Consider the following 108,179-nt stretch of genomic DNA (forward strand, 5'->3'; position numbering starts at 1 on the left):
CGGCGACAGAAACCTCATCTGCACATGCCCTCCAATGTCAGAATACGAAGAAGCCGCTGAGTGAAAGATAATACCCCGCCAGCAAAATGGCGGGGTTTTTCGCCAATCGGAAACCTGCGTTCCAATTTGTGCCATTTTCAGATGTCGTTTTCACCCAGCGAAGCGTCTTTTCTGCTTGCTGCGGGTGCAAACTGACCATACCTCTGTCCGTGGGACACCCCTCCCCAACGAGGGGCGTGTATCTGGAAGGGTAATACAGATGACTATCGAACAACCGGCGTCGCTCGACGCCGTGCGCAAACCCGAACTACGGCCGGCGAACCCGCGTTTTTCTTCGGGCCCCTGCGCCAAACCCCCTACATTCGAACTGAACAAGCTGGCCGACGCCGCACTCGGTCGGTCGCACCGGGCCGCTGTCGGCAAGGACAAGCTCAAGGCGGCCATTGAGGGCACGCGCGAAATTCTGGGTATTCCGGCCGACTACAAGATCGGCATTGTTCCCGCTTCGGACACCGGCGCGGTTGAGATGGCGCTCTGGTCGCTGCTGGGCGAACGCAAGGTCGAGATGCTGGCATGGGAGAGCTTTGGCGCGGGTTGGGTGACCGATGTGGTCAAGCAGCTGAAGATCGACGCCGAGGTCAAGACTGCGGATTACGGTCAGATTGTTGATCTGGCGACGGTCGATTTTGCCAATGATGTGGTGTTCACTTGGAACGGCACGACTTCGGGTGTGCGGGTTCCGAATGGCGACTGGATCGCGGATGACCGTCAGGGCCTGACGATCTGCGACGCGACCTCGGCAGCTTTCGCGATGGACCTGCCGTGGGGCAAGCTGGATGTGACCACCTTCAGCTGGCAGAAAGTGCTGGGCGGTGAGGCGGCGCACGGCATGCTTATCCTGAGCCCCCGTGCGGTGGAGCGGCTGGAAAACTACACACCGGCTTGGCCTCTGCCCAAGATTTTCCGCCTGACCAAGGGTGGCAAGCTGATCGAGGGCATCTTTACCGGTGCCACGATCAACACGCCGTCGATGCTGGCGGTCGAGGATTACCTGTTCGCGCTGGACTGGGCGCGCTCGGTCGGCGGGTTGCAGGGGCTGATGGCCCGTGCGGATGCCAATGCCGGTGCGGTGCACGCGTTCTGCAAACAGAATGACTGGATTGCCAATCTGGCCGAGGACGCGGCGACGCAGTCGAATACTTCGGTCTGTCTGAAGTTCACCGACGCGCGCATTCAGGACGGAGCGGGTTTCGCCAAGGCTGTGGCCAAGCGGCTCGAGGCCGAGAATATCGCGCTGGACATCGGGGCCTATCGCGACGCGCCTGCGGGCCTGCGCATTTGGTGCGGCGGCACGGTTGAAACCTCGGATATCGAGGCGATGCTGCCTTGGCTGGCATGGGCCTTCGAGGCTGAAATCGCGGCGCAATCTGAGGCCGCCTGATCTTATTCACCGGGCCACATCCGGCCCGGACATCCCATACAATTCAAGGACCAAAGAATATGGCTCCCAAAGTACTCGTCTCTGACAAACTCAGCGAAACAGCCGTGCAGATCTTCCGTGATCGCGGCATCGACGTGGATTTCATGCCTGACCTGGGCAAGGACAAAGACAAACTGGCCGAGGTGATTGGCCAATATGACGGTCTTGCCATCCGGTCGGCCACCAAGGTCACACCGACAATTCTGGAGAAGGCGGACAAGCTGAAAGTCATCGGCCGAGCCGGGATTGGCACCGACAATATCGACAAGGAAGCGGCCTCGAAAAAGGGCGTGATCGTGATGAACACGCCTTTCGGCAACATGATCACCACCGCAGAACACGCGATTGCAATGATGTTCGCCGTGGCGCGCCAAATTCCCGAGGCCAGCACCTCGACCCATGCGGGCAAGTGGGAAAAGTCCAAGTTCATGGGGATCGAGCTGACCAACAAGACCCTGGGCGTAATCGGTGCGGGCAATATCGGCGGCATCGTCTGCGAGCGCGCGCATGGGTTGAAAATGAAGGTCATTGCTTATGACCCCTATCTGAGCGAGGAAAAAGCCGACGCGATAGGAGTCGAAAAGGTCGACCTGGATCAACTGCTGGCCCGCGCGGATTTCATCACTCTGCACGTTCCGCTGACCGACCAGACGCGCAACATCCTGAGCCGCGAGAATCTGGCCAAGACCAAGAAGGGAGTACGCATCATCAACTGTGCCCGAGGCGGTCTGGTCGACGAAGAGGCGCTGGCCGAAATGCTGCAATCGGGTCACGTCGCTGGTGCCGCGTTCGATGTGTTCAGTGCCGAGCCTGCGAAAGACAACCCTTTGTTCAACCTGCCCAACGTGGTCTGCACACCGCACCTTGGGGCGGCGACGACAGAGGCTCAGGAAAACGTCGCGCTTCAGGTGGCCGAGCAGATCTCGAACTACTTGCTGACAGGTGCGGTCGAGAACGCGCTGAACATGCCCAGCGTTACCGCCGAAGAGGCCAAGATCATGGGGCCGTGGATTAAACTGGCGGGTCATTTGGGCAGCTTCATTGGCCAGATGACGGATGAACCGATCAAGGCGATCAACATCCTTTACGATGGTGTCGCGGCGGAAATGAACCTGGCGGCGCTGAATTGTTCGGTGATCGCTGGGATCATGAAGAAGTTCAACCCCGAGGTGAACATGGTGTCGGCACCAGTGGTTGCCAAAGAGCGTGGTATCAAGATCTCGACCACCAATCAGGACAAATCGGGTGCTTTTGACGGGTATATCAAGGTGACTGTCGTCACGGAAAAGCGCGAACGCTCGATAGGCGGAACCGTGTTCAGCGACGGCAAGCCGCGATTCATCCAGATCAAGGGCATCAATATCGATGCCGAGATCGGGTCGCACATGCTCTATACCACCAACGAGGACGTTCCGGGCATCATCGGTACGCTGGGACAGACCATGGGAGAGCATGGTGTGAACATCGCGAACTTTACGCTCGGCCGGTCCGAAGCTGGCGGCGAGGCGATCGCCTTGCTTTATGTTGATGAACCCGTCCCGGCCGAGGCACGGGCCAAACTGGCGGAGACCGGATTGTTCACGCAGATCAAGCCGCTGGAATTTGATGTGGCCTGAAGCCTGTTGAGAATCTGAGACGCACGGATACCCGCAGGTGCATTCCCGCGGGTATCGGCTTTATGAAAGTCGTCAATTGCGCCAGAACGTTCCCTGTGGTCGTCACCGGAGGATACCAATGACAATGCCAGTTTACGCAGTCGGCGATCTGCATGGGCAAGTGGCCGAGTTTGAACGGGCGATGCAACTGGTCGAGCGCGATGGCGGGCCGGATGCGCGCATCGTGTTTCTGGGGGACTATGTCGATCGCGGCCCGGACAGCCGGGGTGTGATCAAAAGGCTCATTGCGGGCCGCGGTGAAGGCCGGGACTGGATCACGTTGCTGGGCAATCACGATCGCATGTTCGCCTGGTTCATGGAGGATGTTCCCCGCCACGACCCCCATCTGCTGGTCGGGTACCACTGGCTGCACGAGCGCCTTGGCGGCATCGAGACCTTGCGCAGCTACGGGGTGGAGTTCGAGGATCGCATCCGACTTGAAGATCTGCACGCAATGGCCCGTGCGTCGGTTCCGAAGTCGCATGTAAATTTCCTGCGTGATCTTCTTGCCATGTACCAGACCCAACAGGTTGCTTTCGTGCATGCCGGCGTCCGCCCCGACGCGTCGCTGAGCGATCAGAACGAAAACGATCTGGTTTGGATCAGGCAGGCCTTTCATGCGCACAAGAAGCCGTATTCAAAGCTGATTGTGCATGGCCACACACCGGTAGACAGGGCGACCCATTACGGAAACCGGGTCAATCTGGACAGCGGCGCGGGCTATGGAAAAAGCGTGAGTGTCGCGGTGTTCGAAGGTCGAAGATGCTGGTTGCTGACGGATCAGGGACGCGTGGAACTTCAGGCACCTGTCGGGTGACGGGCGGGCACGACCTGACCCAGCGGGGCGTGTTTTCGCAACGGCCTCTGGCCAAAATACTGTACCCGCGATTCTTCGCAGGTGAGCTTGCAGGAGATCGAATATGTACATTGCCACTCTGCTGACCAGCCCCGAGACACGGACGCTGGACCTGGCTTTGGTCGAGTCGTTGCGAAATGCCTGGGGCGGTGGCGATATTCTGTGGCTCAGCCCGGATGAGGCGGCGGAATTCCCGCTGTCAGAGATGCCCGGAAATCGCTGGGACGTCTGGGCGGATTTGCAGCAGATGGGGGTTGATCTGATCGTGCAGCCGGCGGAAGGACGGCGCAAAAGGATGCTGCTGGCGGACATGGACAGCACCATGATCCAGCAGGAGTGCATTGACGAACTGGCCGATGAGGCGGGTGTCGGTGAACGGGTCAAGGATATCACGGCTCGGGCTATGAACGGCGAACTGGATTTCGAAGGCGCGCTGACGGAGCGGGTCGGCCTGCTGAAAGGTCTTGATGTCGGCGTCATAGAGAAAGTTCTGGATGAACGTATTACACTGATGCCCGGTGGTAAGACCTTGTTGAGCACGATGCGGACAAATGGCGGTTATGCAGCGCTGGTCTCTGGCGGGTTCACCGCCTTCACCGCACGGGTCTCTGAGCTGTTGGGCTTTGACGAAAACCGGGCCAATACGCTGCTGTTCGAAAACGGCAAGCTGACCGGAAAAGTCCAGCACCCCATCCTGGGGCGTCAGGCCAAGATTGAAGCCCTGGAGCAGGTCACCAGCCGCCTGGGCCTGGCCGAGGCCGATGTTATTGCGGTGGGCGACGGGGCCAACGATCTGGGCATGCTGAGCCGCGCCGGAACCGGCGTCGCGCTGCACGCCAAACCCTCGGTCGCTGAGCAGTGCGAGGTTCGCGTCAACCATGGTGATCTGACGGCGCTGCTTTACCTGCAGGGTTACACTCGCGCGGAATTCGTCACGATCTGATCGAGGCTTCCCTTTATTTAACACATGTGTTAATTATTGGTCATGAACACGCTTCTGACCGCTTTTTCTGCCCTGTCCGACGCCACCCGCTTTTCGATCGTTGAACAACTGATGGAGAAAGGTGAGCTGCCCGCCGGTGATCTGATTGAAGGCCGGGGCATGTCCGGTGCCGCGATCTCTCGTCATCTCAAGGTTCTGCGGGAAGCCGGACTGGTGCGGCAACGGGTGAACGGCACTCAACGGATTTACTCAATCCAGCCCGATGGCCTGCGCGCGATTGCGGAATGGACCATTTCCAAGCGGCAGTTCTGGGAGGCCAGCCTCGACCGTTTGGGCGACATTCTTGAACAGGAGAATTCATGGCCGACTTGAAACTCGAACGGGAATTTCCCGTCAGCCCCGAAACCCTGTTTGCCTGGATCAGCGACGGCGCAAAGCTGTTGCGATGGTGGGGGCCGGAAGGCGTACACGTGCCCGAGCATGATCTGGACTTTTCACGAACCGGACCATGGTTCTCGGTCATGCAGAACGATGAGGGCAAACAGTTCAAGGTGTCCGGTCACGTGACCCATGTTGATCCGCCGAAGTCGGTTGGCTTCACTTGGGCCTGGCATGACGATCAGGACAAGCGCGGAGCGGAAAGCCACGTGACCTTTTCCGTTGCAGCGACGCAAACCGGGGCGCGACTGACCGTGGATCATCGCGAGCTCGCGGATGCCGAGGCTGCGGCCAATCACGAGATGGGCTGGACTTCGTCCCTGCGCAAATTGCAGGCCCAGTGCACGTAGGTTTTCAAAAAGGGAGGAGCGATATGCCCCAATATTTGTTTGTCTATCACGGGGGAACAACCCCAACCGACCCCGCCGAGATCGAGGCGACCATGGCCGCATGGGGAGCTTGGTTTCAGGGCATGGGCGATTCGCTGGATATCCCCGGCAACCCGGTGGGTCAGTCCTATACGGTCAGCAACAATGGCGTTGCTGATAATGGCGGCGCCAACCCCGCCTCGGGGTTCACTGTGGTTCGGGCCGACAGCATTGATGCCGCGACCGAAATGGCCAAAGGCTGTCCAATGGTCGTCAATGGCTCGGGCTCGGTCGAAGTGGCCGAGGTGCATGAGATCGAGATGTAGCGGGCTTAGCCGGGAAACCCCGGTGCTTGTCTGATCACGCCGCATTCCAGCCCACGGCGGCTGTATTGAATGGCGTTCATGAACTTGCGGGTGGCCGGGTGATCGGCCTCCAGAACACCGAGGCTGACCAGAATCGCGGCGATGGCGCACTCGCTGGCGCGGGTTGTTCCATCGGTGACTTTCAGCGCAACGCCCATTCGTTTCTCGGGGATGATGGCGACAAAAACCGCCTCGGCCCCGGTTTTGATTGCAGCGCGACCATTCATGGCGCGCATCAGTTCGGTACAGGCCCGGGTTTCGCCGGCAACCAGTTCAGGGTGCGCGAGCATGGCTTCGGTCAGTTGGCGCGCGGCATCGCTGGCCCGGTCAGATCTGTCCGCCGCCGAAGCGAACCAGGCCATCGACCGCGCCAGACCCGAAAGTGTTGTTGCGAAATTCGGGGCGGAACACCCGTCAATTCCAAAGGTCGGGCTGGATTCACCCGTGGTTTCTTCAAAGGCCGCCAGGCAGGCCTGCTGAACCGGGTGATCGATTTCAAGATATTCCGGCCCGGCGCCCATATGCTGCGCCACCGAAAGGAACCCGCAATGTTTGCCCGAGCAGTTGTTGTGGATCTGGCAGGGCGTATCATCTGCCAGGATCAACCCATCCCGCGCGGCCATGTCCTGCGGCTCTTGCGGGCCGCAGCGCAGGTCAGGCTCGGCCAGGCCCAGATGATCCAGCCACGCCGACACACGATCAGTGTGAATCGCGGCACCGCTATGTGACGCGCAGGCCAACGCCAGATGTTCGCTGTTCAACCCGTATCTGGCTGAAGCACCTGAGGTGAGCAGCGGCAGAGCCTGGATCATCTTGGCCGACGACCGCGGATAGATAACCGCCTGCGGATCGCCCCAGCTTTTTACGATCTGGCCACTGTCGTCACAGATCACTGCATGGCCCAGATGCAGGCTTTCCAGCAGCGAGCCGCGCCACAGTTCTGTCATTGCCAAGGGCTGCGTCATGTTATCCTCCGAAATTATGCGCAAATTTCTGCCAATCGCCCTTTCGCCTGTGGCGAAACCTGCGTTAGTGTGTGTATGTCGGCAATTATCGGAATGCGCAACATACGAGAGACGGACCATAAGGGTTCGCGGGCGCGTCCGATCGGTTTGGGGTATGGGTCGGGCTAGGAGGCTGGACAAATGGGATCAAGACTAGTCCGCGCAGTTGCGGGCTTGTGCATGGCCGGGATGGCAACAACCGCAACGGCCCAACAGGCAAGCAGCACCAACAGGGTTGCGGCAAAAACCGACTGGAGCGTTTTTGTCGAAAGCGATCCGACGGAATGCTGGAGCGTTTCTGCGCCAAGGGAAACGGTCAACACACGCGGTGGCCGAGTGGTTTCGGTGCGCCGCAGCGATATTCTGCTGTTTGTGTTCTTCCGCCCCAATGCCGAGGTTAAAGGGCAGGTCACGTTTACCGGCGGCTATCCCTTTGCGCCTGGATCGACGGTCAATCTGAATGTCGACGGGACCGAGTTTGAACTGATCACCGAGGGCGAATGGGCCTGGCCAGCAACTGAAGGCGAAGACCTTAAGGTGGTTGCAGCAATGAAGCGCGGCACCGAAGCAGTTCTGACGGCGCGCTCAGAACGCGGAACTCAGACCAAAGACACGTTCTCGCTGCTGGGGTTCACCGCAGCGATCGAAGACGCCGAGAAGCGCTGCACCAACTAAGCGCTCATTTCAAGTTCATGCGGCCCCGTCATCCGGCGGGGCTTTTTCGTGAAAAGGCGCAATGCAGTCTTTTCCTTGACGCAACGTTCGATCCTGAACTTGATCCGCATCAAGGCAGGCTACCCGCTTTTTCTGAACTAATCGGTTCAGGAATTCAGAAGGAACCTGCCAATGCTGAACAAATCACTTGCCGCGCTGATGATGGCCGCGATGTTGCTGAGCGCGTGTGAAAAGACCGCCGAAACATACCCTGTGACCGGTGAACAATGTGGCCCGGAAGATCCCGTACAAACCCTGGACGCTGCGGATTGCGATATCCTTCCCCCGGGCGTTTGACGTATTCGCCTGATCTGAAACCCTGAAAGCGAAATGTACTTGTTTCGGTCGCATCGACTTGGTCTTTGCGACCGAACTGCGATTGGGACGCCGGAAAACACGTGCTACTGTGACCTGATGTAAGGGTTCACATGTGGAAACGATGATGCGTTACGTCTTGATCGCACTGCTATTCTCATCCGCAGCGTTGGCCGACCCCAGCCTGGAATGCTCTGACGCGGGTTCGCAGGTTGAGATCGGGTCTTGCGTCGGGAAAATGGAAGAACGCGTAAACATGGCAGTGAAGGCCAGTTACGATTTTGCCATGCAGACAGCAGCAGAGTTGGATGAGGTTACAGGCCGCATGGCCACGCAACCCGCACTTGAGGCCGCACAAAAAGCTTGGACCACGTATCGCGATACGCAGTGTGACGCCGTAGGTGCGTCGTATGGCGGCGGGTCTGGAACCGGGATTGCCATCACGTCCTGCCGCATTGATCTGGGTCGGGCGCGCGTGGACGAATTGCTGCGCATGGCAAATTAAGTCGCACGATTCCTTTTGATCTTTGCGCGCAATCCTATATAGAGGCGCATCCCAAGCCAGAATTCTTCGAGATAACCACATGTCGCCCAAAGCGCCGATCACTCAGGATGTCATGACCATCCCCCGCAAATTGCCCGAGGGGAAGGTGAACCTTGTCGGTCTGACCCGTGACCGCTTGCGCGAGGTTCTGATCGAACACGGGACGCCGGAAAAGCAGGCCAAGATGCGCACCGGCCAGATCTGGCAGTGGATCTATCAGTGGGGCGTGCGCGACTTTGCCGAGATGACAAATCTGGCCAAAGCCTATCGCGCGCAACTGGCCGAGCATTTCGTCATCGAGGTTCCCGAGGTTGTGACCCGTCAGGTGTCCGAAGACGGCACCCGCAAGTACCTGTGTCGCATCGCCGGCGGGCATGAGGTCGAAGTGGTCTATATCCCCGAAGAAGACCGGGGGACACTGTGCATCTCGTCTCAGGTCGGCTGCACGCTGACCTGTTCGTTCTGTCATACGGGCACTCAGAAACTTGTGCGAAACCTGACGGCGGCCGAGATTGTAGGTCAGATTATGATGGCCCGCGACGACCTTGAGGAATGGCCCGTCCCCGGCGCGCCCAAGGACGAAACCCGTCTGCTGTCGAATATCGTTCTGATGGGCATGGGTGAGCCGCTGTATAACTTCGAAAACGTCCGCGATGCGATGAAGATCGCCATGGATCCCGAAGGGATTTCCCTGTCGCGCCGTCGCATCACGTTGTCCACATCGGGCGTGGTGCCGGAAATTGCACGGACTGCCGAGGAAATCGGATGCCTGCTTGCGATCTCGTTCCACGCGACCACGGATGAAACGCGCGATGTGCTGGTGCCGATCAACAAGCGCTGGAACATCGAAGAGTTGCTGCAGGCGCTGGCCAGCTATCCAAACGCGTCGAATTCCGAGCGGATCACGTTCGAATACGTCATGCTGGATGGTGTGAATGATAGTGACGAAGACGCGCACCGCCTGATCGACCACATCAAGCGCCATAACATTCCGGCAAAGATCAACCTGATCCCGTTCAACGAATGGCCCGGCGCGCCGTACAAGCGCAGCTCGAACAACCGTATCCGGGCGTTTGCGAATATCATCTATCAGGCGGGCTATGCCTCACCCATCCGCAAGACGCGGGGTGAGGACATCATGGCGGCCTGCGGGCAGCTGAAATCGGCGACCGAACGCGCACGGAAGTCCCGCAAGCAGATCGAGGCCGAGGCCGGTCTGGGAACCTGACCCTGACCCTTGCAACCCTGCCGGTCGCGAGAATTAATGTTCCCGCGCCTGTTCTTTATATGCGCGATTTGTTATGTTTCATCTTGTCAGCGCCCTGGGGGTTCACGCGTGTGCACAAGGCGGTGAAAGCCATGGACCGGTTGTGGCAGGTTTATTTGCGCCTGTTATGATCGAATCTGATGCAGGTGCGCTGAAACAAGGCAAGCCTTTTTCAACTCAGGTGGGTCATCCAGTATGATTGCACGTTACCAGATTCAGTTTTTGAAACCCCTCGTTTTCCTGATCATGGCAACGGCCCTGCCATCTTTCTCGGCGGCTCAGTCCAGTGATGAAGACGCGCATCTGGCCATCGAGAACCCGGCGGATTTGTCGAAAAAGGATGCGCGCAAGTTCTATAAGTCCCTGCAAAAGCGTCTGGCGCGCGGGTACGCGGCTGCGCAGATGGATTTGATCCGGAACTATCAAAGCTGGCCGCTGTTCAACGATGCGCCTTATATCTCGGCCACACACGGTCAGCGCTACGTGAACAGCTACGCCAATCGCATGGCGCATAATTACGGAACCCTGCAAGAGGGCGAAGAGTTGCCGATGGGGTCGGTTCTGGCCAAAGACAGCATGACGGTCACTGATACCGGCAATCTGCACCCGGGTGCCATGTTCGTAATGGAAAAGCTGGCCAAAGGCGCCAGCCCTGAAACCGGCGACTGGCGCTATATCATGGTTATGCCGGACGGATCGCTTTTTGGTGACACGATGGGCGCTCGGTCAGAAGCTGTTTCCTATTGCCACGACTGCCACGAGGCCGTGGCGGATCGGGATTACACGTTTTTCGTGCCGGAAGACTACCTTGTGAACAACTGATCGCCGATCACCTGCGACCAAACCGGGCCGACCCGATGACCTCGATCAGGGTTTGACGCACTGGTTCGGGCTGGGTGTCAACGGCATTCAGAACCTCGCGCAGTTCGGCGCGCAGACAATGCATCTGGTCGATCAGGGAAATCATCATCGACAGCGCGTCGGGCTCCATCTCGTATTGATCATGCAGTTCGCAGGCCAGTTCCAGACGGGCGACGTCGATGCTCTGGTAGACAAGCCCTTGCTCGGTTTGCTCGGGGATCACAATTTCGGCGGCCAGATAGACGGACAGCCGGTCCGGGGTCAGGCGGGCGATAGTTGCGAGCACCTCGTCTTCTGTCAGGTGTCGGGTCATGACGGCATCCCCTCGCGTGGATCGTATCGATGCGATTCCCGCCAGGTTTCCATGAAGGCCCTGAGGTCATCATCGACCTTGTCCGGCAGGGTCACGATCAGTTCGATCAGCTGATCCCCGCGCTCGGACGCACCCCGCTTTTTGACACCCTTGCCGCGCAGACGCAGGGTCTTGCCGCTGCTGGTCCCCGCCGGGACGCTGACGTTCACGCCACCGTCTATGGTGGGGGCGGGAACCTTGCCGCCCAGAATCGCCTCGTCGATCGAGATCGGCAGAGTGATGTGGATGTCGTCGCCCTGCCGGTCAAAGACCGGATGCTTGGCGACCGAGATGGTGACAAGCGCATCGCCCGCAGGCCCCTGTCCATATCCGGGCGCACCCTTGCCGCGCAGCCGGATGGTCTGACCATCGGTGATGCCAGCGGGGATTTTGACCTCGATTCGATCACCATCGGGCAGGGTCAACTTCTGACTGGCCCCGAACACCGCGTCCAGAAAGCTGACCTGAAGCGAATAGTTCAGGTTGTGACCGGGCGCGTGAAATTCATGGCTGCGGTGCTGGCCGCGCCCGCCGCGCCCACGCATGAACTCGGCAAAGATGTCGGACATATCCTCGGGGTCGCCATAAGACGCACCCGAACGATAGGGATTTCCTGCCGCCTCGGCATAGTCGCGGTAATATTGCTGCTGCGGTCTCTCCTGACCCGATGCATCAATTTCGCCATTGTCATAGCGCGCCCGCGTTTCGGGGTCTTTCAGCAGATCATAGGCTGCTGCGGCAGCTTTGAACTTTGCCTCGGCTCTGGCGTCACCCGGTTTCAGGTCCGGGTGGCAATCCTTGGCAATGCGCCGGTAGGCTTTCTTGATATCAGCGGCGCTGGCGTCTTTCTGGACGCCAAGGACCGAATATGGCTCGTCGCTCATCTCACTCTCGCGGGTCACGTCTGATCGTTGGGCTTGTTTTTTATCATGCGATTTCAATGCCCCGATTGGAAGAGGCTTTTGAAACCGCTCGCAAATTCCCGCAGGTCTGATAACATATGCATATTTCAGCTTGTTTTCTGACGGAGCCCCCATGACACGCAGAATAAAATCCGCACTGGCCCTTCTGGCGGGGAATGCCATCGGGTTGTTGATCGCCTCACTTCTGTTGTCCGGTTTCGCGATCCGGCCAATCTCGTTCATTGTCGTGGTGATCGTATTCACCCTTGTTCAGGTCGTGGCCGAACCGCTGATCCTGAAGCTGGGAGAGAAGAAAGCGCCCGCGCTGAAAGGCGGGATTGCGCTGATCGTGACATTTGTAGGCCTTTTGGTAACTGATCTGGTGACGACGGGCCTTACCGTCGGCGGCATCTCCAATCTGCTGGCTGCAACTTTGCTGGTCTGGTTGGGGGCTTTGATCGCCAGCGTGGTGCTGCCGATCTACGTGTTCACAGAACTGCGTGAGCCCAAGAAGTAATCACAGCGCGTTCAGGCTGGCCTCGATGGCCTGCCACAGTTCCTCCACCGGCTCGCATCCGACCGACAGGCGGATGAAGGCAGGATCGACGGCGTCGCCCCACCGAGCGCGACGCTCGGCCGAACTGTGGATGCCTCCGAACGAGGTGGCCGGGCGCAGCAATGGGCAGGCATTGATGAAGGATTCGGCGTTGGCCTCGCTGTCCAGTGTCAGAGACAGCAGAAAGCCGAACCGCGCTGTTTGGGCCTGTGCCAGTGCATGGGACGGATCATCGGGCAGACCGGGGTAACGGACCTTTTTCACGGCCGGGTGCGCCGCCAGCCGTTCCGCCAGAACCTGTGCCGACGCGCACATGCGGTCGAACCGGACGTCCAGCGTTTCCAGCCCGCGGTGCAACAGCCATGCCTCATGAGGTCCGGCGATCGAGCCGGAGATCTTCCGCCATTCCTCGACCCGCTCCATGATCTTGGCGTCGCGGCTGGCCACATGGCCCATCAGCATGTCGGAATGCCCACCCATCGCCTTGGTGTCCGAAGACACGACGACGTCGATGCCCAGATCCAGCGGGCGCTGGCCCAATGGTGTTAGGGTCGTATTGTCGGCAATGGTCAGCCCCCCGGCGGCGCGCACCTGTCCGGCTACGGCTGCCAGATCGATCATGTCCAGTCCGGGGTTCGAAGGGCTTTCGACGAAGACCACGTCGAACCCGCCAAAGCCGCCCTCGGCAAAGGCGGTGGTGGGACGTTCCTCGATCTTCACGCCAAGGCGTGAGAGAAACCTGTCCGCCAGCAGGCGCGTGACGTAATATCCGTCCGAAGGGATCAGCAGGCGCGATCCGGCTTGCACGGTCGCAAACAACGCCGCCGATATCGCCGCCATGCCCGACGGGAAGCTGAGGCAGGGCGCGTCTTCAAGATGTGCTAGCACGTGCTCAAGATGTACCCATGTTGGATTGTCGACGCGTCCGTAGGTCGCGTGACCATCTGGCGGGCCCGGCAAGTGGAACATGCTGCTTTGCGTCAGCGGCAGCGCCACCGGCTCGCCCATTTTCAGGGCATTCCCGCGCAGGTGAAGCATTTCTCCGGTCTTTGGCGCCGTCATCCGTCAGCGCCCCGGGATTTCGTCGCGGGGCGGGGCGGGTTCCCAGTTTTCGATGATCCCGACCGCCTCTTGTGCCGTGTCGACGAAACGGAAAAGGTCCAGGTCTTCGTCCGAAATGGTGCCAGCGTCCGCCAAAGCTTCCCAGTTGATGACCTTTTCCCAGAATGCGCGGCCAAACAGCAAGAAGGGGACGCGTTCCATACGACCGGTCTGGATCAGGGTCAGCGACTCGAACAGTTCATCCATCGTGCCGAAGCCGCCGGGGAAGATGGTGATGGCGCGGGCGCGCATCAGGAAATGCATCTTGCGGATCGCGAAATAGTGGAAATTGAAGCTCAGGTCCGGTGTCACGTAAAGGTTTGGTGCCTGTTCGTGCGGCAGCACGATGTTCAGACCGATCGAGTAACCTTCGGCATCCTGTGCACCGCGGTTTCCGGCCTCCATCACGCCGGGACCGCCGCCGGTGACGATCACGTTTTCACGGCAGCCGGTTTCCTTCGACTTCAGGGTCATCAGCCGGGCAAATTCCCGCGCTTCGTCGTAATACTGCGACAGACCGGCCAGCGTTTCGGTCCGGGCGGTGTGCTTTTGTGACGGTTCGGGAATGCGGGCCCCTCCGAACATCACGATGGTCGAGGTGATCTCGCGCTCGGTCATGATCATCTCGGGTTTCAGCAATTCCAGTTGCAGGCGCACCGGTCGCAGTTCTTCCCGGCACATGAAGTCCTCGTCGGCAAAGGCCAGACGATAGGCGGGCGACCGTGTCTGTGGCGTGTCCGGCACCTCGCTTGCGGTCGACCGGTCGGTCTGCGCGTCGCGGAAGGGGCTGAGTCGGTCTTCTCTCATGGGTGAACGATCCCTGCTTGCGTGTTTTTCAAACAGCTATAGGGTTCGCGGACAGAGTGCCAGCCACGGAAAGACAAGAATGAACTGGAAGAGTGAAATATCGGCGGCGCGGGATCGCATTGCCGGCTATGCACAGGTCACGCCGGTGATGGAAAGCCGCATTCCGGGGTTTCCGGTTGAAATGAAGCTGGAGCATTTGCAGCACACCGGCAGTTTCAAGGCACGCGGGGCCTTCAACACGCTGCTCAGCCTGGATGTGCCCGAGGCGGGCGTTGTTGCGGCATCAGGCGGCAACCACGGTGCGGCGGCGGCCTATGCGGCGCAGTCGCTGGGCCACCCGGCCAAGATTTTTGTGCCGGAACTGGCGGGGCCGTCCAAAATTGCGCTGATCGAGCAGACCGGCGCCGACCTGAGCGTTGTTCCCGGCGAATACGCCAATGCGCTGACCCAGGCCCGTTCTCATGAAGAAGAAACCGGGGCAATGCAGATCCATGCTTACGACGCACCGGCGACGGTGGCCGGGCAGGGCACCTGTTTCGCCGAGTGGGAGGCGCAGGGCTTGCAGGCGGATACCGTTCTTGTCGCGGTCGGTGGCGGCGGTCTGATTGCCGGGGCTTTGGCCTGGTTTCAGGGTGCGCGCAAAGTTGTGGCGGTCGAACCGGAAACTTCCTGCGCGCTGCACGCCGCGTTGCAGGCCGGGGAACCGGTGGATGTGTCCGTATCAGGGGTTGCGGCAAACGCATTGGGCGCGAGGCGGATCGGATCGATCTGTTTCGATCTGGCACGCGGCATATCATCGGTTCTGGTCCCGGATGCGGCCATCACCAAGGCGCAGCGCGCATTGTGGCAGGCCCATAGGCTTCTGGTGGAACCGGCAGGGGCAACGGCTTTGGCGGCCTTGATGTCGGGTGCCTATCGGCCGGAACCGGGCGAGAATGTGGCCGTTCTGATTTGCGGCGGCAATATTGCCCCGGACCCGTTCGCGGGCTGAATTATCTGCTTGTGGAAGGCGGGCTTCATTTTTATCTACAATCTATGACCGCGACCATTGCCGATACGATCTATCAGAAACTCAGCCAGCAAATCGTCACCGGCGACCTGATCGCCGGTGAAAAACTGCGTCAGGACCATATCGCCCGCGCATTCGAGACCAGCCATGTTCCGGTGCGCGAAGCTCTGCTGAGGCTGGAGGCGCATGGGCTGGCCAAAAGCGAGCCGCGGCGCGGGATGCGGGTCACCGCGCTGGACCCATCCGAAGTGCGCGAAGTCATCGAAATGCGCGTGGCGCTGGAATCGCTGGCGATGCAGCACGCGGTTCAGAACCTGACGCCAGCCGCCTTGCGTAAGATTGACGAAGCACGGCTGGCCTGCGACGCCGCCCGGACCATGCCGGAGTGGGAAGCGGGAAACCGTGCTTTTCACCGGGCCATCCTGACGCCCTGCGGATTGCCGCGCCTGCTTCACACGATTGACGATCTGCATATCGCCAGCGCGCGCCATCTGTTTGCCTATTGGCGTCCCCGGTGGAAGCAACGCGCAGACACTGATCACGCCGCCATCGTGCGCGCGATGAAAGGCAGGGACGCAGCCGCCGCTGTCTCGATACTGGTTCGGCACATACGCCGGGCTAGCTGACAAAAGCCGCGAAAGGCTACGGATAACCACCCGGGCGATGGTCTTTGTCCCACCAGTGACGCAAAACCGCCCGCCTACGCCGCATTGCGCCCTGTGTGTGGCTTGCTTATAGGCAAAAACAACGTGAACAGATTCAGCAGGGAGTGATCTCATGTCCAATGCGCAACTGGAAGCCGCAATCGAAGCCGCCTGGGAGGTTCGCGACACGATCTCGCCCGCCAGCACCGGCGAGCAGAGAGAGGCGATTGAGGAAACACTGAACGCGCTGGACAGCGGATCGCTGCGCGTTGCCGAGAAGCTGGAAAATGGCGATTGGCACGTGAACCAGTGGGCCAAAAAGGCAGTGCTGCTGGGCTTTCGCATCAAAGATATGGAAATCCACGTTGGCGGACCACAAGCCGGTGGCTGGTGGGACAAGGTCGACAGCAAGTTTGCCGGTTGGGGTGAGAGCCAGTGGCGCGCCGCCGGGTTCCGCGCCGTGCCCAACTGTGTTGTCCGCAAGTCAGCCTATATCGCACCGGGTGCGGTTCTGATGCCGTCCTTTGTGAACCTTGGCGCCTATGTTGACGAAGGTACCATGGTCGACACCTGGGCCACCGTCGGATCCTGCGCGCAGATCGGCAAGAATGTGCACCTGTCAGGTGGCGTCGGAATCGGCGGCGTGCTTGAACCCATGCAGGCCGGTCCGACCATCATCGAAGACAACTGCTTTATTGGTGCCCGCTCGGAAGTGGTCGAAGGCTGCATCGTCCGCGAAGGTTCGGTTCTGGGGATGGGGGTATTCATCGGTAAATCCACAAAGATCGTGGATCGCGAAACCGGTGAGGTCATGTATGGCGAGGTTCCGCCCTATTCGGTGGTCGTTGCGGGTTCGATGCCGTCGAAGAACAATATCAGCCTCTATTGCGCCGTAATCGTGAAGCGTGTGGACGAAAGAACCCGTTCGAAAACCAGCATCAACGAGCTGCTGCGCGACTGAAGATATCGTACAGAGTTGAAAGGCCGGTGCGGGACAGCACCGGCCTTTTTTATTGAACTTTCCCGAAGGATTTTGATCCTGAGCTTTCAAAGCTCTGATCAATCGGCTTTTCGGGTAATACCAACCGTGTTTGGTTAGCGATCTTCGCCCGGCCGTTCTACGTCATTCTCGGTGGACCCTTCGTCATCTCCCGAATTGCCTTCGGTGTCTCCATCGTCTTCGGTCTCGCTGCCGCCTTCATCACCGCCCGAGTTGCCATCGGTTTCACCACCGCCTTCGGTCTCGCCACCGCCTTCGGTTTCACCACCGCCTTCGGTTTCACCACCGCCTTCGGTTTCACCACCGCCTTCGGTCTCGCCACCGCCTTCGGTCTCGCCACCGCCCTCGGTCTCGCCACCGCCCTCGGTCTCGCCACCGCCCTCGGTTTCACCACCACCCTCAGTCTCGCCTTCGCCTTCCTGGGCATAAGCGGAGGTTGCGACAAAGCCGGTCAAAACAGCCGCCGCTGGGGTCATTGACAATACGAGAACACTTGCAGTGGTAGTCAGCAGTTTGGACAAAATGCTCATTTGATTCCCCTTTTGATGAAATTACGGATGCAGTGCCGTCATTCTAGGGACGGGGGTGCTGGCTTCGTAACGGCTTGACCTTGTCTCATTCTGATAGGCCATTACCCGTGTGACTCAGCGCGGGAGGTTGGCAGTTTGATGCTCAATACAACCAAGTAGAGACTCACCGCTGAGCGCGACACTTTTCAGGTGTGGATTCGATTCGCCCTGCCGGTGAACTGCCCCAGAGTACCAAGGACGGTTTCAAGCTTTCTGACTGGCCGGACAATGTCGCACAGACAGAACTAGTGACGCTCGATGAGGTGTAGCGCTGTGGCTCGTTGGCCTGCGATGGTCCAGTCGAACAGGCCTCCGGTCGTGCGGCTTTTGCGCGATCTGAACTTTTGCTGGCAAGGCCGCCGCAGGTTGCGACAGGTGGAAATACACGCGCAAAAAACCCGCCCTAGTTCAAGGGCGGGCCGGGTCCGCTATGAAATCCTGTGTCTTTGGGGTCAGCCCATCATCTGATAACTGACGGGGACAAACCGGAACCCTTCACCACGGGTTTCGACATATCCCGCTGCGGGAAATGGCATGTGATATCCGATCATCGGCACCTTGTCGGCGGCCAGAAGCCCAAGCACGTTGCGTCGTGCTGCGGTGGCTGCAGCCTTGTCCATGTCAAACCGGACTTCCCATTCCGGATGGGCGAATGACCAGACATAATGGTTCGCCAGATCTGCCGTCAGGATCAGACGCCGGCCGTTGCTTTCCAGGTGATAGACCGTATGGCCGGGCGTGTGGCCAAAGGCAGACATGGCCGTGATGCCGGACGCAACATCGCCGCCGTCTTCGATAAAGGTCATCTTGTCCGCCAGTGGCGTCACCTTGGCCGCAACCAGATCGCCGACCCGGTTTCCTGCCTCCTGCCCGGCCCAGAAATCGTATTCGTTCGAAGCAGTCACATAGCGTGCATTCGGAAAGGTCGGTGCGTCATTGGTTGTCATGCCGCCGATGTGATCAGGGTGCATGTGGGTGATGACCACCACGTCGATCTGATCAGGTGTCACACCGGCATCGGCCAGTGCCGCCTGAATACCGCCTTTTCCGAGGCCTGTGTCGAACAGCACCATTTCGGACCCGGTATTGACCAGCGTTGGCGTGAAGAAGAACTGGGCCATGTCGTCTGGAATAAAGTTCTCGGCGGAAACCCTCGCGAATTCCTCGTCCGATGCACCGCCGCCGAATATTTCCTTGGCGCCGTCGCGCGGCAGACTGCCATCCAGCAATGTTGTAACAGTGAAATCACCAAGCGCGAACGATCTGGCGGTCGTCGGGTTTGCGCCGGTTTCAGCATCATTGGCCAGAACCGGCGCTGCAGCCGATGCAAATGGCAATGCTGCGGCAGCGCCGAGCGCTGCTCTTCTTGTCAAATTGATGGTCATTATGTTTCTCCCTGTCAGGACACCAGCCCGGGAACTAGCCCGCTGTGGATCGTTTGCCATATTTTACCCGCCTGACATGGGCTGCATGGATAAACATTACGTGTTAATTTTTGCTCATGTCCCGATCCGAAAACAAAACGCAGCCGACAGGGCAGGCCGTCGACGGGTTTTTGTCATCCGTCCTGCCAACGCGAAAGGCAGACGAGGCGCGTGTGCTGGATGCGTTGTTTCGCGAAGCAACCGGATTTGAACCGGTGATGTGGGGACCGTCGATCATCGGGTATGGCCGCTATCATTATCGCTACAAATCCGGGCGCGAAGGAGACTTTCTGGCAACCGGGTTTTCCCCGCGCAAGGCGGCGCATTCCATCTACATCATGCCCGGCTATGCGGATTTTGATGACATCCTGTCCCGGCTGGGAAAACACAAACTTGGGAAATCCTGTCTTTACGTGAACAAGCTGGCGGATATCGATCCTTCGGTTCTGTCCGAGCTGATCGTCGCGGGGCTTGAAGATCTGGGCCGGCATTGGCAAGTCGAGCCGACCTGAGCCTTTCCTGGCGCGCGCAATCCTGCCCGGGGCCTCATTCGCTTGCTGGACAAAACGCCCCTCATGTGACAAGAGCCGCGCCAACAGGAGATATCCATGACCACCACCCGCTTCGCCCCGTCGCCCACCGGTTACATACACGTGGGCAACCTGCGCACTGCCCTGATGAACTATCTGATTGCCCGCAAAAACGGGGGTACGTTCATCCTGCGCATCGACGACACCGATCCTGAGCGGTCGAAGGAAGAATATGTCGATGCCATCAAGCAGGACCTTGAATGGCTGGGCCTGCACTGGGATCGGGTCGAACGTCAGTCCGAGCGTCTGGACCGTTATGCCGAGGCCGCCGACAAGCTGCGCGAGATGGGGCGGTTCTACGAGGCTTTCGAGACGCCGACCGAACTGGACCTGAAGCGTAAGAAGCAACTGAACATGGGCAAACCGCCGGTCTATGACCGCGCCGCGCTGAACCTCAGCGAGGCCGAGAAAGACGCGCTGCGCGCCGAACGTGGCAACGGGGTCTGGCGCTTCAAGCTGGATCACGAGCGGATCGAGTGGACCGACGGTATTCTGGGCGACATCTCGATCGATGCAGCCTCGGTTTCCGATCCGGTGCTGATCCGTGGTGACGGTCAGGTTCTTTATACGATCGCTTCCGTTGTGGATGACACTGAGATGGGCGTGACCGACGTGGTCCGCGGCTCGGACCATGTAACCAACACGGCGACCCAGATTCAGATCATCAGGGCACTGGGCGGCACCTGCCCGCGCTTTGCCCACCATTCTTTGCTGACCGGTCCGCAGGGCGAGGCGCTGTCAAAACGTCTGGGCACGTTGGCGCTGCGGGATCTGCGTGAACAGGGCGTGCAGCCGATGGCCTTGCTGAGCCTGATGGCACGTCTGGGATCGTCCGACCCGGTCGAACTGCGCGCGGATATGGCCGAATTGATTGACGGGTTCGACGTAAGCCGCTTTGGTGCCGCGCCCACCAAGTTTGACGTGCAGGACCTGTTCCCGCTGACCGCGAAGTATTTGCAATCACTGCCGCTTGCCGATGTGGCTGATGCTGTTGCCGATGCCGGTGTTCCGGCAGATCTGGCCGAGCCGTTCTGGGCCATGGCGCGCGAGAACATCACCACGCTGGGCGATTTGAAAGCCTGGTGGGAGCTGTGCCGCGTAGGCGCGGAACCACTGATCGCCGATGAGGATCGCGCGTTCATCGTTGAGGCGATGGCGCTGCTGCCGGAGGGCCCGTTTGACGGCGAAACCTGGGGTAAATGGACCAGCGCCGTGAAAGAAGCGACCGGCCGCAAGGGCAAAGGTCTGTTCATGCCGTTGCGCAAGGCGCTGACGGGGATGGAACGCGGGCCCGAGATGGCGGCCCTGTTGCCCCTGTTGCAGGTGATCCGCGCGCGGGGGTGATGAAACGCGCCTTGCGGCGCGTGCCTTCGGCGAGAGTATTTTGAAAAAGATGAAGAGGGCTGGTTGAATCCGGCCCCTTTTTTATGCGTTTTGAACGATGTTTGCCGAGATACTGCGCAGGCGGTCGTCGACGAAGTCTGTTTCGTCGGGGCGGAGCTGTTGATGGCGCGGATAGCGGGGTTCGGAGCGGTCATTCAGGATCGGGGCGTCCCACCCGTCCGTGGTGGCGAAGAAACGATCTGCTCCGTCCAGACCGAAAGCGCGCAGATAACCCTGCACCACCACGTCGATATAGCTGAGCAGCAGCGGATGTTTGTTGCTTGGCGCATTGTGCCGATCCTGCGGAACGGCATAGACGGCGATTTCAACTTCATGCGCCAGGGGGTGGGTCACTGATTGCGTCGCAGTCACGCGATCGTAGGCCCATTCGCGCTGATCCAGCGCTGCCCAGTCGTTCTTTGGAACATGCGCGATCATGCCTTCGATTTCGGCATCGGGGTCAGGTACGGCTGTCAGAAACGCCACTTCGCGCAGGTCGGTATGTCGCCATGCGCGCCGCCAGCCCTTCAGCCGGGCCGGATGCGGATCGGGAAAGTCATGGGTGGCCAGATTGACCAGGCTGCCATAACCGAAGAAATACGGGTCTTTCATGCGCTGTGCCGTCCTGGATCTCGATTGATGTATGTCAAACCGCTTTTTTGCGGAACATGCAATAAGACTGCATCTTGATATTTGGGAGGCCTGTGATGCGGATTACCAAACGGACGAATATTGCAGTGCGCCTGCTGATGTATTGCGCGGCGCATCAGGATCGGCTGGTGACAAAGGCCGAGATTGCCGAAGTGTGCAACATCTCGGAAAACCATCTGGCGCAGGTGATCAACCAGCTCAGCCAGCTGAACTATCTGAACACGCAACGCGGGCGCAACGGCGGCATGATGCTGGCCCGTCCGGCGGAACAGATCCGGATCGGATCGGTGTTTCGCCATGTGGAAGGCAATCTGCCGATTACGGAGTGCTTTGCCGATGCGGACAACACGTGCCCGCTGACCGATGCCTGTCGATTGCGGTTGGCCCTGCGCGATGCAGCCGAAGTGTTTTATGCGTCGCTGGATGAAATCACACTGGACGCGCTGGTCTGTGATAATGATCGCTTGTTGCAGATTTTGCAGCCGGTGGCCTGTGTTCGCTGAGACCTAACCGGCGGCGCGCAGGATGCGCGCCGGTCTGACAGCCAGAGGGCGCAGGGCAAAGACCAGGCCGGCTCCTGTGGTCACGGCGATTCCGGCCAGAACGATGGCAAGCGCGGATGGCCAGATGATCGTGAAGCCGGTGTCAAAAATGAACGTTGCCACGGCCCAACCGCCGGTGATGCCGGCCAGCAGGGCCACGCCTCCGGCTGCCGTGCCAAGAAGTACGGCGCGCAATGCAAAGCTGAGAAGAATGCGGCGGCGGCCAGCCCCGAGCGTTTTCAGGATCGCGGCCTCGTAGCGGCGCGCGGGCTCTCCGGCGGCGGCCGCGCCGATCAGCACGAGAAACCCGGTCAGCAAAGATACCCCGGCCCCGTAAGACGTGGCGGATGCCAACCCGGCTAGCAGGCCGGAAACCCGGTCGATCGCGTCCCTCACACGGATTGCGGTGATGTTGGGAAATTGCCCTGCGAGATCGCGTAGTATGGCGGCCTCGGCCTGTTCTTCGGCATAGACCGTTGCGATGAAACTGTGCGGTGCCCCGGCCAGCGCGCCGGGGTTCATGGACATGACAAACCCCATTCCGGCGGTTGAGAAGTCAACCTCACGCAGAGAGGTCAGCCGGGCCGTGATGTCCCGGCCGAGAATGTTAACCGTCAACTCATCGCCCAGCTTGAGACCCATCTCAGCAGCTTCTTCCGCGGCAAAACTGACCTGCGGCGCGCCGGAATAGTCATCTGACCACCATTCCCCTTTGGTGATGCGCGCGTTCTTGGGGGGACGTTCGGAATAGGTGATCCCCCGGTCTCCGTCCAGCACCCAGTGATCGCCAGCCACCTCGCGTGCAGGCTGTCCGTTGATCCCGGTTATGATTCCGCGCAGCATTGGCGCACTTTCGATGCGGCTGACCGCCGGGTCGGTTTCCAGCCGTTCCATGAACCCGGGCATCTGGTCTTTCTGGATGTCGACAAAGAAGTATGACGGCGCCACGTCCGGCAAATTGCCCGAGATTGCGTTGCGCAATGTTCCGTCAATCTGCCCGACGGCCGCCAGCACCGACAGCCCCAACCCAAGCGACAGCACGACGGGACCAGCACCTTCGCGCGGGTCAGAGATGGCCGACAGGGCCCAGCGCAAGGCGGGCCGCCCGCGTGTTGCCGAAGCCCCTGCACGCGCAACTCGGCGAATGATCCACGCGGTTGCGGCCAGCAAAGCCATCGCTCCGGCCAAACCGCCGCTGGTCCACAAGGTCAGGCGGGCGGAGCCGCTGAACCATGCGGCAAAAGAGATCAGGAGGGCAAGGCCCACTGCGGTGGCGATCACGTAAGCGGGACGGGGAAAAAACCGCGCCGATGTCAGGGCATCGCGAAACAGGGTTGCGGCGCGGACCTCTTCGGTTCTGGCCAGCGGCCAGAGAGTGAACAGGAACGCCGTCAGAACGCCGTAGAGGGCTGCCTCGGCCAATGGCTGGGGATAGATCGAAAATACAGCTGGAACCGGCAACCGGCTTTCGATCAGCGGTGAAAGCATCAGGGGGGCCGCGCCGCCCAGGGCTAGGCCCAGCGCGATGCCGATGACAGACAAAATGCCGATCTGGATCATGTATGTCTGAAAAATCGTGGCACGGTCGGCACCAAGGGTGCGCAATGTGGCAACCGTTTCCGTCTTTTGTGACAGGTACGCCCGCACCGCTGCCGAGATGCCGATGCCGCCTACGGCCAGACCCGACAGACCTACAAGCACCAGAAAGGCGCTGAGCCTTGCGACGAACTCAGCGATGCCAGGGGCACCGTTGCGAGCATCTGTCCAGCGCATGCCGGTGCCGTCAAAGGCTTCTTTTGCTTCGGTCGACAGGGTGGCAAGATCTGCGGCGGGCGGCAGGTCCAGCCGGTATTTCGTGGAGAACAGCGTGCCGGGTTCCAGCAAACCCGATTTGCTCAGGTCTTGAGTGCGCACCAAGGTACGCGGCCCCAATCCGAATCCGTCAGCGGCCCCGTCCGGCTCGAACATCAGCGCGGCCATTACGACAAACTCCTGCGTCCCGAGCGTGACGGTGTCCCCTGCCTCTAGGTTCAGCCGATCCATCAGGGCGGGGTCCATCACCGCTCCGGGCAGATCGTCCTGACCGTTCAACGCAACTGGCAGGGGCATCGCGGGCTCCAGCGTGACAGAGCCAAGCAATGGGTAGGCGTCATCGACCGCCTTCACCTGTGTCAATGCGCGATCCGGACCGTCATCGTGTTGCGTGACAGCCATGGACCGGAAGTCGACGATTTCGGATACCTGCCGGGCTGACGCGTTCATCCAGCTGCGTTCTTCGTCGCTGGCATAGCGGTAGGTGAATTCCAGCTGCGCGTCCCCACCCAAAAGGGCGGCGCCCTCTTGGGCCAAGCCAGCCTGAATCGCATGCCGGACTGAACCCACTGCGGCGATCGCGGCGACACCCAGCGCAAGGCAGGCCAGAAACACGCGAAATCCCTGCAATCCGCCGCGCAGTTCACGGCGCGCCAACCGTCCGGCCAGCCGCAGGCTCATTCAGCGGCCTCCTGTTGGGCATCCCCGGCAATGCGGCCATCCCGCAAGCGCACGACTCGGTCGCATTTCCGGGCCAGTGCGTGGCTGTGCGTTACCAGAACAAGGGTGGCACCGTGTTTGTCCCGCAACCCAAACAACAGCTCGACAATGGCGGCGCCATTGCTTTCGTCCAGATTGCCGGTCGGTTCATCCGCCAGCAGGATCTGCGGCCGGGGGGCCGATGCGCGGGCAAGGGCAACGCGCTGCTGTTCCCCGCCCGACAACTGCGCCGGGTAGTGATTGCGCCGGTGCGACAGTCCAACGGCTTCAAGCTCGGCCTCGGCGCGGGTGAACGCATCCTTGTGACCAGCCAGTTCCAGTGGCGTGGCGACGTTTTCAAGCGCGGTCATTGTCGGGATCAGGTGAAAGTTCTGAAACACAACACCCATGTAGTCGCGCCTGAAACGCGCCAAAGTGTCTTCGTCCAGCCCTGTCAGATCGCGCCCAAGCGCCGAGACGGTCCCACAGGTCGCCTGTTCAAGCCCACCCATCAGCATCAGAAGTGAGGATTTGCCTGACCCGGACGGTCCGACCAGGCCTATCGTTTCACCCTGCCGCACAGTCAGGTTGATACCATGCAGGATATTCACCCGACCGGCATTGCCATCCAGCGACAATGAGGCATCTTGGAGCGTAAGAACTGGTGACGTCATCAGTCTTTCCGAAAAGGAGCGGTCATTTGGGATATGGAGCGGTTGGGACCTTGCGCAAGACCTTGATGTCGGGCCTGTTTGTCTTTTGCGGCTTTGCGGCCACAGCCGAACCGGTGGTCATCGCGGCGGTAGGGGATTCTCTGACGCATGGCTATGGCTTGCCCGAGCAGGAGGGATTTGTCCCTCAGCTCGGCCGCTGGCTTGAAGATCGCGGCGCCGAGGTGACGCTGATCAACGCAGGTGTGTCGGGGGACACAACAGCCGGTGGCGCGGCGCGTATCGAATGGACGCTGACACCGGAAGTCGATGGCGTAATCGTTGCCCTCGGGGCCAATGATCTGTTGCGCGGTGTTGATCCTGCGGTGTCGCGTGAGAACCTCGATACCATCCTGCAGACAGCCAAAGCGGCCAATGTCGAGGTCTTGCTGATCGGGATGGAAGCGCCGGGAAACTTTGGCCCTGACTACAAACAGGCCTTTGACGCCATCTATCCTGAATTGGCGCAGAAACACGGAGCGCTTTATGCAGAAAGCTTTTTCGCCGGCCTTGATGCCGGTGGCGATCCGACTGCCGCGCTTGGGTTCATGCAGGCTGACGGCATTCATCCCAATGCACAGGGCGTGGCCCTGATTATCGAGGCGCTTGGGCCAGATGTTCTTAAGCTGGTCGGGAACGCAAACCGATAGGAGCGCATCATGCCGGGGCGGTTTTTTCTGACGCGGCCCATTTCCGAGATTGCCCGGTTTCTGGGTGTGCCCGCTGAGGTGGCCGCTCAGCCGCCGCGTCATAACATTCAGCCGGGGCAGGAGGTGATGACCCTGACAAGCGCGGGGCTGGCGCCGATGCGCTGGGGCATGATCCCGGTGGGGCGGGTCAACGCGCGGGGCCGCCCGGTGATGGAGACGATCATCAACGCAAGATCCGAAACGGTGTTTGACAAGACGGCGTTTCAGGGTGTGGGCAGGGCGGTGATTCCTGTCGACGGCTGGTACGAATGGACCGGAGAGAAACGGCGCAAGACAGCGTGGCGCATTTCGTCGGTTGACGGTGCGCCGCTGATATTTGCGGCGATTACGGACACCTGGCAGGCCCCCGGCGGACTATGTGTCAATCAGGTTGCCGCAGTGACCTGCGAACCGAACGCGGATGTCCGGCCGATTCATCATCGCATGGGGGTTTTGCTGAATCCGTCCGATGTGCCGGGATGGCTGACCGGAACCGAGGCTGAAGCGCAAAGCCTTGCTCGCCCGTGGCCAGAAGGGCGGTTAAGGATCGAGCAGGCTGATAATGTGGATTGGTCAGCGCCGTGATCGGATTAAACCACACTGACCACCGTGCCCAATGGTACGCGCTGGTAAAGGTCGATCACATGCTCGTTCAGCATTCGGATGCAGCCGTTTGACACCGCCCGTCCAATGGTCTGCGGCTGTGTTGTACCGTGAATGCGGAAATAGGTGTCGACGCCGTTTTGGAACAGATAGAGCGCCCGGGCCCCCAGTGGATTGTCTCCTCCGCCGGGCTGGACATAATCGTTGTCCTTGAACTTGGCGTAAGTCACCGGTTCCCGCTCGATCATTTCGTCCGTTGGCCGCCACGTCGGCCATTCCTTCTTCACGTCGATTGTCGCGGTGCCGGTGAATTCCAATCCGGCTTTGCCGACCCCGCAGCCATAGCGGATCGCCTTGCGCGGCTCGGTCACGAAATACAGATAGAACGAGCGTGGCACGACCAGCAACTGACCAGGCTGAAACTGTTTCTTGATCCGGACCACCTGCGGCGTGGGGTCGTATTCGACGGCTTTCTTCTTGGCCAGGCTCATTCCCGGTGTGAGGCTGGCTGCTGCTGTCGATGCAAGAAATACACGGCGCGTGAACATGGTGGGCTCACCTATCCTTCATGAAAAACATGAATTCAGTCTCGGAAGGATACACGATCCGGTCAATCGCTGCGCACTGATAAAGGGATTGTGATGTATTTTGCGCGCCACAGTTCAAGGGCGCGGCAAGAAAAAGGGCGGAGAGATTCTCCGCCCTTTTTAACTGGTCAGGCCAGTTCGATATTGTCCGCGCTTTCGCGGCCGTCACGACCCGAGCGCAGCTCGTACGTGACTTTCTGGTTGTCGGCCAGACCGGTCAGGCCGGAACGTTCCACGGCCGAGATGTGTACGAAGATGTCTTTGCCGCCATCTTCGGGTGCGATAAAGCCGTAGCCTTTGGTGGTGTTGAACCATTTTACGGTGCCTGCTGGCATGCCCGTTGTCTCCTGTTTTGATGCTGCCCACGGGGTTGCGGCAGCCTGGCGTCGTCGGTCTGGATCGATAGACTGAGCGCCGGAAACGGAGACAGTAGGTCGAAATAGAAAAACGTAAGCAACCGGGATATGGCACCGCGCAGGGCGTGTGACAAGGGAGTTTGTGTGCTTTGTACAACGGTTTAAGGGCCTGCAGCGCGTTTTGAACGGTTTCCCGCCGAAGGGTTCGGCCCGAATCCCGCGCATGTCGAACCTGATACGGGGACCGCGATTTCAACAACCTGAGCAGAATTGACAGAAGCGCCTACCACCATGGGCCCTGCCCGAGCAATCGTCAGTTGAGTCCCGAGTCGCAGAGCACCCGAAAAACTATAGGGTAGAGAAGTGGGGTTGCCCACAACCCTCGGATTTTATTCAGATATTACGATGTTTTGAAAAGCAGGCTTTTGGTGCTATAGTAACGCACATAACCGTGGGGGCGGATATGAGACTTGTTTGTACATTTGCGGTCCTTTGCTGGGCTGGTTCTACCGATGCATTGACTGTTACAGTTGATTGGGAAAGCCCGTTGCCTGATGGTATCGAACGGGAAACCAACCGGTTGTCCACGTATTCGAGCGAAAAATCCCGTGAGGATATGGAATGGGACATGTTCCGAATCATCCAGTCGGCAGCAACCTCTGATCGCCACCTCGAAGAAATTCGGCATCTTGAAGAGCTGGAGTTGGAGCAGGAGCAGAACCCAATCGAACAGGATCCCATCGAACAGGATGAGGAATTGACGGAAGTTACAGAGCCCGATTTCTGTGAATTGTGGTGCGAAGAGCCCGGGTCGGAAGGTACCGTGACAGAAGTGAATGTCTCTGCCGTCCCAATTCCGGCCACTGGGTTGTTGCTGATCGGTGCTTTGGCGGGATTGTTCGGATTCAGACGGATTGGTGGCAGCCGGTCCGGGTAGGCGCGGCAACGAACGACCCCTTGGTATTTCGAAAGTGAATTATGTAATCCGATGGCGCGGTGCTTTGGCGTCTCGCCATCGCGTATGCAACCAGTCGCTGGATGGGTGGAACCGCCCGTCCTTCCGGTCCCTTACCGTTTCAGTCCACCCCTTTACGAGTTGGTAGTCATAGCTGCCGTAAACCGGATGCATGTCCAACTATCGGCGTGTCCGCATTCCCGGCGCCAGTTATTTCTTCACCGTTTCTTTGGCCGATCGATCGTCGGACCTTTTGACGCGCGAAGTGGCGCATCTGCGGGCGGCCTTTGCGATGACGCAGAGGGAGCGGCCATTCTGGTGCGATGCGTTTGTTGTGTTGCCGGATCATTTGCATGCAGTATGGACCCTGCCACCTGGGGATGCGGATTATTCGACGCGGTGGGGCGCGATCAAGGCACGGTTTACCATGCGTGTGAATAAGGCAAGTTGTAGGCCGGGCTTCAGCCCGGCACTCGTGCCCAGGGAATTGCCTGTAGTGACATCCGGCAGGTATGCCGGGCTGAAGCCCGGCCTACGGGCCGATAAACGCGAAGCGCCTGTATGGCAACGCCGGTTTTGGGAACATTGCATCCGGGACGAACGGGATTACCGCAATCATATGGCGTATTGTTGGGGCAATCCGGTCAAACATGGGTTGGTGGAGCAGCCGGCCGATTGGCCGTATTCGTCGATACACCGCGATATTCGCGCAGGTCGGGTCGATCCGGAATGGAGTGGTGTGGTCACCGATGGCACGTTCGGTGAGCCGTAGGATGGGGTTTCACCCCATCATTTGAGAGGTTGGAGTTTAGAAGAAGTTTGGTGCGCGGGAACAGATCGTGTGGGTGTTCGGGTAGGGTCGTTGAGTGGGTGATGGGGTGAAACCCCATCCTACGCTTGCTTGCTGCTTTTAGTGATTAATGGGGTCATTTCCTATCCTGAGTTTGCTTAAGCGATTCTGCACTGATTGAAGCGAGCGATACGAATTCGTCATCCCCGAAAATATATCTTTCGCCAGAATAAGGGTACATTGTTGACTTAATCGTAGCTTTGTCTTTTTCACTAAGATCATCATACCATGACGGTCGAAAGAAAATATTCTCGACATGTGACAGTGACATGGCGAACGAGAATTTAGCTAAGCTTTTCGCTTCGATATCGTACAGATCACGGATAAATTTTCGAACGTCTTGCTGTTTGTTTCCCTGAAACCCACCAACTACTAAATAGCTGCTTCCATCTATGATGCCCACAAACAGACCTACGTGACTCCACTGAAAAGACAGTTTTTCGCCAGTCATTACATTTTCACCTGTTACACTCTTCATGGGTGCAAATGCACCCGTGGCAGCGAACGGCAAAGTCGAGTCAAACTTTGCAGCAAAAAAGTAAAATTCTTTAGATTTCCAGTATGAACTGCTCTTTGTAGTTGGAAATGGGTCCACTTAAATTCTTTGTAGCCAGCCGCTATACCTTCTAGGTTAGCCGCAAATATCTCTTTGTTTTCCTTTGAGGAAACCAAGTCCGAGTTCAGAACTTGTTGATTGAAGGCCAATGATCTCCTTTTCTTAAAACATTCAAGTGATATTGCCCGATAGCAGAGCAGCAGTGCCGCCCGCTCTGTCATATACTGGAACCCATCCTCGATCTCATAAAAGACGTCGTTATCATGTCTTTTGCAAAATCCATCAAAAACAGATGCCTGTCGTGTACCTAGTTTTTTGAATAACTCCTTCTTCATTGTAGGCAATGCAAGAGGGTCAAATCCGAGAACGTGCCCGTTCTCGGAAATCCCCTTCAAGGCACCTCTATTGTGCAGAGAGTGACTCCCAATGGTTCTGTTTTTGCACCTAATGTCTTGTTCATCATGGTAAAGACAGCGCTCAGGTCTTCTCTAGACCAATTTTTTAAGTTTAGTTAAGCCTTGAGATAAGTTTTTGGTCACCGCGCAAACTTCTTATGCTTCAATCGCTTGGGCTCCAGCGCGTCCGGTCCCAGACGGCGCTTTTTGTCCTCTTCGTAATCCTCGAAGTTGCCCTCGAACCACTCCACGTGGGCATCGCCTTCGAACGCTAGGATATGCGTGCAAATCCGGTCGAGGAAGAAGCGGTCGTGTGAGATGACAACGGCGCAGCCGGCGAAATCGACCAGCGCGTCTTCGAGTGCGCGCAGGGTTTCGACGTCCAGATCGTTGGTCGGTTCATCCAGCAACAGGACGTTGCCGCCCTCTTTCAGCAGGCGGGCCATGTGGACGCGGTTGCGCTCACCACCAGACAGCAGCGAGACTTTCTTCTGCTGGTCGCCGCCCTTGAAGTTGAAGGACGAGCAATAGGCGCGGGAGTTGACCTGTGCGTCGCCCAGCTGGATGATCTCGGCACCGCCGGTGATCGCCTCCCACACGGTATCGTTGTCTTTCAGGTCATCGCGGGACTGGTCAACGTATGACAGCTCGACCGTGTCGCCCAGCGTGATGGTGCCGCTGTCGGGCTGTTCCTGACCGGTGAGCATCTTGAACAGGGTCGATTTACCGGCGCCGTTGGGGCCGATGACGCCGACGATGCCGCCGGGGGGCAGGGCAAAGTTCAGCCCTTCGATCAGTTGCTTGTCGCCCATGTGTTTCGACAGGCCCTCAACTTCGATCACCTTGCCGCCAAGGCGCTGGCCGTTGGGGATGACAATCTGGGCGCGGGTCAGCTTTTCCCGCTCGGACTGTTCGGCCAGTTCGTTATAGGCGTTGATCCGGGCCTTGGATTTGGCCTGACGGGCCTTCTGGCCCTGACGCATCCATTCCAGTTCGCGCTGCAGGGTCTTTTGCTTGGACTTGTCCTCGCGCGCTTCCTGCTCAAGCCGTTTGGCCTTTTGTTCCAGCCATGCAGAGTAGTTGCCCTCGTACGGAATGCCGCGGCCGCGGTCGAGCTCCAGAATCCAGCCAGTAATGTCATCCAGGAAATACCGGTCGTGGGTGACGATCAGGATGGTGCCTTTGTAGTCGATCAGGTGCTGTTGCAGCCAGGCGATCGTCTCGGCGTCCAGGTGGTTGGTCGGTTCGTCCAAGAGCAGCATGTCGGGCGCTTCCAGCAGCAGCTTGCACAGCGCCACACGGCGTTTCTCACCACCCGAGAGGTTGGCGATGTTGGCATCGTCCGGCGGGCAGCGCAGCGCCTCCATCGAGACGTCGATCTGGCTGTCGAGGTCCCACAGGTTTTCCGCGTCGATGGCGTCCTGCAGGGTGGTCATTTCCTCCATCAGCTCGTCCGAATAGTTCTCGGCGATCTCCATGGCGATCTCGTTGAAGCGGTCGACCTTGGCCTTTTTCGCGGCCACGCCCAGCATGACGTTTTCGCGGACAGTCAGGGATTCGTCCAGCTGCGGTTCCTGCGGCAGATAGCCGACCTTGGCACCTTCGGCGGCCCAGGCCTCACCGGTGAAGTCGGTGTCGAGACCGGCCATGATCTTCATCAGCGTCGATTTACCTGCGCCGTTGACGCCGACGACACCGATTTTCACGCCGGGCAGAAAACTCAGGTGGATGTTTTCAAAGCACTTCTTGCCACCGGGATAGGTCTTGGAGACACCCTGCATGTGGTAGACATATTGATAGGCGGCCATGTCGCGTCCTCTGGGTCGGGAAATTGGGTTGGAACGCTAGATATCCAAGCGGGACGGGCGGGGCAAGCTGGTGGTTTCGTGAATTTCGTTCACGGATCGCGACGGGTATTGTGGCCATGGTCGAAGGGGAGAGTGTTTTGTCGGAACTGGCAAGTTTGATAGCTGGATGGGCGCAGCCGGGGCACGTTGAATGGATCGGGTTACGTCCTGACCGGCGGGCCGCGATGATCCCTGTGAAACAGGTTCTGGTATCCGAGGCCGGACCCGAGGGCGATCGGGGCCGTGCGGGTAAACGCGCGGTGACGCTGATCCAGCAGGAGCATCTGGCGGCGATTGGTGCGTATCTGAGACAGGGGCCTGTTTCGCCGGACATTCTGCGGCGCAATCTGGTGGTGTCGGGGATCAATTTGGCCGCGCTCAAGGGGCGCGAGGTGCAGGTGGGTGAGGCCATTTTGCGGTTCACCGTGATTTGTGCGCCCTGCAGCCGAATGGAGGAGGCGCTGGGCAAAGGTGGCTACTCAGCCGTGCGCGGTCATGGCGGCTGGTGTGCCGAAGTGGTGCGATCCGGGCAGGTCCGCCTGGGCGACGCGGTGCAACCAGTTGATTGACAAGCCCGACCGAATTTGAACATCAGCAAAGAATGAAGCGGTATTCGATCCCTTTTGCGCGGCCCGGGCAGGTCGTGGGGCTGTTCGGTGGATCCTTTGATCCGCCGCATCGCGGTCATGTGCATGTGACGCTTGAGGCGATGAAGGCGTTCGGGCTGGACCGGGTGTGGTGGCTGGTTTCGCCGGGCAATCCGCTGAAAGAGCGCGGCCCCGCGCCGCTGAAACAGCGGGTTCGGGCGGCAAGGGCGGTCATGCGGCACCCAAGGATTAAGGTCACGGATATCGAGGCGCAGACGGGAACGCGGGCGACGGCGGATACTCTGGCGGCGTTGCAGAGGCTCTATCCGCAGGTCAGGTTTGTCTGGCTGATGGGTGCGGATAATCTGGCGCAGTTTCACCGCTGGAAAGACTGGCGGAAGATCATGGACAGTGTACCTGTGGGTGTGGTCGCGCGGCCCGGTGACCGGATTTCGGCGCGGATGTCTCCGGCAGCGCGGGCTTACGCAAGATATAGGATTGACGGGCAGGCGCGGCATTTGCTGGGGCGGGCCAGCGCCCCCGCTTGGTGTTTCGTGAATGTGCCGATGGTCGATGTCAGCTCGACCGAAATACGCGGGCGCGGTGAATGGGCAAATCAGGTGTTGCCGGAATAGCCCCCATGGCCACATAATCCTGTGCAGGCGGTTGTTTGGGCGAAAACTCTGGGATTTTAATTGACCTATGGTTGATCGTTATTCGCGTCGATTCATTCTTGGCGGGCTTGGGGCCGCGCTGATCCCTGCTACCGGACTGGCTGGGGCGCCGCTGGTGTCACTGCGGCCGCAGATGCGCGGGCCGGAGTTGAACGGTGTCGAGCGGATTGTCCGCGCAGCCGGACTGCAGGGTGAGGTCGTCTTTGCCGTCGCCGATGCGGAAACCGGGGCGCAGCTGGAAGGATATGGCGCGCAGGACGGATTGCCGCCAGCCAGCGTGGCCAAGGCGCTGACGGCATTGTATGCGCTGGATGTGCTGGGGCCAGAGCATCGGTTTGAAACCAGATTGATGGCGGACGGACCGGTCGAGAACGGTATTCTGAAGGGCGACCTGATCCTTGTGGGTGGCGGCGATCCGCTGCTGGATACGGATGCACTTGCCAGCATGGCGGCCAATCTGCGCGAGGCCGGGATCACCGAGGTGCGCGGCGCGTTCAAAGTGTATGATGGCGCGCTGCCCTACGTGAACAGCATTGACCCGGGTCAGCCGGATCATCTGGGCTACAGCCCGGCGATCAGTGGCATATCGCTGAATTTCAACCGGGTTCATTTCGAATGGAAGCGCGACGGCAAGGGCTATGATGTGGCCATGGATGCGCGCAGTGCACGGTATAACCCGGCCGTCGACATGGCGACGATGCAGGTCGAAACCCGCAGTTTGCCGATTTACACCTATCAGCCCAGTGCGCGGCAGGACCGGTGGACTGTTGCCAAGGAGGCGTTGGGCAATGGTGGCGCGCGGTGGCTGCCCGTTCGAAAGCCGGCGCTATATGCGGGCGATGTGTTCCGCACGCTGGCGCGGGTCAACGGCATCGTTCTGGGCCGGGTTCAGGTCACACGGCAGGCGCCTGAGGGCACGATTCTGGTGGTGCACCAGAGTGACCCGCTGGAGAGCATCCTGCGGGGAATGCTGAAATACTCGACCAACCTGACGGCCGAGATGGTCGGGTTAGCGGCCTCACGGGCGCGGGGCGCGCGGCCGCAGACTCTGGCCGAATCCGCGTCCGAGATGAACCGATGGGCGGCTGAAACCTATGGTGTCGAGCGGATCGCCATGGTGGATCATTCGGGTCTGGGCGATGCCTCGCGCATGGCACCCGGCGATCTGGTCAAGGCGCTGGTTGCGGCGCGCAAGACAAATGTGCTGCGCCCGTTGTTGAAGCCCTTCACCCTGACCGACAGCAAAGGACGCGCCGTGCGGGATCACCCCGTCAAGGTAGCCGCCAAAACCGGAACGCTGAATTTCGTTTCCGGCCTGGGCGGGTTTTTGACAACGGTTGACGGAACCGATCTGGCCTTTGCCATCTTTACCGCCGACGTGGACCGGCGCGCCACAATTCCACGTGCGCTGCGCGAACGCCCCGAGGGTGCGCGCAACTGGAACAGGCGCTCGCGCAAGCTGCAGCGCACGCTGATCGAGCGCTGGGGGTCACTTTACGGCAGTTGAACTCAGACGGTGTGGCGGGCGCGGGCCCCCCGCTCGATTGCGGCGGCGTGCAGACGGTCAACGTCCAGTTCGTACCGGATTTCCTCGAGCAGGCGCAGTTCGGTTTCCGCAAGGGTGCCATCGGCGGCTGCAACGTCGCAGGCCAGCGCGTAGGCGGTTTCGTTCAGCCGCTCGGGCAGGTTTTCCCGGATCAGGCCAAACAGGGCGTCCAGGCCGTCTTCCTGTTCGAACAGGTCAAACACGATCTGTGACACCCGGCGGGTACGGTCGATGTCGTAATCGGCAAAGACCGGCAGCATGTTGACGGCGGTTTCTATCTTGACCAATTCGGCAGTGCGAATGTTTTCGTCCGAGGCCGAGACCGCAACCATGATCGCCACGAGGCAATCCTGCGGGGACATGGGATGTGCAATTTGGTCGGTCATGGCCTGTTCCTGACTGGTTTTTCTGAGTGGGCACGATAGGAGGGCGCGCAGGCAGGTTCAACACCTTGTTTTCTGTGACTTGGTCGGGGAATGCCCGCAGTTCGTATCCGGAATGCCGCTCCGGACGGTCAGCTTGTGTTCACCCGGCCGCCGACATCCTGAGGTGCCAGAGCCACGGTTTTGATTACGGCGTAACAGGTGCGTCCCGGGGCCAGGCCCAGGGCCGACACCGACCGGCGAGTGACGCGGGCCAGAACCGGGCCCGCGGGGGTTTGCACCGATACGATGGCCCCCGGACCGTCACCGGCGCGGATCGTATCGACCGTGCCTTCCAAGACGTTCAGGGCCGACAGACCTTCGGGTTTTCGGTCTGACAGGATGACTTCCTGCGCCGGGATGCGAATGCGCAGGTTTTCTCCGACCCGGTGCGGGATGCGCGGCAGGAACAGGCGTGCACCGCCCGCGTCCAGTTCGCTCAGCCCGTCGGCGTGGTGATCGTGTACACGAACCCGCAGCACCGCGCCGACCGCGCGCACACCGGCAGGTGCAACAGAAGGGTCTGCCAGCACGTCCGATGCGGGACCGTGCCGCACGACCTTGCCGTCCTGCAAGGCCACAACCGAGGTCGCAAGCCGGGCCACCTCGGCGGCGGAGTGTGTGACATAGAGGATAGGCACCGATACCTCGTCCCGCAGCCGCTCGAAGTAGGGCAGGATTTCCGCTTTACGGGCGTCATCCAGCGCGGCGAGCGGTTCGTCGGCCAGTATCAGGCGGGGGCTGGCCAACAGGGCTCTGCCGATGGCAACACGCTGCTTTTCGCCACCCGACAGGCCCGAGGGGCGGCGATCCAGCAGATGACCGACGCCCAGCATTTCGATTACTTTGCCGGGATCTTCACGGTGCGCCCTGCGGGGCGCAAACCAGCGGCCGTAAGCCAAATTCTGGCGGACGGTCAGATGCGGAAACAGTCGGCCTTCCTGAAAGATATAGCCAAGACGTCGCCGGTGAGGTGGCAGCCACAGGCCCTGATCCGTGTCGAACAGAACCCAGTCATCCACGGCCACCCGCCCCGCCCGGGGACGCAGCAGACCGGCCACCGCATTCACAACGGTGGTCTTGCCGGAACCCGATCGCCCGAACAGGACGGTCACACCGGGCGGTGCGTCAAAGCTGAGGTCCAGATCGATCCCCGGCAGTTCCTGTTGCAAGCGGACAGAAAGGCTCATGACCCGGCCACCCGTTCCGCCGCGCGGCGGCCGACATATTCGGACAGGAGCAGCGCGCCCATGGCAATGATGATGGACACGATGACCAGCCGGGTTGCGGCGGCCTCACCGCCGGGAACCTGCAGAAACGCATAGACTGCCGACGGCAGCGTCTGTGTCTGACCGGGAATGTTGGACACGAATGTTATGGTGGCCCCAAACTCGCCCATTGCCTTGGCAAAGGCCAGAATGGCACCGGCGATGACGCCCGGAAGGATCATCGGCAAGGTCACGGTGGCAAACACCATAGGCCGTGAGGCCCCCAAGGTCGCACCTGCCTGTTCCAGTTTGGGGTCCACCGCCTCAATCGACAATCGGATGGCGCGAACCATCAGGGGAAAGGCCATGATGCCGGCGGCCAGCGCCGCGCCGGTCCAGCGAAAGGCAAACACGATGCCGAACTCGGCCAGGAAGCTGCCTAGTGGCCCCTGAATGCCGAAGGTCAGCAACAACAGATATCCGGTCACGACAGGTGGCAGGATCAGGGGCAGATGCACCAGCCCGTTCAGCACTTGCCGCCCCGGAAACCGCCAGCGTGCCAAGGCGTAGGCCACAAAAATGCCAAACGGCAGCGTGGCCAGTGTGGCCCAGAACGACACCCGCAGGGACAGTTTCAGCGCCTCAAGCTCTTCTGGTCCCAACCAGCCCATCGGCTTTACCCGTTCGGCAGGGAAAAACCCTGCGCGGCAAAAACGCCCTGAGATGGGGTAGATTGCAAGTGTTCGAGAAAGGCCCGACCTGCCGGATTGGCGGTTGCGGTCAGGGCGGCGGGATAAACGATTGGGGGGTGCAGGTCACCCGGTATCGCGGCGACGACGCTGACCCGGGTTTCGGCCTGCGCATCGGATCGATAGACGATCCCCAGCGGGGCTGCGCCGCTTGCGACCAGCGCAAGTGCGGCGCGCACGTTGTCGGTCTGTGCAACCTGTTCCTGCACATCGTCCCACAGGCCGAGGCTTTGCAACGCGGCCTTGGCATAGACACCCGCAGGGACGGCATCGACCAGCGCCGTGGCCAGATACCCGCCGTCCAGCGCGGTCATTAGATCGAAATCAGCGGACAGGTCTTGCGCGGGTGCCTTACGGGAAGGGCCTATCAGCACAAGACCGTTGCCCAGAAGATCGATACGGGAATCGGGCGCAATCAGCCCCATGTCCTGCAACTGATCCATCCAGTCCTGATTGGCCGAGATGAAAAGATCCGCCGGTGCGCCCTGCTGAATTTGCCGCGCCAGAACTGAGGATGCGGCATAAGACACCGTCACCTGATGCCCGGTCCGGTCTTCGAAAGCAGGGACGATTTCATCCAGCGCCGTCTTGAGGCTGGCCGCCGCAAAGACGAGAACACCCTCGGCCGTGGCCCGCACCGGAGCCAGCGTCAGGGTGCCAAGGACCAGGGCCGCAATGAGAAAACGGCAGGCGCGGGTCAGGATCATGCGCATTCCTGTGGTTTCAGTCCTTTCGGGAATATCGGAGGCAGCAGGGAACACGCAAGCGCCTTTCCCTGCGGCGAAGGAATTTGTGGGCCAGTGGTCTGACGAAATCGCTGATCTGATCCGGTCCGTTCCTGTCCTTTGGCGCAAGAATTTGTTCCGGACCCTCTTGCGCCCGCGCGCAGGCTTGGCTACATGCACCGTCACGGGTGATTAGCTCAGTTGGTAGAGCGCTTCGTTTACACCGAAGATGTCGGGAGTTCGAGTCTCTCATCACCCACCATCCTTCAGCCCTGATGTTCTGGCGTCTTTTCAAATAAAGACGCGACAACGCCACTTTGCGTTCATCGCGGGTGTTTGTTGTTGGTCTAACGTGAATAGAACCCGTCACGAAGCTCTTGTCGCAAGCGCAGACGCTCGGGGTATTCTTTCAGAAACTGTTCGGGTGGCTTGCCCTCCCAGACCTGCGCGTAGACCCGCATCTTGTTGCCGCCATAGATCTTTTCGAGATCCTCGTTGGAATAGCCGCGCGCCCAAAGATCATCTGTGATGGCCGCCAGGATCTTGGCGAGTTCACCGTTGCCGGTGGCTCCTTTGTTGAAGGCGTCGATCATGTATCCGCCATCATCGTACATGCTTGCGTTTGCAGTTGCGAACTGCACGACAAGTTCGGTCGAGAACATGTCATCCGTTGCGACCCCGACATGGTCGACACCCACAAGCTGGACGTAATAATCGATCATATCTGCGGCCTGTTTGGGCGAGATATCCTCGGGCCAGATGCCGTCCATCATCCATTCGGTGAACGTCGGCGATACATATCCGCCCGACTTGGCCGCGCGCAGCGCCTCGTCGTCGGGAATGGCGCGATAACATCCGCGCGCGGTTGCGTTGGGTTCGTTCTTGTAAAGCCCCGCAGGCACAGAATGTGTGTAGACATAAGGCACGCCGGGGTAATTCTCGTCCATATAGTTTATGGCGTCGTTGGCGGTCTTGGAACCAGTATGGCTGAGGTCCAGCAGGATGCCGAACCGCACCATTTCATCGATGACAGATTTGCCCCAGGGCGTAAGGCCGATGTCACGTCCGTTGTAGGCTGCTAATTGTCCCGAACCCGTTCGGAAAATATCGTTGTAGGCCAGGATCATGCTCTTGACCCCCATATCCTTCAGCAACGCCATCTTCCTGAGATCGCCATCCAGGATCGTTGCCGTTTGGCTATTCCAGATGACCGCCGTCTTGCCTTGGATATGGGCGGCCTCGATGTCGCGTGTCTCGTTCACGATCAGGTAGTTTTCAGGCTGTTGCGCCATGGCTGCGCGGAAATGGTAGTGCTGCTCAAGCAGGGATTCAAAGGACATGCCAGCGGCTGCCAGCGTCATCTCATGCCCCGTGATGCCATTGTCCCGAGCACGTTCAAAGTAGGTGTGCAACTGTTCGTACTCGGTCCAGCCGGTGCCGTAGGGGCTGGCCAGCATACCCAGAACGATTGTGTCCTTCACGAACTGCCTGGCTTCATCTGACGCGTCCCATGTCTTGCTTTCTTCACTGGCAAGCAACGCGCCACCAAAGATTATTGCCAGGGCGCTTGCGGCCAACAGGGTCTTCATTACGGAATCTCCCTTGTTATTTGTTGTTCAGGACGTCGGGCGAACCTCAGAAAACGATCCGGGTTCGCAGACTGAACAGCGTGATATTATCCTGATTTGGGTTCAGCAGCGGATTGGAAATGAACTGCACCGATGGCGTGATCTGCAGGCCGGGCGAAATCGAAAAGCGATAAAACGCCTCGACTGTGAACTGGTCTCCGTCGATGCCGCGGGCTTCGGCCCAATTGAGGCCCAACCCGGCCAGATCGGTGTTTCGGCCGTAATATCCCATGCCAGCCGAGACCGACCGCTTGTACAGCGCGGCCGTCCCTTTCGCGGCCCCGGCACGCAGGAACGGCATCCATTTGTTGTCCACAAACCAAGCAGCAGAGAACACACCGCCATAGTCTTCGGGGCGGCTGCCGTCGTCGGCGGCATCCGCGTGCCAGAGGGTAAGATGGACATTGTCAAAATAGATGCGGTCGAAGCCGGATGTGTAACCAAGTTCGAGCGATTTGAAGAGATTGCCATCGCTGAAAACATCAAAATCCGGGTCGGACGGGTCGGCATTGGCATCGGCGACACTGGCGACCAAATAAAGGTTGCTGTTGAGCTTGAGGCCCCCGGCAATACCAAGCCCAGGATTGGGGGCATTGATGGTTGGATTGGTGTTGAATGCCAGGTTCTGAAACCCGCTATAGGGGCTGACCAGACCGTAGATATCAACAAAGTCGGTCACATCTATCTGACCAAACTGTAATGTCCACGCCCCGTCGTCGGCCCTTTGCGTCCAGAACAGATTGGTCAACAGCAGCCCGGTGTCGTTGAAAGCCGTCCCGGTGATCGACAGGGCGCCGCCGTCCAGTCCAAGAAACTGCGGCGCAACATCCGTATAGCTGTGCCGGTGCTCGATCTTGAATGTCAGAGAGCCACGCTCGGTCGCTTGCCAGTTTCCGTAAAAGCGCGCGATACCGCTGGCTGCTTCTCCGGTTCCCAAGTCTGCGTTCGTGGTTTGGCCCAACGCCAGATAATCCAGGTTGAACCGAACCCCGTTTTCGGCCAGCCGATCTTTCCAATTGAACCAACCCGGCGCGATGTTGCGCGGAAAATCCGAACGGTATTGCGGGTCGGTCAACCCGTCCCCGGGTTCAAGATCGGCCTCAACGGATGAAGGTCCTGACAGCCCCTGCGCATTGGCTGCAGCAGCGGTCGCGATGACAAAAACGGCGGCAATCAGGTGCCTTATCATTCGGAAATCCTTGCCCCTCCGGTCTTGCGGTCGCCCGCCGCGCGGAGACGATCTGCTGCCTGCTTTTTCCACTCCAGCCTGTCTGCCTCTGTTTCCAAAGTTTCGACGCTGTCCGTCTCCAATTGGAAAGTTGCGCGCATGGGCACAAGTCCATCGACAACCATCAGTTCCTGATCCGAAGGATCAATTGTCAGCTTTCCAGTCAGTCGCACAGGTTCATGAACATAGCTGGGCGTCCAATCGCCGTTCAGCCGCACCCGGATCATCTGGTTGGGCACAGGAGGGGGCATGTGGCTGCACATTCCGCGTTCCGGCACCAAATAGGCCACGGGCTGGCCGTCCGGGTCGCTGGGTGCGGGAATAGCAAAACCCGCCAGCGTAATTGTCTGACCGTCGAATTGCGGGTTACCGGCAGTCCCCGCCTTTCTTCGGCGTTCAGTCACGACTTCCCGCTGATCCAGCAGCCAGTCGACATCCACACCACCGGCCAGCAAGGCATCCTCGGTCTCGGTCAGAAGCTCTTGCCAGTTCTGCCGTTCTTCGGCGCTGCCTTTGTCCTGCTGCAGCCTGCCGCGCAACCGCACAACAAACAGAACGTCGTCGAATTGTTCGGGGCTGAGGTCCCGGTACGGGTCCTCGAATTCCTGCACGGACGGGTCGGGCAAATCAGCCCAGTCCAGCGCTGTGCCTGACATCGCCACCGCAGATTGAGCGCACCAGGACATGGCTGCGACGACAGCGAGGAAAAACCAGTGACGCATTAAGAACCTCCGGGTGATTTCTGCGGTCAATCCAGCGTGTTTTTGTAAATTACACCGTCTTTCATGATCACGCGAATGGTTTCCGGGCTGTCGGGCCTGGGATCAGCACCGAACCACTGATCCCCGGTACCAACCACCGAGAATTCCTCGAGCGGGTTGCCATCGATCAGCAGAATGTCGGCATAGGCGCCTTCTTCGATCACGCCCAGCTTGCCGGCGGTATACGGGTTCATGAAATCGCCCGACAGCGCCACAACCTCGCCACCGGTCGAGGTCAGCGTCACCAATGACGTGTAGGGACCGAAGAATTCGTTATTGAGGTGCTTCTCGTAGGCGATCTGGATGTTGCACGCTTCGACCGAGCCGACACAATCTGTCTGGAACCCGCGCTTGACCGGGCATTTTTTCATGTTGTCGATGTAGCCGGCGAAAGTGGCCGAGGCCGATTTCGCCTTGGCAAGGCTGGAGGGCACATTGGCAACCGCCGGAATATCCAGCAGGCCGGGATCGAAGGCTGTCAGGTTCGTGGTGATGTAGGCCCCTTTCTCGTTCATGACCTGGGCAATTTCGCAGTCAAACGAGAAGCCATGTTCTATCGACATCACACCTGCGTCGAGCGCACCCAGGATCGCTTCCTTACGATAGGAATGCGCCATGACGTAGCTGCCGTACTCATTTGCCACCTGCACTGCGGCTTTGATCTCTTCAGGGGATCCCGCCAGCAATTGCCAGGGGTCGAATGCCGAAACCACACCGCCGGACTGCATGAATTTCAGTTGCGTCGCACCCATGCGAAAATTGTTGCGCGCGAATTTGTAGACATCGTCAACGCCGCTGACCTCCTGCGCCAGGTTCAGGCGGCTCATGTTGGTTTCCGAACCCGGCGGCGCGGTGAAATTGGCAAAGTCGGCGTGGCCACCCCGGGTTCCGATGAACGCACCGGACGGATAGTAACGGGGGCCCTCGATTTGACCCGAGTCGATTGCCCTGCGAAGTCCCCCATTGGCCCCGCCCGCATCCCTCACAGTGGTGAAGCCCTGCATCAGGTACATCTCGGCCATCCGGGCGCCGTGAATGGCGAAGTCTTCCCACGTCGTGTTGGCCTCCATCGCCGGAAGCGTTGGGCCCATCAGCATGAGATGCGCATGCAGCTCGATAAAGCCGGGGGTTAGAGTTCGTCCTCCGCCATCGATCACGGTGGCATCCGGTGCCTCGATCGCACCGGTCGAAACGGATTTAATGAGGTTTCCCTCGACCAGAACGCTGGCATTCTCGATGCGCTGCTCATTCACACCGTCGAAGACATGGACATTGGTAAACAGCGTCTGGGGCGCTTTTTCGTCTTGCGCCTGTGCGGCCAGAGAAGAGGAAAACGTTACCGTGACAACGGCCGCTGAAAGAAGGAAGTTTTGTAAGCCGGACATGAGAAACCTCGTCATATTCAGATCCTTTTAGACTAGCCCGAAAGGGCTTGGACCGGTTGCCACTTTTTCAGTAGGATGTTCGAATGTGGCAGGAAAAGTGGCTACTCGCCCAAACTTGCTGCTTGAGCCGAAGGGGACGATCGTGCCAGTCAATTCTACCGCAGGGGACCATAGCGAGGGCTTTATTCGGCTGGCATTGGCCGCGCCGTTTCTACGGCACCTCACCGACCGCAGGATCGACCCGCGGCCGGCCCTGGATCAGGTGGGCCTCAAGGCCGAATTGTTGTCCGATCCATCCGTCTATGTGCATTCCGAGCTGGTTTTCGGACTTCTGAATGCGTTTTCGGAATTGGCGGGCGATCGGTATCTCGGGCTTCATGTCGGCGAAACCTTCGATCTGCAGGGCTGGCCGCCTTTTGCGCAGGCGCAGCAATCCTCAAAGACGCTTTTCGAGTTTTTCGCCCATTTCGTGCGGCTCGTGCCGCAGGAATCCAGCTCGGTTCGGCACAGGCTGATCGTGGATGCGGACAAAGCGACCTATCGGGTCGAGCGGCAACAAGAGCCCGCGGTTCCACCGATCCAAGTCACCGGTTTCGGCGCCGCAATCTATGTGAGGCTTCTGCAAACCGTTGTTGGCAACTCGTGGGATCCAACTGTCGTGCGATGGGAAAGCCGATACATCAATGGCTTGCCGATCGCCTACAAAGGGATCGAGGTTGGTCTTGGGGCCGACCCCGGAATGCAGCTAAGTTTCCCTGTTGAATGGTTGTTTTTGCACCATGTTTCAGTGGGTTATGTCGCCCCCAAAGTCTCGGCACCACAAGAGGAAGAAGTGACCGTGGTGGCCGCATTGCGATCCGTCTTGCGCGACAAACTGGATGAAACGGATTTGGGACCAGAGGTGGTGGCCGGGTTGCTTGGCATACAGCCGGATCGGTTTCTGAAGGCACTTCAGCAACAAAGCACAACGCTGCCGCGCGAAATCAAACGGCTGCGCATCAATGTAGCAAAGGAACACCTGAAGGACGACAAAAAGACAATCGCAGAGATTGGTCTGATGCTGGGTTACTCGGACAAGTCCCATTTCACGCGGTTTTTTCGAAGCCAGACTGGAGTGACACCAACCAAATTCCGGCTTGGATCTGGCTGAAGCGCAAAAGTCCGGACTGGCGGTTCGCGGCCTTTCATAGGCATGTCCGTCAAAAGCCGACAAGAATTCGTAACACATTCTCTCAGAAGGCATCTTAGGGTTGTGAGGTCTCGAGTTCTGCTCGCTATCCCGTCAGAAACCGCCCCCCAACAGGACCAAAGCTGTTTGCGCCGGAGAAATTGAACTTTGTATTTGTGCGATTTGACTGCGGGCCAGATACCTGTCGGTCAAAAGGCCAACGGCATCCGGATCTGAGAATTGAGACAGATCGTCGGAACCGGTCAGGCGGGACAACTTGTCTTTGAAAACCTGAAGCTGTTTGTCGATATCAAGCTGTGCGAAACTTGCTGGCAGGCCCAGCGCCGTTTCCATCATCTTGCGCAGGGGCGGCAGGCTCATCAGATCAAACCACTTGGTGTCCGCGCTCCCGCCGCTTGCCGCCAGATCGGCCAGCGCGTGCTGCGCATAAAGCGAGATTCGCAACGTTTCGTCGCTTTCGCCCACCGCAATCTCGAACCGGGAAACCACGTTGTTGCGTGCTATTTCTTCCATCTTCGCGATTAGGCCGGTTTTTCTGATTTCTCCTGGCCCCAGGCCAAAGGCTTCGGAGAACGCGCGATACCTTTTGTCGGACAAGCGATTGGACAGCGCATCATCGGCCTGGGTGCCGTCTGACAGGATCTTCTGAATGAAAAACCGATTGTTCAGGTCGTTCTCCAGCCCAAACGCCCCCAGCGCAACCTGTAACAGGCGGCGGTCAGACACCAAATCTTCTGCCGCTTTCACTTTGCCGATGTTGTCCAGAAAATACCGGGCCTCGCGGTCATTGACGTTGGACGTGCCGAAGCTTTGCATCTGCGCGTCATAGGTACGCTGCAGGAAGCGCCAACCGACCAGTCCGCCCGATGGTATGACCGGCTGAAAGCTCATCACTGATACGCCATCAGCCGCGCTTCCCGCGGCAGCAGGGATCTGAGCGCTTTCAGGCATTTATAGTGCTGTCCGGCGACAAGGGCCTGCGTTGCCTCGGCCAGAACCCGTCGGCTGTCGGCGTCGGTGAACACCTGGCTCAACTCCTCGACCCGGCGCAGCAATTGTTGGCGGGCCTGATCCGGATCCATATCTCCGGACAAAACAAGCTGAGCCGCGTAGCATACCCGTCGGACAGGTGTATTGACCTCGTCCGGATGAATGGCGTCCCGCAACCGCAATACATTTGCCTCCGGCGTCATGATCGAGAACCGGCTGCGCCGGTCTCCGTTTTCGATCACCACCCCGTTGATCAGCACCCGTTCCTTTGGGGCAAGCTTCAGAACCAGCCCGCTCATCTTGGGTCTCCGTTTTGGCGAAGACCGCGCAGGACGGCCATGTTGATCTCAAGCAAAGGGTCCACCATTGCGTCGTTGCTTAGCACTTTGCTGCTGTGCTGTTCCGTGAACTCGGCCAGATAGAATATCCGGGCACGCAGTTCGGCGGGCAACGCGTTTTCTGAATCTGAAACACCGCTGGCAAGCACCGACCACAACCGCCGGTTTTCGTGCAGCGCATGAACAAACCCGCCATAATCCGCATTACGGCGCGCGGATGCGGCCTTCAGCCTGTGAGTGATCTTGGAAATCGCCTCGTATTCCGTGTCGCGCGGCGTTCGTGTCGGTGCAGCGGTTTGAGCATAAGCGCGTTGGGCTAGAGTGAGAGGGGTCACATGAAATCCTTCCAGCAGGTCGTCTTCAGGCTGTCTTTGCCGGGGCGGATCGCGCCCGCCCCGACAAGGTTTGGATATTACCGGAACAGCGACAGGATCGACTGCGGTGCCTGGTTGGCGATCGAAAGCGACTGGGTGGCCAACTGCTGCTGTACCTGCAGCGCCTGCAGGCGCGCCGAGGTCTCTTCCATGTCGGCGTCGACCAGCGAGCCGATCCCAGATTTGAACGAGTCCGCAAGGTTCGAAATGAACGCTTTTTGGGTTTCGATTCGACCCTGCGATGAGCCAAATGCCGCAGATGCGTCAATCGAAGTGTCGACCAGCGATTCGACTGCTGCCAGGGCGGCGGTCGCTCCTGCTCCGGTGGAGACATCGATCCCCGCCAGCGCGCCCAGGCCGCCGGATCCGGCGTTCACGTACTGGGCCGAGAACGAGATATCCTCGCCGGTGCCATTGGTCACGGACAGTGTCCCCGCAGTGCCTGAATCGTAATCGACGGTCAGGCCGGTAATGCCCAATTCCTCAATCTTTGCTTTCAGGCCTACGGCGACCAGATCGCCGGTGGTGGTCGCAGCGGCATCCGCTGCCGACACCGTGTAGGATACAATCTGATCGTCAATCGCGACGACAACCTTGTCACCGGCGGCGAAGGCGCCGCTGGATTCATCCGTCACCAGGGCGGTGGCGGACGTGGCGCCATTGTCAATTGTGGCCCCCACGCGGTCGTTGCCGGTCGACGCGCCGGTCGAGCCATCGAACACCTGCGCCGCCACATAGCCGCCCGTTGAAAGGTTCTGGCCTGCAACCGTGATGGACGACGCCGTTACCGCACCGGTATTGTCGCGATCCAGAGAGGCCAGGATTGACGCCGACCCGGCTGATCCGTTCACCAGATTCAGGCCGTTGAACTGGGCCGCGCTGACCACAGACGCGATCTGGTCCTTCAATGCGGTCACGTCGTCATTGATCTTGCTGCGATCAACGTTGTCTTCCTGCGCGGCAACGATCTTGGCCTTCATTTGGGTCAGCAGATCCGTCACCGTCTCGGACGCATTGCGCGCCACGGCGACCGTCGATTCACCCAGTGCGAGGCTGTCCTTGATGGCGTTGAACCCCTTGACGTCCGACTCCATCACCTTGGAAATTGCCCAGACGGCAGAGTTGTCCTTGGCAGTCGCAACGTCTTTGCCTGTCGAGATCGCGTTCTGGGTCTGTGCTAGGTTCTTGTTGACCGACTTCAAGGTTTGCAGCGCCACCATTGCGCCGTTGTTTGTCAGAATACTGGACATGTCATTCATCCTTCTCCGTTCGGGCATTTCGGGCCCATGCTGTCCCGCCAAATTGGGCGGGCTTTGATGTCTTTCTGACGGATGCGATGCGCCGTTCGGTCGTTCGCGCCACCTGCTGTTTCCAGATGCAGGCTCACTATTGGTGCCGATCCCCTAACGGAGTGCTAAAGCGAAATGCCGCTAAAATTCCGATTTGAATCAAACCTGCGGCTATGCCCGTTTTTCCAGCTTTGCACTGCGCCGAACGGAAAAGCCGCTGCGTTGCCCGTCTGCCCCATAGGTGCTGAACTCCTGCTGAACACGGCGCAGCTCGGCGATGCGGTCAGCCACCGACCGGATACCTTCGGCCGCGCTTTTCAGCAGATCCTGATTCCGCGAAACCTTGCCTTGAACCCGCATCAGTTCATCCCGGCGAAATACCTGCAGGTCATTGATCGCGTTAATCAGTTTCTCTTTCTCGGGCTCCAGATGCGCCACGCGATTCAGATCACCTTCGGTAAGCGCGTTGCGCTCAAGCTCCAGGACGTTTTCCAGTGATTTCAGCAGGTCAACGTTTCGTTCAGTCGGCATCGGTGTTCTCCATCATGGCTTTCAACAGGATCTCGGACAGGCCCACACCGCCCGACAGGGCCAGTTGCTTTGCCTGATGTTGGACCAGAAAGGTCGAAAACTGATCTTCCCCTGCTCCGCCACCAAAGGTCTTTCGTGTTTCGCCCAACCCGGCGGATTTCAACATCTCGGCCAGAAACGTGGCCTCGAGCTCGACCGCGGCGGCCTGCAAACTGGTCAGAGGCGAAGACGGCTGAGGTGAGGCGGAAGGGGCGGCGATCTTCATGGCTTTCTCCGAAAATTCGATCAAACTTTCCTGATCAAAGGGGAAAGCGGTTAAAATAAACCTAACTTCCGCAAGGCAGGTTTCCGGATACGCAAACGGAGCCCGGAGCAAAATGCCCAACCCGATTCTGATGTCCACCCCGTCAAAACCTGTGCCCGCCAAAGCGAACGCGAACCCGCACCCGCGTGGTGACGTCAAAAAGGAGGCGACCTTCCAGGACATTCTGGAAGGGGAGATCGACACGACCGAGACCGGGGTTGATCCCGAAGCCCCTGAGGTGACTGACGCGGTGCCAGAGCTCGAAAATCAATTGCCGAGGGAACAGGCCGAACCGCAAGCGACGCCGGAACAGCCCGCTCGCCCGGCACCTTCGGATGTGCTGGCGGCCGACGCTCCAGAAGTTGGTGGGGGACCGGATGACTGGACGGGGATTTCCGTGCCGCCGGACGGGGGGACAGACTTCAACGCATCAGTAGAACCTCGGGCGGAAACCGCTCAGGCTTTGAGTCACCCCGTGCAGAGGGTGGAAATGGCTGATCAGGTCGGGCGCAAACCGTCATACTCTCCCATGCCCGCAAACCCTGAAGCTGCGCCGATCCAAGCGGCTATGTCTTCCCTGATAGACAAGCACGTGGTGGTGACTACCACTACCGGGTCTGAACCGAAACAGCAGGGGGTCAGTGCCAACCTTGCGGAGATACCTCAGGGGGATAGTTCGGTCGCTTCAGAATTCAGGCCCGCACCCGCCCGTACCAACGGCGCGGCAGCTGCACCGGGCTTTGCTCAGATGCAATTGCTCGCGTCAGCCAAATCGGATTCCAAGACCGAGCAGTCAGCGGTTCAGGAACTCGACATTTCACAATCGCCGGGTGACACCCGTTCACCTGTCGCGACGCGCGAAGCATCACTTATGAGCAGTCCACCGCCCACGCCCCGCGCAGATATCGCGCGAGCCATCGCAGGACAGATGGCCGCCGTCCTCTCGTCAAGGCCCGGCACCGGAGCCGTTGAGGTCGCCCTGAACCCAGAAGAATTGGGACGGGTCTCGATTGTGTTGAACGGACGCGAGGACGGGTTGCACATGAGCATTACCGCTGAGCGTCCGGAAACGCTGGACCTGATGCGCCGGCATATCTCGATTCTGGAAAGCGAGTTTCAGAAACTCGGTTTTGGGGGGCTGTCCTTCGAGTTCGGCACATCCCCCGATACCGGACATGGCGGGTCGGACGCCCATCGCCCTGCAAGCGCGGACACCGGTTTGGCCGAGGCCGACCAGATCCTTGACCCGTCCGTTCCAAAAACAGGCCCTTCAAGGGGCATCGACATAAGGCTTTGACGCATGATCACACCGGCCCAATCCGTCACGCAGTCTACGACTCAGCCGCCTACCGCGGTAAAATCCCAGGCATCTGCCCTGACATCGGATTTTGAAACCTTCCTTTTGATGTTGACAGCACAGGCCCGCAATCAGGATCCTTTGGAACCCCTGGATTCGTCCGAATACGCATCCCAGCTGGCGCAGTTTTCAATGGTTGAGCAACAGGTCCAGACCAATGATTTGCTGACCAGCCTTGCCATGGCGATGACGGGAGCCAATCCCGAGCAACTTGCCAACTGGATCGGAATGGACGTCCGGTCTGCTTCGGCGTTTCAGTTTGATGGCCAGCCTGTCACCCTGTTTGTCGAACCGGAGCCGGCTGCAGACCAAACCGTGCTGGTCATCCAGAATGCCGAAGGCGCTGTTCTGCAGCGGAAAACTCTGCCCGTCACCGAACCCGAACTGGACTGGGCCGGGGTGGATCCGTCCGGCAATCCTCTTCCGTCGGGCAGCTATTCCGCTACACTGGAAAGCTACAAAAGCGGCGAGTTGATATCGCGCAAGCTGGCCTCGGCCTACACGCGCGTTGTCGAGGCTCAGGTCGCGGAAGGAACGGTTCTTTTGATTCTGGAAAGCGGTGCGGCGGTTCCCGCCGGCGATGTCACCGGTATCCGAACCGGCGCTTGATCTGCCGGGCCGTACAGGCCAAAGGTTGGCAAAGCCCGACTCGTTATTAATCCCGGTAAAGCCCCTGTCCCGTCCGCTTCTTCCTCCGACCGACCTTGTCGATCACCTCTGCCGTCAGAAGCTGATCGCGACCGATGCACAGTTTGAGACGCTTTATGGTGGTCGCACCAATCAGGTGTGGAAGGTGCTGGGCGAGGAGTACGACAGGGTGCTTAAGCTATATCGCACGGCACTACGAAACCCTCTGTTCCGCAACGACGCGGGTCTGGAAGCCGGTTGTCTGCAAGCGCTGGCGCATACCGGGTTCGTACCGCGCCTGCGTGGTTCGGGGCAGTACGGAATGGATCGATGGGTTTTTTATGACCACGCCCCCGGATCGCCCTGGCAATCCGGGCCGGAAGAGGTCGCGTCGCTGCTGAACAGGCTGCATTGCCTGCCTCCGGCGGTCGAGGCCCCGGACGGTTGCAACGGCAGCGCCGATCTGGCCCGTCATGGCCAGCAAATCCTTGAAGCCTGCACGTCCGCAGACCGGTCCCGGCTTGAGGGTTTGAAGCCGGTCGGGCAGGTCGCTGCTTTGCCCCATCGCTGCCTGATCCACGGGGACCCGGTTCCGGGCAATATCCTTGTTGCATCAGCAGGTCTGACTCTGATCGACTGGCAATGCCCGGCTTTGGGGGATCCGTGCGAAGACCTTGCCCTGTTTCTGTCGCCCGCAATGCAGGTTCTGTATCGCGGAGCAGCTTTGACGCGGGATGAAGAAGACCGGTTCCTGTCAGCCTACCAAAACGCAGCGGTTACGGATCGGTACCGGAGCCTGCGCCGCTGGTACACGTGGCGCATGGCGGCCTATTGCCTGTGGCGCAAGGAAAATGGCGCACCGGATTACGCAAAAGGGTTCGAATTGGAACTGGCCGCGCTTTGATCCGTGCTCAGAGATCGTCCAGCGCGAGCAGCGCATAGGCGGGGGGCATCAGGGCGCGCCGCCAGGGCCCTAGTGGGAAACGACGCGGCAAGCGGGTCATTGGCGGCGGAAGATCGTCAGGCTGTCCCAGGACAAGCCGGGCCAAGGCGCGGCCGCTATAGGTCCCCATGGCGACCCCGTTGCCATGGTAGGCAAAGCCGGCGAACATCCCGGTCTGCCCGGGAACAGCCCCGACAAATGGAACCAGATCGCGGGCCAGGCACACCATTCCGGACCATGTGTGCGTTACGTCCACATCGGCCCAGCCCGGGAACATGCGCCTGAAATCCTGTTTCACTTTCCGGCGAATGGCCGCCTCGGCGCGGGCCGAGGACAGCAACCCGCCGCGCATTCCGAACAAAAACCGCCGGTCGGGCATCAGCCGGAAATAGTGCAACAGGTTCCGGCTATCGTATGACATCTGATCCGTGGTCCAGCCCTGCGCCTGCAACTCGGCTTCGGACATGGGTCGGGTGACCAGAACCGTCGACTGGGCGGGCATGTACCGGCCCGCCATCCAGGGCGGGATGTTTTCACTGGAATAGCCGTTGGTGCAGACCAGCACGTTATCCGCACGCAAGTTGCCGTTCGGTGTTTTGAGTTCGAAGCCACCGCGGGTCTTTTCTATGTTTGAAACCGGACTGGACTGAAAGAACTGTGCACCGGACGATCCGGCGGCTGCTGCCAGACCGAACAGGTATTTCCGGGGATTCAGGGCAAAACCAACGGGAGTTGTGTAACCGCCGTAAAACGGACCGCCGAACCCCAAGTGCAACAATTCTTCCCGGTCGTGCAAGACACCGGACGCGTCCGCCTTTTTGCGCAGTGCATCCATCGCGCGTTTTGAATGGGCAAGCTGTGTCTCACCACCCGAATGGGTATCGGCCTCAATGCCGTGGGCCGAGAGCAGGTCGGCAACAAGCGCCACGGCGTCCTGTTCGGCCTGTTCATAACGCTCGGCTGCGGGTTCCCCAAAACGGCGGGCCAATCCCTTTCGGGTCAGTTTCGATCCCCCCAGACAGCAAAACCCGCCATTGCGCCCCGAGGCGCCCCAACCGGGCGTTGCCGCTTCGAGCACGGCGACCGAAACGCCTTTCCGGGCCAGGTGCAAGGCGGCGGAAACACCTGTGAAGCCGCCCCCGATGATGGCGACGTCAACCTGCGACCCGCCAGGAAACGTGGGCCAGTCCGGTGCTGTGATGGTTTCGTCCCACCAGCACCCCTGCCGGGGGGCGGGGCCGTAGGTATAATCAGGAAACAGGCGCTTCATTCAGTGCGCGCCGCCGCCGTCTCGTCCTGACGTTGCCGTACCATGGCCCTCTTGGTCACCAGTGACGCGGTGATTACCCCGACCGTCACCGCCGCAATCATGAGCGTGGACAGCGCATTGATCTCAGGGCTGACGCCCAGCCTGACGGCCGAGAATATCTTGATCGGCAAGGTCGTGGCCGACGGCCCCGAGGTGAAAGATGCGATCACCAGATCGTCCAGTGACAGGGTGAAAGCCAGCAGCCAGCCGGAGATCACCGCAGGCGCGATGATCGGCAACGTGACCAGCCGGAACGCCTGCGCCGGAGAGCAGCCCAGATCAAGCGCTGCCTCTTCCAGAGACTGATCGAACGTCACCAGCCGCGAGGAGACCACGACCGAAACGAAGCACATCGAAAAGGTTGTGTGGGCCAGAACGATGGTCAGGATGCCCCGGTCCAGACCGATGCCGATGAACAGCAGCAGCAGGGACAGGCCGGTGATCACTTCGGGCATGACCAGCGGCGCGTAGATCATGCCGGAGAACAGCGTACGGCCAAAGAACCGCCCGCCGCGCACCAGCACATAAGCCGCCGCCGTGCCCAGAATGGTGGCCAGCGTTGATGAGAACACCGCAACCCGGATCGTGACCCAGGCGGCATCCAGAAATGCTTCGTTCTGGACCAGTTCCCCATACCATTTGGTCGAGAACCCGGCCCAGACCGTGACCAGTTTGCTTTCGTTGAAGCTGAAGATGATCAGGATGATCATCGGAATGTAAAGGAAAGCGAAGCCCAGTGTCAGGGAAACCGCGTTGAACCAGCTTAGCCTGTTCATTTCTCGGCCTCCGTCTGTTTCTGCTGATTGCGCTGGAACAGCACGATCGGAATGATCAGGATCAGCAGCAGAACCACCGCCACGGCGCTTGCCACAGGCCAGTCGCGGTTCGAGAAGAACTCTTCCCACAACACCTTGCCGATCATCAGCGTTCCGGATCCGCCCAGAAGCGACGGGATCACGAACTCGCCAATCACGGGGATCATCACAAGGAAGCATCCGGCGATGATGCCGGGCCGCGACAGCGGGATTGTCACCAGCCAGAACGCCTGCAGACGTGAACATCCCAGATCTTCGGCGGCTTCGATCAGCGATCCGTCCATCCGTTCCAGCGCCGAATAGACCGGCAGGATCATGAAGGGCAGATAGGTATAGACGATGCCGATATAGACCGCCGTGTTGGTGTTCAGGATGGTCAGCGGGGTCGAAATGATCCCGGTCCACAGCAGAAACTGGTTCAGATAGCCTTCGTTGCTCAGGATGCCCATCCAGGCGTAGACCCGGATCAGGAACGAGGTCCAGAACGGCAGGATCACCAGCATCATCAGCGTCGGGCGCCATTCCTCGGGCGCGCGGGCCATGCCGTAGGCAATGGGGTAGCCTACGATCAGCGTCAGAACGGTCGAGATCAGGGCGATTTTGACGCTGGACAGGTAAGCCTTCCAGTAAAGGTCATCCTCGGTCAGCCAGACGAAATTCTCCAGATCCAGTTCACTGAAGAAGGCCTTGATGCCGGCCCACCCTTCGGACAGGTCCAGCGTCGGCGTATAGGGCGGGATGGCAAGGGCTGTGTCCGACAGCGAAATCTTCAGGACAATGAAGAATGGCACCATGAACAGCGCCAGCAGCCAGACATAGGGAAGTGCGATCAGCAGGGCCCGGCGCATCAGCGATCCAGCAGAACCGCGGCGGTCGCTGTCCAGGACAGCCAGACCGGGTCTTCCCATGTGAAGGATCGGCGCGAGATGCGGCGCGTATTGGCCGTTTGCGCCTTGATGATCGTGCCGTTCGGCAGTTCCACGTGATAGGTGGACAGATTGCCCAGATAGGCAATGTCATGCACCTTGCCCTGCACCGCGTTGATCGCGTCGGCGGGGCGTTCGGCCGAAATTGTCACTTTTTCGGGGCGGATCGCCAGATGACAGGTCTGCCCGTTTGAAAATCCGCTTCTTGACTGTGCCGTCAGCGGTGCCTGCCCTTCGGCCCAGTCGATCTTGTACGTCTCTTCGCCATTTGCGGTCGCCCGGCCCTCGATGATGTTCACATCCCCGATGAAGTCTGCCACGTAGACCGAGTTTGGCGTCTCGTATATCCGGTCGGGGGTGGCCACCTGCTTGAGCTGCCCCTGATCCATGACGGCGACGCGGCTGGCGACGGTCATGGCTTCTTCCTGGTCGTGTGTCACGATTACGAAAGTGGTGCCCGTCTTTTCCTGAATATCCATCAGTTCGAACTGCGTGTCCTGCCGCAGTTTCTTGTCCAGCGCGCCCAACGGCTCGTCCAGCAGCAACAGTTTGGGCGCTTTTGCCAGCGAGCGTGCAAGCGCAACCCGCTGCCGCTGACCACCCGAGATCTGATGCGGCTTGCGGCGGGCAAACTGCTCCAGCCGGGTCAGACGCAACATTTCTTCGACCCGGTTTTCTAGATCACGCTTTGGCATGTTGTCCCGACGCAGGCCAAAGGCGATGTTGTCCCAGATGCTCAGGTGAGGAAACAGGGCATAGGACTGGAACATCATGTTTACCGCCCTTTTGTTGGGCGGGATCGGATCGATGTCCTGACCGCCAAGCATGATGTGCCCTTCGGTCGGGGTTTCGAACCCCGCCAGCATCCGCATCATGGTGGTCTTGCCACATCCGGACGGCCCGAGCAGAGCAAAGAACTCCTTCTCGAAGATATCCAGAGACAAATTGTCGATGGCGGTAAAGGCCCCAAAACGTTTGGTCACGTTCTGAAACTGGATCAGCGGTTTCGCCTGTGGGTCATCCCATGGCGCAAAGACGTCAGAAGTCACTGTGGCCCCCGTGTTGCCGGACTGGAAACAGGCGCAGGGCAGCCAAGGCCGCCCTGCGCCGATAAATCGGTCAGGTGCCCGATTTGATCTTGGTCCAAAGACGAGTCACAACCCGCTGGGTCTTCGACGGATAGGGTGTCGTGATGTACAGGTTCTGCATGGTCGCCTCATCCGGATAGATCGCCGGATCACCGATCACGTCTTCCTCGAGGAACTCCTGCGACGCCTTGTTGCCGTTGGCGTAGTAGACATAGTTCGAGGCGGCGGCCATGTTGTTGGCATCCAGAATGAAGTTTAGGAACTTGTGCGCGCCTTCCGGGTTCGGAGCATCCGCCGGAACCGCCATCTGGTCGAACCACATCAGCGAACCTTCGGCAAACGGGTGGTACTCGATTTCCACACCGTTTTCGGCCTCGGCCGCGCGATCCCGCGCCTGCAGGATGTCGCCTGACCATCCAACGGCCACACAGATGTCACCGTTTGCCAGCGCGTTGATGTACTCGGAGCTGTGGAATTTCTGAATATACGGACGTACACCCATCAGAACTTCCTCGGTCTTGCCGATTACGTCCTTGTCGTGGCTGTCCGGGTCCTCACCGATATACTGCAGCGCCATCGGAATGATTTCGGCAGGTGCATCCAGGAAGTGCACGCCGCATGAGGCCAGCTTCTCCATGTTCTCCGGCTTGAGAACCAGATCCATACTGTTCAGGGCAACGTCCTCGCCCAGCGCTTCTTTGACCTTGCCGACATTCACGCCGATACCTGTGGTGCCCCACATATAGTTGATCGAATAGGCATTGTCCGGGTCATACCCTGCGGTACGGTTCTGAATGACATCCCAAAGGTTGCCCGCGTTGGACAGCTTTGAAGTATCCAGCTTCTGGAACGCACCGGCCTGGATTTGACGTTGAAGGAATGTGCCGGATGGCACCACCACGTCATAGCCCGAGCCGCCCGCCAACATTTTGGTTTCCAGAACCTCGTTGCTGTCGAACACGTCATAGATCAGGGTCAGGCCCGTTTCTTCCTCGAACTTATTCAACAGTTCTTCGTCGATATAGTCTGACCAGTTGTAGACACGCACCTCTTCGGCAAATGCTGCCGAAGTCCCCAGTGCGACCACCGCTGTCAGTGTCAGCGTTTTGATGTTCATTTTCTTCTCCCTGCTTATTCACGCGTATTTTCACTTTTTTTGAGATTTGATCAAGTTTTGTGTTTTCTTGCAAGACCGACTAAGGTTCATCCCGAACCAAAAGCTGCTGGTTCAGGTCCAGACAAACAGGGTGAAGCAATTGGATTTGATCAAAAATAAGCCATCCGGAACTTCGGCGGACAATGAAAAAAGCCCGGCACATGCGCAGGTCTATCACAGGCTGAAGTCGCAGATCCTGTTCGGTGAACTGGTCCCCGGTCAACCGGTGACGATCCAGGGTTTGACCGAATCTCTCGGTGTCGGCATGACCCCGGTGCGCGAGGCAATCCGCCGGCTGATCTCGGACGGTGCGCTGGTGTTTCAGGGCAACCGCCGTGTCAGCGTGCCTCTCTTGTCGAACGAGGACGTCGAGCAGGTGATATTCGCCAGAATATCAATAGAATCAGAGCTTTCCCGCCGTGCTGCGGCGCGTATTAGCCCTGCGGACATTGATCGGCTGGAAGAGATCGACCAGCGGCTGGACCGCACCATCGCGGATGGTGATGTCAGTGGTTACCTGCGTCTGAACCATGAATTTCACGAGACGCTTTATTCCCATGCAGACGCCCCGATTCTCAGCGATCTGGCCGAGCGTTTGTGGTTGCGATTCGGCCCGTCACTGCGGGTTGTCTGTGGTCGGTTCGGTACACAGAGCCTGCCCGACCGGCACAAAGACATTATTGGCGCGCTTCGCCGTGGGGATGCGGAAAGTGCCGGAAAGGCGGCCGCGCAGGACATCGAGCAAGGCATGGCACTGATGGCTGACACGCTGACTGACGCATAATGTGAAGTGATTCGATTGACAGCGTAGAATTTGATCATATTGTGTGACGCAACCATCGTTGCAGGGGATTCTCGGATGTCCATCATAACCAATCACATGCCCACCGCCGAACTTCAGGCCCTGGATGCGGCCCATCACATACACCCGTTTTCCGCAAACGGCTCTCTCGGAAAGGAAGGGGCCCGCGTCATCACCCGCGCCAGCGGCGTTTACCTGACTGACAGCGAAGGCGAAGAAATTCTTGACGCCATGGCCGGACTGTGGTGCGTCAATATCGGCTATGGCCGTGATGAACTGGCCGACGTGGCCGCGCGTCAGATGCGTGAACTGCCCTATTACAACACCTTCTTCAAAACGACCCACGTGCCCGCCATTGCACTGGCCGCCAAGATCGCCGAACTGGCCCCGGGCGACCTGAACCACGTCTTCTTCGCCGCCGGCGGGTCCGAGGCCAACGACACCAATATCCGCCTCGTGCGGACCTATTGGGCCGAAAAAGGCCAGCCCGACAAGAACATCATAATCAGCCGCCACAACGCCTATCACGGCTCGTCTGTGGGTTCGGCTTCGCTGGGCGGTATGGCAGGCATGCATGCGCAGGGCGGCATCCCGATTCCGAACATCCACCACATCAACCAGCCCAACTGGTGGGCCGAAGGCGGCGACATGTCGCCGGAAGAGTTCGGTCTGGCCCGCGCGCGAGAGCTGGAAGAAGCCATTCAGGAACTGGGCGAAGACCGGGTCGCGGCCTTTATTGCCGAACCGGTTCAGGGTGCAGGCGGGGTCATCGTCGCGCCCGACACATACTGGCCCGAGATCCAGAGGATTTGCGACAAATACGATATCCTGCTTATCGCCGATGAGGTGATCTGCGGTTTTGGCAGAACCGGAAACTGGTTCGGATCGCAAACCGTTGGCATCAAACCGCATATCATGACCATCGCCAAGGGCCTCAGCTCGGGCTATGCGCCAATCGGCGGCTCGATTGTGAACGATGAGATTGCCGAGGTCATCGGCGGCACTGAATTCAACCACGGCTACACCTACTCTGGTCACCCGGTCGCCGCAGCCGTCGCGCTGGAAAACCTGCGTATCCTCGAAGAGGAAAAGATCGTCGAACATGTCCGCGATGTGGCCGCGCCTTATCTGAAGGAAAAGTGGGAGGCTCTGGCCGATCACCCATTGGTGGGTGAGGCGAAGATCGTCGGCATGATGGCATCGATCGCGCTGACCCCGGACAAGGCCAGCCGTGCCAAGTTCGCTTCCGAACCGGGCACGATCGGGTATATCTGCCGCGACCGCTGCTTTGCCAACAATTTGATTATGCGCCACGTGGGTGACCGCATGATCATCTCGCCGCCGCTGATCCTGACCCCGGCGGACATCGATGAGATGTTCGTGCGCATCTACAAGTCATTGGATGAGGCGCAGGCCGAGATCATCAAGCAGGGGCTGATGAAGGCGGCATCCTGACGCCATTGCGCCGCGCCGCGTGATTGGGCCCCGAAATCCTGACAGGATTTCGGGGTCGTTTTCTTTCAGGAAAGCTGAGAATTTCGGGCAAGCCTAAACCAGAGCGGCCGGTCAGGGTTATTTCAAAATTAACACGCGCCGCATATTGCCACGTCTCACCCGGACCGGCACTGTCATCGGGATGACCCGCGATGAATTCAACACCTTCTGCGCCTCGCTCACAGCCACCAGACATGTGGTGCAGTGGGGCAACGCGGATGTGTGGAAAGTGGGCGGCAAGGTGTTTGCGATCTGCGGCTGGAACGAAGGGCGCGATGCGTTCACCTTCAAGGCTACCGATCTGGCTTTCGAGGTGCTGGGCGACGAACCCGGCATCCGCCCCGCGCCCTATCTGGCGTCGCGCGGGATGAAATGGCTGCAGGTCTATGAGCCAAGCGGAATGAGCGATGCCTCGCTGCGCGAGCATATCGTCACCTCATACGAAATGGTCGTGTCCAAGCTGACCAAGAAGGTAAGGGTGGAGTTGGGGCTGCAGGGTCGATGACCCATTCCGCCCGCCGACCGATCAGGACAGCTGAGCCCCAGCGCAGTCTCGAAAGATACGAACTTGCGGTGCCGCGCCGTCCAATGGAAACTCGGTCAGCTTGTCCTGCGTAAAGGCATAGGCGGTCTGATTGTATTCCAACCCATCCAGAACATTGCCAAACCCGGTATCCGTGACGGTCAGAGATTCGGCGTTTTCGGACAGAACATGGCGCGGTGTCGCGATTTCGATGGGGTTCGGGCCGTCAAAGCGCATGGCGAACCACGGCGCCTGCGTCCAACCCTCGGTCTTGCGGGTGATGGTCAGCGTATAAAGCGGTTGCGCCGGGTCATAGGTCAGAAAGATTTCGGCCGTGCTTGTGTCGTGCGACAAGGTGCAAATCGACCCGACCGTGGCCTCCCATGCGGTGGCTGGCGTGGCTAAGAGAAGAGACAAAAAAACAAAGCGCATCCTTTGGTAACTAGCCGCTGACGGCGTTGAGGCAAGTGTGACTATCCCTTCATCGCGTTCAACAGGTCCAGCAACCGTTTCCGATCATCGTCATCCGCATAGTCGCCGGTGGCCAGACGTTCCGCGATGCTCAGGCGCAAACGTTCCCGCTGGGTGCGTACCTCTTCACCAGCGGTTTCGGCCAGCGTCTTCATGATCATCGCTACTGCCTGTTGCCGCTTGGTGGTGGGGTTGGCGATATAATCGACGAGGCTTTGCTGACCGGAATCTAGGATGTTTTCGGCCAGAGCCCTCAACTGATCGCCATTCGGCAGCAGCGGGGCGGGGGTGCCCTCGGGTGGCAGGATTTCCGGCACGCTGCGCGGGGTTTCGGCCAAAGCGTTTGCGCCGTCGACAAAAGCCTCAGTAATCATCCGGGTGATCCTGATCGCGCGCGGGTCCTTGAACAGGGCCGAGGCGATGGCCACGCCGTAATCGGTATAGACCCACGGATTGACCCGCCGCCCGCCGCGGCCCTTGGGTTTTGAGATCACATTCTGTGATTGCAAATCGGCGACCTCGGCATCGGTCAGCTGAAAGCGGTAGCCCTCGAACAGGTCCTTGTTGCGCGACACGGCCTGATTGAAGGCGCTGACGGACTTTCCGTAGAACTGCGCCAGATCCTCGGCCAGCACGACGCGAGTGCCGCGCACCCGGTGAATGGCGCTTTGGACTTCATGCGTTGAGGGCAGAGCGTTTGGGCTCGTCATGGCAACCGTTTGGAATCACAATTTGTGATTTCAAACGTGAAGCAGCGGGCGCTGGGCTGCAACCTTGAAGTGTTAGCCGTCCGGATACGGTCAGGCGTATAGTTGAAAACGCCCACAAATCCCTCGTATCAATGCGAGATTTCGCGCTGTCGTGCTAGGGTGCGCCCGGCGAGGTCGCTCCGGCCCCGCTACATGGCAATTTCGCCAGACGAGGGAGGAAAGTGATGTTTGCGCGAATTACTCAATACAAAATGAAGCCCGGCACGCGGGAGGCGGCGACGGCGAAGATGAATGCGATGAAAGCGGAAATCATGGGGATGCCGGGGATGCATTGCTTTACCAATGTGATGAACGAGGATGGTTCGGGCTATGTGATCTCGGTCGTGGAAAGCGAGGCGACCTCGAACGCAAACGCGCCCAAAGTGGCCGAACTGTGGGGCCATTTCGCCGAATTCATGGAAGGCCCGCCCTCACCGGTGGGATACGATGTGATTGCGCATTGGGACAAGGGGTAAAGGTTTGGGCGGGGTTACCCGCCCTCATTTTCTAAGTCCTAGTGGGATGTGCAAGCGTTTCCCGCACCAACGCGGAGAACTGCGACGCGCGCACATCGCGCTGGGCGGTAATCTGGTAGCGCGCGGCGCTTTTGGCGGCATAACATTGATCGCTTGCTGAAGTGCTATAGTAAGACTTCTCAGCAACGAAGTCGGCCATTCTTTTGGCAGTGAGGCTGGAAAATCTCTATATTGCATAGCTTTATAAATTCACTATCAATCCTCGTATGATAGGATTACTGCTTCTTCTAATTGTTTCTATTTTTTTCGCATTTTTGTCGGTCGTGATCTTCGGCCCAATAATAACTTTGCCGCTGTTGGCTGGAGCGGTAGGAACCGTTCTCGCTGTTGTCCTGCTGGCCAGGCACTGGCATCGAAAACGAATAGAGTGGGTCGTTATCGATGGGTCGAACGTGCTTTATTGGGAAAACGATAAACCAGCTTTGCATTCGGTCAAATTAGTCATTGAAAAGTTGGTTTCGGACGGGTTTGAACCCATAGTCTGGTTTGATGCTAACATTGGTTATTTGGTTTCAGGCCGGTACATGAACCCCACTAACCTTTCCAAAGCTCTTCGATATCCAGCACGACGAATTTCAGTGGCCCCAAAAAGGACGCCTGCAGATCCTTTGTTGATCACCGACGCGGAACAATTGAATGCGCGCATAGTGACAAATGATCGTTTCAGAGATTGGGAAGAGCACTTCCCTCACATAACTCATCAAGACTTGTTTTTGCGAGGCCAGATCCGAAACAATCAAGTTCAATTCAAGTAGAATTCTACCGCTTCCTCCGCTTCACATTTCCGCCCCGCTGCCCCGGCCTGCCAGCCGTTGACCGTCCGCGTGATTTCACCGCGTCTTCTGAGGCTTTCTCGACCGCCCATTGCCGCGCCATTGGGTCGTCGGCGACGGCCAGATCGACTGCTTCCAGACGTTTGATCTCATCCCGGATGTTGGCGGCCTCTTCGAATTCCAGGTTCTCGGCGGCTTTGCGCATTTGCTCGCGCAGTCCGTCCAGATGGGCCTCGAGGTTCGCGCCGTGCATCGGTTTGTCGATGGTGGCGGTGACGCGGTTCATATCCACGTCGCCTTCGTAGAGACCGGCCAGAACGTCCTCGACATTCTTCTTCACCGTCTCCGGCGTGATGCCGTGTTCCTGATTATAGGCGAGCTGTTTGGCGCGACGGCGGTTGGTCTCGCCCAAGGCGCGCTCCATGGAACCGGTGATCTTGTCGGCATACATGATCACGCGGCCATCGGCGTTCCGCGCGGCGCGGCCGATGGTCTGGATCAGCGAGGTTTCCGAGCGCAGGAACCCCTCTTTGTCTGCATCCAGAATGGCGACCAGCCCGCATTCGGGGATGTCGAGCCCTTCGCGCAGCAGGTTGATGCCGACCAGTACGTCAAACGCCCCCAGTCGCAGGTCGCGAAGGATTTCGATGCGTTCCAGCGTGTCGATGTCCGAGTGCATGTAGCGGACCTTGATGCCCTGTTCGTGCAGGTATTCGGTCAGGTCCTCAGCCATGCGTTTGGTCAGCGTCGTGACCAGCGTACGGTAGCCATTGGCGGCGACCTTGCGTACCTCGTCCAGCAGGTCATCGACCTGCATCGAGACGGGGCGGATTTCGACCTCCGGGTCCAAGAGGCCCGTGGGGCGGATCACCTGTTCGGTGAAGATGCCGCCGGTCTGTTCGATCTCCCACTTCGCCGGGGTGGCCGAGACAAAGACGGATTGCGGGCGCATGGCGTCCCATTCCTCGAACTTCAGCGGGCGGTTGTCCATGCAGGACGGCAGGCGGAACCCGTGTTCGGCCAGCGTGAACTTGCGTCGGTAGTCGCCCCGGTACATGCCGCCAATTTGCGGGACGCTGACATGGGATTCGTCGGCAAAGACGATAGCGTTGTCGGGGATGAATTCGAACAGGGTCGGGGGCGGTTCACCCGGCGCGCGGCCCGTCAAGTAACGTGAGTAGTTCTCGATCCCGTTGCAGACGCCCGTGGCCTCGAGCATCTCAAGGTCAAAGTTGGTGCGCTGTTCCAGCCGCTGCGCCTCCAGCAGTTTGCCTTCGCCGACGAGTTGGTCCAGCCGGATGCGGAGTTCTTTCTTAATCCCAATAATCGCCTGCTGCATCGTCGGTTTCGGCGTCACGTAATGCGAATTCGCATAAACGCGCACCTGTTCCATCGTGGCGGCGCGCTCGCCGGTCAGGGGGTCGAATTCAGTAATCTGTTCCAGTTCCTCACCGAAGAACGAGAGCTTCCACGCGCGATCCTCAAGGTGGGCAGGCCAGATTTCCAGGGAATCGCCACGCACCCGGAACGACCCACGTTGAAACGCCTGATCGTTGCGCCGGTATTGCTGGGCCACCAGATCGGCCATCACCTGCCGTTGGTCGTATTCGTGGCCCACCTTCAGGTCCTGCGTCATTGCCCCATAGGTTTCGACCGAGCCGATACCGTAGATGCACGAGACCGAAGCCACGATGATCACGTCATCGCGTTCCAATAGTGCCCGCGTGGCCGAGTGGCGCATCCGGTCGATCTGTTCGTTGATCTGCGATTCTTTCTCGATATAGGTGTCCGACCGCGGCACATAGGCCTCGGGCTGATAGTAGTCATAGTACGAGACGAAGTATTCGACCGAGTTTTCCGGGAAGAAGCCCTTGAACTCTCCATAAAGCTGCGCCGCCAGCGTCTTGTTCGGCGCAAGAATGATGGCAGGGCGTTGGGTTTCCTCGATGACCTTGGCCATGGTGAAAGTCTTGCCCGTCCCGGTCGCGCCCAACAACACCTGATCGCGTTCGCCGTCGAGAACACCCCCGGCCAGTTCCTTGATGGCCGTGGGCTGGTCACCCGCCGGCGCAAATTCGGTGTGCATGACAAACTGCTTGCCGCCCTCGAGTTTCAGGCGCGCGCGCACGTCCTCTGCGGTCAGTTGGGTCTTGTCGGAATGGGCATAGGGCATAGGCAGGCTCCGGGTCAGACCCCTACATTTGTTCTTATTTTGTCCAACTGCAAGGGCTGATCCGGATTAGAATGCGCAGTTCTAATAATAGGCAAACTGCAGGTAAGGAATGTGGTCCGACTGCACTTTTTCAGCGAGCGCTTTCAGGTTGCGGTCCAAAACCCGCCCGATCATCGGCTTCAGTAGCATCTGCCCCAACAGCCAACCCAGAGGCCCATATTTCATTTGAAAGTCCATGCTCCAGACCACCCTTGAGCGGTTGTTCGCAAGTGGTTCGATAGCAATCGCTGCGTGCGCTTGGGCCAAAGGCATGGCAGACATGTCCGACAGTTGAACACGATAGCCCCGGTTGACTTGCCAGTCCGTGACTTCTTCTACCAATGAGGTGCCGTTTTCAAAGTGGCAGCGCCGTTTTGATCCCACGCCATTCTGGCCTCGTGTCAAGGCATCCTCGGATTTTACCTGAGGAGCGAATTCGTCGATATTCATGAACCGGCTCAGTACAGACCAGATGGCCTCGGGCCGGGCATCAATTTCCAGGGTTCTTTCGTGATGGATCATCTGTCTATCCTCGTCATGGGGTTCAACAATATTTAGATGACAGTGATGACAGTTTCTGGCATCAGAAGGGCCGGGCGATGCCGAAAGCCTGCGGGCGCGCCGCGACAATTGCGGACTTGTCCCCGTGCGCGCTCTGACGCATAACATCCCAAGCCAAGTGAGTACGGAGAGGCGACATGCGCGCACGGATTTACCAGCCTGCAAGGAATGCGATGACCTCGGGGATGGCCAAGACCCGCAAGTGGGTTCTGGAATATGCCCCTGCATCCGCGCGTGAGGTTGATCCGTTGATGGGCTGGACCTCATCCAGTGACACACAGACCCAGGTGCGTCTCAAGTTCGACACCAAGGAAGAAGCGCTGGACTATGCCGAGAGCAATGGGATTGATGCGGTTGTCAGCGAACCACACAAGCGCAAACCGAACCTGCGCGCCCGTGGCTATGGCGAGAATTTCGCAACCGACCGGCGCGGTCCCTGGACCCATTGAATGATCGAAATCCGCGAGGCCGACCCAACCTCGGACGCATTGCGCCCGGTGGTCGAGGCGCATTTTGCCCATAGCGAAACGGCAGGGCCTGCAGAAAGCAACCACACCATGGACGCCGAGTCGCTGGCAGGGCCGGGCATTCGGTTCTGGGCGATGTATGAGGCCGGCAAGCCGGTCGGGTGCGGTGCGCTTAAGACCCTGCCGGACAGTACGGCCGAGGTGAAATCCGTGCATATCATCTCAGAAGTGCGCGGGCGCGGGCTGGCGCGCACCATGATGAACCACCTGGCAATTCTGGCGCAGAGCGAAGGGTTTTCCGCCCTGGTTCTGGAAACCGGTGCCGACCACCTGCCCGAATATGACGCGGCCCGAAAGCTGTATGAGGCGCTGGGATATGCGTATTGCGGGCCGATCTACGGTTATGAAGACGACCTCAACAGCGCCTTCATGCGCTTGGCCCTTGAACCCCGCCCGTAAAAACCGCAAGAAGGGCGCAGCGGTCCCTTAGCTCAACTGGATAGAGCAGCTGACTTCTAATCAGCAGGTTGAGGGTTCGAGTCCTTCAGGGATCGCCATTTTACAACAACAGGTTAACACCCTGAGCTTGCAAACGCGTGGTTTTATTTTCGTTTGGGCGAAGATTTTCAACGGATCTTTATTAAAGGCCTGTTCGAAATTTGGAGAGTGGTCATACTCTGCCATCCAATAGGCCCAACGATTTCCCGCACCGTAACGAAAAAGTGGTAATCAAACGCGACGTGGGGCAGTCTGGAAACCTGCGCCCAGCCAGGAGGTTCCGAAATGCCCCGCTACAACGACATGTTCGAACTGTCGGTCAAGGACATAGACCTGATCGAAAGCTCACTCCGGATCGCATTGGCATCGCAGTCTCACGCACCTGCGCAAGAAGATGAAGACGAGAAATCGAAGCGGGAAGAAACGCTTCGCGACATTCAGGAACTGTTGGGGCGGCTTCACGACCAGAAGATATTCTACCGGCCCAAAAGCGGCGTTTACGTCGGGGGCTAGGCTGGGGACACGCGGCCCGGGCTTGGACGGTGTTCTGCGCGCTTCGTGAATACGTCACAGACGGATTGGCCCGATCAATGTACCTTTCGAATATTTTTAGAAAGGTCATTGTTATGCGAACATACAAAATCCCGACACAAAAGCTGAGCGTTGCGCCCGGAATCACGGTGAAATTTCACGGAAAAATCTGTGTGGATTTCCCTAAAGCCAGGATTGAGGTTCCAACAAGCGTAACAGGCTGCAAGGACCACACCTACCGCATCACTCTGGACCCCGCCAAAGGTCATTGGGACGGTCAGGACAGCCACAAATGGACGCTTGCAAACTACGAGGTGGTTGTTCGGCTGAGTATCGATCCAATCAGGCCGAGATTTGTAGGCGCCGAAGTCTTTCACCCGGTCAAGGGGAAGCGCCACCGGTTATGGCACGATGAGTTCGACATCTATGACCCTTACAAAGAGCGCAAGGTCGAGATGTTCGCGCAGGGCGCTTTTATCGATCCGATCAAATCGAATGCCGACCATACCTATGCGGTTGGATACGATGATGCCGGTAAGCGGAACTACCTGTGGCCTTGCGGGGGCGATCACGACGAAAATCAGCGGTCCATTGGTCATGGAATGGCCTTTCAACCCGAATGTGATTGCCTGTCGCAAATGCGAACCGATCCGCTGACAAAGGGTCTGGCCGGAATTCGGTACGGTCTCGACGGTGTCTGCCATCAGGCGACCAACAGGATCATGTGTACCGCCGGGCTCGAGGTGAACGACGCAAAAGGTTATAAATCAAAGGGCTGGACAAATCTGACGCACACGCTTTACGGGCGGTTGGGTCTGTTGGCCATTGACGGTCTGGGTGTCAAAAAGTGGAAAAGCATCTGCGACGGCTGCTTGACTAAGCGCTACCCGCGGTGTTCGGAAGAAACAGAGTTTTTGGTATCTCCAAACGAATATCCGGGACTGATGCAATCGCACGTGGATTTGCATCAGGAAATGATCGTCCAGTTGCGTCATGACCTGCTGGATGCCTACACGAAGCTTGCTGCCGGAAAGCTGACGCCAACGGAATACGCGGATGTGCTGAACGCATCCATCAATGGCCACAAGGCGCAGATGCAGGACGTTCTGGGTGACACCCTGCATGCAGAGATTTTTGAGGATATCGCCACTGTCGACGTGGTCGTCGTCGACCCCAAAATCGCCGAAGCCGTTTTTGAAAACGGTGTGTCGTAGTCACGGTTCAAGTGCAGTCACGCAGCAGTCCCGGCAACGAAGAACACTGCAAAGCCGGGCCTGCCACATCAGCTTTGTTATGCTAGTGCGGCCGGATTCTGCACCAATTTTCAGCACTGCGCAAAAACATCTTGCAACCGGTTGCAAAGCGAAACATTCTGTCACGCGAATAAAGGATTCGGGAGAATTGAATGCTGAGGATCGGATTGCTGGGGGCCGGACGTATCGGCCGCGTGCATGCGCAGGCGATCACCGCCCACCCCAAAAGCCAGCTATGTGCTGTGTCCGACGCGGTGGCAGAGGCGGCTGAAAGCCTTGCCTCGGACACCGGGGCCGAGGTCCGCAGTTCTGACGACATCATCGCGGACCCGTCAATCGATGCAGTGCTGATCGCCACGCCGACGCATACTCATTCCGACCTGATCGAGGCGGCAACCCGTGCCGGAAAGGCGGTTCTGTGTGAAAAACCTGTTGATCTGAACCTTGAACGCGCCATCGCCTGTCAAAAGGCCACCGCTGACAGTGGCCAACCCGTCATGATCGGGTTCAACCGCCGGTTCGACCCCAATTTTTCCGCGCTTAAGGCTGCGTTGGACGCAGGGGAAATCGGCAAATCCGAAATGTTGTCGATCACCTCATTCGACCCCGCTCCACCGCCGGTTGGTTATATCAAGGTGTCCGGCGGCTTGTTCCGGGACATGATGATCCACGATTTCGACATGGCGAATTATCTGATGGGTCAGCTGCCAAAAACCATCTCCGCCGTGGGGGCATCGGTTGTGGACCCCGAAATCGGCAAGGCCGGAGACGTGGATACCGCTGTTGTTACAATGAGTTATGATGATGGTCGGATAGCCGTCATCAAGAATTCCCGCCGGGCGGCCTACGGATATGATCAGCGCGTCGAACTGCTGGGTTCTGAGGGGTTGTTGCAGGCTCACAATATGCTGGAAAACACGGTGGTCAAATCCACCGACAAAGGCGTTGTCGGGGCGAAACCAACCTATTTCTTCCTGGAGCGTTACATGCCGGCCTATCAGGCGGAATGGGATGCGTTTGTACAGGCGGCCCTGACGGGTGCCGCGCTGTCGGTGACGCTGGAAGACGGGGTTGCCGCGCTTGCAATGGCCGAGGCCGCGACGCGGTCGGCGCAGTCCGGAAGGCCGGTTGACATGTCTGAAATTTTGAAACCGGTTGCAAAATGACCGGAATGCTTCAAACTGACATCAGCTCCGTATCAGATCGGAGTCGCAGAGATTCGGCGCTGCCGAATGATTGGGGCTGACACCCCGACACGAAAATAGACTGTTCTAATGGGAGGAAACAGAATGAATAAGTTCGTAAAGGGCGCACTGGCAGCAGGGGCTCTGGCGCTGGCGACACCTGCATTCGCGCAGGAGATTGTTGTCGTTTCGCACGGCCAGGCCAATGATGCCTTCTGGAACGTCGTCAAGAACGGTGTCGAACAGGCCGGCAAAGACGTGGGCGTGAACGTCGAATACCGCGCGCCTGAAACTTTCGACATGGTGGCCATGTCGCAGCTGATCGACGCAGCCGTGAACCAGGAACCCGATGGTCTGATCGTTTCGATCCCGGATGCGGATGCGCTTGGCCCGTCAATCGAACGCGCAGTTGCAGCCGGTATCCCGGTGATCTCGATCAACTCGGGTTCTGATGTTTCCAAGGAATTGGGCGCCCTGCTGCATGTCGGTCAGGACGAGTTCGACGCGGGCAAGGCTGCTGGCGAAAAACTGGCGTCGATGGGCGGCAGCACGGCGATTTGCGTCAACCACGAGGTGGGCAACGTCGCGCTTGACTTGCGTTGCGCGGGCTTCACCGAAGGTTTTGGCGGCAATGTCGAAGTTCTGCCGACCTCGAACGATCCGTCGGAAATCGAATCGAAGGTGGCTGCTGCGCTGGCCGCTAACGAAGCCATCGACACCGTCATGGCGCTGGGTGCCAGCTCGGCCGGTGAGCCTGCGGTTGCAGCCGTCAAAGGGTCTGGCCGCGACGTGAACGTCGCCTCGTTCGACCTGTCGGCAAACTTCCTGCAGTCGATCGCGGATGGCGACGCGGCCTTTGCCATCGACCAGCAGCAGTATCTGCAGGGCTACTTGTCGGTGAACTTTATGGGTCTGCACGCCAAATATGGCCTGATGCCCGGCGGCAACGTGCCTTCGGGTCCGAACCTGATCACGCAGGAAAAGGCGGCGCAGGTGATCGACCTGTCCGCGCAGGGCATCCGCTAGTCCCGGAAAGTTCCGGCAAACAACAGGATCGGCGCCAGAGCGCCGATCTCACCGAATTGGGAGGAAACCATGAGTGAGTCAGCGCCCGTCGTATCGGACGAAAGGGTCAAGAAAGAACCGTTCCTAACCAAACTCATGAAACGGCCTGAGTTGGGCGCCATGGCAGGTGCCGTCCTGGTTTTCGTGTTCTTTGCGATCACTGCGGATGAGTCGATGTTTACCCTTGCCGGCGTCATGAACTTCATGACCCCCGCCGCGCAGCTGGGGATTCTGGCCATCGGGGCCGCGCTGCTGATGATCGGCGGAGAGTTCGACTTGTCGATCGGGTCGATGGTCGCGTTCTCGGGGCTGTTTTTCGGCGTCTGCGTCGTGACCTGGCAATTGCCGCTGATCTTCGCCATCCCAATGACATTCCTGTTCGCGGCCTGTGTCGGTGCGATCAACGGCAATATCGTGATCCGCTCGGGCCTGCCATCGTTCATCGTGACGCTGGCGTTTCTGTTCATTCTGCGCGGCCTGTCCCTGGTTGGTTTGAAAATGGCGACAGGCGGCTCGACCCAGTTGCGCGGTGTGCGCGATGCGGTCGAAAACGACTGGCTGGCACCATTCTTTTCGGGCGAAGCGTTCGGCGGCCTGTTCGCCTGGCTGGCGGCCAACGGCATGATCGACACGTTCAAAAGCGGTGCGCCCAAGGTGCCGGGTATCCCGGTCGAAATCCTGTGGTTCATCGTCATCACGCTGGCGGCGACTTATGTGCTGCTGCGCACTCCGGTCGGAAACTGGATCTTCGCCTCGGGCGGGGATAGGGTTGCGGCTTCGAACTCGGGTGTTCCGGTCAACCGCGTCAAGGTTTCGCTGTTCATGCTGACCGCCTGCTGCGCCGCATTGGTTGCGATCATCACGGTGATGGACGCTGGTTCGACCGATGCGCGCCGGGGCTTCCAGAAAGAATTCGAGGCGATTATCGCCGCGGTTATCGGCGGCTGTCTGCTGACCGGCGGATATGGCTCGGCCATCGGGGCGTTCTTTGGCTCGATCATCTTCGGCATGGTTGTCATCGGCCTGACCTATACCGACTTCGATCAGGACTGGTTTCAGGTCTTCCTGGGCGCCATGCTGCTGATCGCCGTTCTGTTCAACAACGCGATCCGTAAACGCGTAACCGGGGAGCGCTGATATGACCGAAGACACCAAGTTTCACCACGGCGACGCGACCGATGCCGCCCCGATTGTGGAAATGAAAAATATCGAAAAGCACTTTGGCAATATCATCGCCCTTGCTGGCGTCAGCTTTGACGTCAAGCCCGGGGAATGCCACTGTCTGCTGGGCGACAACGGTGCGGGTAAATCCACTTTCATCAAGACCATGTCCGGCGTGCACAAACCCACCAAGGGCGAGATCTTTTTCGAAGGTCGGCCCCTGCATTTCGACACGCCGCGCGATGCGATGGAGGCGGGCATTGCGACCGTGTTCCAGGATTTGGCAATGATCCCGCTGATGAGCGTGACGCGCAATTTCTTCATGGGCCGCGAGCCTACCAAGGGCAAAGGTCTGCTCAAGCGGTTCGACGTCGATCAGGCAAACGATGTCTGCATGGAAGAGATGCGCAAGATGGGCATCAACCTGCGTGGGCCGGATCAGGCCGTGGGCACCCTGTCCGGGGGGGAGCGTCAAACCGTCGCCATCGCCCGTGCGGTCTATTTCGGTGCCAAGATCCTGATCCTGGACGAACCGACTTCGGCGCTTGGTGTGCGCCAGACTTCGAACGTGCTGGCCACCATCGACAAGGTGCGCAGCCAGGGTGTTGGCGTTGTCTTCATCAGCCACAACGTACGCCACGCGCTGGCGGTGGGCGACCGCTTTACCGTGCTGAACCGCGGCAAGACACTGGGCACTGCAAGGCGTGGCGAGATTACGCCGGAAGAGTTGCAGGACCTGATGGCAGGCGGTCAGGAGATGGCCCAGCTCGAAGGATCGCTCGGCGGGACCGTCTGAGCGACGAACGACAGGATGTTCCGCCGCAACGGGTGGGCCATCTAAACCCCGTGGCACCAGACGGCCGCACCCTGATCAGGCCGGTTCATGCGCCTGAAACCTTCAAAAATGCGAAACCCGACAGATTGCCCGCAGCGGCATGTGTTGAAAGGGATCAAGATGAGCAAGACAATCCGACTGACCGCCGCGCAAGCTCTGGTGCGCTATCTGGGGGCACAGATGAACGAGGGCGGAGAGCCTTTCATCGCCGGTGTCTGGGCGATTTTCGGTCACGGCAACGTGGCCGGTCTGGGCGAGGCCTTGCATGGTGTAAGGGACAGCCTGCCAACCTATCGCGGTCACAACGAGCAGACCATGGCGCATGCGGCCATTGCATATTCCAAACAAATGCGCCGCTCGCGTGCCATGGCCGTGACCTCGTCAATTGGTCCCGGCGCCACCAACATGGTGACGGCAGCGGCGCTGGCCCATGTGAACCGGCTGCCGGTTCTGCTGCTGCCCGGCGACGTGTTCGCCACGCGCGGTCCCGATCCGGTTCTGCAGCAGATCGAGGATTTCGGAGACGGTACCGTCAGCGCCAATGACTGCTTCAAACCGGTCAGCCGTTATTTCGACCGTATTTCCCGCCCCGAGCACCTGCTCACGGCGCTGCCGCGCGCCTTCCGCACCATGACCGACCCCGCCGATTGCGGGCCGGTAACGCTGGCCTTCTGTCAGGACGTGCAGGCCGAGGCCTACGACTACCCCGAAAGTTTCTTTGAACCCCGTGTCTGGTATCAACGCCGCATCCGCCCGGACGAGGGCGAACTGGCCCGCGCCGTGGCCGCGATCAGGGCAGCAAAACGCCCGGTTATCGTTGCCGGCGGGGGCGTGCACTATTCAGGCGCGACCGATGCGCTGCAAAGCTTTGTTGAAACGCATAACATTCCGATTGCCGAGACGCAGGCGGGCAAATCCGCGCTGGCCTGGGATCATCCGCTGAATCTGGGGCCCATTGGTGTGACCGGCGGGCAACCCGCCAATGATATCTGCGCCGAAGCCGATCTGGTCTTGGGCATCGGTACGCGTTTGCAGGATTTCACTACGGGCTCGTGGGGGCTGTTCTCGAATCCCGAGCGCGAAATGGTGTGCCTGAACACTGCTGCCTATGACGCCGAGAAGCACGGCGCGATGCCACTGCAATCTGATGCGCGTGTCGGGTTGGAGGAGTTGGGCGTCGCTCTTCAGGGCTACCGCGCTGATCCCGTAGCTGACACGCTGAAGGCGGAATGGTTCGGCAAGGTCGACAAACTGACAGACGCGCCCGGCGACGGCAATGCCCTGCCCACGGACATGCAGGTGGTGGGCGCGGTTCAGCGCGCCGCGCATGACGATACAGTGGTCATGTGCGCGGCGGGCACCATGCCGGGTGAGTTGCACAAGCTGTGGAAAGCGCCGCGCCCCGGTGCCTACCACATGGAATACGGCTTTAGCTGCATGGGGTACGAGATCGCGGGGGCGATGGGCATCAAGATGGCCCAGCCCGATCGGGACGTGATCTGCTTTACAGGCGACGGCACCTATATGATGGCGAACTCGGAAATGGCGACGGCGGCGATGATGGGTGTCTCTTTCACCGTGGTCATTACCGACAACCGCGGCTTTGGCTGCATCAACCGTCTTCAGATGGGTACGGGTGGGGCCGAGTTTAACAACCTGCTGGATCATGCGGTGCATGAGAACCCCTCGGCCATTGATTTTGCAGCCCATGCGGCGGCGATGGGGGCGACATCGGTCAAGGTCAGCAGCATTGCCGAACTGGAAGATGCGCTTGCCAAACGTGGCGAGGTCACAGGACCTTATGTGGTGGTGATCGACACCGATCCGTACCCCTCGACCGAATATGGCGGCACATGGTGGGAAGTGGCGGTTCCCGAGGTCAGCATCCGCCCTGAAGTGAATGAAAAGCGCGCGGCCTATGAAGTCGCCATCAAGGAAAGAAACACGAAATGAGCGTGAAAATCGGGATCTCTCCGATCGCCTGGCAAAATGATGACCTGCCGGATCTGACCGCCGCCTATACAATGGAGCAGGCGCTGAAGGAGTCGCGTGAGATCGGTTACACCGGTGTCGAACGCGGCCAGCGGATGCCCGGCGACACTGACGGGCTGCGCGCCTATCTGGAAGGCAATGATATCGCGCTATGCGGTGGCTGGTGCTCGGGCGCGTCGCTGGTCAACGATTTCGCGACAGAGCGTGAGGCCGTGCGCGAGCAGGTCGAGCAATTCGTGGCTCTGAACAGTCCGTGCATCGTCTATGCCGAATGCTCGAACACCGTGCAGGGTCAGATCGGCACCCCGGTCAACAACCGCCCGAAAATGTCCAGGGACGAGGTCTTGGCCTATGCCGCCAAGATCACCGAGCTGGCGAAATGGATGGCGGATCAGGGTATGCCGATGGCCTACCACCACCACATGGGCACGATCATCGAAACCGAAGATGACGTGAACTGGCTGATGGAAGGGTCGGGCCCAGAGGTAAAGCTATGTTTCGACACCGGCCACCTGCTGTTTGGCGGTGGGGACGTTCTGGCCGCCCTGAGCCGCTGGGGCGACCGGGTGCACCATGTCCATTTCAAAGACATCCGTCCGGCGGTCGTGCAAGACGTGCACGAGAACAACCGCAGCTTTCTGGATGCGGTGATTGCCGGCGCGTTCACGGTTCCGGGCGATGGCTGCATCGACTTTCAGGCCGTGTCCAATGCGCTGAAAGCGATGGATTACGACGGCTGGATCGTGGTCGAGGCCGAGCAGGACCCGGCCAAAGCGCCGCCCTATGAATACTCCAAGAAAGGTTACGACCACATCGTCGAGGTCTGTGGTCAGGCCGGATTGGAGATCGTCGCGTAACATCCGCCCAATTGGGCAACACCTTGGCCATGAGAAAGGAGAACGTCATGGTAGATCGGGACCTTGGTTTTGTCGGTTATTTCGACCGGGAATCCTGTGATCTGGATGAATTCAAGGTGCTGACCTCTCAGAATCTCGACGCCGACGCGGTGCCATATGCCGCGTCGGTCGAGAAGAACGTTCCAATCTACGACATGCAGGCCTTGCGCCCTGTGCTGGAACAAGCGGATCAGCGCCAGGCGCTGTTGGCAGAGTGGGGTCGCGTTCTGGACAAATCCGCGGGCGTGATCGCCCTGAAAGGTGCCTTCGCGGACACGTCCGTGATCGACCGGGCCAGCGATGTCTTCCATCAGATCATCGCAGAAGAACGCCAAAGCGGCGCGGGTGAGGGCGATCACTTTGCCGCATCGGGCGCCAATGACCGGGTCTGGAACGCGCTGCAAAAGCAGTGCCTACGTGACCCTGAAGGCTTTGCGCTTTATTTCGGAAATACGGTCATCTCCGCCGCTTGTGAGGCGTGGTTGGGGCCGAACTATCAGGTCACGGCCCAGATCAATCAGGTACGTCCCGGAGGCAAGGCCCAGCAGGCGCACCGCGATTACCATCTGGGGTTCCAGAGCGCCGACACGGCCGCGCGCTATCCGGCGCACGCCCATCTGGTTACCGCATCTTTGACCTTGCAGGGGGCGGTTGCCCATTGCGACATGCCGATCGAAAGCGGCCCGACCAAGCTGCTGCCGTTCTCGCAGCTTTATCCGCCGGGCTATCTGGCCTTTCATGACGCGGCGCATCGGGCGCATTTCGAACAAAACTGTATTCAGTTGCCTTTGGAAAAAGGGGATGCGGTGTTCTTCAACCCGGCCCTGTTTCATGCCGCAGGGGAAAACAGCAGCGCGGATATTCACCGGATGGCGAACCTGCTGCAGATTTCATCCGCCTTTGGCCGCGCGATGGAGGCGATTGACCGGCGTTCCATGTCTCAGGCTGTGTTTCCGGCGCTGATTGCACTGAGACAACGCGGTGAACTCAGCACGGCAGAGTTGGATGCAGCTATTGCCGCAACGGCCGAGGGTTATCCGTTTCCAACCAATCTGGACACCGACCCACCCATCGGTGGCAACGCGCCCGAAAGTCAGGCCGACATCCTGCGCCGGGCTGTGTCTGAGGGATGGACCGAAGCGCAACTGTCCGAGGCCTACGCAGCCCTGCAAACAAGGCAAGCTGCCTGAATTCAAGACACTGGCGGGCCGTCAAGGCCCGCCCAATAAGGAGAAAACACATGGCAGACCTTCTGAAAAAGCCGTTCGGAACCCGGGGCAAGGTGCACGATATCACGCCCGCAAGTGCCGGGTGGCGCTACGTCGGCTTCGGGCTTTACCATCTGAAAGCGGGCGACCGGGCAGCCGAGGCAACCTGCGACCGCGAGGTCATTCTGGTGATGGTTGAAGGCAAGGCACAGATCCGCGGAGCGGAGCAGGACTGGGGCGTTCTGGGTGACAGGATGAGTGTTTTTGAGAAAACCCCGCCGCATTGCCTGTACCTGCCGAACGGAACCGAGTGGGAGGCCGTCGCCGAAACCGACTGCGTCATCGCCGTATGCTCGGCCCCGGGCAGGGGCGGACATCAGGCCCGCCGCATCGGTCCCGATGGGATTACCCTGACCGAACGGGGCAAGGGTGTGAACACGCGCTACATCAACAACATCGCGATGGAGAATGAAGACTACGCAGACAGCCTGCTGGTAACTGAAGTGTTCACGCCGAACGGGCACTGGTCCAGCTATCCCAGCCACCGCCATGACGAGGATGACTATCCGCGCATCACCTATCTTGAGGAAACCTATTACCACCGCCTGAACCCCGCCAATGGATTTGGCATTCAAAGGGTCTATACCGATGACGAGCAGCTGGATGAGACGATGGCCGTCTCGGATGGCGATGTTGTGACCGTCCCGCGCGGACATCACCCTTGCGGTGCGCCATATGGTTTTGAGATGTATTACCTGAATGTCATGGCCGGGCCGCTGCGAAAGTGGCGCTTTGTTCCGGCCCCCGAAGTTGAATGGATCATGGAGCGGGACGGTTGACAGATAGCTTTGCCAGTTACCCCAGCCTTGCAGGCAAAACCGTCTTCGTCACAGGCGGCGCTGGCGGCATCGGGGCCGAAACCGTGCGGGCCTTTGCCGCACAGGGTGCGAAGGTAGGGTTTCTGGACATCAACGCGGATGCCGGGCTCGCCTTGCTGGCCGATCTGGACGGCGAGCACGCCTTTGCCCAATGCGATCTGCGCGATATCGAAGCCCTGCAGACGGCAATCGGAGAACTGGCCGACGAATTGGGTGCTGCCGATGTACTGGTCAACAATGCCGCCCATGACGACCGCCACGACTGGCGCGAAGTGACGGCCGAGTATTGGGATGAACGTATGGCGATCAACCTTCGCCACATGTTCTTTGCCATTCAGTCTGTTGCCCCGGGCATGATTGCAAAAGACGGCGGCTCAATCATCAATCTCGGCTCGAATTCCTGGTGGGAGGCCGGGGCCGGTTTCCCCGCCTACGCCACGGCAAAATCCGCCGTTCACGGCCTGACCCGAACCATGGCGCGCGAGCTTGGAGACCACCGGATTCGCGTCAACACCGTTGTGCCCGGCTGGATCATGACAGACCGGCAGAAAGACCTGTGGGTGACGCCCGAAGCGCTGGCAAAACAGGTTGACCGGCAATGTCTGCCCGACGCCATCGATCCCGTCTACGTGGCCCGCATGGTTCTGTTTCTGGCCTCTAATGATGCCGCGATGTGCAGCGCTGGCAATTTCATGGTCGAAGGTGGCTCGATCTGAGTCCGATTTCCAAGGAGAGCTGGCATGTCCCATCCGTTTCAACTTGCGGCCTGCGCCGAGATGCTCTGGCTGGATAAACCTCTGCACTGGCGGGCGGCGCGGCTGAAGGAAATGGGGTTCGGCGTGGGCCTTTGGAGCTGGCCTGATCTGGACATAGCAAAGCTTGAAGCCACCGGCGCGGAATTCACCATCATGGACGGCTATGTCGAAGGACGACTGGCCGACGAAGAAGGCGCCGAGATGCTGCTGAAAACCGCACGCGAGTCGGCACAGGTCGGCAAGCGGCTGGGTGTACAACGCCTGAATTTGCATGGAACGGGTCTGGGCGAAAGCGGCATACCAATCTGGCAGCATGATGTCGTGACCGGCCAGATGTGGCTGAAAGCGCGCGATACGCTGAACCGCATTTGTGATCTGGCCGAGGAGGAAGGCGTGGTCTTCACGCTGGAAAACCTCAACCAACTGGACCATCCCGGTTGTCCGTTCGGATCGACCGAAGACGTTCTGGCCCTGGTGTCGTCTGTTGACCGCCCTCAGCTGCGCATCAATCTGGATCTCTATCACACGCAAATCGGCGAAGGCGACCTGATCCGCTGGTGCGACAAATGCCTGCCCTGGATCGGTGAGATTCAGGTGGCTGACAATCCCGGCCGATGTGAGCCCGGAACGGGCGAGGTCAACTACGCCTCGGTCGCGCGTGCGCTTTTTGATCTTGAGTATCGGGGGCCGGTGGGCATGGAAGCCTACGCGCTGGAGGATCCCGAAACTGCGCTGGCCGCGTTCCGAGCGGCATTCACGGTCTGACGATTATCGCTGTAGTGGGGCGCCGAATGCGCGGATCACCGTTCGGGCGGCGGCTTCGACCGGATCGTGCGTCTCTTTCAAAATGGTGACACGATCGAACCGGTCGGGGTCGCGGTTGACCGCGTCGCGCAATGCGGCGCCAAAGGCCATGCGCAGCTCGGTTCCGATGTTGAATTTGCAGATCGAGCTGTCACGCGCCAGCCGGCTGCGCTGTTCCACCGGCACACCGGAGCCGCCATGAATCACCAATGGCACGTCTGTCATCGCGTCGATCCGCGCGATGCGGTCCTCGTCCAGACCGCCTTCCTTGTTTTCCTGCAAATGGACATTTCCGACCGAGATCGCCATCGCATCCACACCGCTTTCGCGGGCGAATTTTGCAGCTTCTTCCGGATCGGTTCCGTTTGATCCCTCGCCCCCCGAATAGCCGACAAAACCGATCTCGCCCTCGCAGGAAATCCCTGCCGCATGGGCCATTTCGGCAATCGCCGCCGTTTCATCGATATTTTGCTGCAGTGGCTTGCGCGACCCATCGAACATCAACGAGGTAAAGCCGCTGTCCTGCGCTATTTTGCATTCCTCGAACGTGTAGCCATGGTCCAGATGCGCGACGACAGGAACCGAGGCGTTTTCGGCCAGATGCCGGAACATCTTGCCAAGAATCGGCAACGGCGTGTGCTCGCGGCAGCTGGGGCCCGCCTGCAGGATCACCGGCGCGTTTTCCGCCTCGGCCGCGGCTACATAGGCGCGCATGTCTTCCCACCCCAGCGTGACAAGGCCCCCCACGGCATAGCCCTGTTCATAGGCGGGCCTCAGAACTTCGGAAAGCGTAACAAGGGTCATTTGAATTTCGCGATCATGTCTTTGATGCCTGGAATCGTCTCAATCTGGTAGGCATGTGTCGGCTGGAAATACTGCACCAGCGAGCGCTGGCTGAGGCCGCCGAGGATGGTGAAATAGTACATCTCATACCCCGGCAGTACGCAGCAGGGATGATAGCCGTTGTCGATGCAGATCGTGGATCCGTCGACAATATGATAGGCATCGCCGGGTTCGTTGTCCTCGCGCTGCAGCATTTGCAGGCCAGACCCCCAGTTGGGTTTGAAACGGAAATTGTAGGTCTCGTCATGCCGGGATTCGTCCGGCAAGCGATTGGTGTCGTGTTTGTGGCTGGGGAAACCCGACCATCCGCCCTGACCGACTGTGAACAACTCGCTGACCAACAGGCGACCAACCTTGTCATGCTGTTTCTGGCCGAGGATGTGCTTGATCTTGCGGTGCGTTTTGGTGTCGTCGCTGCCGTATTGCACAAGGTCATGCTGGCGCACATCGAACGGATCCAGAACCTTGTCGTATTTTGCACCCGCAACAAACACCTCGGTCTCGTCCGACACGCAGACCATCTGCGCCTTTGCGCCCACCGGCACATAGACACCTTCCGGCTCGCCGTCCCAGACATCGTCGCCCCGGTTGCCCAACCGGGGGAACTGAACCCCTTCGACATCGACATCGACACTGCCGGTGGCGGGCACGATGCAGGTCTCATAGCCGGGCACCTGATATTCGAACGCCTCGCCCTTCTTCAGCTTGACGATGTTGAAATAGTTCAGCGGAACGGTCGGATCGTCCGCGTCGACGATCGGGTTGTTCCGGTTGTCATAAGGCGCGATATGCATATCAAACTCCTATGAGGTGGGGCCGGGATGCGCGGCCAAAAAAGCGTTCAGTTCCGGCGTCGTCGGCATGGCGGGGGCGCAACCGGGTTGCGACACCACAATCGAGGCACAGGCCGAGCCACGCATCACGGCATCTTCCAGCGAATACCCCGCCGCAATTGAGGCCAGCAGACCGGCCATGAAACTGTCGCCGGCGCCGACGGGCTTGATCGCATCGACAGGGTAGATTCCGGTCGTGATCTCCTGACCGTCAGCAAGGGTCACGGCACCTTTTTCGCCCATCTTGTAAATCACGACGCGGCCCGGTTTTGCGGCCAGTTCACGGGCCTTGGCAAACCCCTTGTCGATGCCACCCGCCATGAACCCGAATTCTTCGTCATTGCCCACGATCAGGTCGCTCGCTTCGCCTGCCCGGGACAGAACGTCGGTGGCAACCTCGGGCGAAGGCCAGCTATAGGGGCGATAGTCGATGTCGAAAATCACCGGCAGACCTGCGTTGCGCGCGTTCTCGAAGGCGCGGAACGTGGCGCTGCGTGAGGGTTCCGAAGCAAATACCGTTCCGGCAGAAAGGACGGCTGAGAAGGCGCCGTAGTCGACCTTGTCCACATCCTCTTCCGTGACCTGGAAATCGACCGCGCCGTTGCGATAGATCACGTTCTGGAAGTTCTCGGTCGTGCTTTCATAGATCGCCATGGACATGCGGTATTCACCGCCGACCACGCGGATGTAGGATGTATCCACGCCGTAGTGCCGCAACCGGTTCAGGCAAAACCGCGCAACGGCGTCGTCCGAAACCGACGTGACCAGCGATGCCCGGCTGCCCAGCTTGACCAGACCGGCACATATGTTGGCGGACGAGCCACCCAGATCGGCGTGGAAGGTATCGGCATCCTCGCTTTTGACACCGATCGGGGTCGCGAACAAATCCATGCCTGCGCGCCCGAAAACGGCAAACCGGTTTCCTTTGATACCATCTATCAAAGCGCTCAATTCATGTCCTCCGGCAAAATGGGGTCGGCAAAGTTTGGACCTTGCGTTGAATCGATTCACACGATACTGATTTTGCAACCGGTTGCAAATGATATGTTCGGAGCCGTGACAGATGCCTGAAATCGGAATTGGAATTGTTGGTGGCGGCTATATGGGCAAGGCCCATTCCGTTGCCATGGCGGCGGTGGGCGCGGTGTTCAACACCGCGTTGCGTCCGCGTCTCGAGATGATCTGTGCCTCTAGCCTCGAAAGCGCAGAACGGTATCGGACGGCCTATGGATTCAAGCGCGCGACCGGTGATTGGCGGGCGCTTGTCAACGATCCGGAGGTCGAGGCCGTGGTCATCGCCTCGCCGCAGGAAACCCACCGCCAGATTGCCGAGGCGGCCTTTGCCCTGGGCAAGCCGGTACTGTGCGAAAAACCTCTGGGCGCATCGATGGAGGATGGCGAGGCAATGGTTGCCGCAGCCGAAGCGGCCGGTGTCGCGAACATGGTCGGGTTCAACTATGTCCGCACGCCCGCGACTCAATTTGCACGGAAACTGATTGCTGACGGAGAATTGGGTGATGTCACCTGGTTCCGGGGCGAACATACCGAGGACTTTTATGCCGATCCCGACGCTCCGGCCACGTGGCGCACGACGGGCATGGCCAACGGAACCATTGGCGATCTTGCGCCCCATATGGTCAATGGCGCGCTTGCCTTGATGGGACCGATTGCCGAGGTGATGGCCGAGGTTGAAACCGTCCACGAAAACCGCCCAGGCGGCAAAGTCACCAATGACGACCATGCCCAGATCATGTGCCGGTTCGCAAATGGCGCGATGGGCAATATCTATGTCAGCCGCATCTCAACCGGGCGTAAGATGGGCTACGCATATGAGATTTCGGGCACCAAGGGCGCGCTTCGGTTCGATCAGGAAGACCAAAACGCCCTTTGGTTCTATCGCCGCGAAGGTTCCGAGGCGCATCGCGGATTTACCAAAATCCTGACAGGCCCCGCGCACCCCGACTATGAACCCTTTTGTCAGGGCCCGGGTCACGGCACTGGTTATCAGGACCAGATCATCATTGAGGCCAAGGACTTCCTGCAGGCCATCGACACTGGCGAGCCGATCTGGCCAACTTTCCGCGACGGGCATGAGGTCAACCGCGTGCTGGCGGCTGCACTGGCATCGTCGGAGCAGCGGCAATGGACAGAGATCCGCGATTTCTGATCGCAAAAACACCAAATTTCTACAGAGAGAAAAAACCATGGCAAAGCTGAAATGGGGCATGATTGGCGGTGGCGAAGGCAGCCAGATCGGACCCGCGCACCGTCTGGGCGCTTTGGCGGACGGGCAGTTTGAATTTGCGGCAGGTGCGCTGGATCACCGCCCCGATGTGGGCCGCGAATATGCGCAGCGACTGGGCATTGCTGCCGATCGCGCCTATGGCGGCTGGCAGGACATGCTGGCGGGCGAAAAGGAGCGCCCCGACCGCATCGATCTGGTGACGATCGCCACCCCGAATGCGACGCATTTCGAGATCGCGAAAGCCTTTCTTGAGGCCGGGTTCAACGTGCTGTGCGAAAAGCCCATGACCATGACCGTCGAAGAAGGCGAAGAGATCGTCCGCATAGCGCAGGCGTCGGGCAAGATCTGCGCCGTGAACTATTGTTATTCCGCCTATCCTATGGTGCGCCAAGCCCGCGCCATGGTGCGGGCGGGCGAGATCGGCAATGTGCGGCTGGTGGTGACCAATTTCAGCCACGGACATCACGGCGACGCCACGGATGCCGACAACCCCCGTGTGCGCTGGCGTTATGACCCGGCGATGGCTGGCGTTTCGGGCCAGTTCGCTGATTGCGGCATTCACGCCCTGCACATGGCCAGCTTCATCTGCGACGACGAGGTCGAAAAGCTCTCGGCCGATCTGGCCTCGACCATTACGAGCCGCGTGCTTGAAGACGATGCGATGATCAATTTCCGCACCCGGAAAGGCACGGTTGGACGGCTCTGGACATCGTCCGTGGCCATCGGGCGTCAGCACGGGTTCGACATTCAGGTTTTTGGCGAAACCGGTGGGTTGCGCTGGACCTCGGAACAGCCCAACCAGCTGATTTATACACCCGTGGGCGGCAGAACCCAGATCATCGAAAAAGGCGAGGGCGGTCTGCATGAAGAGACTCAGCGTCTGTCACGCGTTGCCATCGCCCACCCCGAAGGTTTCCCACTGGCTGTGGCCAACATCTATTGCGATCTGGCCGATGCCATCCGGGGTGAGCTGCGCGACGGTCTGCCTACGCCGTCGGACGGCGTCCGCTCGATCGCGGCGGTTCATGCCGCGGTCGCTTCGTCGAAAGAAGATGGCGTCTGGAAAGACGCCCGTCCGCCGATGTTCCGCTGATTATGAGCGGGGCCGCAACGTGCCCCGCTCAATCACCCGGCAGGGGAAGATACGTGCTTCGGGATACCGGGCGGGGTCCTTCAACATCTCCTCGACCAGATCGACGGACGAGGTGATGATCTGCTTGATCGGCTGGTGAATGGTCGTCAGATTCACGCTTTCCCAGCGCGACATTTCCATATCGTTCAGACCGATGATGCCGATATCGATGCCCGGTTTCAGCCCGTGATCAGACAGTGCGGACAACGCCCCGATCGACAGGATGTCATCGCCGCAGAAATACCCGTCGGCCGGAGCCCCTTCCAGGAGTCGCAGCATCTCGGCGCGCCCGGCTTCGAACGAATAGTTGTCGGCGAAAGAATGCGACACTTCAAGGTCGGTGTATTTTTCGACCTCTTCCATAAACCCGCGATACCGGTCCATGGCCGAAGTCGCATCCTTGGGGCCACCCAGATATCCGACACGCTTGTAGCCGCGTGCCATCAACTCGCGCGCGGCCATGCGCCCGCATTCCACATTGTCGATTCCCACGACGTGGACTTCGGGCGAGGTGGCAGACCGACCGAACGTGTGCACAACGGGGACGCCTGCATCGTGAAACGCCTTGGCAAAGCTCGGCGGCAGAGTGGACGAAGCGACAATCACCGCATCAACCGAATACTGCCGCAGCATCCTGACCGAATTCGCGGGCTCCGTTTCGTCCGTCAGATTGACAATCAGCGGGCGCAGCCCGCGTTCCTGCAGGGCGCGGGTGAACTGGTCGAACACCTCAAGAAATATCGGGTTGTGAAAGTTGTTGGAAATCAGCCCGATCAGCTTGGTCCGCCCTGTCGTCAGAGAGGATGCAAGCGCGTTGGGGCTGTACCCCAGTTCCTGCGCGGCTTTTTCGACCTTGCTGCGGGTCTTGGCCGAAACCGACGCGCCCTCGGTAAACGTGCGCGAGACCGCCGAGCGCGAGACGCCGGCAAGGGCTGCAACATCTTTGAGCGTGACACTCATGATTGGTGTCTGTGGATTGGGGGGAGGCTAGGAAGTAATTTCATAGTAGCACTATGCACCTTTGCACGAAACTTGCAATCGGTTGCAATGCGGCGGGTCCAGTGGCGCAGATGATGGCGTTAGTCCCTTGAAGCAGGCGGCGTGTCATGCCCAAAAAACGCATAAGTCTGGCGCGCCCTCAAGCTGATCGTATGTCAGCCGTCCAGCACCGCGTCCGCAGCCGTTTTGAGAGCAAATGAGATTATGGGCTGCGATACATTGTGCAGCCTGACCTCTCCCAGGGGAACGGCGTTCGAACAGGCGGGTTCAATGTCCTTTGACACGACGATCCTGTGGTTTGCCGACTTCCCGTATTCACCAAGCCGGGCCGCTATATTGGCGGCCTGACCGATGACGGTGAAATCCAGCCGCTCGCGAGAGCCGACATTGCCATACGTCACCCGGCCATAGGCCAACCCGATCGAGCAGTCGCAATGCGCATCCGAGCCCTCCCCGCGCAGGGTGGCCAGTTTTTCCACGATCCCGATGGCCGAACGCTGCGCATTGGTGCGGGCGGCGGCGGCATCGTCGCCTGCCGGAAACACCGCAAGAACCGCATCGCCGATGAATTTCAGAACCTCGCCACCGTTTTCGTGCACGATCCCCGAAACCGTCTCGAAGAAATCGTTGAGCAGGTTGATATAGGCTGATCGGCCCAGTTTCTCTTCAAGGCTGGTCGAATTGCGAAGGTCGCAGAACATGATTGCGGCATCGATTTCATCGCCGTCGCCGCGTCGGATCTCGCCGCCCAGAACCCGTGCGCCCGTGCGTTTGCCGACATAGGTTTCCAGCAGTACCTGCGCGTTTTCGCGCTGCATGAACACCTCGTAAAACCGCGCGATTACGGCTGAGCATTCAAAGACCAGCCCAAGGTTTTCGGTGGTGAACCCATCCGGGTGATCGCAGGTCAGGGTCAGTACATTGGTGCGCCCGTCCGAAAAGCGCAGCGGCATGGCAACGTAATCGGTGGCGCCTTTTGCGCGCAGGTCTTCCATGATCGGAAAGCTGTTATGGGGATTATCGTCGTTCAGCCGCTGACGTACCCCGCCCAGCCCGTTTGAGACGTGGCGCAGTGGGCTGTTGATATAGGCGGGGTGATCGTGAATTTCATAGGTCGGGACGTTGGTCGAAATCTCGGCCGCGCCTTTTTCCCAGATGTAGTGTTTTCCCGCGATCAGCGGGTGCAGGGACCAGGCCAGAATGCTGAGGCGCTGAATGTGAATACCATGGTCCAGCATCTTTTCTGCAAGGGCCTTGGTGAAGGCTTCGGGCGTTTCGTTCTCTGATGCGCCGCGCATCAGCCAATCGATCAGAGGGCCGCTGATGTTGCCATCCTGCGGTTCGCGAAGCGTGTTTTCCCCTAGATCCAGATCGGTATACGCATTGCGCATGAACCCGATGTGACCTTGTATGGCGGCGCTTTCGGGCAGGGCATCCTCATACGCCCAGACGGAGTTTCCCAGGCGCTCGCCGGCCAGAATCACATCATGATAGGTCGCGGTTCCTTTGAACGGGCAGAAGGTCTGCAATTCGGTTTCATCGCTCAGATCAACACAGACATCCTCGCGGGGTATGTAGATCATCGGCGCAAGGCGTGTTTCATACATGACCTTGGCGTTTGCGCTTTCCGCCAGAAGGATCTGATCGCGGTATATCGCAATCCGCCCCTTCAGCCGTTCGACCGAGATTCCATATCCTTTGGTTTCAGGTTTGGCGTGGATGTTCATCATCAACCTCCGCTGGCGCAGGTCTTTAAAGGATGGGCCTTCACCGCCGGTTTTCCAAGGGCGTTAACGATGATTTGCAGAATTGTGCGCGGCAATGCTTGCGGATCAGACCATCTGAATGACGTCTTTTTCGATCGAAAGCATATAGCCCTTTTTGGCAATATTCTTGACCAGCAATTCGCTGACCATCTGATTGCCCAATGCATCACGCAGCCGCTTGATCCGGGTGGCACCGGCGGCCTCGTCGCAGTCGGCGGCATCCCTGCCCGAAATCATCGCTTCGATCTGAGCGCCGGACAGAACCTCGTCATCAAGCCGGGACTCGGCCAGAACCGACAGGGTTTCCATCGCCGCCGGGGTCAGTTTGAAATCCATGTTGTTGAGATAGACGGTGTTTTCCTCGCGGCTGATCAGCAGCGACGTCACCTGAATGCCCGTCCGTTCGATCTGCGCCATGCGCCGGTTCAGCAGCACGAGCATCACCAGAAACACCAGGGCCGAGATCAGCATCGCGCTGGCAAAGACCAAAAGGACAAAGATCACCATCCGGTAGCTGGACAGCGTGTCGGCAAATGCCGTGCCGGATTGGGCCAGAATCTCCAACAGGCGAATCTCGGTTTGCGAAGTCAGATCGGACTCGATGAACAGGCGCTCGACACGGGCGTTGAAGGCGTTTGCATCTGGCAGGGTCCAGAACAGGAAGACGGCTGCCGTAACCAGAATCAGGACAATCGCGGCAATGCCCGCGCCAACTAGCCGCGCACCGGATCGCCGGGCCTCAGAAACGGAGAAAGAATTTTCCGGCATTTGCCTTCCTTTGATCCAATCCTTCGGGTCCGAATACGGATATGACGTTCAACAAGGTCCAGCCCGAAGCGCCGAGGCGTTGGGCGACCTCGGATTTGGCCTGTCCCTTGTCGCAGGCTGCAACCTGCATGACGCCATAATGCAGCCGCAGGGGGTTGTCCTGTTTGGCCTTGTAATCCGCATAACACTGGGCCGCCGCCGCAGTGGGTCCCAGCGATATCAGGGCCATGAAGACCAGAGAAGTGAGGATCTGTTTCATAGGCCGCATCCTGCGCATGAGGTGGCCGGAAATTCAATATCTCAATGGGTTTGCAACGCTGATATCGGATAACAACCGCCCGTTATTGCTTGTCCGGCATGGTCGGCCCCAGGTTCTGGTCATCAAGTTCCCGGCCGTGAGCAGGCCGCCCGCAAAAAGACAAAGGACAGGCATAATGCACAGGAAATTCATTGCGCTGATCGTTGCGACCGCCATCACGATAACCGGCATTTCCGTGTCACAGGCGCGCGCAGCCGACACCAGGGATCTGCTGGGCGGATTGGCGGCGCTGGCCCTAATTGGGGCGGGTGTTCACTACTACAACAAGGAAAGGCGCGCGGATCAGGCAACACGGCAGCACGCGCCGGTCTACCAACCCCCTGTCGTCGATCACTACCCGGTGCGCCCGCGGCCGCAGCGGCTGGCGCGATATGACCTGCCGCAGCGGTGCCTGCGCACCTTCAAGTCGTATTCGAACAAGCGCCCCCTGCTGACGCCGAAATGCCTCGGCAAGCATTACCGATATTCCGATAGCCTGCCCCGCCAGTGCGAAGTTGGTTTCTGGGATGGCAAAAAGGTCAAGCGGGCATACGAACCCGCATGCCTGCGCCAGCAAGGATACCGTGTGGTTCACCAGTAACGGGTTTCGAGCAGGAGCGGCGCCACAGAAGCGCCGTGCAGGAGAGGGTGGCGCAGGCTGCCCTCTCTTTTTTCTTGCGGTATTGGCCGAAAAGCGCTTTGCCGGACGTATGACACAACCGAATTTCGATCTGGAACAGGCGCTTCTGGCGCGGGGGCATATCAGGGTTGCCGGCGTTGACGAAGTCGGGCGCGGCCCGCTGGCCGGACCTGTGGTTGCCGCTGCGGTCATCCTGAACCCCGATGATATCCCCGAAGGTCTGAATGATTCCAAAAAACTGACCGCAAAGCGCCGCCAAGCGCTGGACGTTGCGCTGCGCGAACGGGCCGAAATCGCGTTGGGCGAGGCTTCGGTGCCGGAAATAGATGAACTCAACATATTGCGTGCCTCGCATCTGGCCATGACGCGCGCGGTTCAGGCTTTGGACCCGGCCCCGGATTTTCTGCTGATCGACGGCAACATGATTCCGCGCGGGCTGAAACTGCCGTCCCAGGCGGTGGTCAATGGGGACGCCCGATCGCTGTCGATTGCGGCGGCCTCGATCATCGCGAAAAACTGGCGCGATTGGGTGATGGTGGATTTGGCGCAACAGCATCCCGGCTATGGGTGGGAGGCAAACGCCGGATATCCGACAAAACAGCACCGCGACGCGCTGCAAAATCTTGGTGTCACCCCACATCATAGACGTTCGTTTAAACCGGTCCACAATATCTTGTATCAAGAGTAAATCGTAAGTCGCTGATTCAAAAAAGAAATTGACGGCGAATCGTCTTTGACTCATCCTTGTCTCAACCAAATGAGCGCAAAAGCGCCGTGGAACCGAGGCAGTGAAATGACCACAATCAAGACAAAGGGCGCGGCGGCGCTCCCTATAAACACGATTCTATCCGGCGACTGCATAGATGTGATGAACAGTCTGCCTGAGGCGTCGGTGGACCTGATCTTTGCAGACCCGCCATATAACCTGCAACTGAAAGGCCAGCTTCACCGCCCTGACAACAGCCAGGTAGATGCCGTCGACGATCACTGGGATCAGTTTTCCAGTTTTGGTGCCTACGACCAGTTCACGCGTGACTGGCTGAAGGCGGCGCATCGCCTGCTGAAGCCGAATGGCGCGATCTGGGTGATCGGCTCTTACCACAACATCTTCCGCGTGGGATCCGCCCTTCAGGATGCCGGGTACTGGATTCTGAATGACGTCGTGTGGCGTAAATCGAACCCGATGCCGAATTTCCGGGGCAAGCGGTTCACCAACGCACACGAGACGATGATCTGGGCATCCAAGCGCGAAGGCGCGAAGTACACGTTCAACTACGAAGCTCTGAAGGCCCTGAACGAAGGCGTGCAGATGCGCAGTGACTGGGTGCTGCCGATCTGCACCGGGCACGAGCGTCTGAAGGATGAAAACGGTGACAAGGCACACCCGACGCAAAAGCCGGAATCACTGCTGCACCGTGTTCTGATCGGCTCGACCAATCCCGGTGATGTCATTCTGGACCCGTTCTTTGGCACCGGTACGACCGGAGCTGTCGCCAAGATGCTGGGACGTGAGTTCATCGGGATCGAGCGCGAGGAAAGCTATCGCAAGGTTGCCGAGAAACGCATTGCCAAAGTGCGCAAATTCGACCGTGAAGCGTTGGAGGTCAGCGCCAGCAAGCGCGCCGAGCCGCGTGTGCCGTTCGGCCAACTGGTCGAACGTGGGATGCTGCGCCCGGGCGAGGAGCTGTATTCGATGAACCAGCGCCACAAGGCCAAGGTTCGTGCGGACGGAACGCTGGTGGGCCAGAACGTCAAAGGCTCGATTCATCAGGTCGGTGCACATCTGGAAAACGCACCGTCCTGCAACGGCTGGACCTACTGGTGCTTCAAGCGCGACGGCAAGACAGTGCCGATCGACGTGCTGCGCCAGCAGATTCGGGCCGAGATGCACAACTGAATTTACCAATACCGCCGGTGCCTGTGGCCTGACACAAGGCACTAAGCCTTGCCCCGCCGTTTTCGGCGGGGTCTTTTGTTTTGCGCCGCACGATGCTTGGATAGCTACAATTCCGGTTCCCAGCCGTGCAACAACGGAGCAGCAACCATGACGGACACCACGGCCAGCACATCCCGATTTAACCGTTTTTTCTTCACGAAACCAGATAGTTACGATCTGGACAACAAGTACACTCTGGCAGCTATGGAACAGCACAAGCGCGAGGGGCTGGAACTGGCTGTACGCGCGCGGTGGATCGCGATGGGATTGACGGGGGTTCTGCTGATCTATCTGAACCCGCACCCTGAGGTTTTATATTACCATTTCATTCTGCTGCTAATCTGCGCAAATGGCTGGCTGATCCGGCGTGCAGGACGGGTCGGGCAATCGCGAATCGAACTGTTGCTGATCTTTGTTGATCTGATGATCATGACCCTGGGGATGATCATCCCAAACCCGTTCAGCGACGATGTCCGACCGTTGGCCATGCAATACCGGTTCGATAACTTCCAGTATTTCTTCATTATTCTGGCTGCGGGTACGCTTGCCTATTCCTGGCGCACCGTTGTTGCGCTGGGCACCTGGACGGCGGCCATGTGGACAGTCGGCTGGATCATCGCCTGGTGGGTGGCAGCGCCCATTCCAGGCATCAGCGAGCGGGTGGCAGAAGCCCTGAAAGGGTATCCGGATGTGGCTGAACTGCTTGATCCCAACAGCTTCATGGTGTCGCAGCGCGTACAGGAGGTGATTGTCTTTCTGATGGTCGCAGTGACCCTTGGCGTATCCATGCGGCGTCTCAACCGGCTGCTGCTGAGCAACGCGGGGCTTGTGCGCGAGCGGGCCAATCTGTCGCGGTATTTCTCGCCAAATGTGGTCGACGAGTTGAGCCAGAATGACGAACCGCTCAAGCAAATCCGTAAGGAAAACATCGCTGTCCTGTTCATCGACATTGTCGGGTTCACCAAGTTTGCGGCCGGTCGTGATCCTTACGAGGTGATCGAGGTTCTGCGCGGGTTTCACGCACGCATGGAGACCGAGGTGTTTCGGCATCACGGAACGCTGGACAAGTACCTTGGGGACGGGTTGATGGCCACGTTTGGTACCCCGGTGCCCACATCATTGGACGCTAGCAACGCGGTGGCCTGCGCCCGCGACATGGTGGGTGTGATTGATAGATGGAATCTGGAACGGCGGCGCGCAGGTGAGCCCGAGATCCATGTGGGGATCGGCGTTCACTATGGTTCGGTGGTGTTGGGAGATATTGGGGCCAACAGGCTGGAATTCGCGGTGATCGGAGACGCAGTCAATGTGGCGGCGAAACTTGAGGCGACGACCCGAACCCTGGGCGCGCGGGTTGTCCTGAGTGACGCAGTGTTCAGGCAGGCGAAGCAGGAAAACCAGCTCTCATCTCTGGATGGGTTCACAAAACGGGAAAACCAGGCCGTGCGCGGTGTTGAGACGCCCGTGGATGTCTGGGTACTTTGAGCAGCAAGCGCTCCCGCCGATTTATCCTGCATCGCAGATGCAATCTAAATCGTTGGGCCGGGCAGCACGCCGAGGCGTGCTGCGGTCAGGCTTTGGGCATCGGGTTCTGCGCCTTGTTGTAGGGCCCCCAGTCCGTGATATCGGGGTAATATTGACGCCGCCATGCGCGAACCCGCGGGTTCATCACTTGCCGCCAGATAGGCGGGATCATCGCGGCAATGGTCATGACCGGATAGCCGTGTGGCAGTTGGGGGGCGGTGTCCTCGGAATGGTGTTGCAGAAGTGGGAAGCGGCGGTTCGGCTTGTAATGATGGTCCGAATGGCGTTGCAGGTTGATCAGCAGCCAGTTCGATGCCTTTTGCGACGCGTTCCACGAATGGTGCGGGTGGACGTGTTCGTATTTTCCGTCGCCCAGATGTTTCCGGGTCAGACCGTAATGTTCCACGTAGTTCACCAGTTCAAGCTGCCAGACCGCGACTCCGGCCTGCAGCAGGAACAGGCCCAGTCCGGACCAACCGCCCAGTGCAACCGCCAGCAGCAGCATCCCTCCTTGCAGGGCCCAATACCGCCAGAACGGATTTGACCGATCGGTCCAGGGCCGGTCCTTGCGGCCGAGTTTGGCCTTTTCCGCACGGAACGCCGAGACAAGACATTCGCGCAGGACACGGGGATAAAACCGGTGAAATCCTTCGTTGTAACGCGCCGTGACCGGATCGCGCGGCGTGCCCACGTAGCGGTGATGCACCAGCAGATGTTCAGAGCGGAAGTGGGAATACAGAACCATGGACAGCAGGATGTCTCCCAGCCAGCGCTCAAGCCTGCCTTTCTGATGCATCAGTTCATGGCTGTAATTGATCCCGATTGTGCCCGAGAGTACACCCATGCCGAAGAAAAGGCCGATCTTCGCAGCCACGCTCAGGTGGTCCGTGTGCGTGGCGTACCAGATCAGGCCGAACAATGTCAGGAACTGCAGCGGGACCCAGATTTTAGTCAGCCAGATATACCAGCCAAGCATGGAATCGGGCGTATCCGGGTCGCCATTTTCAAGCTCCATCCCCGTCAAACGGTCGAGCAGGGCAAAGGTCCACCATGTCGACAACGGAACCAGCAGAACCCATGCGCCGCCCAGAACGGCCGTTACCCAGATCACGGGGATCAGAAGGATAGAAAGCCAAAAGGGCAGGGCCGATTGCCAGCGTGACAGGGTGTCTTGTGCGATCATGGTCGGGCTCCGCAAGTGTGGCCCGACACTAGCCGGGCATTGAGCTGTGATTCAACGGCTCAATGGTCGCGCCACAGATCGTAAGCCTTGCGCATGACGGTCGGCAGGTCACCGGGTCGGAACGCGTGTTTTTCAATGATGGTCAAGCCCGCCGGGGCCGAGTTTTCAGGCAGGGGCGCCGCCCAGATGCGCAGCACCAGATGGAAATGGGTGAACGTGTGGCGCACTTCCGCTGGCAGGACCTGCCAGTTTCCCGCAAAAGGTGGCGATTCGATCGGCGTGTCGGACCAGTCCGAACCTGGCCAGCCCAGCATCCCCCCCAGCAATCCCTTGTCCGGTCGGCGTTCCAGCAGCATCGCACCATCCCCGCGCTGGGCAATATAGACATGCCCGTATCGTGTGGGTTTCGGCATTTTGGCCGTCTTCCGGGGCAATTCCGCCTGCGTGCCCGCTAGGCGGGACTGGCAGGGCGCGCGCAGGGGGCAAATGCCACAGGCCGGAGATTTCGGGGTGCAGATCGTCGCGCCAAGATCCATGACCGCCTGAGCATGATCGCCGGGCCGTTCCACCGGGGTCAGGCCCGCCGCCTTGTCCTTCAACTGTGGCTTCGAACCGGGCAGGGGATCGTGAATGTCGTAAAGCCGGGACATGACCCGTTCGACGTTGCCGTCCAGAACCGTTTCAGGGCGGTCGAAGGCGATGGAAGAAATGGCGGCAGCGGTATAGGGACCGATACCCGGCAGTTTCAACAGGTCGTCATATGTGTTGGGGAACTGGCCTGCATGCACATCAGTCACGATGCGCGCGCATTTCAGCAGGTTGCGGGCGCGGGCATAGTAACCCAGACCGGCCCATTCCCCCATGACCTGATCGTCAGGCGCCGCTGCCAAGGCGTCAACGGTCGGCCAGCGCGCGGTGAAGCGCAGGAAATAGTCCCGCACGGCGGCAACGGTGGTCTGCTGCAACATCACCTCGGACAGCCAGACATGGTATGGGTCGGGGCGGACCCCGGCAGCCCGCTCCGCGGGGCCGACACGCCACGGCATTTTACGTGCATGACGGTCGTACCAGTCCAGCAACGCCGTGCTGACGTTAAATTCAGTGATGTCACGCAACTTTTATGCCTCTCCGCGTCGGGTTTCGCTGGCGCCCGTTGTTCTGCCCATTACAATAGCCGCGCAGGAGTTGGAAACCAGATGCGACCGAGACGTTCGACCACCCGCGGGTTCAAACGGACCGCAACATTGCTGAACAATCAGATCCGTCAGGCCGGTGAAAGCCGGGGGTTTGCCGTATCGCGTCTACTGACCCACTGGGCCGAGATCGTTGGGCAGGACATTGCGGCCATCGCGCGGCCAGTCAAGGTTGGGTATGGCAAAGGGGGGATAGGGGCGACGCTGACCCTGCTGACCACCGGCCCGCAGGCACCGATGCTGGAAATGCAGAAAGAACAGCTGCGCGGCAAGGTGAATGCGGTTTATGGCTATAACGCGATCAGTCGCGTGCACATCACGCAGACCGCTCCGACAGGATTTGCCGAGGGGCAGGCCAGTTTCGACCACAAGCCGAAGCCGGCGAAACCCGAAATCAAACCCGAAATCGCTGCCGAGGCAGACAAAGTGTCGCGTGACGTAAACGATGGTGATTTGCGCGCGGCTCTTGAACGCCTGGGCCGCAACGTTTTATCCAGACAAAAACGCTGAGAAAGGGCTGAGAATGAGCCGTATTGCAACCGTAATCTGCGCGGCGGTCGCCGTTGCCGCTGGCGGCTATTGGCTGTCGCTGTCAAATTCCACCCCCGCCAACCCGCTGATCAGCAGCGCCGAGGCGCAGGAAGCCGACCTGGACACCTCGACCATTAAAGAAATGGTGCAGGGGGCCGCAGATGCTCCGGTCGAGATCATCGAATATGCATCCTACACCTGTCCGCATTGCGCGAATTTTCACACCGGGCCGTACAAGCAGCTCAAAAAGGAATTCATCGACACAGGCAAGGTGAAGTTCATCTACCGCGAGGTTTATTTTGATCGCTACGGTCTGTGGGCGTCGCTGGTGTCCCGTTGCGGCGGACCGGAAAAGTTCTTTGGCATCACGGATCTGATCTATGAAGGCCAGTCCGAGTGGTCCCGCGCGGGTGGTCCCGCCGAAATCGTTGACGAGCTGCGCAAGATCGGTCGTCTGGCCGGTATCGGCAACGATGAGCTTGAGGCCTGCCTGCAGGACGGAACGCGCGCCCAGACGCTGGTGGCCTGGTATCAGGAAAACGCCGAGCGCGACGGCATCACCGCGACACCGTCATTTGTCGTTAACGGCAAAAAGGTCTCGAACCAGTCTTACGAAGAGTTCAAACAACTGATCGAAGACGAGTTGGGCAACTGATGGCGGCCCCGCTGGCCGGTCTGAAGGTTGTCGAACTGGCACGAGTTCTGGCTGGCCCCTGGGCCGGTCAGACCTTTGCGGACCTTGGGGCCGAGGTCATCAAGGTCGAATCTCCGGACGGGGATGATACCCGCGCCTGGGGACCACCCTTTGTAACGCGGGATGACGATGTATCGGCGGCGTATTTTCACGCGACCAATCGGGGCAAGGCGTCTGTCACGGCGGATTTCAGAACCCCCGAGGGTCAGGAAAAGGTGCGCGCGCTGATAGCGGATGCAGACGTCCTGATCGAAAACTTCAAAGTCGGCGGCCTGAAGAAATACGGGCTGGACTATGACAGCGTGAAACAGATCAATCCGCGTCTGGTCTATTGCTCGATCACCGGGTTCGGTCAAACCGGTCCCTACGCCAAGCGGGCCGGGTATGATTTCATCATTCAGGGCATGTCCGGACTGATGTCCATTACCGGTGAGGCGGACGGGCAGCCGCAAAAGGCGGGCGTTGCGACAACGGACGTGTTCACAGGGGTATATGCAGTCGCGGGCGTACTGGCCGCTCTGTATCAGCGCCAGACAACAGGCCGTGGGCAACATGTGGACATGGCGCTGCTGGATGTCGCCGTGGCTGTCACCGCCAATCAGGCGCTGAACTACCTGACAACCGGTGTTGCGCCTTTGCGGATGGGCAACGCGCACCCCAACCTGGTTCCGTACCAGGTGTTCGACTGTGCCGACGGCCATATTGTCATCGCCACCGGCAATGACCGTCAGTACCAAAGCCTGTGCCAAATCCTGGGGCTGGCAGAACTGGCCACCGCGCCGGATTTTCTGCACAACAAGGACAGGCTGGCCAACCGCCGGGTGCTGATCGCCCGTCTGAATGGCGAAACGGCGCAGCGCAACAAGGCTGAACTGCTGGCAGCCTGCGAAGCCGGGGGCGTTCCCGCCGGTCCAATCAATACGATGGACGAGGTGATGGCGGACCCACAGGTCATTGCGCGTGGAATGCAGATTGAACTGGACGGTGTGCCCGGTGTGCGCACGCCGTTTGTGTTTTCCGATGCCGAGCTTGCCCTGACCCGCCCTTCGCCGAAGTTGGGCGAGGATAACTGATCAGGGCGGCGGAACCGCTTTCAGCACCATGTCCCGGACCAGATCGGATTGGTCCACCTGGAGACGAACAGGCAGGGTGATCACCTTGCTGCGGAACGCGGGCGGCAGGCGCACGGCGTCTTTTTCGGTTGTGACCATCTGTGCGCCCAGCAGGCGGGCTTCGTTTTCCAGACGGGTCATCAGGGCGGGTGTCAGAGGCTGGTGATCATCCAGCGCCTCGGCCCGAAGCAGGCGCGCGCCCTGCTGGCGCAGGGTCCGAAAAAACTTCTCCGGATGCCCGATGCCTGCGAATGCCAGAACCGGAGCGTCGTCCCACTCCATGCCGGTTTGCAGCGGTTCAACCGCGCCGGTGGCATGCGGCACGTTCAGACGTTTGCCCCACTGCGCGGTAAATGTGTTCTGTGCGTCGGAATCGCCCAGCGACAGAACCAGATCCGCGCGCTGCAGACCGGCGTCGACGGGTTCGCGCAGGGGGCCGGCCGGCAGGCACAGACCGTTTCCGAATCCGCGTGCAGCATCCACCACGATGACCGAGAAATCCTTGGCAACGGACGGATTCTGAAAACCATCATCCAGAATGATCGCGGTGGCGCCTGCATCGGCCGCCGCTTGTGCACCTGCTGCCCGGTCCTTGGCCACCCAAACTTCGGCAAAGGCCGCCAGCAACAAAGGCTCGTCTCCGACCTGAGCGGCAGTGTGTTTGCCCGGATCAACGCGCACGGGCCCATCCAGCGAGCCGCCATGGCCGCGCGAAACCACATGCGCTTCGTGCCAGGCGTCGCGCAATTGTTCGATCATCCAGATCACGGTGGGCGTCTTGCCAGTGCCGCCCGCATTCAGGTTGCCGATACAGATGACCGGAACGCCCGGCCTGATCCCCGGTTCCGAGGCGACACGCCGAGCGGTCGCCGCCGCATAGAGCCGCCCCAGCGGCGCCAGCAACCGGGCACGCAATGCGGGACGGCCGGGCGGGGAATTCCAGAACTCAGGCGCCCGCATGCTGTGTCCTCCGGAGGTCCAGCAGGTCCTGAACCATGTCGATCAGCCGATCTGCCTGTGGGGCGCCCTCGGTCACGATCTGCCATCCGGCCAGGGCCATATCGGCCGCGCGGTCCGGCGCCAGCAAATCCTCGACCGCGTCGCCAAGTTCGGTTGCGGTTCTGACTGTGCGGGCGGCATCCGCCATGTCCAGGCGGTCATAGAGCTCCTGATGGCGGTGGACGAACGGTCCATGGATAACCGCCGATCCAAGTGCCACCGCTTCAAGCGGATCATGACCGCCCATGCCACTCTCCAGCGAACTGCCTGCGAATGTCACGGCGGAAACCCGTTGCCACAGGCCCAGATCCTCGCGTTCGGCGGACAGGATCACCTGTGTTGTATCTTCGATCGGTTGGCCTTCGTCCCAGTTGACACAGCGCAGGTCCATGGCCGCAAGGCGCCGGTGCAGGGGGGGCGCTTCGGACGCGTCCGCCACATGCAAAACCAGCGCGAGCCTGGGCAGCATCCGCAACGCCTGCCGGTGCGCGCTGAGCACCGAGATGAACTCCTTGTCCTGCACGCATGAGGCAAGCCAGACAGGCCGACCGGCCAGCACGTGATTGGTCTCGATCAACTCGTCTTCGGGCCATGGGCGCGGGTTGGGGCTGATATGCAGCGGCGGAGATTCCGTGACCTTGGCCGAATGTATGCCCAGCCGCCGGATCTGACGGGCGGCTTCAGGCGTGGCCGTGAGAATCGTGTGAAAACAGTCGAAAGTGTATCGGGCAAGGTCGGGCAGCCATCTGGCCCCCCGCGGAATCACGACATCGACCTGAGCTTCGATCAGGATCAGCGGAATGCCGTTTTCTTCCGCTTGGGTGATCAGGTTGGGAACAAGCCCGCCGCCAACCCAAACACCAATGTCCGGTCGCCAGTGTTCCAGAAATCCGCGAACCGCGCCGGTTTGCTCGGCCGGAAGGGAAACAACCGGAAAGGTGCTATCCGCCCAAAGCGCCAGATCGGCGCCGTAAGGGGCGGTAATCAGCACCGACAGGTCAGGACGCGACCGCGTCAGCCTGTGGCAAAACTCATCCACAACGCGCAAGCGCAGGTGGCTGTTGACGTGAACCCAAAGCAATTCGCCGTCCGGGCGCGCCTGCTGCTGTTGCCCTCCGGTTTTGGGCACGCCCCAGGACAGTACCCGATAGGCCGCAAGGCTGAAGGACCTGGGCTTGCTCATACCGGCAGCCCATGCCCGTCCGGGTCAAGCTGTTCGCACAGCAACCTGTAGGTTTCGGCACCCGCCGCGATCACACCGTTCAGGCGCGGTTGGGGGTTGTTGAAGCGCAACGGCTGTCCTTGCCGGTTCGAGCAGATGCCACCGGCTTCGCGGATGATCAGATCACCGGCTGCAATATCCCATTCCCAACTGGGCCTTAAGGTCAGCATCCCGTCAAACCGCCCCTGCGCCACTGCGGCCATGCGATAGGCCAGGGATGGGCGGTAGTTGCGTTTGAAATCGGGCACCTGCCCGTGCTTCCAGTGAACGGGCTTCAGGTTAGGTTTGGCAGCCAGAATTTCGGCGTCATGCAGGCGGTTTGTCTGCGTGGTATGAATCCGCTCACCGTTCAGTGTTGCGCCCTGTTCAGCCGCTGCCGCATACAGGAGGTTTCGCATCGGCAGATAGATCACCGCCGCCGTCACCTTGCCCTGATCCGCGACCGCCAGGGAATGTGCCCAGGTTCGCGACCCTTCGGCAAAGCTGCGGGTTCCGTCGATCGGATCGATGATGAATGTCCTGCGGCGTGACAGCCGGTCGGGTGAATCTTCGGTCTCTTCGCTCAGCCAGCCATAACCGGGGCGTGCCGAAGGCAACATCTGTTCGAGCATCGCGTTGACGGCCAGATCCGCCTCGGTCACCGGGCCGGTGCCATCGGGTTTGTCCCAGCGCTGCGCATCTGCCCCCGAGTATCGGGTGGCGATCTTGCCAGCCTCCCGGGCGGCCTCGATCAGCAGGGGCAGGTCAGTTGCCGGCAAGTGTCATTCCCTCAATCAGCAGCGATGGGACAACCCGTGACAGATAGGGGCGCGCGTCATTTGCCGGGACGATCCGTTTCAGCATGTCGCGCAGATTGCCCGCAATCGTGCATTCGTTGACCGGGTGGGTAATCTGCCCGTTCTCGACCCAGAACCCGGATGCGCCACGGGAATAGTCGCCGGTGTTGGGGTTGATGGTCGACCCGATCATCGATGTCACAAGCAGCCCGTTGCCCATGTCGCGCAACAGGTCCTCGCGGCTTTGGTCGCCCTGCGTCAGGCTCAGGTTCCAGTTGCTGGGCGAGGGTGGTCCGGACACGCCGCGTGCGGCGTTTCCGGTGGACAGCATTTCAAGTTTGCGGGCACTGGACAGATCGAGGGTCCAGCCGGTCAGAACACCGTTTTCGACTATCGCCCGGCGGCTGGTCGGCAGTCCTTCGGCGTCAAACGGGCGTGATCCCGAGATGCGCGGGCGGTGCGGATCTTCGATCAGCGACAGATGATCGGGAAGGACCTGCTGGCCCAAACAATCGGTCAACCATGACGCCCCGCGCGCGATTGCAGACCCGTTGGCGGCCGCCAGAAGATGGCCGATCAGCGAGGATGAGATGCGCTCGTCAAACAGGACCGGGAAACTTCCGGTTGCCGGTTTGCGGGCTCCAACCTGCTGGACGGCGCGTTCACCCGCAGTGCACCCGATCTCTTCCGGGCTGCGAAGATCGCTTTGGAAGGTGCGGCTGTCGCCGTCGTAGTCACGTTCCATCCCGGTGCCTTCGCCCGATATTGCGACACAGGATGTCGATCGGCTGCTGCGCAGATACCCCCCGGAAAATCCGTTCGTGGCCGCAAGATGCACCCTGTGTGTGCCATACGCAGCAGCGGCGTCTGACACTTGTGAGACGCCGGTCACGGCCAGTGCAGCAGCTTCGGCCGCCAGTGCGTCCTGCAGCAGGTCTTCGGCCGCGGGCTCGGGGGTTGGGTCGAACATTTCAAGCGAAGGCATGTCCCGTTCGGTGGCCAGCTGGTCGGGATCGGCCAAACCGGTGAACGGGTCTTCGGGGGCTTCACGCGCCATCGCCACGGCGCGTTCGGCCATCGCGCTCAGCGTTTCGGGGCGGCTGTCAGAGCTTGAGACAATCGCCTGACGTTTGCCAAGAAACACGCGCAGACCCAGATCGGTTCCTTCCGAGCGTTCGGCATGTTCCAGAGCACCCTCACGCACTTCGACCGACACCGAGGAGCCGTCAATCACGATCGCATCTGCGGATTCTGCCCCGGCCTTGCGCGCAGCATCAAGCAGGTGATGGCTGATCTCTTCGGGTGTTCGGGTCATGACGCCTCCGCTCTGATTATTACTGGACCTAGCCTTGGACTGCGCGCCCCGCAAGTCCTGCGGCCGGATTGAGCGTGACGAAGCACCGGATCAGTCTGAGTTTGGGGTATTGGTGGGATGTGTGTCCGGTTCGGCAGGGTGGGACGGCACTGTTGTGTTCGCTTTACCCGAGCTGCCGGGGGTCACGGTATTTGCTGAAGTGCGAGGCTGGCACCACAGGCCTTTCAGACCCGTGGTGCCATTGGCTGGCTTATTTGATGCGCTGGCCGTTCGCCAGAATCTGACCGTCTTCGGTGAACTTGATGGTCGAGTTCAGCGTGTCCGGCGCGTCACCCGGTACGGCCATCAGCCCCATCATCATCCGGGCACCCAGCGCGTCGTTGTCCGAAATCACTCCCATGCCGATCAGCTTGTCGATCAGGGCGTTCGCCCCGACAAGCTGCAGATTCGCTTCGCCAGCGGGAACCGGCATGCCGCCAGGTTGCTGGGTGTTGGTATTGTCGAACGTGAAGTCACCGTCACCGGTCAGGCGGGCACCCACCAGTGAAACCAGAAGCTCGGTGATTTTCAGCGAGTGCAACTCGCCCGGTGCTTCGCCGGTCAGATCTTCAGCCACTTCGGGATCAAAGATGTTCATCAGTACCTTCGCCGTTCCGGTGCTATTCAGCGCGATGGTCGCCGGGTCGCGGGGCAGCGCGCCTGCAGGGTCGAAGATTCCCCACAAAACATCGGACATGGTGAAATCGGTCAGGTTCAACCCAAAGGCAAAGGGCTGGATCTCTTCCGATTGCTGAACCGGCAGTTCGAATTTCAGCCCGGCATTGGTCATCGCGATTTCGATCGGGAACGGCAAATCGGCGGTAGTGACGGCCAGCCTGGTGCTGTTTTGGTTGATGTCGTAGGCAATCCGCTGTGCGTCGAGGCTGGCGCCGAACTGGCCGCCTTCGGACTGGCTGCTCATGGAAAAGGCTTCGCCCTTGCTCGTGCCGGCGATATTGGTCTGGCCAGATGCATAAGTGAACCTGCCCGAAAAGGCGAAACCGGCCTCGTACAGCGCCGCCGGGTCCGACATGTTGAAGTCGGCCGGTATCACGCTGTCGCTGTCCATGACAAGCTGGTCCAGCTTTCCGTCGATTTTGCCGGTTTCACCGCTTTCGGGATCATCAAAGGCAAGCCCGTACGTCAGGGCGGTCACTGCAAAGGATTGTTTGATGTCGCGCCCGTCGCGGATTCGCATCTGCGAACTGCCGGTCAGGCCTGTCATCGTCATGCTGGCGTCCAGAATTTCCCGGGGTACTGGCTGGCCGTCAACCTGAATGTTGTCCAGCGAGACCGCCATGGAATTGGCCGTGTAGGTATAGGTCATGTCGTCCGGGGCGCCGGAAACAACCATGTCCAACCCATCCAGGGCGTAGACAACATCGGCAGAGAATTCCTCGCCTTCGGCATTGCCGGTGACGCTCATGGGAAAGGAGTCGGGAAAGCCAATGCTGACGGTCCCATCGCCGTTGTCGCCCAGCGTCATTTCCGGGACCTTGATCACGAACTGCCCTTCTTCTTCGGGCAAGGCCATTGCAAGCGTCATGTCCGAGATGGTGGTTACGGCACCGGACACCGACTGTTCGCCGTTTACGGTATAACCCATTTGCGTGAAGTAAGCCTGCCAGTCGGCCCAGACGTCGCTGGCTGTTACGTCGGCCAGCGCCCCTTGGCTGACAACGGCATAAGCCAGAACAGCGCCGCAACTGCGGCGAAGGAAATGCGACATAGGATTACCCTTCTCGATGAATTTTTGCGCATATCGTCGTGCCTGCGGCGGCGGGCGTCAAGGGGGCAGGGCTGGACCAATTCCCCTTGCGCGCGTTACAGAGTCCCCAGACATGATTTCAATGGGGGCAGAGTATTCCGATGCAAGGGAAAACTGTACTGATAACCGGCGCCAGCCGGGGTATCGGCGCCGAAGCGGGGCGCGTATTTGCCGCAGCCGGCGCCAATGTTGCATTGGTGGCGCGCAGTCGCGACCAGATCGAGGCTTTGGCCTCGGCGCTGGGTGACAACGCCATCGCGCTTAGCTGCGATGTCAGCGACTTTGCGCAGGTGGAACAGGTCGTGGCCGATTGCGTGGACCGGTTTGGCGGCCTGGATGTTCTGATCGGCAATGCCGGTGTCATTGAGCCGATCTTTCATCTGTCCAATGCCGATCCCGAGGCCTGGAGCCAGGCGATCGATATCAACCTCAAGGGTGTGTTCTACGGGATGCGTGCGGCGCTGCCCGTCATGCGTGCGGCGGGCGGTGGTACGGTTCTGACAATATCCTCGGGCGCGGCCTCCAACCCGGTCGAAGCCTGGAGCCATTACTGCGCGTCCAAGGCCGGAGCCAAGATGATGACCGAGTGCCTGCATCTGGAAGAGGCCCATCACGGTATTCGCGCGATGGGGCTGTCGCCGGGAACGGTTGCGACGGACATGCAGCGGGTGATCAAGGCCAGTGGTATCAACGCCGTCAGTCAGCTGGACTGGAGCGACCATATTCCGGCCGACTGGCCTGCACGGGCCCTGTTGTGGATGTGCACGCCGAACGCGGATGAGTTTCTTGGGACGGAAATCTCGCTCAGGCAGGAAGACATCCGCAAAAGGGTCGGGCTGACGTGATTGAAATGGATAAGGCCGACGGGTTGTGGACCGTCACCATCAACAACCCCGGAAAGGCCAACGCGCTGACCGGGGACATGCTGGCGCGTATGGCCGAGATCGCCGAAAGTGCAACACAGGCCCGCGCGTTGATCCTGACCGGTGCCGGCAAGGTGTTCAGCGCGGGCGCGGATCTGGACGAGGCCCGGGCCGGCCTGGCAATTTCGGACGTGTGGGAACGCCTTTCGGGCGCCATTGCCGCATTGCCCTGCCTGACCATCGCCGCGCTGAACGGAACTCTGGCAGGGGGCGCGAACGGCATGGCCCTGGCTTGCGATATCCGCATTGCAGTGCCGACGGCGAAGGTCTTTTATCCGGTCATGAAGTTGGGCTTTCTGCCACAGCCATCCGATGCCAAACGCATGACGGCGTTGATCGGACCTGCGCGGACAAGGCTGATCCTGATGTGTGGTCAGAAAATTTCCGCGCAAGAGGCTTATGCTTTTGGTCTGGTCGACAGGATCGTCGAGCCGGATCATCTGATGACCACTGCCCGTGATCTGGCAGCCGACAGCCTTGCGGCCAATCCCGAAATCGCGGCCGGGATCGCAAGGATGTGCCGATGAGATTGTCCGCCCTGCGCCTGCGCGTTGACGACCCGGATGCTCTTGCGGGGTTTTACCGCGATGCGTTTGGAATGTCCGTGCGGCGGGAAGGTCCGAACCGGCGGGTTGGTTATGCAGGTCAGGATGCGGATCTGTTGCTTATGCCCGGAGGTGGTGGCTATCGGCACGACCGGGGTCAGCGATACTGGAAGATCGGGATCACTGTGCCCGACGTTGATCTGGCTGCCGCCCATCTGCGCCGAATGGGCGTCGATGTCAGCGCGCCAAGGCAGTTCCTGGATATCGGATATATGGCGCATCTGAGCGATCCGGACGGCTTTGTCATCGAATTGCTGCAGCATGATTTTGACGGCAACCGCCCGGACGGGGCCGCCGATCCAGAGGACCCCTTTGCGCGGGCCCGTATCGGACAGGTAACGCTGCGAACGGGTGATATTGCGTCCGAAGACCAGTTCTGCCGGGGTCAGGGCATGCGGTTGTTGTCGATGCAGGATGTCGCGCTTTATGGATTTGATCTGCACTTTTACGCCTTTACGAAAGACGTGCCGCCAAGTGGTGATCTTTGGGCCGTCCAGAACCGCGAATGGCTTTGGAAACGCCCCTATACAACGTTGGAGTTTCAGCATGCCCCGGATGCGCAATTCTCGCCGGTTCCGGATTACCGGGGGCTGGAAATAGAAGGGCTGAGTGCTGCGGTCAGCGATGCCGCCGGGGATCAATGGTTGCCTGCATAGTCAGCGCCCGCGCCGCTTGCCCGGAACCCTGGAACGGAAGCCGGGCGGTCGCTTTCGCACCCAGATCAGAAACTTCTCAAGCCGGGGATGTGCGCGCAGGGCTTCGACCGTACTGTAACTGCGCGCGAGTTCGGCTTCGGTCAGCGTGGCGTGAACTTCTTTGTGGCAGATCTGGTGCAGCAAAACGGTGGGTCCTCCCTTGCCACCTTTGAGTTTTGGGATCAGATGGTGCACGCTGCCGCTCCCTTCCGGGATCGGGCGGTCGCAAAGCGGGCAGATCGGATCGGTTGTCAACATGGTATGGCAGAGTCGCGCCGTCCGAAGCACATGACAAGAGGGCAATGATGGCGCAGGCTGTGGTGATCGGAGCAGGTCCGGCGGGTCTGATGGCGGCAGAGCAACTGGCCCGTGCCGGCCATGACGTGCTGGTGCTTGAGGCCAAACCATCCGTTGCGCGCAAATTCCTGATGGCAGGCAAGTCCGGATTGAACCTGACCAAGGATGAGCCCTTTGACACACTGATCCGGTCCTATGGCAGCGCGGCTGACTGGTTGCGCCCGATGATCGCGGGGTTCGATGCGCAGGCCGCGCAGGAATGGGCGCGCGATCTGGGGCAAGAAGTGTTTACCGGCTCGACTGGTCGCGTGTTTCCGAAGGCGATGAAAGCATCGCCCTTGTTGCGGTCCTGGCTAAGGCGACTGGATACGTCCGGGGTGCAGATCAGAACGCGCTGGCGCTGGCTGGGTTGGGAAGGACAAAAACTGCTGTTTGAGACACCCGATGGTCGTCAAAGCCTGTCCAGTGGCGCCACGGTGCTGGCACTGGGCGGGGCCAGTTGGGCGCGACTGGGATCGGACGGTGCCTGGGTGACGCATCTTGCGGAGAAAGGTGTTCCTCTGGCCCCGTTCGCCCCATCGAACTCGGCCCTTTCGGTTTCCTGGAGCCCGCATATGCAGCCGCATTTCGGCGCGCCGCTTAAATCAGTTGAATGGCGCGCCGGTGAGCTGCGGTCTCGTGGGGAGGCGACCCTTTCGGCGACGGGGCTGGAAGGGGGCGGGTTGTATGCCTTGACACCGGCGTTGCGCGACGGCGCGGAATTGCAGGTCGATCTCTTGCCCGATCTGGCAGAGGATGTGCTGCACCGCCGGTTTTCGGACAAAAAGCCCAAAACGACGCTGTCTCAGTGGTTGAAAAAGAGTTTGCGATTGCCGCCGCAGAAAGTCGCATTGTTTCACGAAATGACGGCGGGGCAGTCACTTACGCCAAAACAGACGATCAAAATGCTCAAGGCTTTGCCCGTGCGTGGCGCGGAATTGCGCCCGATGGACGAGGCGATCTCGACCGCAGGTGGTGTTGTCCGCGCGGCTTTGGACGACGGGTTTATGCTCAGCGCCATGCCCGGCGTGTTCAGTGCGGGCGAGATGCTGGACTGGGAGGCTCCGACCGGCGGGTATCTGTTGACTGCATGTCTGGCGACCGGGCGATGGGCAGGCAGATCGGCGGCGGAATGGCTGGAACGGGCAGGGTGAACTAGCGCGACCGTGCCAGCATTGCCAGACGGATCATTGCCCGTTCGACCAGTGCCAGCGCGGGTGCGGTCTGACCGGCTGATCGCAGGGAAAGGTCCGTATCGGTCAGCACCGTCAGCGCGGTTTGCAGTTTTTGCGCACCCCAACCCTGTGCCTGCCGCAAAATCCGGTCGCGGCGCTTGCCGTAAACAGGCGGACGCAGCTTGCCGATACCCTGCGCTGCACCGCCCGGATCTGAAGCGCAGGCATAAAGCGTGCGAAAATGCCGGGTTGCCCCGATGCACAAGGTGACTGCGTTTGTGCCCTGCGCCTGCAAACGGCGAAGCAATGGCCCGATTTCGGCCGTTCGTCCTTCGGCAACCACATTCAGGACATCGTCCAACGCCGCTTCGGTCGAGCGCGGCGCGCAAGATTCGACATCTTCGATGGTCAGCTCAGAAAGGTCGCCGCGCTTGTATAATGAAATCTTTTCAACGGTCTGGGTGAAATCCCCAGGGCTGAGCGCAACCGCCAGTTCGGCCAGCGCCGACATGGTGTCGCGGGAAATGTTCTGAAGACCTGCTTCGGACAGAATCCGTTCGACCTCGGCCCGGGAAGGCGGATCGTCGTAGATACCCACGGCATAAGCCGCCGGATGGGTTTCGAACGCCTTGCGGATTTTCGAACTTGGTTTGAGCTGGCCGGCGGTCACAACGATTTGCGCGTCGCCAAGCGCCCAGTCTTCCAGCGCTGCCAGAATCGCAGGCGCTGCGGTCTCCGTCGCATCCTCGACAAAGGCGGCCCGGGGGCCGGGAAAAAACCCAACCGCCTTGATGGCATCCAGCAGCAACGCCGGATCGCCGCGCAATTCCGATCCCGGGATCCGGGTCAGCCGCATCTCTTCCTCGGCGGCGGGGCCCAGAAGGGCCGCCAGAACCTGCTGCCGTTTCAGCGCAACACGCATCGCATCCGCGCCATAGATCAGCAGCCCGGCCTTGTCCGCGTCGGGCCGGGTAAAATACCCCTCGGCCTCGCGCGGGCTGAGCTTCATGTGGCCGGACCTGTGGTGGCGTACAGGCGATTGACGATCTGATCCGAAAGCATCACCATCAGACGTTCCTTGGCCGCGCGTTCCCCGGCCAGGGTCGAGACGGTTGAACCGGCAGCCGAATAGGCCACGAAATTGGTCTCTGAACCTGATGCAACCACCTGCCCTGTGGCTTTTGACACAAGCGTAAAGTTGGCCCGGCCATTAATGGTCAGGCGGTTGATTTCGTTGGTCGTAGTGATGGCCGCTGCCAGAGTCGTGGTCGCGACCTGAACATTCAGGTCGTAATCCTCAACCTGTTCCGCGCTGCGCCCCAGACGCTGTTCTAGGTTCTGAACCAAAAGATAGCTGTCGACGTCATTCGGGGCAGACACGACAACCTTCCCGTAGAGCGCTTCGCCTGAACCGCCGGGGGCATAAACCGGCTGGAAACCGCAAGCGGCAACAAACAGAGCAGCTGCAAGCGGCAGTATCCGCCACGATTTGCGATCAAACAACGACATTTACGATCCGGCCCGGCACTATGATCACTTTCTTCGGCGCTTCACCGTTCAGCGCCTTTTGCACAGCTTCGGTGCTGAGCGCGACTTTTTCAACCTCGTCCTTGGCCAAATCCTTGGACACGCTGATTTCCGCGCGGCGCTTGCCGTTGATCTGAATCGGCAACGTGACCGTGTCGTCGATCAGCATCGTCTCATCTGCGACGGGCCATGGGGCGACCGCCACCAGACCTTCTCCGCCCTGATGCGCCCAGATATCTTCGGCCAGATGCGGTGTCATCGGCGACATGAGCTGTGCCAGCGTTTTGATTGCCTGCTTCTGGGCCGAAGCCCCTGCCTTGGATTTGGCCAGCGTGTTTGTGAACGCATAAAGCTTGGCGATGGCCGCGTTGAAGCCGAAGCTTTCGACACCCAGCGACACATCGCGGATGGTTTTATGCATCTCGCGCAGCAGGTCCTCATCACCTTCGCCTTTTGCGTCCGGGTCCATCGCACCGATCTTGTCGCAAAGGTTCCACACGCGATTGAGATGCTTGTAGGCCGCTTCGGCCCCGGCCGCGGTCCATTCCACATCCCGTTCGGGCGGCGAATCGGACAGCACGAACCAACGCGCGGTGTCGGCACCAAACGCCGAGATGATGCTGACCGGATCCACCACGTTTTTCTTGGATTTGGACATCTTGGCCGAAGGGATGATCTCAACTTCGGCACCGTCCGCCAGTTTGCCGTCGGTCACGTCCTCGGGCAGGTGATAGACTGGGCGGCCATTGGCGTCGCGGGTCTGGTAGATTTCGTGCGTCACCATGCCTTGGGTGAATAGGGCATCAAACGGCTCGATGGCTTTTTTCGGCAAGTGGCCCGTGATGTTCATCGCCCGTGCGAAGAATCGGGAATAGAGCAGGTGCAGAATCGCATGCTCGATGCCGC

119 protein-coding genes and 2 tRNA genes (1 of these 121 running past the window's edge) are annotated in these 108,179 nt (G+C 59.6%); 64 read left to right on the plus strand and 57 right to left on the minus strand.

All coding sequences use genetic code 11. The features are described from left to right. Window positions 1-37: 37 nt before the first annotated feature. Entirely contained in the window at window positions 38-199 is a 162-nt protein-coding gene (locus AC2FIR_RS02320) for a hypothetical protein (protein ID WP_496745212.1), read from the minus strand. A gap of 60 nt (window positions 200-259) precedes the next feature. Here AC2FIR_RS02320 and AC2FIR_RS02325 point away from each other — a divergent pair, with 60 nt between their 5' ends. The 7 genes from AC2FIR_RS02325 to AC2FIR_RS02355 all read left to right on the plus strand — a co-directional run bounded on the left by AC2FIR_RS02325 (window position 260) and on the right by AC2FIR_RS02355 (window position 6,066). Continuing rightward, entirely contained in the window at window positions 260-1,441 is a 1,182-nt protein-coding gene (locus AC2FIR_RS02325; protein ID WP_496761871.1) for a phosphoserine transaminase, read from the plus strand. 59 nt (window positions 1,442-1,500) lie between these two features. After that, window positions 1,501-3,096: a phosphoglycerate dehydrogenase gene (gene serA, locus AC2FIR_RS02330; protein WP_170614136.1), complete on the plus strand. Its 1,596-nt coding sequence runs from the start codon at window positions 1,501-1,503 to the stop codon at window positions 3,094-3,096. Between the two features lie 118 nt (window positions 3,097-3,214). Then, window positions 3,215-3,952: a metallophosphoesterase family protein gene (locus AC2FIR_RS02335; RefSeq protein WP_496745209.1), complete on the plus strand. Its 738-nt coding sequence runs from the start codon at window positions 3,215-3,217 to the stop codon at window positions 3,950-3,952. 103 nt (window positions 3,953-4,055) lie between these two features. Further along, window positions 4,056-4,934: a phosphoserine phosphatase SerB gene (serB, locus tag AC2FIR_RS02340; RefSeq protein WP_496745207.1), complete on the plus strand. Its 879-nt coding sequence runs from the start codon at window positions 4,056-4,058 to the stop codon at window positions 4,932-4,934. A gap of 42 nt (window positions 4,935-4,976) precedes the next feature. Further along, on the plus strand, window positions 4,977-5,306 hold the full coding sequence (locus AC2FIR_RS02345) for an ArsR/SmtB family transcription factor (protein ID WP_170614139.1): 330 nt from the start codon (window positions 4,977-4,979) through the stop codon (window positions 5,304-5,306). Continuing rightward, a complete protein-coding gene (locus AC2FIR_RS02350; protein WP_170614140.1) occupies window positions 5,294-5,722 on the plus strand; it encodes an SRPBCC family protein in 429 nt (142 codons plus the stop codon). Before AC2FIR_RS02345 ends, AC2FIR_RS02350 begins: the two co-directional genes overlap by 13 nt. Window positions 5,723-5,745: 23 nt before the next feature. Next, window positions 5,746-6,066: a YciI family protein gene (locus AC2FIR_RS02355; RefSeq protein ID WP_170619302.1), complete on the plus strand. Its 321-nt coding sequence runs from the start codon at window positions 5,746-5,748 to the stop codon at window positions 6,064-6,066. A gap of 5 nt (window positions 6,067-6,071) precedes the next feature. On the opposite strand, the gene AC2FIR_RS02360 is transcribed toward AC2FIR_RS02355, so the two are convergent. Beyond that, complete coding sequence (locus AC2FIR_RS02360) at window positions 6,072-7,070, minus strand: asparaginase (RefSeq protein WP_496761872.1); 999 nt, start codon at window positions 7,068-7,070, stop codon at window positions 6,072-6,074. Window positions 7,071-7,250: 180 nt separating this feature from the next. Here AC2FIR_RS02360 and AC2FIR_RS02365 point away from each other — a divergent pair, with 180 nt between their 5' ends. The 5 genes from AC2FIR_RS02365 (at window position 7,251) to AC2FIR_RS02385 (ending at window position 10,771) form a co-directional block, all read left to right on the plus strand. Next, a complete protein-coding gene (locus tag AC2FIR_RS02365) occupies window positions 7,251-7,784 on the plus strand; it encodes an invasion associated locus B family protein (protein WP_170614143.1) in 534 nt (177 codons plus the stop codon). 171 nt (window positions 7,785-7,955) lie between these two features. Then, window positions 7,956-8,120, plus strand: coding sequence for a hypothetical protein (locus AC2FIR_RS02370; protein ID WP_170679265.1), 165 nt, complete (start codon window positions 7,956-7,958; stop codon window positions 8,118-8,120). Window positions 8,121-8,265: 145 nt separating this feature from the next. Continuing rightward, window positions 8,266-8,643 (plus strand): lysozyme inhibitor LprI family protein, encoded by a 378-nt coding sequence (locus tag AC2FIR_RS02375; RefSeq protein ID WP_496761874.1) that lies wholly within the window; start codon window positions 8,266-8,268, stop codon window positions 8,641-8,643. 79 nt (window positions 8,644-8,722) lie between these two features. Beyond that, window positions 8,723-9,910 (plus strand): dual-specificity RNA methyltransferase RlmN, encoded by a 1,188-nt coding sequence (gene rlmN / locus AC2FIR_RS02380; protein WP_496745199.1) that lies wholly within the window; start codon window positions 8,723-8,725, stop codon window positions 9,908-9,910. A 234-nt stretch (window positions 9,911-10,144) separates the two neighbouring features. Continuing rightward, entirely contained in the window at window positions 10,145-10,771 is a 627-nt protein-coding gene (locus tag AC2FIR_RS02385) for a cytochrome P460 family protein (RefSeq protein ID WP_496745197.1), read from the plus strand. 7 nt (window positions 10,772-10,778) lie between these two features. On the opposite strand, the gene AC2FIR_RS02390 is transcribed toward AC2FIR_RS02385, so the two are convergent. Both AC2FIR_RS02390 and AC2FIR_RS02395 read right to left on the minus strand, forming a co-directional pair. Then, window positions 10,779-11,123 carry a hypothetical protein gene (locus AC2FIR_RS02390; RefSeq protein ID WP_170614147.1) on the minus strand — a complete coding sequence of 115 codons (345 nt, stop codon included), beginning with the start codon at window positions 11,121-11,123 and terminating at the stop codon, window positions 10,779-10,781. Further along, window positions 11,120-12,046: a DnaJ C-terminal domain-containing protein gene (locus AC2FIR_RS02395; protein ID WP_496745195.1), complete on the minus strand. Its 927-nt coding sequence runs from the start codon at window positions 12,044-12,046 to the stop codon at window positions 11,120-11,122. The genes AC2FIR_RS02390 and AC2FIR_RS02395 overlap by 4 nt, the downstream gene beginning before the upstream one ends. Window positions 12,047-12,197: 151 nt before the next feature. On the opposite strand from AC2FIR_RS02395, the gene AC2FIR_RS02400 reads away from it, so the two are divergent. After that, window positions 12,198-12,581 carry a hypothetical protein gene (locus tag AC2FIR_RS02400; protein WP_170679273.1) on the plus strand — a complete coding sequence of 128 codons (384 nt, stop codon included), beginning with the start codon at window positions 12,198-12,200 and terminating at the stop codon, window positions 12,579-12,581. On the opposite strand, the gene AC2FIR_RS02405 is transcribed toward AC2FIR_RS02400, so the two are convergent. Together AC2FIR_RS02405 and AC2FIR_RS02410 are read right to left on the minus strand one after the other, a co-directional pair. Continuing rightward, a complete protein-coding gene (locus AC2FIR_RS02405; protein WP_496745193.1) occupies window positions 12,582-13,682 on the minus strand; it encodes a cystathionine gamma-lyase in 1,101 nt (366 codons plus the stop codon). It lies immediately after the preceding gene. Between the two features lie 3 nt (window positions 13,683-13,685). Next, complete coding sequence (locus tag AC2FIR_RS02410; protein ID WP_170614151.1) at window positions 13,686-14,528, minus strand: LOG family protein; 843 nt, start codon at window positions 14,526-14,528, stop codon at window positions 13,686-13,688. A gap of 79 nt (window positions 14,529-14,607) precedes the next feature. On the opposite strand from AC2FIR_RS02410, the gene AC2FIR_RS02415 reads away from it, so the two are divergent. The 3 genes from AC2FIR_RS02415 to dapD all read left to right on the plus strand — a co-directional run bounded on the left by AC2FIR_RS02415 (window position 14,608) and on the right by dapD (window position 17,142). After that, complete coding sequence (locus tag AC2FIR_RS02415) at window positions 14,608-15,519, plus strand: threonine/serine dehydratase (protein ID WP_480904258.1); 912 nt, start codon at window positions 14,608-14,610, stop codon at window positions 15,517-15,519. A gap of 44 nt (window positions 15,520-15,563) precedes the next feature. Further along, window positions 15,564-16,163: a GntR family transcriptional regulator gene (locus tag AC2FIR_RS02420; RefSeq protein WP_170614153.1), complete on the plus strand. Its 600-nt coding sequence runs from the start codon at window positions 15,564-15,566 to the stop codon at window positions 16,161-16,163. 151 nt (window positions 16,164-16,314) lie between these two features. Then, window positions 16,315-17,142 (plus strand): 2,3,4,5-tetrahydropyridine-2,6-dicarboxylate N-succinyltransferase, encoded by an 828-nt coding sequence (gene dapD / locus AC2FIR_RS02425; RefSeq protein WP_496745191.1) that lies wholly within the window; start codon window positions 16,315-16,317, stop codon window positions 17,140-17,142. A 134-nt stretch (window positions 17,143-17,276) separates the two neighbouring features. On the opposite strand, the gene AC2FIR_RS02430 is transcribed toward dapD, so the two are convergent. Both AC2FIR_RS02430 and AC2FIR_RS02435 read right to left on the minus strand, forming a co-directional pair. After that, the gene (locus tag AC2FIR_RS02430; RefSeq protein ID WP_496745189.1) at window positions 17,277-17,711 is read right to left on the minus strand and encodes a hypothetical protein; all 435 of its coding nucleotides are present in this window, start codon (window positions 17,709-17,711) and stop codon (window positions 17,277-17,279) included. A 491-nt stretch (window positions 17,712-18,202) separates the two neighbouring features. Then, window positions 18,203-19,135, minus strand: coding sequence for an MBL fold metallo-hydrolase (locus tag AC2FIR_RS02435; protein WP_496745188.1), 933 nt, complete (start codon window positions 19,133-19,135; stop codon window positions 18,203-18,205). A 116-nt stretch (window positions 19,136-19,251) separates the two neighbouring features. On the opposite strand from AC2FIR_RS02435, the gene AC2FIR_RS02440 reads away from it, so the two are divergent. Both AC2FIR_RS02440 and gltX read left to right on the plus strand, forming a co-directional pair. Beyond that, window positions 19,252-19,686 (plus strand): DUF1801 domain-containing protein, encoded by a 435-nt coding sequence (locus AC2FIR_RS02440; protein WP_496745186.1) that lies wholly within the window; start codon window positions 19,252-19,254, stop codon window positions 19,684-19,686. A 96-nt stretch (window positions 19,687-19,782) separates the two neighbouring features. Continuing rightward, window positions 19,783-21,108, plus strand: a complete 1,326-nt coding sequence (gltX, locus tag AC2FIR_RS02445; protein WP_480912707.1) for a glutamate--tRNA ligase — start codon at window positions 19,783-19,785, stop codon at window positions 21,106-21,108. Between the two features lie 81 nt (window positions 21,109-21,189). On the opposite strand, the gene AC2FIR_RS02450 is transcribed toward gltX, so the two are convergent. Next, window positions 21,190-21,759, minus strand: coding sequence for a gamma-glutamylcyclotransferase family protein (locus AC2FIR_RS02450; protein WP_480912706.1), 570 nt, complete (start codon window positions 21,757-21,759; stop codon window positions 21,190-21,192). Window positions 21,760-21,854: 95 nt separating this feature from the next. On the opposite strand from AC2FIR_RS02450, the gene AC2FIR_RS02455 reads away from it, so the two are divergent. Beyond that, on the plus strand, window positions 21,855-22,301 hold the full coding sequence (locus AC2FIR_RS02455; protein ID WP_170614159.1) for an RrF2 family transcriptional regulator: 447 nt from the start codon (window positions 21,855-21,857) through the stop codon (window positions 22,299-22,301). A gap of 3 nt (window positions 22,302-22,304) precedes the next feature. Here the strand turns inward: AC2FIR_RS02455 and AC2FIR_RS02460 are convergent, their stop codons facing one another. Together AC2FIR_RS02460 and AC2FIR_RS02465 are read right to left on the minus strand one after the other, a co-directional pair. Beyond that, entirely contained in the window at window positions 22,305-24,833 is a 2,529-nt protein-coding gene (locus AC2FIR_RS02460) for an ABC transporter permease (protein ID WP_496745183.1), read from the minus strand. Further along, entirely contained in the window at window positions 24,830-25,525 is a 696-nt protein-coding gene (locus tag AC2FIR_RS02465; RefSeq protein WP_496745181.1) for an ABC transporter ATP-binding protein, read from the minus strand. Before AC2FIR_RS02465 ends, AC2FIR_RS02460 begins: the two co-directional genes overlap by 4 nt. A 65-nt stretch (window positions 25,526-25,590) precedes the next feature. On the opposite strand from AC2FIR_RS02465, the gene AC2FIR_RS02470 reads away from it, so the two are divergent. Together AC2FIR_RS02470 and AC2FIR_RS02475 are read left to right on the plus strand one after the other, a co-directional pair. Next, window positions 25,591-26,211 (plus strand): arylesterase, encoded by a 621-nt coding sequence (locus tag AC2FIR_RS02470; protein WP_496745222.1) that lies wholly within the window; start codon window positions 25,591-25,593, stop codon window positions 26,209-26,211. Between the two features lie 9 nt (window positions 26,212-26,220). Continuing rightward, window positions 26,221-26,835 (plus strand): SOS response-associated peptidase, encoded by a 615-nt coding sequence (locus AC2FIR_RS02475; RefSeq protein ID WP_496745179.1) that lies wholly within the window; start codon window positions 26,221-26,223, stop codon window positions 26,833-26,835. Between the two features lie 5 nt (window positions 26,836-26,840). Here the strand turns inward: AC2FIR_RS02475 and AC2FIR_RS02480 are convergent, their stop codons facing one another. Further along, window positions 26,841-27,401 carry a L,D-transpeptidase gene (locus AC2FIR_RS02480; RefSeq protein ID WP_170679301.1) on the minus strand — a complete coding sequence of 187 codons (561 nt, stop codon included), beginning with the start codon at window positions 27,399-27,401 and terminating at the stop codon, window positions 26,841-26,843. Window positions 27,402-27,568: 167 nt separating this feature from the next. Further along, window positions 27,569-27,775 (minus strand): cold-shock protein, encoded by a 207-nt coding sequence (locus tag AC2FIR_RS02485; protein WP_170378838.1) that lies wholly within the window; start codon window positions 27,773-27,775, stop codon window positions 27,569-27,571. A 568-nt stretch (window positions 27,776-28,343) separates the two neighbouring features. Between AC2FIR_RS02485 and AC2FIR_RS02490 the strand changes: the two genes are divergently transcribed. Together AC2FIR_RS02490 and AC2FIR_RS02495 are read left to right on the plus strand one after the other, a co-directional pair. Next, window positions 28,344-28,733 (plus strand): hypothetical protein, encoded by a 390-nt coding sequence (locus AC2FIR_RS02490; protein ID WP_496761877.1) that lies wholly within the window; start codon window positions 28,344-28,346, stop codon window positions 28,731-28,733. Window positions 28,734-28,923: 190 nt separating this feature from the next. After that, window positions 28,924-29,523: an REP-associated tyrosine transposase gene (locus AC2FIR_RS02495; protein WP_496745175.1), complete on the plus strand. Its 600-nt coding sequence runs from the start codon at window positions 28,924-28,926 to the stop codon at window positions 29,521-29,523. A 154-nt stretch (window positions 29,524-29,677) separates the two neighbouring features. Here AC2FIR_RS02495 and AC2FIR_RS02500 read toward each other — a convergent pair whose 3' ends face one another. The 3 genes from AC2FIR_RS02500 to ettA all read right to left on the minus strand — a co-directional run bounded on the left by AC2FIR_RS02500 (window position 29,678) and on the right by ettA (window position 32,360). Then, on the minus strand, window positions 29,678-30,052 hold the full coding sequence (locus AC2FIR_RS02500; RefSeq protein WP_496745173.1) for a hypothetical protein: 375 nt from the start codon (window positions 30,050-30,052) through the stop codon (window positions 29,678-29,680). Between the two features lie 23 nt (window positions 30,053-30,075). Then, window positions 30,076-30,552 (minus strand): hypothetical protein, encoded by a 477-nt coding sequence (locus AC2FIR_RS02505; protein WP_496761879.1) that lies wholly within the window; start codon window positions 30,550-30,552, stop codon window positions 30,076-30,078. A 140-nt stretch (window positions 30,553-30,692) separates the two neighbouring features. Further along, entirely contained in the window at window positions 30,693-32,360 is a 1,668-nt protein-coding gene (ettA, locus tag AC2FIR_RS02510) for an energy-dependent translational throttle protein EttA (protein WP_496745169.1), read from the minus strand. Window positions 32,361-32,497: 137 nt separating this feature from the next. On the opposite strand from ettA, the gene AC2FIR_RS02515 reads away from it, so the two are divergent. From AC2FIR_RS02515 to dacB, 3 genes are all read left to right on the plus strand, one after another. Then, window positions 32,498-32,968 carry an MOSC domain-containing protein gene (locus AC2FIR_RS02515; protein WP_480491163.1) on the plus strand — a complete coding sequence of 157 codons (471 nt, stop codon included), beginning with the start codon at window positions 32,498-32,500 and terminating at the stop codon, window positions 32,966-32,968. Between the two features lie 32 nt (window positions 32,969-33,000). Further along, window positions 33,001-33,621 (plus strand): nicotinate-nucleotide adenylyltransferase, encoded by a 621-nt coding sequence (locus AC2FIR_RS02520; protein WP_480491165.1) that lies wholly within the window; start codon window positions 33,001-33,003, stop codon window positions 33,619-33,621. A gap of 67 nt (window positions 33,622-33,688) precedes the next feature. Further along, a complete protein-coding gene (gene dacB / locus AC2FIR_RS02525) occupies window positions 33,689-35,167 on the plus strand; it encodes a D-alanyl-D-alanine carboxypeptidase/D-alanyl-D-alanine endopeptidase (protein WP_496745167.1) in 1,479 nt (492 codons plus the stop codon). A 2-nt stretch (window positions 35,168-35,169) separates the two neighbouring features. Here dacB and AC2FIR_RS02530 read toward each other — a convergent pair whose 3' ends face one another. The 4 genes from AC2FIR_RS02530 to modA all read right to left on the minus strand — a co-directional run bounded on the left by AC2FIR_RS02530 (window position 35,170) and on the right by modA (window position 38,292). Continuing rightward, window positions 35,170-35,592, minus strand: coding sequence for a tellurite resistance TerB family protein (locus AC2FIR_RS02530; protein WP_170614169.1), 423 nt, complete (start codon window positions 35,590-35,592; stop codon window positions 35,170-35,172). Window positions 35,593-35,720: 128 nt separating this feature from the next. Continuing rightward, window positions 35,721-36,818 (minus strand): molybdenum ABC transporter ATP-binding protein, encoded by a 1,098-nt coding sequence (gene modC, locus AC2FIR_RS02535; RefSeq protein WP_170679313.1) that lies wholly within the window; start codon window positions 36,816-36,818, stop codon window positions 35,721-35,723. Next, window positions 36,815-37,507, minus strand: coding sequence for a molybdate ABC transporter permease subunit (gene modB / locus AC2FIR_RS02540; protein ID WP_170614171.1), 693 nt, complete (start codon window positions 37,505-37,507; stop codon window positions 36,815-36,817). The genes modC and modB overlap by 4 nt, the downstream gene beginning before the upstream one ends. 5 nt (window positions 37,508-37,512) lie before the next feature. Next, window positions 37,513-38,292 (minus strand): molybdate ABC transporter substrate-binding protein, encoded by a 780-nt coding sequence (gene modA / locus AC2FIR_RS02545; RefSeq protein WP_480912695.1) that lies wholly within the window; start codon window positions 38,290-38,292, stop codon window positions 37,513-37,515. A gap of 204 nt (window positions 38,293-38,496) precedes the next feature. Here modA and AC2FIR_RS02550 point away from each other — a divergent pair. Further along, window positions 38,497-38,572, plus strand: a tRNA-Val gene (locus tag AC2FIR_RS02550). A gap of 85 nt (window positions 38,573-38,657) precedes the next feature. Here the strand turns inward: AC2FIR_RS02550 and AC2FIR_RS02555 are convergent. Genes AC2FIR_RS02555 through AC2FIR_RS02570 form a run of 4 tightly spaced genes read right to left on the minus strand, consistent with a single transcriptional unit; the run spans window position 38,658 to window position 43,327 of the window. After that, complete coding sequence (locus tag AC2FIR_RS02555) at window positions 38,658-39,899, minus strand: membrane dipeptidase (protein ID WP_496745164.1); 1,242 nt, start codon at window positions 39,897-39,899, stop codon at window positions 38,658-38,660. A gap of 46 nt (window positions 39,900-39,945) precedes the next feature. Then, window positions 39,946-41,127 carry a carbohydrate porin gene (locus tag AC2FIR_RS02560; protein ID WP_496745162.1) on the minus strand — a complete coding sequence of 394 codons (1,182 nt, stop codon included), beginning with the start codon at window positions 41,125-41,127 and terminating at the stop codon, window positions 39,946-39,948. Then, on the minus strand, window positions 41,124-41,888 hold the full coding sequence (locus tag AC2FIR_RS02565) for a DUF3299 domain-containing protein (protein ID WP_480812951.1): 765 nt from the start codon (window positions 41,886-41,888) through the stop codon (window positions 41,124-41,126). Before AC2FIR_RS02565 ends, AC2FIR_RS02560 begins: the two co-directional genes overlap by 4 nt. A 26-nt stretch (window positions 41,889-41,914) precedes the next feature. Continuing rightward, a complete protein-coding gene (locus AC2FIR_RS02570) occupies window positions 41,915-43,327 on the minus strand; it encodes an amidohydrolase family protein (RefSeq protein ID WP_496745160.1) in 1,413 nt (470 codons plus the stop codon). Between the two features lie 127 nt (window positions 43,328-43,454). On the opposite strand from AC2FIR_RS02570, the gene AC2FIR_RS02575 reads away from it, so the two are divergent. Continuing rightward, window positions 43,455-44,462 (plus strand): helix-turn-helix transcriptional regulator, encoded by a 1,008-nt coding sequence (locus AC2FIR_RS02575; protein WP_496745158.1) that lies wholly within the window; start codon window positions 43,455-43,457, stop codon window positions 44,460-44,462. Between the two features lie 132 nt (window positions 44,463-44,594). Here the strand turns inward: AC2FIR_RS02575 and AC2FIR_RS02580 are convergent, their stop codons facing one another. From AC2FIR_RS02580 to AC2FIR_RS02605, 6 genes are all read right to left on the minus strand, one after another. Further along, window positions 44,595-45,392 (minus strand): DUF1217 domain-containing protein, encoded by a 798-nt coding sequence (locus AC2FIR_RS02580; RefSeq protein ID WP_170614177.1) that lies wholly within the window; start codon window positions 45,390-45,392, stop codon window positions 44,595-44,597. Further along, complete coding sequence (gene flbT, locus AC2FIR_RS02585; RefSeq protein WP_170614178.1) at window positions 45,392-45,790, minus strand: flagellar biosynthesis repressor FlbT; 399 nt, start codon at window positions 45,788-45,790, stop codon at window positions 45,392-45,394. Before flbT ends, AC2FIR_RS02580 begins: the two co-directional genes overlap by 1 nt. After that, window positions 45,787-46,164, minus strand: a complete 378-nt coding sequence (flaF, locus tag AC2FIR_RS02590) for a flagellar biosynthesis regulator FlaF (protein WP_170614179.1) — start codon at window positions 46,162-46,164, stop codon at window positions 45,787-45,789. The genes flbT and flaF overlap by 4 nt, the downstream gene beginning before the upstream one ends. Before the next feature lie 77 nt (window positions 46,165-46,241). Next, complete coding sequence (locus AC2FIR_RS02595; RefSeq protein WP_496745156.1) at window positions 46,242-47,453, minus strand: flagellin N-terminal helical domain-containing protein; 1,212 nt, start codon at window positions 47,451-47,453, stop codon at window positions 46,242-46,244. 210 nt (window positions 47,454-47,663) lie between these two features. Then, window positions 47,664-48,023 (minus strand): flagellar biosynthesis protein FlgN, encoded by a 360-nt coding sequence (locus tag AC2FIR_RS02600; RefSeq protein ID WP_170614181.1) that lies wholly within the window; start codon window positions 48,021-48,023, stop codon window positions 47,664-47,666. Beyond that, window positions 48,013-48,288, minus strand: a complete 276-nt coding sequence (locus tag AC2FIR_RS02605; RefSeq protein WP_496745154.1) for a rod-binding protein — start codon at window positions 48,286-48,288, stop codon at window positions 48,013-48,015. The genes AC2FIR_RS02600 and AC2FIR_RS02605 overlap by 11 nt, the downstream gene beginning before the upstream one ends. Window positions 48,289-48,400: 112 nt before the next feature. On the opposite strand from AC2FIR_RS02605, the gene AC2FIR_RS02610 reads away from it, so the two are divergent. Genes AC2FIR_RS02610 through AC2FIR_RS02620 form a run of 3 tightly spaced genes read left to right on the plus strand, consistent with a single transcriptional unit; the run spans window position 48,401 to window position 51,215 of the window. Beyond that, the gene (locus AC2FIR_RS02610; protein WP_496745152.1) at window positions 48,401-49,624 is read left to right on the plus strand and encodes a flagellar hook-length control protein FliK; all 1,224 of its coding nucleotides are present in this window, start codon (window positions 48,401-48,403) and stop codon (window positions 49,622-49,624) included. Between the two features lie 3 nt (window positions 49,625-49,627). Beyond that, the gene (locus tag AC2FIR_RS02615; RefSeq protein ID WP_496761882.1) at window positions 49,628-50,293 is read left to right on the plus strand and encodes a flagellar hook capping FlgD N-terminal domain-containing protein; all 666 of its coding nucleotides are present in this window, start codon (window positions 49,628-49,630) and stop codon (window positions 50,291-50,293) included. Next, a complete protein-coding gene (locus AC2FIR_RS02620; protein WP_496745148.1) occupies window positions 50,265-51,215 on the plus strand; it encodes a phosphotransferase family protein in 951 nt (316 codons plus the stop codon). Before AC2FIR_RS02615 ends, AC2FIR_RS02620 begins: the two co-directional genes overlap by 29 nt. Window positions 51,216-51,222: 7 nt before the next feature. Here the strand turns inward: AC2FIR_RS02620 and AC2FIR_RS02625 are convergent, their stop codons facing one another. The 5 genes from AC2FIR_RS02625 to AC2FIR_RS02645 all read right to left on the minus strand — a co-directional run bounded on the left by AC2FIR_RS02625 (window position 51,223) and on the right by AC2FIR_RS02645 (window position 56,509). Then, entirely contained in the window at window positions 51,223-52,524 is a 1,302-nt protein-coding gene (locus AC2FIR_RS02625) for an NAD(P)/FAD-dependent oxidoreductase (protein WP_496745147.1), read from the minus strand. Then, window positions 52,521-53,339 (minus strand): ABC transporter permease, encoded by an 819-nt coding sequence (locus AC2FIR_RS02630; RefSeq protein ID WP_170614186.1) that lies wholly within the window; start codon window positions 53,337-53,339, stop codon window positions 52,521-52,523. Before AC2FIR_RS02630 ends, AC2FIR_RS02625 begins: the two co-directional genes overlap by 4 nt. Next, on the minus strand, window positions 53,336-54,226 hold the full coding sequence (locus tag AC2FIR_RS02635) for an ABC transporter permease subunit (RefSeq protein ID WP_170614187.1): 891 nt from the start codon (window positions 54,224-54,226) through the stop codon (window positions 53,336-53,338). The genes AC2FIR_RS02630 and AC2FIR_RS02635 overlap by 4 nt, the downstream gene beginning before the upstream one ends. Next, complete coding sequence (locus AC2FIR_RS02640; RefSeq protein WP_170614188.1) at window positions 54,226-55,353, minus strand: ABC transporter ATP-binding protein; 1,128 nt, start codon at window positions 55,351-55,353, stop codon at window positions 54,226-54,228. Before AC2FIR_RS02640 ends, AC2FIR_RS02635 begins: the two co-directional genes overlap by 1 nt. A gap of 70 nt (window positions 55,354-55,423) precedes the next feature. Beyond that, window positions 55,424-56,509 carry a polyamine ABC transporter substrate-binding protein gene (locus AC2FIR_RS02645; protein ID WP_496745145.1) on the minus strand — a complete coding sequence of 362 codons (1,086 nt, stop codon included), beginning with the start codon at window positions 56,507-56,509 and terminating at the stop codon, window positions 55,424-55,426. Between the two features lie 139 nt (window positions 56,510-56,648). Between AC2FIR_RS02645 and AC2FIR_RS02650 the strand changes: the two genes are divergently transcribed. The 3 genes from AC2FIR_RS02650 to AC2FIR_RS02660 all read left to right on the plus strand — a co-directional run bounded on the left by AC2FIR_RS02650 (window position 56,649) and on the right by AC2FIR_RS02660 (window position 59,349). Continuing rightward, a complete protein-coding gene (locus tag AC2FIR_RS02650; RefSeq protein WP_170679342.1) occupies window positions 56,649-57,332 on the plus strand; it encodes a GntR family transcriptional regulator in 684 nt (227 codons plus the stop codon). A gap of 75 nt (window positions 57,333-57,407) precedes the next feature. Beyond that, on the plus strand, window positions 57,408-58,805 hold the full coding sequence (locus tag AC2FIR_RS02655; protein ID WP_480440817.1) for an aspartate aminotransferase family protein: 1,398 nt from the start codon (window positions 57,408-57,410) through the stop codon (window positions 58,803-58,805). A 181-nt stretch (window positions 58,806-58,986) separates the two neighbouring features. Next, a complete protein-coding gene (locus AC2FIR_RS02660; protein ID WP_496745220.1) occupies window positions 58,987-59,349 on the plus strand; it encodes an MmcQ/YjbR family DNA-binding protein in 363 nt (120 codons plus the stop codon). A 21-nt stretch (window positions 59,350-59,370) separates the two neighbouring features. Here the strand turns inward: AC2FIR_RS02660 and AC2FIR_RS02665 are convergent, their stop codons facing one another. After that, window positions 59,371-59,784: a hypothetical protein gene (locus AC2FIR_RS02665; RefSeq protein ID WP_170614192.1), complete on the minus strand. Its 414-nt coding sequence runs from the start codon at window positions 59,782-59,784 to the stop codon at window positions 59,371-59,373. A gap of 56 nt (window positions 59,785-59,840) precedes the next feature. Then, complete coding sequence (locus tag AC2FIR_RS02670; RefSeq protein ID WP_496745143.1) at window positions 59,841-60,548, minus strand: ORF6N domain-containing protein; 708 nt, start codon at window positions 60,546-60,548, stop codon at window positions 59,841-59,843. Between the two features lie 224 nt (window positions 60,549-60,772). Here AC2FIR_RS02670 and AC2FIR_RS02675 point away from each other — a divergent pair, with 224 nt between their 5' ends. Further along, entirely contained in the window at window positions 60,773-61,063 is a 291-nt protein-coding gene (locus AC2FIR_RS02675; RefSeq protein WP_170614193.1) for a hypothetical protein, read from the plus strand. Window positions 61,064-61,329: 266 nt separating this feature from the next. After that, window positions 61,330-61,878, plus strand: a complete 549-nt coding sequence (locus tag AC2FIR_RS02680) for an NYN domain-containing protein (protein WP_170614194.1) — start codon at window positions 61,330-61,332, stop codon at window positions 61,876-61,878. 4 nt (window positions 61,879-61,882) lie between these two features. On the opposite strand, the gene uvrB is transcribed toward AC2FIR_RS02680, so the two are convergent. Both uvrB and AC2FIR_RS02690 read right to left on the minus strand, forming a co-directional pair. Beyond that, on the minus strand, window positions 61,883-64,069 hold the full coding sequence (uvrB, locus tag AC2FIR_RS02685) for an excinuclease ABC subunit UvrB (protein ID WP_496745139.1): 2,187 nt from the start codon (window positions 64,067-64,069) through the stop codon (window positions 61,883-61,885). 81 nt (window positions 64,070-64,150) lie between these two features. Then, the gene (locus tag AC2FIR_RS02690; RefSeq protein WP_496745137.1) at window positions 64,151-64,630 is read right to left on the minus strand and encodes an SRPBCC family protein; all 480 of its coding nucleotides are present in this window, start codon (window positions 64,628-64,630) and stop codon (window positions 64,151-64,153) included. A gap of 176 nt (window positions 64,631-64,806) precedes the next feature. Here AC2FIR_RS02690 and AC2FIR_RS02695 point away from each other — a divergent pair, with 176 nt between their 5' ends. From AC2FIR_RS02695 to AC2FIR_RS02765, 15 genes are all read left to right on the plus strand, one after another. Next, window positions 64,807-65,118 carry an ETC complex I subunit gene (locus AC2FIR_RS02695; protein ID WP_496745135.1) on the plus strand — a complete coding sequence of 104 codons (312 nt, stop codon included), beginning with the start codon at window positions 64,807-64,809 and terminating at the stop codon, window positions 65,116-65,118. Next, window positions 65,119-65,595, plus strand: a complete 477-nt coding sequence (locus AC2FIR_RS02700) for a GNAT family N-acetyltransferase (RefSeq protein ID WP_496745134.1) — start codon at window positions 65,119-65,121, stop codon at window positions 65,593-65,595. A gap of 21 nt (window positions 65,596-65,616) precedes the next feature. Next, a tRNA-Arg gene (locus AC2FIR_RS02705) sits at window positions 65,617-65,693 on the plus strand. 226 nt (window positions 65,694-65,919) lie between these two features. Beyond that, window positions 65,920-66,147: a hypothetical protein gene (locus AC2FIR_RS02710; protein ID WP_496745132.1), complete on the plus strand. Its 228-nt coding sequence runs from the start codon at window positions 65,920-65,922 to the stop codon at window positions 66,145-66,147. A 113-nt stretch (window positions 66,148-66,260) separates the two neighbouring features. Beyond that, the gene (locus AC2FIR_RS02715) at window positions 66,261-67,379 is read left to right on the plus strand and encodes a hypothetical protein (protein WP_496745130.1); all 1,119 of its coding nucleotides are present in this window, start codon (window positions 66,261-66,263) and stop codon (window positions 67,377-67,379) included. A gap of 191 nt (window positions 67,380-67,570) precedes the next feature. Continuing rightward, on the plus strand, window positions 67,571-68,584 hold the full coding sequence (iolG, locus tag AC2FIR_RS02720) for an inositol 2-dehydrogenase (RefSeq protein WP_496745128.1): 1,014 nt from the start codon (window positions 67,571-67,573) through the stop codon (window positions 68,582-68,584). A gap of 123 nt (window positions 68,585-68,707) precedes the next feature. Then, window positions 68,708-69,628, plus strand: coding sequence for a sugar ABC transporter substrate-binding protein (locus AC2FIR_RS02725; protein WP_170614202.1), 921 nt, complete (start codon window positions 68,708-68,710; stop codon window positions 69,626-69,628). A gap of 69 nt (window positions 69,629-69,697) precedes the next feature. Next, window positions 69,698-70,804, plus strand: a complete 1,107-nt coding sequence (locus tag AC2FIR_RS02730) for an ABC transporter permease (protein ID WP_170614203.1) — start codon at window positions 69,698-69,700, stop codon at window positions 70,802-70,804. A gap of 1 nt (window position 70,805) precedes the next feature. Beyond that, window positions 70,806-71,624, plus strand: coding sequence for an ATP-binding cassette domain-containing protein (locus AC2FIR_RS02735; protein WP_170614204.1), 819 nt, complete (start codon window positions 70,806-70,808; stop codon window positions 71,622-71,624). A gap of 159 nt (window positions 71,625-71,783) precedes the next feature. Next, on the plus strand, window positions 71,784-73,616 hold the full coding sequence (gene iolD / locus AC2FIR_RS02740) for a 3D-(3,5/4)-trihydroxycyclohexane-1,2-dione acylhydrolase (decyclizing) (protein WP_496761886.1): 1,833 nt from the start codon (window positions 71,784-71,786) through the stop codon (window positions 73,614-73,616). After that, on the plus strand, window positions 73,613-74,512 hold the full coding sequence (iolE, locus tag AC2FIR_RS02745) for a myo-inosose-2 dehydratase (RefSeq protein WP_496745124.1): 900 nt from the start codon (window positions 73,613-73,615) through the stop codon (window positions 74,510-74,512). The genes iolD and iolE overlap by 4 nt, the downstream gene beginning before the upstream one ends. Window positions 74,513-74,559: 47 nt before the next feature. Continuing rightward, window positions 74,560-75,741: a phytanoyl-CoA dioxygenase family protein gene (locus tag AC2FIR_RS02750; protein WP_496745122.1), complete on the plus strand. Its 1,182-nt coding sequence runs from the start codon at window positions 74,560-74,562 to the stop codon at window positions 75,739-75,741. A gap of 50 nt (window positions 75,742-75,791) precedes the next feature. Beyond that, a complete protein-coding gene (gene iolB / locus AC2FIR_RS02755) occupies window positions 75,792-76,598 on the plus strand; it encodes a 5-deoxy-glucuronate isomerase (protein WP_496745120.1) in 807 nt (268 codons plus the stop codon). Next, entirely contained in the window at window positions 76,574-77,353 is a 780-nt protein-coding gene (locus AC2FIR_RS02760; RefSeq protein ID WP_496761888.1) for an SDR family NAD(P)-dependent oxidoreductase, read from the plus strand. The genes iolB and AC2FIR_RS02760 overlap by 25 nt, the downstream gene beginning before the upstream one ends. A gap of 24 nt (window positions 77,354-77,377) precedes the next feature. Further along, window positions 77,378-78,157 (plus strand): TIM barrel protein, encoded by a 780-nt coding sequence (locus AC2FIR_RS02765; RefSeq protein ID WP_496745118.1) that lies wholly within the window; start codon window positions 77,378-77,380, stop codon window positions 78,155-78,157. A 3-nt stretch (window positions 78,158-78,160) separates the two neighbouring features. On the opposite strand, the gene AC2FIR_RS02770 is transcribed toward AC2FIR_RS02765, so the two are convergent. The 3 genes from AC2FIR_RS02770 to iolC are packed head-to-tail and all read right to left on the minus strand — an operon-like array spanning window position 78,161 to window position 80,823. Continuing rightward, window positions 78,161-79,000 carry a class II fructose-bisphosphate aldolase gene (locus tag AC2FIR_RS02770; protein WP_170614211.1) on the minus strand — a complete coding sequence of 280 codons (840 nt, stop codon included), beginning with the start codon at window positions 78,998-79,000 and terminating at the stop codon, window positions 78,161-78,163. Next, window positions 78,997-79,833: a 5-deoxy-glucuronate isomerase gene (locus AC2FIR_RS02775; RefSeq protein ID WP_170614212.1), complete on the minus strand. Its 837-nt coding sequence runs from the start codon at window positions 79,831-79,833 to the stop codon at window positions 78,997-78,999. The genes AC2FIR_RS02770 and AC2FIR_RS02775 overlap by 4 nt, the downstream gene beginning before the upstream one ends. A 9-nt stretch (window positions 79,834-79,842) precedes the next feature. After that, on the minus strand, window positions 79,843-80,823 hold the full coding sequence (gene iolC / locus AC2FIR_RS02780) for a 5-dehydro-2-deoxygluconokinase (RefSeq protein WP_496745116.1): 981 nt from the start codon (window positions 80,821-80,823) through the stop codon (window positions 79,843-79,845). 112 nt (window positions 80,824-80,935) lie between these two features. On the opposite strand from iolC, the gene AC2FIR_RS02785 reads away from it, so the two are divergent. Together AC2FIR_RS02785 and AC2FIR_RS02790 are read left to right on the plus strand one after the other, a co-directional pair. After that, window positions 80,936-82,039, plus strand: coding sequence for a Gfo/Idh/MocA family protein (locus AC2FIR_RS02785; RefSeq protein ID WP_170614214.1), 1,104 nt, complete (start codon window positions 80,936-80,938; stop codon window positions 82,037-82,039). A gap of 37 nt (window positions 82,040-82,076) precedes the next feature. After that, the gene (locus AC2FIR_RS02790; RefSeq protein WP_170614215.1) at window positions 82,077-83,210 is read left to right on the plus strand and encodes a Gfo/Idh/MocA family protein; all 1,134 of its coding nucleotides are present in this window, start codon (window positions 82,077-82,079) and stop codon (window positions 83,208-83,210) included. Here AC2FIR_RS02790 and AC2FIR_RS02795 read toward each other — a convergent pair whose 3' ends face one another. From AC2FIR_RS02795 to AC2FIR_RS02810, 4 genes are all read right to left on the minus strand, one after another. Then, entirely contained in the window at window positions 83,211-84,209 is a 999-nt protein-coding gene (locus tag AC2FIR_RS02795) for a LacI family DNA-binding transcriptional regulator (RefSeq protein WP_170807286.1), read from the minus strand. It abuts the gene before it with no gap. A 194-nt stretch (window positions 84,210-84,403) separates the two neighbouring features. Further along, the gene (locus tag AC2FIR_RS02800) at window positions 84,404-85,975 is read right to left on the minus strand and encodes a DUF427 domain-containing protein (RefSeq protein WP_496745114.1); all 1,572 of its coding nucleotides are present in this window, start codon (window positions 85,973-85,975) and stop codon (window positions 84,404-84,406) included. A 105-nt stretch (window positions 85,976-86,080) separates the two neighbouring features. Beyond that, window positions 86,081-86,782 carry a winged helix-turn-helix domain-containing protein gene (locus AC2FIR_RS02805; protein ID WP_480812978.1) on the minus strand — a complete coding sequence of 234 codons (702 nt, stop codon included), beginning with the start codon at window positions 86,780-86,782 and terminating at the stop codon, window positions 86,081-86,083. Beyond that, a complete protein-coding gene (locus AC2FIR_RS02810) occupies window positions 86,754-87,041 on the minus strand; it encodes a hypothetical protein (RefSeq protein ID WP_496745111.1) in 288 nt (95 codons plus the stop codon). The genes AC2FIR_RS02805 and AC2FIR_RS02810 overlap by 29 nt, the downstream gene beginning before the upstream one ends. A gap of 175 nt (window positions 87,042-87,216) precedes the next feature. Between AC2FIR_RS02810 and AC2FIR_RS02815 the strand changes: the two genes are divergently transcribed. From AC2FIR_RS02815 to AC2FIR_RS02830, 4 genes are all read left to right on the plus strand, one after another. Next, window positions 87,217-87,681, plus strand: a complete 465-nt coding sequence (locus AC2FIR_RS02815; RefSeq protein ID WP_321249627.1) for a hypothetical protein — start codon at window positions 87,217-87,219, stop codon at window positions 87,679-87,681. Between the two features lie 109 nt (window positions 87,682-87,790). After that, the gene (rnhB, locus tag AC2FIR_RS02820) at window positions 87,791-88,408 is read left to right on the plus strand and encodes a ribonuclease HII (RefSeq protein WP_496745109.1); all 618 of its coding nucleotides are present in this window, start codon (window positions 87,791-87,793) and stop codon (window positions 88,406-88,408) included. A 105-nt stretch (window positions 88,409-88,513) separates the two neighbouring features. Next, complete coding sequence (locus tag AC2FIR_RS02825) at window positions 88,514-89,617, plus strand: site-specific DNA-methyltransferase (protein ID WP_170614222.1); 1,104 nt, start codon at window positions 88,514-88,516, stop codon at window positions 89,615-89,617. Between the two features lie 147 nt (window positions 89,618-89,764). Beyond that, window positions 89,765-91,141 (plus strand): adenylate/guanylate cyclase domain-containing protein, encoded by a 1,377-nt coding sequence (locus AC2FIR_RS02830; protein WP_496745107.1) that lies wholly within the window; start codon window positions 89,765-89,767, stop codon window positions 91,139-91,141. Between the two features lie 85 nt (window positions 91,142-91,226). Here the strand turns inward: AC2FIR_RS02830 and AC2FIR_RS02835 are convergent, their stop codons facing one another. Continuing rightward, the gene (locus tag AC2FIR_RS02835; RefSeq protein WP_496745106.1) at window positions 91,227-92,363 is read right to left on the minus strand and encodes an alkane 1-monooxygenase; all 1,137 of its coding nucleotides are present in this window, start codon (window positions 92,361-92,363) and stop codon (window positions 91,227-91,229) included. 59 nt (window positions 92,364-92,422) lie between these two features. Next, window positions 92,423-93,478, minus strand: coding sequence for an A/G-specific adenine glycosylase (gene mutY, locus AC2FIR_RS02840; RefSeq protein WP_170614225.1), 1,056 nt, complete (start codon window positions 93,476-93,478; stop codon window positions 92,423-92,425). A gap of 81 nt (window positions 93,479-93,559) precedes the next feature. On the opposite strand from mutY, the gene AC2FIR_RS02845 reads away from it, so the two are divergent. The 3 genes from AC2FIR_RS02845 to AC2FIR_RS02855 are packed head-to-tail and all read left to right on the plus strand — an operon-like array spanning window position 93,560 to window position 95,854. Then, a complete protein-coding gene (locus AC2FIR_RS02845; protein WP_170614226.1) occupies window positions 93,560-94,066 on the plus strand; it encodes a DUF721 domain-containing protein in 507 nt (168 codons plus the stop codon). 13 nt (window positions 94,067-94,079) lie between these two features. Beyond that, window positions 94,080-94,742: a DsbA family protein gene (locus tag AC2FIR_RS02850; protein WP_170614227.1), complete on the plus strand. Its 663-nt coding sequence runs from the start codon at window positions 94,080-94,082 to the stop codon at window positions 94,740-94,742. Then, window positions 94,742-95,854 (plus strand): CaiB/BaiF CoA transferase family protein, encoded by a 1,113-nt coding sequence (locus AC2FIR_RS02855; RefSeq protein WP_170614228.1) that lies wholly within the window; start codon window positions 94,742-94,744, stop codon window positions 95,852-95,854. The genes AC2FIR_RS02850 and AC2FIR_RS02855 overlap by 1 nt, the downstream gene beginning before the upstream one ends. Here the strand turns inward: AC2FIR_RS02855 and lpxK are convergent, their stop codons facing one another. From lpxK to AC2FIR_RS02880, 5 genes are all read right to left on the minus strand, one after another. After that, entirely contained in the window at window positions 95,855-96,853 is a 999-nt protein-coding gene (gene lpxK, locus AC2FIR_RS02860) for a tetraacyldisaccharide 4'-kinase (protein WP_496745103.1), read from the minus strand. Then, window positions 96,840-98,075, minus strand: coding sequence for a 3-deoxy-D-manno-octulosonic acid transferase (locus tag AC2FIR_RS02865; protein ID WP_480904409.1), 1,236 nt, complete (start codon window positions 98,073-98,075; stop codon window positions 96,840-96,842). Before AC2FIR_RS02865 ends, lpxK begins: the two co-directional genes overlap by 14 nt. After that, window positions 98,072-98,872: a 3'(2'),5'-bisphosphate nucleotidase CysQ gene (locus tag AC2FIR_RS02870; RefSeq protein WP_480904412.1), complete on the minus strand. Its 801-nt coding sequence runs from the start codon at window positions 98,870-98,872 to the stop codon at window positions 98,072-98,074. Before AC2FIR_RS02870 ends, AC2FIR_RS02865 begins: the two co-directional genes overlap by 4 nt. Further along, complete coding sequence (locus tag AC2FIR_RS02875; protein WP_496745101.1) at window positions 98,859-100,205, minus strand: TldD/PmbA family protein; 1,347 nt, start codon at window positions 100,203-100,205, stop codon at window positions 98,859-98,861. Before AC2FIR_RS02875 ends, AC2FIR_RS02870 begins: the two co-directional genes overlap by 14 nt. A 250-nt stretch (window positions 100,206-100,455) precedes the next feature. Further along, entirely contained in the window at window positions 100,456-101,973 is a 1,518-nt protein-coding gene (locus tag AC2FIR_RS02880) for a DUF2125 domain-containing protein (protein WP_496745099.1), read from the minus strand. A 134-nt stretch (window positions 101,974-102,107) separates the two neighbouring features. Between AC2FIR_RS02880 and AC2FIR_RS02885 the strand changes: the two genes are divergently transcribed. From AC2FIR_RS02885 to AC2FIR_RS02895, 3 genes are read left to right on the plus strand one after another with little or no spacing between them, the layout of a single operon-like run. Then, window positions 102,108-102,857 (plus strand): SDR family oxidoreductase, encoded by a 750-nt coding sequence (locus AC2FIR_RS02885; RefSeq protein WP_496745218.1) that lies wholly within the window; start codon window positions 102,108-102,110, stop codon window positions 102,855-102,857. A 5-nt stretch (window positions 102,858-102,862) separates the two neighbouring features. Next, entirely contained in the window at window positions 102,863-103,462 is a 600-nt protein-coding gene (locus AC2FIR_RS02890) for an enoyl-CoA hydratase/isomerase family protein (RefSeq protein WP_480440920.1), read from the plus strand. Further along, window positions 103,459-104,196 carry a VOC family protein gene (locus AC2FIR_RS02895; protein WP_496745097.1) on the plus strand — a complete coding sequence of 246 codons (738 nt, stop codon included), beginning with the start codon at window positions 103,459-103,461 and terminating at the stop codon, window positions 104,194-104,196. The genes AC2FIR_RS02890 and AC2FIR_RS02895 overlap by 4 nt, the downstream gene beginning before the upstream one ends. On the opposite strand, the gene AC2FIR_RS02900 is transcribed toward AC2FIR_RS02895, so the two are convergent. Further along, on the minus strand, window positions 104,197-104,493 hold the full coding sequence (locus AC2FIR_RS02900) for an HNH endonuclease (protein ID WP_170679419.1): 297 nt from the start codon (window positions 104,491-104,493) through the stop codon (window positions 104,197-104,199). 47 nt (window positions 104,494-104,540) lie between these two features. Between AC2FIR_RS02900 and AC2FIR_RS02905 the strand changes: the two genes are divergently transcribed. After that, the gene (locus tag AC2FIR_RS02905; RefSeq protein WP_496745095.1) at window positions 104,541-105,725 is read left to right on the plus strand and encodes a TIGR03862 family flavoprotein; all 1,185 of its coding nucleotides are present in this window, start codon (window positions 104,541-104,543) and stop codon (window positions 105,723-105,725) included. Window position 105,726: 1 nt separating this feature from the next. On the opposite strand, the gene holA is transcribed toward AC2FIR_RS02905, so the two are convergent. The 3 genes in view from holA to leuS are tightly spaced (each overlapping or abutting the next) and all read right to left on the minus strand, a layout consistent with a single transcriptional unit that may run on beyond the window. Continuing rightward, window positions 105,727-106,755 (minus strand): DNA polymerase III subunit delta, encoded by a 1,029-nt coding sequence (gene holA / locus AC2FIR_RS02910; protein WP_496715793.1) that lies wholly within the window; start codon window positions 106,753-106,755, stop codon window positions 105,727-105,729. Then, complete coding sequence (gene lptE, locus AC2FIR_RS02915) at window positions 106,752-107,255, minus strand: LPS assembly lipoprotein LptE (RefSeq protein WP_170614239.1); 504 nt, start codon at window positions 107,253-107,255, stop codon at window positions 106,752-106,754. The genes holA and lptE overlap by 4 nt, the downstream gene beginning before the upstream one ends. After that, window positions 107,242-108,179, minus strand: the 3' end of a protein-coding gene (gene leuS / locus AC2FIR_RS02920) for a leucine--tRNA ligase (protein WP_496745094.1). The gene runs 1,600 nt beyond the window's last position; 938 of the gene's 2,538 nt are visible here — the last part of the coding sequence; the start codon falls outside the window, past its right edge; the stop codon is at window positions 107,242-107,244. The genes lptE and leuS overlap by 14 nt, the downstream gene beginning before the upstream one ends.

The sequence above is a fragment of the Ruegeria sp. CDSB136 genome, from assembly GCF_059610965.1.

What these genes read in the sequence shown, in the direction of transcription:
- modA (WP_480912695.1), bottom strand. Translation starts at nt 38,292, where the DNA reads ATGATCCTGACCCGCGCCTGCCGTTTTCTCATTGCGGCCCTGGTCCTT.
- AC2FIR_RS02615 (WP_496761882.1), top strand. Translation starts at nt 49,628, where the DNA reads ATGATCACACCGGCCCAATCCGTCACGCAGTCTACGACTCAGCCGCCT.
- ettA (WP_496745169.1), bottom strand. Translation starts at nt 32,360, where the DNA reads ATGGCCGCCTATCAATATGTCTACCACATGCAGGGTGTCTCCAAGACC.
- AC2FIR_RS02320 (WP_496745212.1), bottom strand. Translation starts at nt 199, where the DNA reads ATGGTCAGTTTGCACCCGCAGCAAGCAGAAAAGACGCTTCGCTGGGTG.
- lptE (WP_170614239.1), bottom strand. Translation starts at nt 107,255, where the DNA reads ATGTCGTTGTTTGATCGCAAATCGTGGCGGATACTGCCGCTTGCAGCT.
- AC2FIR_RS02690 (WP_496745137.1), bottom strand. Translation starts at nt 64,630, where the DNA reads ATGATCCATCACGAAAGAACCCTGGAAATTGATGCCCGGCCCGAGGCC.
- AC2FIR_RS02775 (WP_170614212.1), bottom strand. Translation starts at nt 79,833, where the DNA reads ATGCATATCGCGCCTTATGACAACCGGAACAACCCGATCGTCGACGCG.
- AC2FIR_RS02680 (WP_170614194.1), top strand. Translation starts at nt 61,330, where the DNA reads ATGATAGGATTACTGCTTCTTCTAATTGTTTCTATTTTTTTCGCATTT.
- AC2FIR_RS02795 (WP_170807286.1), bottom strand. Translation starts at nt 84,209, where the DNA reads ATGAGTGTCACGCTCAAAGATGTTGCAGCCCTTGCCGGCGTCTCGCGC.
- dapD (WP_496745191.1), top strand. Translation starts at nt 16,315, where the DNA reads ATGTCCAATGCGCAACTGGAAGCCGCAATCGAAGCCGCCTGGGAGGTT.
- AC2FIR_RS02555 (WP_496745164.1), bottom strand. Translation starts at nt 39,899, where the DNA reads ATGAAGACCCTGTTGGCCGCAAGCGCCCTGGCAATAATCTTTGGTGGC.
- AC2FIR_RS02900 (WP_170679419.1), bottom strand. Translation starts at nt 104,493, where the DNA reads ATGTTGACAACCGATCCGATCTGCCCGCTTTGCGACCGCCCGATCCCG.
- AC2FIR_RS02725 (WP_170614202.1), top strand. Translation starts at nt 68,708, where the DNA reads ATGAATAAGTTCGTAAAGGGCGCACTGGCAGCAGGGGCTCTGGCGCTG.
- AC2FIR_RS02495 (WP_496745175.1), top strand. Translation starts at nt 28,924, where the DNA reads ATGTCCAACTATCGGCGTGTCCGCATTCCCGGCGCCAGTTATTTCTTC.
- AC2FIR_RS02600 (WP_170614181.1), bottom strand. Translation starts at nt 48,023, where the DNA reads ATGCCGACTGAACGAAACGTTGACCTGCTGAAATCACTGGAAAACGTC.
- AC2FIR_RS02450 (WP_480912706.1), bottom strand. Translation starts at nt 21,759, where the DNA reads ATGAAAGACCCGTATTTCTTCGGTTATGGCAGCCTGGTCAATCTGGCC.
- AC2FIR_RS02500 (WP_496745173.1), bottom strand. Translation starts at nt 30,052, where the DNA reads ATGACTGGCGAAAAACTGTCTTTTCAGTGGAGTCACGTAGGTCTGTTT.
- AC2FIR_RS02405 (WP_496745193.1), bottom strand. Translation starts at nt 13,682, where the DNA reads ATGACGGCGCCAAAGACCGGAGAAATGCTTCACCTGCGCGGGAATGCC.
- AC2FIR_RS02635 (WP_170614187.1), bottom strand. Translation starts at nt 54,226, where the DNA reads ATGCGCCGGGCCCTGCTGATCGCACTTCCCTATGTCTGGCTGCTGGCG.
- serB (WP_496745207.1), top strand. Translation starts at nt 4,056, where the DNA reads ATGTACATTGCCACTCTGCTGACCAGCCCCGAGACACGGACGCTGGAC.
- AC2FIR_RS02905 (WP_496745095.1), top strand. Translation starts at nt 104,541, where the DNA reads ATGGCGCAGGCTGTGGTGATCGGAGCAGGTCCGGCGGGTCTGATGGCG.
- AC2FIR_RS02460 (WP_496745183.1), bottom strand. Translation starts at nt 24,833, where the DNA reads ATGAGCCTGCGGCTGGCCGGACGGTTGGCGCGCCGTGAACTGCGCGGC.
- iolB (WP_496745120.1), top strand. Translation starts at nt 75,792, where the DNA reads ATGGCAGACCTTCTGAAAAAGCCGTTCGGAACCCGGGGCAAGGTGCAC.
- AC2FIR_RS02830 (WP_496745107.1), top strand. Translation starts at nt 89,765, where the DNA reads ATGACGGACACCACGGCCAGCACATCCCGATTTAACCGTTTTTTCTTC.
- AC2FIR_RS02440 (WP_496745186.1), top strand. Translation starts at nt 19,252, where the DNA reads ATGTCCCGATCCGAAAACAAAACGCAGCCGACAGGGCAGGCCGTCGAC.
- AC2FIR_RS02455 (WP_170614159.1), top strand. Translation starts at nt 21,855, where the DNA reads ATGCGGATTACCAAACGGACGAATATTGCAGTGCGCCTGCTGATGTAT.
- modC (WP_170679313.1), bottom strand. Translation starts at nt 36,818, where the DNA reads ATGAGCCTTTCTGTCCGCTTGCAACAGGAACTGCCGGGGATCGATCTG.
- AC2FIR_RS02375 (WP_496761874.1), top strand. Translation starts at nt 8,266, where the DNA reads ATGCGTTACGTCTTGATCGCACTGCTATTCTCATCCGCAGCGTTGGCC.
- AC2FIR_RS02670 (WP_496745143.1), bottom strand. Translation starts at nt 60,548, where the DNA reads ATGACGAGCCCAAACGCTCTGCCCTCAACGCATGAAGTCCAAAGCGCC.
- AC2FIR_RS02630 (WP_170614186.1), bottom strand. Translation starts at nt 53,339, where the DNA reads ATGAACAGGCTAAGCTGGTTCAACGCGGTTTCCCTGACACTGGGCTTC.
- rlmN (WP_496745199.1), top strand. Translation starts at nt 8,723, where the DNA reads ATGTCGCCCAAAGCGCCGATCACTCAGGATGTCATGACCATCCCCCGC.
- AC2FIR_RS02835 (WP_496745106.1), bottom strand. Translation starts at nt 92,363, where the DNA reads ATGATCGCACAAGACACCCTGTCACGCTGGCAATCGGCCCTGCCCTTT.
- AC2FIR_RS02605 (WP_496745154.1), bottom strand. Translation starts at nt 48,288, where the DNA reads ATGAAGATCGCCGCCCCTTCCGCCTCACCTCAGCCGTCTTCGCCTCTG.
- AC2FIR_RS02710 (WP_496745132.1), top strand. Translation starts at nt 65,920, where the DNA reads ATGCCCCGCTACAACGACATGTTCGAACTGTCGGTCAAGGACATAGAC.
- AC2FIR_RS02350 (WP_170614140.1), top strand. Translation starts at nt 5,294, where the DNA reads ATGGCCGACTTGAAACTCGAACGGGAATTTCCCGTCAGCCCCGAAACC.
- AC2FIR_RS02810 (WP_496745111.1), bottom strand. Translation starts at nt 87,041, where the DNA reads ATGAAACAGATCCTCACTTCTCTGGTCTTCATGGCCCTGATATCGCTG.
- holA (WP_496715793.1), bottom strand. Translation starts at nt 106,755, where the DNA reads ATGAAGCTCAGCCCGCGCGAGGCCGAGGGGTATTTTACCCGGCCCGAC.
- dacB (WP_496745167.1), top strand. Translation starts at nt 33,689, where the DNA reads ATGGTTGATCGTTATTCGCGTCGATTCATTCTTGGCGGGCTTGGGGCC.
- AC2FIR_RS02785 (WP_170614214.1), top strand. Translation starts at nt 80,936, where the DNA reads ATGCCTGAAATCGGAATTGGAATTGTTGGTGGCGGCTATATGGGCAAG.
- AC2FIR_RS02750 (WP_496745122.1), top strand. Translation starts at nt 74,560, where the DNA reads ATGGTAGATCGGGACCTTGGTTTTGTCGGTTATTTCGACCGGGAATCC.
- AC2FIR_RS02875 (WP_496745101.1), bottom strand. Translation starts at nt 100,205, where the DNA reads ATGACCCGAACACCCGAAGAGATCAGCCATCACCTGCTTGATGCTGCG.
- gltX (WP_480912707.1), top strand. Translation starts at nt 19,783, where the DNA reads ATGACCACCACCCGCTTCGCCCCGTCGCCCACCGGTTACATACACGTG.
- AC2FIR_RS02825 (WP_170614222.1), top strand. Translation starts at nt 88,514, where the DNA reads ATGACCACAATCAAGACAAAGGGCGCGGCGGCGCTCCCTATAAACACG.
- AC2FIR_RS02695 (WP_496745135.1), top strand. Translation starts at nt 64,807, where the DNA reads ATGCGCGCACGGATTTACCAGCCTGCAAGGAATGCGATGACCTCGGGG.
- AC2FIR_RS02645 (WP_496745145.1), bottom strand. Translation starts at nt 56,509, where the DNA reads ATGAACATCAAAACGCTGACACTGACAGCGGTGGTCGCACTGGGGACT.
- AC2FIR_RS02855 (WP_170614228.1), top strand. Translation starts at nt 94,742, where the DNA reads ATGGCGGCCCCGCTGGCCGGTCTGAAGGTTGTCGAACTGGCACGAGTT.
- lpxK (WP_496745103.1), bottom strand. Translation starts at nt 96,853, where the DNA reads ATGCGGGCGCCTGAGTTCTGGAATTCCCCGCCCGGCCGTCCCGCATTG.
- AC2FIR_RS02390 (WP_170614147.1), bottom strand. Translation starts at nt 11,123, where the DNA reads ATGACCCGACACCTGACAGAAGACGAGGTGCTCGCAACTATCGCCCGC.
- AC2FIR_RS02570 (WP_496745160.1), bottom strand. Translation starts at nt 43,327, where the DNA reads ATGACGAGGTTTCTCATGTCCGGCTTACAAAACTTCCTTCTTTCAGCG.
- AC2FIR_RS02655 (WP_480440817.1), top strand. Translation starts at nt 57,408, where the DNA reads ATGTCCATCATAACCAATCACATGCCCACCGCCGAACTTCAGGCCCTG.
- AC2FIR_RS02730 (WP_170614203.1), top strand. Translation starts at nt 69,698, where the DNA reads ATGAGTGAGTCAGCGCCCGTCGTATCGGACGAAAGGGTCAAGAAAGAA.
- AC2FIR_RS02700 (WP_496745134.1), top strand. Translation starts at nt 65,119, where the DNA reads ATGATCGAAATCCGCGAGGCCGACCCAACCTCGGACGCATTGCGCCCG.
- flbT (WP_170614178.1), bottom strand. Translation starts at nt 45,790, where the DNA reads ATGAGCGGGCTGGTTCTGAAGCTTGCCCCAAAGGAACGGGTGCTGATC.
- AC2FIR_RS02430 (WP_496745189.1), bottom strand. Translation starts at nt 17,711, where the DNA reads ATGAGCATTTTGTCCAAACTGCTGACTACCACTGCAAGTGTTCTCGTA.
- AC2FIR_RS02435 (WP_496745188.1), bottom strand. Translation starts at nt 19,135, where the DNA reads ATGACCATCAATTTGACAAGAAGAGCAGCGCTCGGCGCTGCCGCAGCA.
- AC2FIR_RS02415 (WP_480904258.1), top strand. Translation starts at nt 14,608, where the DNA reads ATGAACTGGAAGAGTGAAATATCGGCGGCGCGGGATCGCATTGCCGGC.
- AC2FIR_RS02805 (WP_480812978.1), bottom strand. Translation starts at nt 86,782, where the DNA reads ATGCCGGAAAATTCTTTCTCCGTTTCTGAGGCCCGGCGATCCGGTGCG.
- AC2FIR_RS02520 (WP_480491165.1), top strand. Translation starts at nt 33,001, where the DNA reads ATGAAGCGGTATTCGATCCCTTTTGCGCGGCCCGGGCAGGTCGTGGGG.
- AC2FIR_RS02580 (WP_170614177.1), bottom strand. Translation starts at nt 45,392, where the DNA reads ATGAGCTTTCAGCCGGTCATACCATCGGGCGGACTGGTCGGTTGGCGC.
- AC2FIR_RS02675 (WP_170614193.1), top strand. Translation starts at nt 60,773, where the DNA reads ATGTTTGCGCGAATTACTCAATACAAAATGAAGCCCGGCACGCGGGAG.
- AC2FIR_RS02890 (WP_480440920.1), top strand. Translation starts at nt 102,863, where the DNA reads ATGGATAAGGCCGACGGGTTGTGGACCGTCACCATCAACAACCCCGGA.
- AC2FIR_RS02610 (WP_496745152.1), top strand. Translation starts at nt 48,401, where the DNA reads ATGCCCAACCCGATTCTGATGTCCACCCCGTCAAAACCTGTGCCCGCC.
- AC2FIR_RS02865 (WP_480904409.1), bottom strand. Translation starts at nt 98,075, where the DNA reads ATGAGCAAGCCCAGGTCCTTCAGCCTTGCGGCCTATCGGGTACTGTCC.
- iolD (WP_496761886.1), top strand. Translation starts at nt 71,784, where the DNA reads ATGAGCAAGACAATCCGACTGACCGCCGCGCAAGCTCTGGTGCGCTAT.
- AC2FIR_RS02565 (WP_480812951.1), bottom strand. Translation starts at nt 41,888, where the DNA reads ATGCGTCACTGGTTTTTCCTCGCTGTCGTCGCAGCCATGTCCTGGTGC.
- AC2FIR_RS02845 (WP_170614226.1), top strand. Translation starts at nt 93,560, where the DNA reads ATGCGACCGAGACGTTCGACCACCCGCGGGTTCAAACGGACCGCAACA.
- AC2FIR_RS02735 (WP_170614204.1), top strand. Translation starts at nt 70,806, where the DNA reads ATGACCGAAGACACCAAGTTTCACCACGGCGACGCGACCGATGCCGCC.
- AC2FIR_RS02355 (WP_170619302.1), top strand. Translation starts at nt 5,746, where the DNA reads ATGCCCCAATATTTGTTTGTCTATCACGGGGGAACAACCCCAACCGAC.
- iolG (WP_496745128.1), top strand. Translation starts at nt 67,571, where the DNA reads ATGCTGAGGATCGGATTGCTGGGGGCCGGACGTATCGGCCGCGTGCAT.
- AC2FIR_RS02345 (WP_170614139.1), top strand. Translation starts at nt 4,977, where the DNA reads ATGAACACGCTTCTGACCGCTTTTTCTGCCCTGTCCGACGCCACCCGC.
- AC2FIR_RS02715 (WP_496745130.1), top strand. Translation starts at nt 66,261, where the DNA reads ATGCGAACATACAAAATCCCGACACAAAAGCTGAGCGTTGCGCCCGGA.
- AC2FIR_RS02790 (WP_170614215.1), top strand. Translation starts at nt 82,077, where the DNA reads ATGGCAAAGCTGAAATGGGGCATGATTGGCGGTGGCGAAGGCAGCCAG.
- AC2FIR_RS02625 (WP_496745147.1), bottom strand. Translation starts at nt 52,524, where the DNA reads ATGAAGCGCCTGTTTCCTGATTATACCTACGGCCCCGCCCCCCGGCAG.
- AC2FIR_RS02850 (WP_170614227.1), top strand. Translation starts at nt 94,080, where the DNA reads ATGAGCCGTATTGCAACCGTAATCTGCGCGGCGGTCGCCGTTGCCGCT.
- AC2FIR_RS02480 (WP_170679301.1), bottom strand. Translation starts at nt 27,401, where the DNA reads ATGTTCACGCGCCGTGTATTTCTTGCATCGACAGCAGCAGCCAGCCTC.
- AC2FIR_RS02465 (WP_496745181.1), bottom strand. Translation starts at nt 25,525, where the DNA reads ATGACGTCACCAGTTCTTACGCTCCAAGATGCCTCATTGTCGCTGGAT.
- AC2FIR_RS02485 (WP_170378838.1), bottom strand. Translation starts at nt 27,775, where the DNA reads ATGCCAGCAGGCACCGTAAAATGGTTCAACACCACCAAAGGCTACGGC.
- AC2FIR_RS02595 (WP_496745156.1), bottom strand. Translation starts at nt 47,453, where the DNA reads ATGTCCAGTATTCTGACAAACAACGGCGCAATGGTGGCGCTGCAAACC.
- AC2FIR_RS02770 (WP_170614211.1), bottom strand. Translation starts at nt 79,000, where the DNA reads ATGACCCTTGTTACGCTTTCCGAAGTTCTGAGGCCCGCCTATGAACAG.
- uvrB (WP_496745139.1), bottom strand. Translation starts at nt 64,069, where the DNA reads ATGCCCTATGCCCATTCCGACAAGACCCAACTGACCGCAGAGGACGTG.
- AC2FIR_RS02760 (WP_496761888.1), top strand. Translation starts at nt 76,574, where the DNA reads ATGGATCATGGAGCGGGACGGTTGACAGATAGCTTTGCCAGTTACCCC.
- AC2FIR_RS02400 (WP_170679273.1), top strand. Translation starts at nt 12,198, where the DNA reads ATGACACGCAGAATAAAATCCGCACTGGCCCTTCTGGCGGGGAATGCC.
- AC2FIR_RS02660 (WP_496745220.1), top strand. Translation starts at nt 58,987, where the DNA reads ATGACCCGCGATGAATTCAACACCTTCTGCGCCTCGCTCACAGCCACC.
- AC2FIR_RS02420 (WP_170614153.1), top strand. Translation starts at nt 15,564, where the DNA reads ATGACCGCGACCATTGCCGATACGATCTATCAGAAACTCAGCCAGCAA.
- rnhB (WP_496745109.1), top strand. Translation starts at nt 87,791, where the DNA reads ATGACACAACCGAATTTCGATCTGGAACAGGCGCTTCTGGCGCGGGGG.
- AC2FIR_RS02475 (WP_496745179.1), top strand. Translation starts at nt 26,221, where the DNA reads ATGCCGGGGCGGTTTTTTCTGACGCGGCCCATTTCCGAGATTGCCCGG.
- AC2FIR_RS02410 (WP_170614151.1), bottom strand. Translation starts at nt 14,528, where the DNA reads ATGAGAGAAGACCGACTCAGCCCCTTCCGCGACGCGCAGACCGACCGG.
- iolE (WP_496745124.1), top strand. Translation starts at nt 73,613, where the DNA reads ATGAGCGTGAAAATCGGGATCTCTCCGATCGCCTGGCAAAATGATGAC.
- AC2FIR_RS02620 (WP_496745148.1), top strand. Translation starts at nt 50,265, where the DNA reads ATGTCACCGGTATCCGAACCGGCGCTTGATCTGCCGGGCCGTACAGGC.
- AC2FIR_RS02335 (WP_496745209.1), top strand. Translation starts at nt 3,215, where the DNA reads ATGACAATGCCAGTTTACGCAGTCGGCGATCTGCATGGGCAAGTGGCC.
- AC2FIR_RS02765 (WP_496745118.1), top strand. Translation starts at nt 77,378, where the DNA reads ATGTCCCATCCGTTTCAACTTGCGGCCTGCGCCGAGATGCTCTGGCTG.
- serA (WP_170614136.1), top strand. Translation starts at nt 1,501, where the DNA reads ATGGCTCCCAAAGTACTCGTCTCTGACAAACTCAGCGAAACAGCCGTG.
- AC2FIR_RS02815 (WP_321249627.1), top strand. Translation starts at nt 87,217, where the DNA reads ATGCACAGGAAATTCATTGCGCTGATCGTTGCGACCGCCATCACGATA.
- AC2FIR_RS02895 (WP_496745097.1), top strand. Translation starts at nt 103,459, where the DNA reads ATGAGATTGTCCGCCCTGCGCCTGCGCGTTGACGACCCGGATGCTCTT.
- AC2FIR_RS02395 (WP_496745195.1), bottom strand. Translation starts at nt 12,046, where the DNA reads ATGAGCGACGAGCCATATTCGGTCCTTGGCGTCCAGAAAGACGCCAGC.
- AC2FIR_RS02530 (WP_170614169.1), bottom strand. Translation starts at nt 35,592, where the DNA reads ATGACCGACCAAATTGCACATCCCATGTCCCCGCAGGATTGCCTCGTG.
- AC2FIR_RS02365 (WP_170614143.1), top strand. Translation starts at nt 7,251, where the DNA reads ATGGGATCAAGACTAGTCCGCGCAGTTGCGGGCTTGTGCATGGCCGGG.
- AC2FIR_RS02385 (WP_496745197.1), top strand. Translation starts at nt 10,145, where the DNA reads ATGATTGCACGTTACCAGATTCAGTTTTTGAAACCCCTCGTTTTCCTG.
- AC2FIR_RS02880 (WP_496745099.1), bottom strand. Translation starts at nt 101,973, where the DNA reads ATGTCGCATTTCCTTCGCCGCAGTTGCGGCGCTGTTCTGGCTTATGCC.
- AC2FIR_RS02370 (WP_170679265.1), top strand. Translation starts at nt 7,956, where the DNA reads ATGCTGAACAAATCACTTGCCGCGCTGATGATGGCCGCGATGTTGCTG.
- AC2FIR_RS02800 (WP_496745114.1), bottom strand. Translation starts at nt 85,975, where the DNA reads ATGAACATCCACGCCAAACCTGAAACCAAAGGATATGGAATCTCGGTC.
- AC2FIR_RS02360 (WP_496761872.1), bottom strand. Translation starts at nt 7,070, where the DNA reads ATGACGCAGCCCTTGGCAATGACAGAACTGTGGCGCGGCTCGCTGCTG.
- AC2FIR_RS02470 (WP_496745222.1), top strand. Translation starts at nt 25,591, where the DNA reads ATGTCGGGCCTGTTTGTCTTTTGCGGCTTTGCGGCCACAGCCGAACCG.
- AC2FIR_RS02560 (WP_496745162.1), bottom strand. Translation starts at nt 41,127, where the DNA reads ATGATAAGGCACCTGATTGCCGCCGTTTTTGTCATCGCGACCGCTGCT.
- AC2FIR_RS02325 (WP_496761871.1), top strand. Translation starts at nt 260, where the DNA reads ATGACTATCGAACAACCGGCGTCGCTCGACGCCGTGCGCAAACCCGAA.
- modB (WP_170614171.1), bottom strand. Translation starts at nt 37,507, where the DNA reads ATGGGCTGGTTGGGACCAGAAGAGCTTGAGGCGCTGAAACTGTCCCTG.